Annotated in this window: 98 protein-coding genes and 2 pseudogenes (1 of these 100 only partly in view); 34 read left to right on the top strand and 66 right to left on the bottom strand. The window is 30.5% G+C overall.

The window, feature by feature from the left end:
• The first annotated feature begins 36 nt into the window (after positions 1-36).
• The 11 genes from J3359_RS12805 (at position 37) to J3359_RS12755 (ending at position 7,590) form a co-directional block, all read left to right on the top strand.
• Entirely contained in the window at positions 37-1,017 is a 981-nt protein-coding gene (locus J3359_RS12805) for a polysaccharide deacetylase family protein (protein ID WP_208077248.1), read from the top strand.
• 5 nt (positions 1,018-1,022) lie between these two features.
• On the top strand, positions 1,023-1,397 hold the full coding sequence (locus J3359_RS12800; protein WP_208077247.1) for a VOC family protein: 375 nt from the start codon (positions 1,023-1,025) through the stop codon (positions 1,395-1,397).
• A gap of 8 nt (positions 1,398-1,405) precedes the next feature.
• Complete coding sequence (locus J3359_RS12795) at positions 1,406-2,290, top strand: NHL repeat-containing protein (protein WP_208077246.1); 885 nt, start codon at positions 1,406-1,408, stop codon at positions 2,288-2,290.
• 4 nt (positions 2,291-2,294) lie between these two features.
• Positions 2,295-2,702 carry a DoxX family protein gene (locus tag J3359_RS12790; protein WP_208077245.1) on the top strand — a complete coding sequence of 136 codons (408 nt, stop codon included), beginning with the start codon at positions 2,295-2,297 and terminating at the stop codon, positions 2,700-2,702.
• Complete coding sequence (locus tag J3359_RS12785; protein ID WP_208077244.1) at positions 2,702-3,094, top strand: hypothetical protein; 393 nt, start codon at positions 2,702-2,704, stop codon at positions 3,092-3,094. Before J3359_RS12790 ends, J3359_RS12785 begins: the two co-directional genes overlap by 1 nt.
• Positions 3,091-3,588: a DUF1097 domain-containing protein gene (locus J3359_RS12780; RefSeq protein ID WP_208077243.1), complete on the top strand. Its 498-nt coding sequence runs from the start codon at positions 3,091-3,093 to the stop codon at positions 3,586-3,588. The genes J3359_RS12785 and J3359_RS12780 overlap by 4 nt, the downstream gene beginning before the upstream one ends.
• Before the next feature lie 6 nt (positions 3,589-3,594).
• Positions 3,595-4,701 carry an alkene reductase gene (locus J3359_RS12775; RefSeq protein ID WP_208077242.1) on the top strand — a complete coding sequence of 369 codons (1,107 nt, stop codon included), beginning with the start codon at positions 3,595-3,597 and terminating at the stop codon, positions 4,699-4,701.
• 3 nt (positions 4,702-4,704) lie between these two features.
• On the top strand, positions 4,705-5,181 hold the full coding sequence (locus tag J3359_RS12770; protein ID WP_208077241.1) for a RidA family protein: 477 nt from the start codon (positions 4,705-4,707) through the stop codon (positions 5,179-5,181).
• 1 nt (position 5,182) lies between these two features.
• Positions 5,183-5,959: a glycine betaine ABC transporter substrate-binding protein gene (locus J3359_RS12765; protein WP_208077240.1), complete on the top strand. Its 777-nt coding sequence runs from the start codon at positions 5,183-5,185 to the stop codon at positions 5,957-5,959.
• Positions 5,950-6,342 carry a DUF2721 domain-containing protein gene (locus J3359_RS12760; RefSeq protein WP_208077239.1) on the top strand — a complete coding sequence of 131 codons (393 nt, stop codon included), beginning with the start codon at positions 5,950-5,952 and terminating at the stop codon, positions 6,340-6,342. The genes J3359_RS12765 and J3359_RS12760 overlap by 10 nt, the downstream gene beginning before the upstream one ends.
• A gap of 384 nt (positions 6,343-6,726) precedes the next feature.
• Complete coding sequence (locus J3359_RS12755; RefSeq protein WP_208077238.1) at positions 6,727-7,590, top strand: sigma-70 family RNA polymerase sigma factor; 864 nt, start codon at positions 6,727-6,729, stop codon at positions 7,588-7,590.
• A 78-nt stretch (positions 7,591-7,668) separates the two neighbouring features.
• On the opposite strand, the gene J3359_RS12750 is transcribed toward J3359_RS12755, so the two are convergent.
• From J3359_RS12750 to J3359_RS12665, 18 genes and pseudogenes are all read right to left on the bottom strand, one after another.
• Positions 7,669-8,868, bottom strand: coding sequence for a glutamate-5-semialdehyde dehydrogenase (locus J3359_RS12750; RefSeq protein ID WP_208077237.1), 1,200 nt, complete (start codon positions 8,866-8,868; stop codon positions 7,669-7,671).
• Positions 8,869-8,879: 11 nt separating this feature from the next.
• Complete coding sequence (gene proB, locus J3359_RS12745; protein WP_208077236.1) at positions 8,880-9,650, bottom strand: glutamate 5-kinase; 771 nt, start codon at positions 9,648-9,650, stop codon at positions 8,880-8,882.
• A 2-nt stretch (positions 9,651-9,652) separates the two neighbouring features.
• A pseudogene (gene proC / locus J3359_RS12740) lies at positions 9,653-10,462 on the bottom strand (pyrroline-5-carboxylate reductase); the annotation flags it as partial.
• An 18-nt stretch (positions 10,463-10,480) separates the two neighbouring features.
• Positions 10,481-10,672, bottom strand: a complete 192-nt coding sequence (locus tag J3359_RS12735; RefSeq protein WP_208077234.1) for a hypothetical protein — start codon at positions 10,670-10,672, stop codon at positions 10,481-10,483.
• Positions 10,673-10,704: 32 nt separating this feature from the next.
• Complete coding sequence (locus J3359_RS12730; RefSeq protein ID WP_208077233.1) at positions 10,705-11,142, bottom strand: GNAT family N-acetyltransferase; 438 nt, start codon at positions 11,140-11,142, stop codon at positions 10,705-10,707.
• 378 nt (positions 11,143-11,520) lie between these two features.
• Complete coding sequence (locus J3359_RS12725) at positions 11,521-11,760, bottom strand: rhodanese-like domain-containing protein (protein WP_208077232.1); 240 nt, start codon at positions 11,758-11,760, stop codon at positions 11,521-11,523.
• A 129-nt stretch (positions 11,761-11,889) separates the two neighbouring features.
• A complete protein-coding gene (locus tag J3359_RS12720; RefSeq protein ID WP_208077231.1) occupies positions 11,890-13,296 on the bottom strand; it encodes an MBL fold metallo-hydrolase in 1,407 nt (468 codons plus the stop codon).
• Between the two features lie 81 nt (positions 13,297-13,377).
• Positions 13,378-15,105, bottom strand: a complete 1,728-nt coding sequence (locus J3359_RS12715) for a SulP family inorganic anion transporter (RefSeq protein ID WP_208077230.1) — start codon at positions 15,103-15,105, stop codon at positions 13,378-13,380.
• A gap of 129 nt (positions 15,106-15,234) precedes the next feature.
• Complete coding sequence (gene ruvB / locus J3359_RS12710; protein ID WP_208077229.1) at positions 15,235-16,257, bottom strand: Holliday junction branch migration DNA helicase RuvB; 1,023 nt, start codon at positions 16,255-16,257, stop codon at positions 15,235-15,237.
• Positions 16,258-16,357: 100 nt separating this feature from the next.
• Complete coding sequence (locus J3359_RS12705) at positions 16,358-16,852, bottom strand: hypothetical protein (RefSeq protein ID WP_208077228.1); 495 nt, start codon at positions 16,850-16,852, stop codon at positions 16,358-16,360.
• 117 nt (positions 16,853-16,969) lie between these two features.
• Positions 16,970-18,751: a cytochrome c oxidase subunit I gene (locus J3359_RS12700; protein WP_208077227.1), complete on the bottom strand. Its 1,782-nt coding sequence runs from the start codon at positions 18,749-18,751 to the stop codon at positions 16,970-16,972.
• A 36-nt stretch (positions 18,752-18,787) separates the two neighbouring features.
• Positions 18,788-19,792 (bottom strand): cytochrome c oxidase subunit II, encoded by a 1,005-nt coding sequence (locus tag J3359_RS12695; protein ID WP_208077226.1) that lies wholly within the window; start codon positions 19,790-19,792, stop codon positions 18,788-18,790.
• A 35-nt stretch (positions 19,793-19,827) separates the two neighbouring features.
• A complete protein-coding gene (locus J3359_RS12690; protein WP_208077225.1) occupies positions 19,828-21,258 on the bottom strand; it encodes a quinol:cytochrome C oxidoreductase in 1,431 nt (476 codons plus the stop codon).
• Between the two features lie 27 nt (positions 21,259-21,285).
• Positions 21,286-21,831 carry a c-type cytochrome gene (locus J3359_RS12685; RefSeq protein ID WP_208077224.1) on the bottom strand — a complete coding sequence of 182 codons (546 nt, stop codon included), beginning with the start codon at positions 21,829-21,831 and terminating at the stop codon, positions 21,286-21,288.
• 10 nt (positions 21,832-21,841) lie between these two features.
• Positions 21,842-22,369 carry a DUF3341 domain-containing protein gene (locus tag J3359_RS12680; RefSeq protein WP_208077223.1) on the bottom strand — a complete coding sequence of 176 codons (528 nt, stop codon included), beginning with the start codon at positions 22,367-22,369 and terminating at the stop codon, positions 21,842-21,844.
• Positions 22,370-22,371: 2 nt separating this feature from the next.
• Positions 22,372-23,838: an NrfD/PsrC family molybdoenzyme membrane anchor subunit gene (nrfD, locus tag J3359_RS12675; protein ID WP_208077222.1), complete on the bottom strand. Its 1,467-nt coding sequence runs from the start codon at positions 23,836-23,838 to the stop codon at positions 22,372-22,374.
• Between the two features lie 22 nt (positions 23,839-23,860).
• The gene (locus tag J3359_RS12670) at positions 23,861-26,926 is read right to left on the bottom strand and encodes a TAT-variant-translocated molybdopterin oxidoreductase (protein WP_208077221.1); all 3,066 of its coding nucleotides are present in this window, start codon (positions 26,924-26,926) and stop codon (positions 23,861-23,863) included.
• Between the two features lie 52 nt (positions 26,927-26,978).
• Positions 26,979-28,283: a c-type cytochrome gene (locus J3359_RS12665; protein ID WP_208077220.1), complete on the bottom strand. Its 1,305-nt coding sequence runs from the start codon at positions 28,281-28,283 to the stop codon at positions 26,979-26,981.
• A gap of 201 nt (positions 28,284-28,484) precedes the next feature.
• On the opposite strand from J3359_RS12665, the gene J3359_RS12660 reads away from it, so the two are divergent.
• Positions 28,485-28,853 carry an SPOR domain-containing protein gene (locus J3359_RS12660; protein WP_208077219.1) on the top strand — a complete coding sequence of 123 codons (369 nt, stop codon included), beginning with the start codon at positions 28,485-28,487 and terminating at the stop codon, positions 28,851-28,853.
• A 150-nt stretch (positions 28,854-29,003) separates the two neighbouring features.
• On the opposite strand, the gene infB is transcribed toward J3359_RS12660, so the two are convergent.
• From infB to rimP, 3 genes are all read right to left on the bottom strand, one after another.
• Entirely contained in the window at positions 29,004-31,826 is a 2,823-nt protein-coding gene (infB, locus tag J3359_RS12655) for a translation initiation factor IF-2 (protein WP_208077218.1), read from the bottom strand.
• 64 nt (positions 31,827-31,890) lie between these two features.
• Positions 31,891-33,147 carry a transcription termination factor NusA gene (nusA, locus tag J3359_RS12650; protein ID WP_208077217.1) on the bottom strand — a complete coding sequence of 419 codons (1,257 nt, stop codon included), beginning with the start codon at positions 33,145-33,147 and terminating at the stop codon, positions 31,891-31,893.
• Between the two features lie 12 nt (positions 33,148-33,159).
• On the bottom strand, positions 33,160-33,621 hold the full coding sequence (gene rimP, locus J3359_RS12645; protein WP_208077216.1) for a ribosome assembly cofactor RimP: 462 nt from the start codon (positions 33,619-33,621) through the stop codon (positions 33,160-33,162).
• A gap of 175 nt (positions 33,622-33,796) precedes the next feature.
• Here rimP and J3359_RS12640 point away from each other — a divergent pair, with 175 nt between their 5' ends.
• The 3 genes and pseudogenes from J3359_RS12640 (at position 33,797) to J3359_RS12630 (ending at position 35,808) form a co-directional block, all read left to right on the top strand.
• Complete coding sequence (locus J3359_RS12640) at positions 33,797-34,624, top strand: universal stress protein (RefSeq protein ID WP_208077215.1); 828 nt, start codon at positions 33,797-33,799, stop codon at positions 34,622-34,624.
• Positions 34,625-34,833: 209 nt separating this feature from the next.
• Positions 34,834-35,019, top strand: a pseudogene (locus J3359_RS12635) (DUF2238 domain-containing protein); the annotation flags it as partial.
• 108 nt (positions 35,020-35,127) lie between these two features.
• The gene (locus J3359_RS12630) at positions 35,128-35,808 is read left to right on the top strand and encodes a YiiX/YebB-like N1pC/P60 family cysteine hydrolase (RefSeq protein ID WP_243765911.1); all 681 of its coding nucleotides are present in this window, start codon (positions 35,128-35,130) and stop codon (positions 35,806-35,808) included.
• Between the two features lie 123 nt (positions 35,809-35,931).
• Here J3359_RS12630 and J3359_RS12625 read toward each other — a convergent pair whose 3' ends face one another.
• The 10 genes from J3359_RS12625 to J3359_RS12580 all read right to left on the bottom strand — a co-directional run bounded on the left by J3359_RS12625 (position 35,932) and on the right by J3359_RS12580 (position 48,403).
• Positions 35,932-37,524, bottom strand: coding sequence for an NADP-dependent glyceraldehyde-3-phosphate dehydrogenase (locus J3359_RS12625; RefSeq protein ID WP_208077214.1), 1,593 nt, complete (start codon positions 37,522-37,524; stop codon positions 35,932-35,934).
• A gap of 165 nt (positions 37,525-37,689) precedes the next feature.
• Entirely contained in the window at positions 37,690-38,952 is a 1,263-nt protein-coding gene (ilvA, locus tag J3359_RS12620; protein ID WP_208077213.1) for a threonine ammonia-lyase IlvA, read from the bottom strand.
• Positions 38,953-39,024: 72 nt separating this feature from the next.
• A complete protein-coding gene (gene ilvC / locus J3359_RS12615) occupies positions 39,025-40,503 on the bottom strand; it encodes a ketol-acid reductoisomerase (RefSeq protein WP_208077212.1) in 1,479 nt (492 codons plus the stop codon).
• 59 nt (positions 40,504-40,562) lie between these two features.
• Positions 40,563-41,093: an acetolactate synthase small subunit gene (gene ilvN, locus J3359_RS12610; protein ID WP_208077211.1), complete on the bottom strand. Its 531-nt coding sequence runs from the start codon at positions 41,091-41,093 to the stop codon at positions 40,563-40,565.
• Between the two features lie 91 nt (positions 41,094-41,184).
• Positions 41,185-42,918 carry a biosynthetic-type acetolactate synthase large subunit gene (gene ilvB / locus J3359_RS12605; protein ID WP_208077210.1) on the bottom strand — a complete coding sequence of 578 codons (1,734 nt, stop codon included), beginning with the start codon at positions 42,916-42,918 and terminating at the stop codon, positions 41,185-41,187.
• A gap of 94 nt (positions 42,919-43,012) precedes the next feature.
• Positions 43,013-44,689 (bottom strand): dihydroxy-acid dehydratase, encoded by a 1,677-nt coding sequence (gene ilvD, locus J3359_RS12600; protein ID WP_208077209.1) that lies wholly within the window; start codon positions 44,687-44,689, stop codon positions 43,013-43,015.
• Between the two features lie 694 nt (positions 44,690-45,383).
• Entirely contained in the window at positions 45,384-46,505 is a 1,122-nt protein-coding gene (gene leuB, locus J3359_RS12595; protein WP_208077208.1) for a 3-isopropylmalate dehydrogenase, read from the bottom strand.
• Between the two features lie 36 nt (positions 46,506-46,541).
• Complete coding sequence (locus J3359_RS18380) at positions 46,542-46,883, bottom strand: plasmid pRiA4b ORF-3 family protein (RefSeq protein WP_208077207.1); 342 nt, start codon at positions 46,881-46,883, stop codon at positions 46,542-46,544.
• Positions 46,867-47,112, bottom strand: a complete 246-nt coding sequence (locus tag J3359_RS18375; protein ID WP_208077206.1) for a plasmid pRiA4b ORF-3 family protein — start codon at positions 47,110-47,112, stop codon at positions 46,867-46,869. Before J3359_RS18375 ends, J3359_RS18380 begins: the two co-directional genes overlap by 17 nt.
• Before the next feature lie 115 nt (positions 47,113-47,227).
• A complete protein-coding gene (locus J3359_RS12580) occupies positions 47,228-48,403 on the bottom strand; it encodes a 2-isopropylmalate synthase (protein WP_208077205.1) in 1,176 nt (391 codons plus the stop codon).
• A gap of 132 nt (positions 48,404-48,535) precedes the next feature.
• On the opposite strand from J3359_RS12580, the gene J3359_RS12575 reads away from it, so the two are divergent.
• The 4 genes from J3359_RS12575 to thrC all read left to right on the top strand — a co-directional run bounded on the left by J3359_RS12575 (position 48,536) and on the right by thrC (position 55,199).
• Complete coding sequence (locus J3359_RS12575) at positions 48,536-50,095, top strand: hypothetical protein (RefSeq protein WP_208077204.1); 1,560 nt, start codon at positions 48,536-48,538, stop codon at positions 50,093-50,095.
• 315 nt (positions 50,096-50,410) lie between these two features.
• The gene (thrA, locus tag J3359_RS12570) at positions 50,411-52,846 is read left to right on the top strand and encodes a bifunctional aspartate kinase/homoserine dehydrogenase I (RefSeq protein ID WP_208077203.1); all 2,436 of its coding nucleotides are present in this window, start codon (positions 50,411-50,413) and stop codon (positions 52,844-52,846) included.
• A 77-nt stretch (positions 52,847-52,923) separates the two neighbouring features.
• Positions 52,924-53,847, top strand: coding sequence for a homoserine kinase (locus J3359_RS12565; protein WP_208077202.1), 924 nt, complete (start codon positions 52,924-52,926; stop codon positions 53,845-53,847).
• A gap of 68 nt (positions 53,848-53,915) precedes the next feature.
• On the top strand, positions 53,916-55,199 hold the full coding sequence (gene thrC, locus J3359_RS12560) for a threonine synthase (protein WP_208077201.1): 1,284 nt from the start codon (positions 53,916-53,918) through the stop codon (positions 55,197-55,199).
• Positions 55,200-55,430: 231 nt separating this feature from the next.
• Here the strand turns inward: thrC and J3359_RS12555 are convergent, their stop codons facing one another.
• The 4 genes from J3359_RS12555 to J3359_RS12540 form a co-directional block, all read right to left on the bottom strand.
• Positions 55,431-56,207: a LytR/AlgR family response regulator transcription factor gene (locus J3359_RS12555; RefSeq protein WP_208077200.1), complete on the bottom strand. Its 777-nt coding sequence runs from the start codon at positions 56,205-56,207 to the stop codon at positions 55,431-55,433.
• Between the two features lie 72 nt (positions 56,208-56,279).
• The gene (locus J3359_RS12550; protein ID WP_208077199.1) at positions 56,280-57,287 is read right to left on the bottom strand and encodes a sensor histidine kinase; all 1,008 of its coding nucleotides are present in this window, start codon (positions 57,285-57,287) and stop codon (positions 56,280-56,282) included.
• A 13-nt stretch (positions 57,288-57,300) separates the two neighbouring features.
• Positions 57,301-59,676, bottom strand: a complete 2,376-nt coding sequence (locus tag J3359_RS12545) for a TonB-dependent receptor (RefSeq protein ID WP_208077198.1) — start codon at positions 59,674-59,676, stop codon at positions 57,301-57,303.
• Positions 59,677-59,972: 296 nt separating this feature from the next.
• Positions 59,973-60,671, bottom strand: a complete 699-nt coding sequence (locus J3359_RS12540; RefSeq protein ID WP_208077197.1) for a zinc metallopeptidase — start codon at positions 60,669-60,671, stop codon at positions 59,973-59,975.
• A 146-nt stretch (positions 60,672-60,817) separates the two neighbouring features.
• On the opposite strand from J3359_RS12540, the gene J3359_RS12535 reads away from it, so the two are divergent.
• The 6 genes from J3359_RS12535 (at position 60,818) to J3359_RS12510 (ending at position 65,182) form a co-directional block, all read left to right on the top strand.
• Positions 60,818-61,855, top strand: coding sequence for an asparaginase (locus J3359_RS12535; RefSeq protein ID WP_208077196.1), 1,038 nt, complete (start codon positions 60,818-60,820; stop codon positions 61,853-61,855).
• A 228-nt stretch (positions 61,856-62,083) separates the two neighbouring features.
• Positions 62,084-62,809, top strand: coding sequence for a MotA/TolQ/ExbB proton channel family protein (locus tag J3359_RS12530; protein ID WP_208077195.1), 726 nt, complete (start codon positions 62,084-62,086; stop codon positions 62,807-62,809).
• Positions 62,810-62,815: 6 nt separating this feature from the next.
• Positions 62,816-63,277 carry a hypothetical protein gene (locus tag J3359_RS12525; protein WP_208077194.1) on the top strand — a complete coding sequence of 154 codons (462 nt, stop codon included), beginning with the start codon at positions 62,816-62,818 and terminating at the stop codon, positions 63,275-63,277.
• Between the two features lie 4 nt (positions 63,278-63,281).
• On the top strand, positions 63,282-63,911 hold the full coding sequence (locus J3359_RS12520; RefSeq protein ID WP_208077193.1) for an ExbD/TolR family protein: 630 nt from the start codon (positions 63,282-63,284) through the stop codon (positions 63,909-63,911).
• A 19-nt stretch (positions 63,912-63,930) separates the two neighbouring features.
• The gene (locus tag J3359_RS12515; RefSeq protein WP_208077192.1) at positions 63,931-64,392 is read left to right on the top strand and encodes an ExbD/TolR family protein; all 462 of its coding nucleotides are present in this window, start codon (positions 63,931-63,933) and stop codon (positions 64,390-64,392) included.
• 112 nt (positions 64,393-64,504) lie between these two features.
• Positions 64,505-65,182 (top strand): porin family protein, encoded by a 678-nt coding sequence (locus J3359_RS12510; RefSeq protein ID WP_208077191.1) that lies wholly within the window; start codon positions 64,505-64,507, stop codon positions 65,180-65,182.
• Here J3359_RS12510 and J3359_RS12505 read toward each other — a convergent pair.
• From J3359_RS12505 to asnS, 4 genes are all read right to left on the bottom strand, one after another.
• Positions 65,177-65,776, bottom strand: a complete 600-nt coding sequence (locus J3359_RS12505) for a hypothetical protein (RefSeq protein ID WP_243765910.1) — start codon at positions 65,774-65,776, stop codon at positions 65,177-65,179. The two genes, J3359_RS12510 and J3359_RS12505, sit on opposite strands and share 6 nt — an antisense overlap.
• Complete coding sequence (rpoN, locus tag J3359_RS12500; RefSeq protein ID WP_208077190.1) at positions 65,776-67,236, bottom strand: RNA polymerase factor sigma-54; 1,461 nt, start codon at positions 67,234-67,236, stop codon at positions 65,776-65,778. Before rpoN ends, J3359_RS12505 begins: the two co-directional genes overlap by 1 nt.
• A gap of 5 nt (positions 67,237-67,241) precedes the next feature.
• Positions 67,242-68,051: a Fic family protein gene (locus tag J3359_RS12495; RefSeq protein ID WP_208077189.1), complete on the bottom strand. Its 810-nt coding sequence runs from the start codon at positions 68,049-68,051 to the stop codon at positions 67,242-67,244.
• Positions 68,052-68,226: 175 nt separating this feature from the next.
• Positions 68,227-69,660: an asparagine--tRNA ligase gene (asnS, locus tag J3359_RS12490; protein ID WP_208077188.1), complete on the bottom strand. Its 1,434-nt coding sequence runs from the start codon at positions 69,658-69,660 to the stop codon at positions 68,227-68,229.
• Between the two features lie 187 nt (positions 69,661-69,847).
• Here asnS and J3359_RS12485 point away from each other — a divergent pair, with 187 nt between their 5' ends.
• Complete coding sequence (locus J3359_RS12485; RefSeq protein ID WP_208077187.1) at positions 69,848-77,548, top strand: leucine-rich repeat domain-containing protein; 7,701 nt, start codon at positions 69,848-69,850, stop codon at positions 77,546-77,548.
• Between the two features lie 66 nt (positions 77,549-77,614).
• Here J3359_RS12485 and J3359_RS12480 read toward each other — a convergent pair whose 3' ends face one another.
• From J3359_RS12480 to J3359_RS12470, 3 genes are all read right to left on the bottom strand, one after another.
• Complete coding sequence (locus tag J3359_RS12480; RefSeq protein WP_208077186.1) at positions 77,615-78,778, bottom strand: ATP-binding protein; 1,164 nt, start codon at positions 78,776-78,778, stop codon at positions 77,615-77,617.
• Positions 78,779-78,837: 59 nt separating this feature from the next.
• On the bottom strand, positions 78,838-81,213 hold the full coding sequence (locus J3359_RS12475) for an efflux RND transporter permease subunit (RefSeq protein ID WP_208077185.1): 2,376 nt from the start codon (positions 81,211-81,213) through the stop codon (positions 78,838-78,840).
• A 635-nt stretch (positions 81,214-81,848) separates the two neighbouring features.
• Positions 81,849-82,199, bottom strand: a complete 351-nt coding sequence (locus J3359_RS12470) for a toxin-antitoxin system YwqK family antitoxin (protein ID WP_208077184.1) — start codon at positions 82,197-82,199, stop codon at positions 81,849-81,851.
• Between the two features lie 161 nt (positions 82,200-82,360).
• On the opposite strand from J3359_RS12470, the gene J3359_RS12465 reads away from it, so the two are divergent.
• Together J3359_RS12465 and J3359_RS12460 are read left to right on the top strand one after the other, a co-directional pair.
• Positions 82,361-82,561 (top strand): dodecin family protein, encoded by a 201-nt coding sequence (locus J3359_RS12465; protein WP_088352671.1) that lies wholly within the window; start codon positions 82,361-82,363, stop codon positions 82,559-82,561.
• Positions 82,562-82,955: 394 nt separating this feature from the next.
• Positions 82,956-83,762 carry a mechanosensitive ion channel family protein gene (locus J3359_RS12460; RefSeq protein ID WP_208077183.1) on the top strand — a complete coding sequence of 269 codons (807 nt, stop codon included), beginning with the start codon at positions 82,956-82,958 and terminating at the stop codon, positions 83,760-83,762.
• Between the two features lies 1 nt (position 83,763).
• Here J3359_RS12460 and tsaB read toward each other — a convergent pair whose 3' ends face one another.
• From tsaB to J3359_RS12360, 20 genes are all read right to left on the bottom strand, one after another.
• Positions 83,764-84,450, bottom strand: a complete 687-nt coding sequence (gene tsaB, locus J3359_RS12455; RefSeq protein WP_208077182.1) for a tRNA (adenosine(37)-N6)-threonylcarbamoyltransferase complex dimerization subunit type 1 TsaB — start codon at positions 84,448-84,450, stop codon at positions 83,764-83,766.
• A 90-nt stretch (positions 84,451-84,540) separates the two neighbouring features.
• The gene (locus J3359_RS12450) at positions 84,541-85,902 is read right to left on the bottom strand and encodes a TolC family protein (protein WP_208077181.1); all 1,362 of its coding nucleotides are present in this window, start codon (positions 85,900-85,902) and stop codon (positions 84,541-84,543) included.
• 224 nt (positions 85,903-86,126) lie between these two features.
• Positions 86,127-86,348, bottom strand: a complete 222-nt coding sequence (locus J3359_RS12445) for a hypothetical protein (protein WP_208077180.1) — start codon at positions 86,346-86,348, stop codon at positions 86,127-86,129.
• Positions 86,341-86,892: a DUF420 domain-containing protein gene (locus J3359_RS12440; protein WP_208077179.1), complete on the bottom strand. Its 552-nt coding sequence runs from the start codon at positions 86,890-86,892 to the stop codon at positions 86,341-86,343. Before J3359_RS12440 ends, J3359_RS12445 begins: the two co-directional genes overlap by 8 nt.
• A complete protein-coding gene (locus J3359_RS12435; RefSeq protein WP_208077178.1) occupies positions 86,885-87,529 on the bottom strand; it encodes an SCO family protein in 645 nt (214 codons plus the stop codon). Before J3359_RS12435 ends, J3359_RS12440 begins: the two co-directional genes overlap by 8 nt.
• A complete protein-coding gene (locus J3359_RS12430) occupies positions 87,526-88,191 on the bottom strand; it encodes a hypothetical protein (protein ID WP_208077177.1) in 666 nt (221 codons plus the stop codon). The genes J3359_RS12435 and J3359_RS12430 overlap by 4 nt, the downstream gene beginning before the upstream one ends.
• A gap of 81 nt (positions 88,192-88,272) precedes the next feature.
• Positions 88,273-88,611: a cytochrome C oxidase subunit IV family protein gene (locus J3359_RS12425; protein ID WP_208077176.1), complete on the bottom strand. Its 339-nt coding sequence runs from the start codon at positions 88,609-88,611 to the stop codon at positions 88,273-88,275.
• Positions 88,612-88,630: 19 nt separating this feature from the next.
• Positions 88,631-89,611: a cytochrome c oxidase subunit 3 gene (locus J3359_RS12420; RefSeq protein WP_208077175.1), complete on the bottom strand. Its 981-nt coding sequence runs from the start codon at positions 89,609-89,611 to the stop codon at positions 88,631-88,633.
• A gap of 55 nt (positions 89,612-89,666) precedes the next feature.
• A complete protein-coding gene (locus tag J3359_RS12415) occupies positions 89,667-90,275 on the bottom strand; it encodes a cytochrome c oxidase subunit 3 (protein WP_302850223.1) in 609 nt (202 codons plus the stop codon).
• A gap of 103 nt (positions 90,276-90,378) precedes the next feature.
• Positions 90,379-91,281: a heme o synthase gene (gene cyoE, locus J3359_RS12410; protein WP_208077173.1), complete on the bottom strand. Its 903-nt coding sequence runs from the start codon at positions 91,279-91,281 to the stop codon at positions 90,379-90,381.
• 280 nt (positions 91,282-91,561) lie between these two features.
• Entirely contained in the window at positions 91,562-93,625 is a 2,064-nt protein-coding gene (locus J3359_RS12405; RefSeq protein WP_208077172.1) for a gliding motility protein RemB, read from the bottom strand.
• Position 93,626: 1 nt separating this feature from the next.
• Positions 93,627-94,199, bottom strand: coding sequence for an acyltransferase (locus J3359_RS12400; protein WP_208077171.1), 573 nt, complete (start codon positions 94,197-94,199; stop codon positions 93,627-93,629).
• A 2-nt stretch (positions 94,200-94,201) separates the two neighbouring features.
• A complete protein-coding gene (gene deoC, locus J3359_RS12395) occupies positions 94,202-94,948 on the bottom strand; it encodes a deoxyribose-phosphate aldolase (protein ID WP_208077170.1) in 747 nt (248 codons plus the stop codon).
• Positions 94,949-95,046: 98 nt separating this feature from the next.
• Entirely contained in the window at positions 95,047-95,787 is a 741-nt protein-coding gene (locus J3359_RS12390) for an energy transducer TonB (RefSeq protein WP_208077169.1), read from the bottom strand.
• A 151-nt stretch (positions 95,788-95,938) separates the two neighbouring features.
• Positions 95,939-96,664: a hypothetical protein gene (locus tag J3359_RS12385; protein WP_208077168.1), complete on the bottom strand. Its 726-nt coding sequence runs from the start codon at positions 96,662-96,664 to the stop codon at positions 95,939-95,941.
• Positions 96,665-96,675: 11 nt separating this feature from the next.
• Positions 96,676-96,834 (bottom strand): T9SS type A sorting domain-containing protein, encoded by a 159-nt coding sequence (locus J3359_RS18545; RefSeq protein ID WP_367890375.1) that lies wholly within the window; start codon positions 96,832-96,834, stop codon positions 96,676-96,678.
• Between the two features lie 162 nt (positions 96,835-96,996).
• The gene (locus tag J3359_RS12375) at positions 96,997-98,244 is read right to left on the bottom strand and encodes a transposase (RefSeq protein ID WP_496559663.1); all 1,248 of its coding nucleotides are present in this window, start codon (positions 98,242-98,244) and stop codon (positions 96,997-96,999) included.
• Positions 98,245-98,414: 170 nt separating this feature from the next.
• On the bottom strand, positions 98,415-100,781 hold the full coding sequence (locus J3359_RS12370; protein WP_208077165.1) for a leucine-rich repeat domain-containing protein: 2,367 nt from the start codon (positions 100,779-100,781) through the stop codon (positions 98,415-98,417).
• Positions 100,782-100,785: 4 nt separating this feature from the next.
• Complete coding sequence (locus J3359_RS12365) at positions 100,786-103,023, bottom strand: T9SS type A sorting domain-containing protein (protein WP_208077164.1); 2,238 nt, start codon at positions 103,021-103,023, stop codon at positions 100,786-100,788.
• 12 nt (positions 103,024-103,035) lie between these two features.
• On the bottom strand, positions 103,036-104,289 hold the full coding sequence (locus J3359_RS12360) for a DUF4412 domain-containing protein (protein WP_208077163.1): 1,254 nt from the start codon (positions 104,287-104,289) through the stop codon (positions 103,036-103,038).
• Positions 104,290-104,520: 231 nt separating this feature from the next.
• On the opposite strand from J3359_RS12360, the gene J3359_RS12355 reads away from it, so the two are divergent.
• Genes J3359_RS12355 through J3359_RS18330 form a run of 3 tightly spaced genes read left to right on the top strand, consistent with a single transcriptional unit; the run spans position 104,521 to position 108,635 of the window.
• The gene (locus tag J3359_RS12355; RefSeq protein WP_208077162.1) at positions 104,521-105,255 is read left to right on the top strand and encodes a LytR/AlgR family response regulator transcription factor; all 735 of its coding nucleotides are present in this window, start codon (positions 104,521-104,523) and stop codon (positions 105,253-105,255) included.
• 6 nt (positions 105,256-105,261) lie between these two features.
• A complete protein-coding gene (locus J3359_RS12350) occupies positions 105,262-107,181 on the top strand; it encodes a tetratricopeptide repeat-containing sensor histidine kinase (protein ID WP_208077161.1) in 1,920 nt (639 codons plus the stop codon).
• A 2-nt stretch (positions 107,182-107,183) separates the two neighbouring features.
• Positions 107,184-108,635, top strand: a complete 1,452-nt coding sequence (locus J3359_RS18330) for a sensor histidine kinase (protein ID WP_243765909.1) — start codon at positions 107,184-107,186, stop codon at positions 108,633-108,635.
• Here the strand turns inward: J3359_RS18330 and J3359_RS12340 are convergent.
• Positions 108,627-109,196, bottom strand: a complete 570-nt coding sequence (locus tag J3359_RS12340; protein ID WP_208077160.1) for a DUF3109 family protein — start codon at positions 109,194-109,196, stop codon at positions 108,627-108,629. The genes J3359_RS18330 and J3359_RS12340 overlap by 9 nt on opposite strands.
• A gap of 87 nt (positions 109,197-109,283) precedes the next feature.
• Between J3359_RS12340 and J3359_RS12335 the strand changes: the two genes are divergently transcribed.
• Positions 109,284-109,868 carry a MarC family protein gene (locus J3359_RS12335; protein ID WP_208077159.1) on the top strand — a complete coding sequence of 195 codons (585 nt, stop codon included), beginning with the start codon at positions 109,284-109,286 and terminating at the stop codon, positions 109,866-109,868.
• Between the two features lies 1 nt (position 109,869).
• Complete coding sequence (locus tag J3359_RS12330) at positions 109,870-110,478, top strand: NAD(P)/FAD-dependent oxidoreductase (RefSeq protein WP_208077158.1); 609 nt, start codon at positions 109,870-109,872, stop codon at positions 110,476-110,478.
• A 53-nt stretch (positions 110,479-110,531) separates the two neighbouring features.
• Here J3359_RS12330 and glmS read toward each other — a convergent pair whose 3' ends face one another.
• The 3 genes from glmS to J3359_RS12315 are packed head-to-tail and all read right to left on the bottom strand — an operon-like array spanning position 110,532 to position 114,944.
• Positions 110,532-112,388, bottom strand: coding sequence for a glutamine--fructose-6-phosphate transaminase (isomerizing) (gene glmS / locus J3359_RS12325; RefSeq protein ID WP_208077157.1), 1,857 nt, complete (start codon positions 112,386-112,388; stop codon positions 110,532-110,534).
• Positions 112,389-112,417: 29 nt separating this feature from the next.
• Complete coding sequence (locus J3359_RS12320; RefSeq protein WP_208077156.1) at positions 112,418-114,127, bottom strand: DUF4270 family protein; 1,710 nt, start codon at positions 114,125-114,127, stop codon at positions 112,418-112,420.
• Between the two features lie 7 nt (positions 114,128-114,134).
• Positions 114,135-114,944 (bottom strand): glycogen/starch synthase, encoded by an 810-nt coding sequence (locus tag J3359_RS12315; protein WP_208077155.1) that lies wholly within the window; start codon positions 114,942-114,944, stop codon positions 114,135-114,137.
• Between the two features lie 98 nt (positions 114,945-115,042).
• On the opposite strand from J3359_RS12315, the gene panC reads away from it, so the two are divergent.
• Positions 115,043-115,343 carry the 5' portion of a pantoate--beta-alanine ligase gene (gene panC, locus J3359_RS12310; RefSeq protein WP_208077154.1) on the top strand. The gene runs 548 nt beyond the window's last position, so the window shows 301 of its 849 coding nt (coding positions 1-301); its start codon is at positions 115,043-115,045; its stop codon lies beyond the right edge, outside the window.

Genomic DNA, 115,343 nt, shown 5'->3' with positions numbered 1-115,343 from the left:
GCAGTGTAATTATAAAAGAAATAAATTTTAAAAAAAATGAAAATTTTATACAAAACATTTGCTGCAATTATATTAATAATAACTTTTACAGCTTGCGATGCTAAAAAAGAAGAAGCACCAGAAAAAAAAGAAATAAGTACCAAAATAAAAAACGGAAAAAGCTATTGGCCAAATGGTGCACAATTGGTTATTTCTGTTTCTATGCAATTCGAAACTGGTGGACAACCAGAAGGTGCAGAAAGCCCTTTTTCTGGAAATCCTTTACCAAAAGGAAACCCAGATATGCCAGCAGAAAGTTGGTTTCGTTATGGTGCAAAAGAAGGAATTTATAGAATGTTAGACCTTTGGAAAAAACACAATATTCATGTTACTTCTCACGTAGTTGGTGAGGCAGCTATAAAGTATCCTGAAGTTGCAAAAGCCATTGCAGATGGTGGTCATGAAATTGCTGCACATGGAATTGCTTGGAAAGATCAATGGAATTTAAGTTACAAAGACGAGCTAGATTTCATTAAAAAAGGAATCGACACAGTAGAAGCAATTACGGGCCAAAGAGGTCGTGGTTACAATGCAAACTGGTTAAGAAGAGGTGTAAACACATTAAAAGTTTTACAGGAACTGGGTTTCTTATATCATATAGATGATTTGAGTAGAGACGAGCCTTTTGTAACTAAAGTTAGGGGGAAAAACTTTGTAGTGATGCCATATACTTTAAGAAATAACGACATTGTAAATATCGAAGGAAAACATTGGAGTCCAGACCAACATTTGGCACAATTAAAAATGGAATTCGATCAATTGTATAAAGAAGGTGCCACAAAAAGACGCATGATGTCTATAAGTATGCACGATAGAATTGGTGGAACGCCAGCAGTTGTAAATGCAGTAGACCAATTTATACAATATGCAAAAGAACACAAAGGAGTTGTGTTTATGCGTAAAGATGAAATTGCAAATATGGTAAAAGACGACCCAAATACGCCTGAAGATAATTCTGAAATTGAATTTAATAAATAAGTAAGATGAAAATTGATCACATTACTATTCGTACAGGAAATTTAGCCAAAACGAAAGCTTTCTTTGAAACTGTTTTCGATTTGGTTGAAAAACCAAGACCTAAAGTTGTGCAACGAATTCCTGGACATTGGCTTTTTAATGGCAAACATCCATTTGTACATTTAATAGGTGGCTATGGACACAGAACAGATTTTACCACCAACAATATCGACCATGTTGGGTTTCAAATGAAAGGTTATCAAAAATTTAAACAAAAATTACAAGAATTAAAAATTAGATATTCTTTAATGGATATTGAAGAATTACAAGAAAGAAGAATTTTTTTTAGAACTCCAGATGGGGTTTTATTAGAAACCGTTTTTAACGAAAAAATTAAATAATAATACAAATGAAAACACAATTATACATCTTATTGCTTATCATTTCTCAATTTGTAAGCGCACAAAATAAATTGCCTTTTCAATTAGAAAAAGATTGGGAACTTACAGGATTCGAAAATCCAGAAAGTGTTGTTTTAGATACAAAAAATAACGTTTTATATGTTTCGAACATAAATGGCACTCCAACAGAAAAAGATGGAAATGGCTATATTTCTAAAGTAAGTTTCAGTGGAAAAATTTTACAACAAAAATGGATTACTGGTTTAAATGCACCTAAGGGTTTAGTTATTTCTAAAGGAAAATTATACGCTACAGATATTGATGAAATTGTAGAAATAACAATAAAAAATGGTAAAATTCAAAAATTTAAAGCAAAAGACGCCACTTTTTTAAATGACATTACAGTTGATAAAAAAGGAAATGTATATGCAAGTAATACGTTTGGTTTTAGTGGAATTTACAAATTACCCCAAAAAGGAAATAAAGTAGTAGAGCTTTGGTTAAAAGACGAAAACTTAAATATGCCAAATGGTTTGTATGTTTCTAAAAACAAACTATTTGTTGCAAATTGGGGTAAAAATATAAATCCAGAAACTTACGAAACCACTACAAATGGAAGCTTGTTAAGTGTAAATTTAAAATCTAAAAAAATAAAATCGGTTACAAAACCTATTGGAAATTTAGATGGTTTAAGTGAAACTTTACATGGTTTTTTACTAACAGATTGGTTGGCTGGCAAATTACTTTATTATTCAAAAAAATTAAATACAACCACTAAAGTTATCAATCTTACAAAGGGAAGTGCAGATACTTTTTTCCACAAAAAAACAAAATCTCTTTTTATTCCTTTAATGTTAGATAATAAGTTATTAAAATATCACTTTAAAAAATAAAATTATGAAAACAACTCCACAACAAACAGGTTTTGCCTTGCTAAGAATTGCAATGGGTGTAAGTTTTTTAGGACATGGTTTGGTACGTTTTTCTAAATTAGGCGGATTTAAAGATTGGGTAGTAAGCACGTTTCAAGAGAGTATATTACCAACATTTGTAGTTTCCACTTGGGGTAGCGTTTTACCCTTTTTAGAATTCGCAATCGGTCTTTTATTAATTTTTGGTTTGTTTACTTACAGAGCAAGTATTGCTGGAGCCATTGTAATTATTATTTTAATAACAGGTTCTTGTTTAATAGAAAAATGGGACTGGGCAGGAATGCAAATGATTTATGCTTTGTTCTTCTATTATATTATTACTAATATCGATAAAAATAAAATATCTATAGACACCTTAATTCACAAAAAATAATGACCACAAAAGAAATTAATAAAAAAGGAAACTGGGATTCTTTTTGGACAGAAGACTTAAAAGAAGCACTAAAAACAGCCGAAAAAAATGAAATTGTTGGCGAACATTTGTTATTAGAAACCGAAACTTTTAAAGTTTGGAACATTCAACTCTTAGCAGGAAAATCTTTACCTTTTCACAAACATTCTAAACCATATTTTTATACAGCAATTACTTCTGGAAAATCGAGATCTTTTTATAATGATGGCAAAATAGTAGATACAGAATACAAAAAAAACGACATTACTTACTTTAACAATTTAAGCGAAAGTAATTATTTTATACACAATTTAAAAAACATAGGTAACAATACTTTAATTTTTACCACAGTAGAATTTAAACAAAACCAATGAAAAATAAGTATATAAATACAATATACCATTCGATTTTAGTAGGATTAATTGCAGCAATTGTAATTTTAATTTCTGGATGGCTTTCCATAAAAGCATGGGTTGTATTTTTTGCTTGGGCGAATTATTTTCTACACAACTGCAATATGAAAAAATCGTTTAAAATGTTAGTCGCATTTTTTGTTGGTATTTTTATTGCACTAATAGGAAACTACGTTATTACTTATGTAAACACATTAACAACACAACCAAGTTTAGAACTATATATTACAGCATTTGTAGTTTTTTGGATTGCCACCATTCTTATTTTTTTAGAAATTATAGAAAGCTGGAAAGAATTTATAGCCGCAACATTTTTAGGAACTGTTTTGTATTTTGCATCAGAAGCAACAATTACAACCATTTTTCCAAAACTATTTATTCCGTTATTAATTGGAATTTTTGCAGGTTACATTACCATAATTAGTAGAGAAAAATTAAATAAAATATTAAATTAAAACAATATGAAAAATACACTTTTTACAACTTATAATATGAACGGAATTTCTTTAGAAAACCGTTTTTTAATGGCTCCAATGACACGTTCAAGAGCATCGCAACCTGGAGATGTGCCCAACCAATTAATGGCAACATATTATGGGCAAAGAGCTTCTGCAGGAATTATAATTACAGAAGCAACACAAGTCTCTTTGCAAGGAATGGGGTATGCAAAAACACCAGGAATTTATACACAAGAACAAATTGAAGGATGGAAATTAATAACAGACGAGGTACATAAGAAAGGAAGTAAAATCTTTTTACAATTATGGCATGTTGGTCGTGTTTCGAGTTCTAAAGTTAATGGTTTGCAACCCATTGCACCATCAGCAAAAACAGCAAAAGAAACCAGTGTTTATATTTTTGATGGCGCTCCAAATGGCGATGCAACTTTCGTTCCTGTAGAAGAACCAAGGGAAATGACGCAAGAAGACATCAATGGAGTGATTGAAGAATTTAGAATTGGTGCAAAAAATGCCATTGAAGCTGGGTTTGATGGTGTAGAAATTCACGGAGCAAATGGATATTTAATCGACCAATTTTTACGAAGTAATTCCAACGAAAGAACAGACGAATATGGAGGAAGCAAAGAAAACAGAGTTCGTATTTTAACAGAAATTACAGAAGCTGTTGCCAAAGAAGTTGGCATAGAAAAAACGGGAGTTCGTTTGTCTCCATTCATCAGTTTTAAAGATATGAACGACCCAGAAATTTTAGAAACCATACAAATTGCTTCCAAAGAATTAGAACGAATTGGAGTTACCTACATTCATTTATGTGAAGCAGATTGGGATGATGCTCCTGAAATTCCGAATGATTTTAGAGTAAAGTTAAGAGCCAATTTTAGCAAAACAATTATTGCTACTGGAAACAAAACTCCAAAACAGGCAAACGATTTATTAGGCAAAAACTTAGTAGATTTAGTTGGTTTTGGAAGAAAATTTTTAACAAATCCAGATTATCCAAAACGTGTTGAATTAAACGCGCCAATGAATGAAATTAGCGATGGCCATACCTTATTTGGTGGTGGAACTGCAAGAGGCTATACAGATTATTCTTTTTTAAATTCATAAATTATGAATGCTGTAGAAAATAAATTAAAAGCATTGGGTTTTAAGTTACCAACACCAAAACCAGGTGTTGGGGCTTACAAATCTTGGACTATTTTTTCTAATAATATTGTTTGTACTTCGGGTCAAATTCCTTGGAACGGAAACGATGTTGCTTATACTGGAAGGTTAGGTGATGAAACAACCATTGAGTACGGATTTTTATCTGCACAACTTTGTGCTTTGCATGCAATTGCACAGCTAAAAGAGGCTGTAAATGGCGATTTAACCAAAATAAAACAAATTATTAGAGTAGAAGGTAATATTTATACAGCACCAAAATTTAGCAAACATGCAGAAGTTTTAGATGGCGCAAGCAACCTTTTTAATGCTGTTTTTGGAGAAAAAGGTATACACACCAGAACTGCACAAGGAATAAATTCTTCTCCATTAAATGCAACTACATTAATTTATGTTTTTGCAGAAATTGAAAAAGATTTTTAAAGTGAAACATAAAACGTTACAAATAGGTCAAATTGATTTAAGTTTTCATAAAGTAGCTGCTGTAGTTATACTTAATTATTTCGATTCTATTGGGCAAACTTACCAATTACATACTGCACCACATGAGCAATTATTTAAAAAATATAGAGAAAGAGAAATAGATTTGGTTTTAGGTGCTTGGCTACCATCTTCTCACGGAAAATATATTAAAGATGTTGAAACAGAAACCATACAGTTTTCTACATTATACAGCCCATTTTGTATTTGGGGAGTTCCAGATTATGTTCCAGAAAATCAAGTAAATTCTGTTGCAGATATTTTAAAACCAGCAAATGCCGAAAAATTTCATAAAAACATTCAAGGAATTAATGAAGGTGCAGGAATTTCTAGATTTTCGAGAAATATTATAAAAAATTATGGTTTAGATGCCTTAGGTTTTGAGTTTAAAAATGGAAATATAGAAGATTGTACTAGCGCATTTATAGAGGCTTACAAGAAAAAAGAATGGATAATTATTCCTCTTTGGGAACCACAATTTCTTTTTCACTCTTATGCCATAAGAGCTTTAAAAGAACCTAAAGGTTTGTTAGGTAGTGTTGATAATTCCACTATTATTATGCACAAAAACTCAGTTAAAAAATTAAAACCTAAAGCATTAAACTTTATTAAAAAAATAAAATTAGGCAACCAATTGGTTACAAGTTTAGATTACGAATATAAAGTTTTAGGAAAAGACCTAAATGCAATTGCAATGGAAAATTTAAAATTATGGAACTAAGTACACCTGCCATATTATTTGGTTCTATAAGTTTGTTACTTTTAACTTACAACAACCGTTTTACGATTGTTGTAAAGTTTATAAGAGAACTTTATGAGCACAAAAAAAACTTTGATGAAAATCAAAAAAATTACCAAATATCTATTTTAAGGAAGAGAATTCGAATAATACAAAGAATGCAAATATGTGGAGTTATTGGTTTTATTCTTTGTACAGGTTCTTTATTTGCTCTATTTTTTGATAATCAACTTGTTGGAAAATTATTTTTTACGGGCAGTATTTTATGTTTATTAATTTCTTTATTACTTGTTTTATGGGAAATTTCTTTATCTACAAAAGCATTAGATATTATGTTAAACGATACTACAAATTCTAAAAAATAACCGATGTTCTTTAAATAAGATCAATTAATAATTTTACAAAATCGTCTTTTTTTAAAAGCTAAAAACTTTTCAAAAGGAAAACTTAAATTCTAAAGAATTTAACCTTTTTTGGCGAATTTTCATTAAAAATAAAAGAAAAAAGAGATGTTTTTAACGAAAATCGTTCTTTTTTTGTATATTGTGGTTTTATGAAGAATGGAAAAAATTATCATATTTTCACTATTGATTTTTACAGTTCTAAAAAATCAATTTCTTCAAATTATTTCTTCCATTTTCTAATTTATATAGAAGCATCGCTTTTTTAGCAAGTATTATTTAAGAGAATTATTGCTCTTTTGAAATTATCATTTTTAATTAATTCGAAAAAAAAATCAAAAATTATATATGAGACAACTTAAAATTGTAAAGCAAGTAACCAATCGTGACGCAAAATCTTTGGAAAAATATTTTCAAGAAATTAGTAAAATCGGGTTAATTACTGCAGATGAAGAAGTAGAATTGGCTTTGAAAATAAAAAAAGGAGATTCTAGAGCTTTGGATGCACTTGTGAGTGCAAATTTAAGGTTTGTTGTTTCTGTTGCCAAACAATATCAAGGACAAGGTTTAAAATTGTCTGACTTAATAAATGAAGGAAATTTAGGTTTGGTAAAAGCGGCAAAACGCTTTGATGAAACCAGAGGTTTTAAATTTATTTCTTATGCAGTTTGGTGGATTCGTCAATCGATAATGTCTGCACTTGCAGAACAATCTCGAATTGTACGTTTACCTTTAAACAAAATTGGAAGCATTAGTAAAATAAAGAAGGTTTATGCAAGATTAGAGCAAAACGAACAACGTTTTCCAACAAATAAAGAAATTGCAAAACAGTTAGATATGACTGAAAGTGAAGTTGAGCAATCTCTAAAAAATTCTGGAAGACACGTTTCTATGGACGCTCCATTTAAAGAAGGCGAAGATTCTAATCTATACAACGTTTTACAGCATGATGAATCTCCAAGACCAGATAAGAATTTAATGAACCAATCTTTATCGATAGAAATTGATAGAGCTTTAGATACTTTATCTTTAAAAGAAGCAAGAGTTATTAAAATGTTTTACGGAATTGGAAACGAAACTGCTTCGAGTTTATCGGAAATTGGAGAAAAATTCGATTTATCTAGAGAACGCGTTCGTCAAGTAAAACAACGCGCTTTAAATCGTTTAAAATCGAAATCTAAAGGACATATGCTAAAAACCTATTTAGGATAGATATAAAAAATACGCAGTAAAAAAACATTTAAGAATAGTATTCTTAAATGCTTTTTTGTTTGATTACTATCTTAAAAATTACTGCCTTACATGACCTTCTCCAAAAACGTAATATTTATTGGTAACCAATTCTTTTAAACCTAAAGGGCCTCTGTGATGCAGTTTATCTGTACTTATTGCCAATTCTGCACCAACACCCATTTGCCCTCCATCTGTAAATCTTGTGGAAGCGTTTAAATAAACTGCTGCACAATCTACTTCTTCCATAAATTGTTTTGCGGTTTTATTATCATTGGTCATAATTGAAGCAGAATGCCCACCAGAATATTTATTTATTTTAGCAATTGCTTCTGCTAAATTTTGTACGGTTCCAATACAACATTTTAATTCTAAAAATTCTTGATACCAAATAGCATCTTCTATAATTGAAGTTGCTTCTGGTAATACTTCTTTGGTACTTTTATCCACCAAAACTTTAACATTATTTTCTTCTAAAACGCTATATAATTCCTTCAATTTGTTTTCGAATTCTGGAATATTTTTATCAATTAAAATTTTATCAAGTGCATTACATGCCGAAATTTTATCTGTTTTGGCGTTTAAAATAACTTCTAAGGTACTTTTCCAATTTGCATTTTTATCAATATATAAAAAATTATTTCCTCTACCACTTACTAAAACTGCACATTTAGCATGTTCTTTTACAAATTGGATTAATTTTTCTCCTCCTCTTGGAACAATTAAATCTAAAGGTTCTGTTGGGGTCTTTAAGAATTCTTGGGTTTCTTGTCGATTCATATTTAATAATTGAATATGTTTTGAATCTAAATTGTTATCTAACAATGCTTTATGCCACAATTGTACAATAGCAGCATTACTTTCTATAGCTTCTTTACCACCTTTTAATAAAATTTTGTTGTTTGCTTTAAATGCTAAAACAGTTGCTTCTACAGTTACATCTGGTCTAGATTCATAAATAATCATAATGGTGCCAAATGGAGCTGTTTTGTTGGTTACTTTTAATCCGTTTTTAAGATTTTTATCGCTAATAACTTTATTTACAGGGTCTTCTTGCTCCATTACTTCTTGGAGAGCTTGTACCATTCCTTCGATTTTTTTATGATTAATAATTAATCGATCGTACATTGCTTGATCTTCTTTTTTAAAGGCCTCTAAATCTTTTTTATTGGCTTGTAATAATTCGTCTTTATGCTCTTTTATAAGAGAAATCATACTATTTATTACGTTATTTTTTATTTCTGATGTTAGTAATTCCATTTTTGTAATTTTTATAAAGAAACTTTTGTTCCTGTAAATTTGCCATCTACAATATCTATAATGGTATTCTCTTTTTTTCCGTTTGCGATAAATGTAGGAATGTTTTTAGCTGCTGTTTTTTGTGCATAATTTAATTTAGATCCCATTCCTCCTCTTCCTTCTCCTTCGATTTTATTATTATCTTGAATGTAATTGTCTAAATCTTGGTTTGGAGCTACATTAGAAATTAAATCGCTGTCATCTGCATCTGGGTTTCCTGTGTAAAGTCCATCTATATCTGTTAGAATAATTAATTTATCTGCATCCATTAATTCGGCTATTAAACTTGCCAGCTCATCATTATCTGAAAACATAGACATGGTTACAGAAACTGCATCGTCTTCATTAGCAATAGGAATAACACCTTCAGAAAGTAAACCTTCGCAACAATTAATCATGTTTTGTCTGTGAACTCCTGGACTAAAATCTCTTTTTGTTGGCAAAACTTGGGCACATTTTAAGCCATAATCGTGAAATATATTGTAATATAAACGCATTATTCTTGGTTGCCCAATAGACGAATAAACTTGCCTACGTTGTGTAGTGTTTTCTATTTTCGATTTTCCCAAAACTTCTTTTCCTGCAATTACAGAACCAGAAGAAACTAAAATTGTTAAAATATCTCGTTCGTATAATGCTGCTATTTGTTTTACTAAATTTCGTAAAACGGGTCTTACAATTCTATTGTCTTTGTTAGTCATTACATTGGTTCCTACCTTAATAACTATTCTTTCTTTTTTCATTTTTAATATTCTTTTCCTAATTCTACAGCTCTAGAAAAGGCTGCAAAAGCGGCATCTTTTATTAATTCGTTTACGTTATTATCTTCCATAGAATCTAAAGCAGCACGTGTTGTTCCTCCTTTTGAAGCTACTTTTTCCATCCATGAATTTGGTGATAAATTAGATTGATTAAATAATTCGATTGCACCTGTAAAAGTTTGACTTACTAAAACTGAAGAATCTTTTTTGGAAAAGCCCATTTGTAATGCGGCTTCCATCATACTTTGCATAAAGTAAAACACGTAAGCTGGGCCACTTCCAGATATTCCTGTAGAAGCATCTATTAATTTTTCTGTAGAAACTTTAATTGATTTTCCTGTAGTATCTAACAAACTTTCTACTGTAAGCATTTCTATATTAGAAATTTCTGGTGAGATTACATAAGAGGTTAAACCTTTACCAATTTGTGCTGGTAAATTGGGCATTGCTCTTACAATTCTTGTTAAACCAGTATATTCTTTCATAGAATCGATAGTAACACCAGCCATTATCGACACCAAAATTTGTTGCACATTTACCAATGGTTTTATCGCTTTTAACAAACCTTCTGCATGATATGGTTTAACTGCTAAAAAGATAATATCTGCCTTTGGTACGCAGTCTTTTAGTTCTTTAAAAGCATCGAAATGCGAAATGCTATTTAGTTCTTCTAATTTCTCTTCAGAACTGTCGAGAACCATAATGTTTTTCTTTTTAAGGAGCTTAGATTTAGACATTCCTTGGGCATATGTTAACCCCATATTTCCTGCACCAATTACTAGTACTTTCATTTTTTTATTTTTTGTAAAAGTTTATATAAATAATGTATAACCTTCGTAATTTTTTATTTCTTCGTAATATGTTTCTTTATGCTTACGAATTGTTTTTATTGGTAAACTCAAGAAATATTTTTTGACCCAAGTAACTTTTGTAATTAAATTACCCATAATTACGTGCTGTTTTTTTTCATATTTTGTTTTTCTTTTGATAGATATTATTTTCATTATTTGTTATTTTTGGTTTTTAAAAAAACAGATTATCGAACCAGTCTCATTTCTATATTTCTGGGTTCAAAGCCCTCTTTTTTAAATATTTTTATATTGGGGTTGTTTTTATGTATGTGAATAGCAATATCTCCTTTACAGTATTGTTTTGTATATTGTATAAGTTTTTCTGCTACATTTTTGTCTCTAAATTCATCTTTTACAGCTAAATAAACCAATATATTTTCGGACAAATATTCGTTCATTCCTGTTCTGTTTAAAATTACAACACCTACAATTTCCTGTTCATGTTCCATAACAAAAACATAACCTCCCAAACCTGGTATTTCTTTTGCAGCATATAAAATAGATTTTCTTATCGCACTTTTAGTGTCTCTGAACTCTCCAGAAAAATTGTACACAAAATTGGTAATAGAATTTGTACCACTAAAAGTTAGCTTAGAAAAAGCATCGAATGTTTTTATGGTCATAAAAAATAATAATTTAGTTCCATTTAACAATTGTTAAATGGAATATGTGTGTGTGAGAATGACTACCAAAATTTTTTGATAATTATTTATTGAGTTATTAAAAAAAGTAAATTGTATGTGAAGATGGTTATATTTTAGAGTCCAGGAGGAATAAATTTGTTTGACTGATTTCTAAAAACCAAAAAATTGAAGTTAAATATTCTATTGTTTCTCTTTTCATGTATTCCTATTCCCATAACTACAAAGGTAAAAAAACTGAATACCAATGGCAAATATTAAGCTATAGTATTAAAAAATTATTGTTTGTTTAATCTATTCTATCAACTGCACAACCACCACATTTTAAATTTTCTATTTGAATGTTTGTTGTTTTAAATTTTAATTTTCTTTTTTCCATTGGTTATATCCGCCAGAAACATTTATTAGATCAAAACCTTTTTCTTGCAATATTTTGTATGCTTTACTACTTCTATTTCCGCTTCTACAAATTAAATAAACTGGTTTCGATTTGTCTGATTGTTTTGTCGCTTTCTCTGTAAAATTATCATCAAAATAATTGGAAAAAATGGCAGTTTTAATAGTACTTTCTTTTATCTCTTTTGGAGATCTAACATCCATTAATTGAATATTTTTTTCTTCAAAAGTATCCTTAATTCTTTAGTAGAAATTGTTTTAATTTGTTCTTGAGAACCGCAACTTGTAAAAAATGTTCCAACTAAAAATAGAAAACAAACTTCTTCATATTCTTTATTTTAAAGTAGAAGGACAAACTGTTGTAGTTCTTTCGATATTCGTTTTCTTAATGGCTGCATAGCCTCCAGCAACATCAATTACATTGTGGAATCCTCTTGCTTTTAAAATAGAAGCTGCAATTACAGATCGATATCCTCCTGCACAATGCACATAGAAATTTCCTTTTTTTGGAAATTCAGAAATATGAGAATTTAAGAAATCTAAAGGTGTACTATTTGCTATTTTTATGTGTTCATTTTCGAATTCTCCTGGTTTTCTTACATCAAAAACTGGGAAATTTTCTTCAATTTTTTCTTCTAAAGTTTTTGCTGAAATAGATTCTAAAGTGTCTATCTCTTTACCCGCTTTTTTCCAAGTACTAAAACTTCCTTCTAAATAGCCAACTACATTGTCGAAACCAACTCTCGATAATCTGGTAATTACCTCTTCTTCTCTACCAGTTTCGCAAACCAATAGAATAGGTTGTTTAATGTCTTTTATTAAAGCACCAACCCAAGGAGCAAAACCCCCATCGACTCCAATAAAAATAGATTGTGGAATAAATCCTTTTATAAATTGGGTTTGATGTCTTACATCTAAAACAACTGCATTTGTTTCGTTTGCAGCGATTTCAAACTCTTTTACGGATAAAGGTTTTGCGCTTTTCTCAATTACATCGTCTATGTTTTTATAACCTTCTTTGTTTAATTTTACGTTTAAAGGAAAATAAGCTGGAGGTGGTAATAAACCATCTGTAACTTCTTTTATAAATTCCTCTTTTGTCATATCTGCTCTTAGTGCATAATTGGTTTTTTTTTGCTCGCCAATTGTACCTACAGTTTCTTTGCTTAAGTTTTTACCACAAGCAGAACCTGCTCCATGAGCTGGATAAACAATTACATCGTTTGCCAAAGGCATTACTTTATTTCGTAAACTATCAAATAAATAACCTGCTAAATCTTCTTGTGTAATGGCTCCTTTTTGCGCTAAATCTGGTCTTCCAACATCTCCTAAAAACAAGGTATCTCCACTAAAAATTGCATAGTCTTTTCCATCTTTATCTTTTAACAAATAACAAGAACTTTCCATAGTATGGCCAGGCGTATGCAATAAAGTTATGGTAATTTCTCCTACTTTAAAAACCTGATTGTCTTCTGCGATAATCGCGTCGAAATTTGTTTTTGCTGAAGGACCAAAAACGATTTTTGCATCTGTTTTTTCTGCTAAAGTTACATGTCCGCTTACAAAATCTGCATGAAAATGCGTTTCAAAAATATATTTAATTTTCGCATTATTCTTAGTTGCCTTGTTTATATAATCTTGTACTTCTCTTAATGGATCTATAATTGCAACTTCTCCATTACTTTCTATATAATAAGCTCCTTGTGCTAAACAACCTGTGTAAATTTGTTCTATAATCATGTCTTCTATATCTTCTTACAAATCGCCTAAATAACAAAAGAAAAGCTATTTTTCCAATGATATTTATCAGCTATTTTGTTTTTATTCGTATGCTTGATGTATGTATTTTGCATACTTTTCTTGATGTTTTCTATCTCCTGTTTTGTAGAATTTTACTGCTTGATTCGCTCTCATAAAAAAATGGTTGATATTTATTATATCTAATATTCCACTTCTAAATAAATCGTCTCTTACTGGGCCTTTTACTCCTGCAAAATAGAAAGTAACTCCTTTTTTCTTGTAAAATCGTACGCGTTCTTTTAGCATTTCTACTCCTGTACTATCTACTCTATTGATACTTTCTGCGTCTAAAACTATCAATTTTAATGTTGTTCCTTTTTTTGATGCCATTTCATCTAAATTATCTCTAAAATAATTAGAATTGGCATAAAATAATTGCGCATCGAATCTAAAAACCAATACGTCTTCTTCTATAATAACTTCTTCGAATCTATTTTTATTTCTATAAAAATTAGAATTTGGTACTTTTCCTAATTCAATAACATAAGGTCTAGATGTTCTAAATATTAAAATTATTAAAGACAGGCCCACACCAACTATAATTCCGTATTTAATACCAAATACTAATGTTGCTATGAAGGTTGCTAACATTAACCAGAAATCTAAAATATTTGCTTTCCATAAAAATGTAGCTTCTTTAAAGTTTATTAAACCAAAAACTGCCACAATAATAATTGCTGCCAAAACTGTTTTTGGTAAATGATAAAACAACGGGGTTAAAAATAACAATGTAAAAACTACCATAACTACAGAAATTAAAGCAGCCATTCCTGTTCTTGCACCACTTTCTTGGTTAATCGCAGAACGTGAAAAACTTGAGGTTGTTGGATAGGCTTTAAACAAAGATCCTACCATATTACTTAAACCTAGAGCAATTAATTCTTGATTTGGTCTTACTCGATATTCGTCTTGTTTTGCTTCTAAAGATTTTCCGATTGAAATAGTTTCTAAATAACCAACCATTACCAACGTTAATGCAATTGGTAATAATTCTCTTATTTGATCTAAGTCGAAAGTAGGGATACTAAAACTTGGCAATCCAGAAGGAATATCTTTTACAATAGCTACATTATTCATGGAATCTCCAAAGAATTTCATCACTAAAATTCCGAAAACGACAACAATTAAGGCATTGGGAATTTTTTTATTTATCTTTCTAAAAAAGATAATTACTGCTACAGAAATCAATCCAATAATGGTTGTATGAGAATTATAGGCTGAAAATTGCAACCAAATATCTTCTAAAATGATGTGTACTTGATCGCTTTGCACAAAATCTACTCCTAATAAATTTCGAAATTGATTGAGTCCAATTATCAATGCAATTGCAGATGTAAATCCTGTAATTACTGGTTTAGATAGAAAATTAACAATAAAACCTAAACTAAAAATTCCCATTATAAATTGAATGCTTCCTACTAATAATGCCAATAAAATAGCTATAGAAATATAACTTTCGGAACCTGCTAATGCCAAAGTAGAAACTCCTGTTGCAACGATTAAAGAATCCATAGCTACTGGCCCAATAGCCACTTGTCTTGACGAACCAAAAATAGCATACATTACCTGTGGAACTAAAGCACAATACAAACCATAAATTGGTGGTAACCCAGCAATTAATGCGTACGCAATTCCTTGTGGAATTAGAATAATACCCACAGTAATACCAGCCACTAAATCTCCCTTAAAAAGCGATTTATTGTAGTTTGGCAACCATTCTAAAATTGGTATTATTTTTTTTATATTCATATCTTAGAACACAGAAAATAGAAGTAAGAGCAAAGGCTTTCACACAAATTCTATAATCTCTATTTTTATACATACTAAATTATATTCTAACAGAAAATCAACTTGTTTTCTATTCTCTTTTTTCTCAAATTAAAACAATTCCCCTTGATTTCTTCCTTTTGTTCTACCTAAATGTTTATATGCTAACTCTGTAACTTCTCTTCCTCTTGGAGTTCGCATGATAAAACCTTGCTGGATTAAGAAAGGTTCATACACTTCTTCAATTGTTTCTGTATTTTCACTCACTGCAGTTGCAATTGTACTTAATCCAACTGGTCCTCCCTTAAATTTATCAATAATGGTTATTAGAATTTTATTATCCATTTCATCCAAACCATGAGCGTCTACATTTAATGCTTTTAAGGCATATTTTGCAATTTCTATGGTAATACTTCCAGTTCCTTTTATTTGTGCAAAATCACGTACTCTTCTTAATAACGCGTTTGCAATTCTTGGTGTTCCTCTACTTCTTCCAGCGATTTCAATTGCGCCTTCCATAGAAATAGGAACTCCTAAAATATGTGCACTTCTTTGAATAATTGTGGTTAAAAGTTCTGTTGAATAATAATGTAATCTGCTATTTATTCCAAAACGAGCTCTCATTGGAGCTGTTAATAAACCAGATCTTGTAGTGGCTCCAATTAAGGTAAAGGGTTCTAAATTTATTTGAACTGTTCTGGCATTTGGGCCAGATTCTATCATAATATCAATTTTATAATCTTCCATTGCAGAATATAAATATTCTTCTACAATAGGACTTAATCGATGAATTTCATCAATAAAAAGAACATCACGTTCATCTAAATTAGTTAGTAAACCTGCTAAGTCTCCTGGTTTGTCTAAAACGGGCCCAGAAGTTACTTTTATACCAACTTCTAATTCGTTGGCTAAAATATGTGCTAAGGTCGTTTTTCCTAAACCTGGAGGTCCATGAAACAACGTGTGGTCTAAGGCTTCTTTTCTTTGATTGGCTGCTTCCACGAAAATTTTTAAGTTATCAATTGCTTGTTCTTGTCCTGAAAAATCGTTAAACGAAAGCGGACGTAATTTTTTTTCTACGTCTAATTCTTCATTTGTATAATTATCGTTTTCGGGATTTAAGTTTTCGTTCATAAAAACAAAGATAATAGAATTTAAGATGATAAAATAATGTTCTATAAAGCAAAAAACCTTTCTGAATAAACAGAAAGGTTAATAAAAATAAAATTATCATTTATTTTATAGAATCTTCTCCAGTCGTTGTTCTTCTACAATCTCCATCTGGAGCTTTTGGAGGTGTTCCTTCAGGTCTACATTTAGTACAATAATTTCCATTAGGAATACAACCACCACCTGAAGCACAAGCAGTACTTGTACAGACAGTAGAACCAGTTCTATAGATATTATCACTTCCTTTTTCTAATGCAATAGTTGATACTTGATTATTTTTACTAAAAAAACGTAGATAGTTTTTATCTTCAACTTTTATAATTTCAAACCTTTCTGGATCCAATTGGAGTTCCATAGTTTTATTAAAAGCTTTAAAAGTCTCTAATATTTTATGGTCAGAAACATTTAAAATTAATTTTCCTTCGTCTTCAAAAGCAATTTTACTATTAGTAAGTTTATTTATTTCAAATTTCGCTAAGCTATCATTGCCTTTGTTATCTTCTGTTTGACAAGCAACAAGAATAAAAGAAAACAATAATAAATAAATAGTTTTTTTCATAGTAATTTTATTTAAAGGTTGTTACAGTCAAATTTTAAAAAAAAAAAAGGAATTGACAAAATCTAATAAGCAAAAAACCTTTCCGAGGGGAAAGGTTTTTATATAATATTTTATTATTTACGATGGCTCTTCTCCATCTAATAAAGGTGTTGTTTGTAACACAAAATCTTTACCATGTAAATAATCGCTATCATCGTCATTTGGGTCTACACGTTTACTATAATCGTACGCCCATCTATGAACTTCTGGTAATTTACCAGGCCAGTTTCCATGAATGTGTTCTATTGGAGTTGTCCATTCTAATGTATTAGCATTCCAAGGGTTTTGCGTTGCTTTTTGTCCTCTATAAATAGAGATAAAAAAGTTTGCTATAAATATAATTTGTGCTAAACCTCCAACCAATGCAAAAATTGTAATTACTACATTAATATCCGCTAAATCGTCGAACATTGGAAAATTTGTGTTCGTGTAATATCTTCTTGGTAAACCTGCTAAACCAATAAAGTGCATTGGCCAAAATACTCCATAAGCACAAATTATTGTAATCCAAAAATGCCAATAACCCATTGTTTTATTCATCATTCTACCATACATTTTTGGGAACCAGTGATATACACCAGCAAACATCCCAAAAATTGCTGAAACTCCCATTACCAAGTGAAAATGTGCTACAACAAAATATGTATCGTGAATCGTAATATCTAAAGCAGAATCTCCTAGAACCAATCCTGTTAAACCTCCTGTTACAAAAGTTGAAACTAATCCAACAGAAAATAACATTGCTGGGTTTAATTGTAAATTTCCTTTCCATATAGTTGTAACCCAGTTAAAGGCTTTTACTGCGGATGGAATTGCAATTAGTAAAGTTGTAAATGTAAATACGGATCCTAAAAATGGATTCATTCCTGAAACAAACATATGGTGACCCCAAACAATTGTTGATAAAAATGCAATTGCCATAATAGAACCAATCATTGCACGATAACCAAAAATAGGTTTTCGAGAGTTAATTGATAGGATTTCTGAAACAATTCCCATTGCTGGTAAAATTACAATGTAAACTTCTGGGTGTCCTAAAAACCAAAACAAGTGTTCGAATAATACAGGAGAACCACCTTGATAATGTAATACTTCTCCCGATATAAATATATCCGATAAGTAAAAAGAGGTTCCAAAACTTCTATCGAAAATTAATAATAATGCTGCAGATAATAATACAGGGAAAGAAACTACACCAATAATTGCAGTAATAAAGAAAGCCCAAATGGTTAAAGGCAATCTTGTCATTTTCATTCCTTTTGTACGTAAATTAAATACAGTAACAATATAGTTTAAAGATCCTATTAAAGATGATGCTATAAATATTGCCATTGAAACCAACCACAGTGTCATACCTGTTCCAGAACCCGGAATTGCTTGTGGTAGTGCACTTAAAGGAGGGTAAATTGTCCATCCTGCAGAAGCTGGTCCTGCTTCTATAAATAAAGAAATAACCATTACAATACTAGATATAAAAAATAACCAGTAAGAAACCATATTTAAAAAACCAGAAGCCATATCTCTAGCTCCTATTTGCAACGGAATTAATAAGTTAGAAAATGTACCACTTAAACCTGCTGTTAATACAAAAAATACCATTATTGTACCATGGATTGTTACCAATGCCAAGTACATATCTGGATTCATAATACCATCTGTTTGATGTGGTCCTAAAAATGCTTCAACTATAGAAAACGATTTCTCTGGCCAAGCAATTTGAATACGGAATAACATAGACATTAATACCCCAATAATTCCCATAAACATACCAGTTACCAAGAACTGCTTAGAAATCATTTTATGGTCTTGAGTAAAAATATATTTTGTTACAAATGTTTCTTTATGATGATGATCTGACATAATCTTATTATTTGTAGTGTCTTTTTTTAAACTAATTTATTTAATAACTTCTGATAATGTTGGTTGCTCTGCAATCCACTTTTCGTATTCTTCTGGCTCTACAACTGTAATTTTCATCTGCATGTTGTAGTGAGAAGCTCCACAAATTTTATTACACAACAATAAATAATCAAACACATAAGGGTCTTCTCCTTTTGCTCTTCTTATTTTATTAATTCCGTTGGTTTTATCTATAACCTCTGGTTGTTGTCTCATTTCTTCTGTTGTGTATTTTGGAGTAAAACCAAATTCTGTTACCATTCCTGGAACACAGTTCATTTGAGCTCTAAAGTGTGGCATATAAGCTGAGTGTAAAACATCTTGCGAACGAAACTTAAAATGAACTTTTCTACCTTTTGGTAAATATAATTCAGTTACTTGTTTATCGTCTGCAGCGTTTTTATCAGTCATATCTACACCTAAAGTATTAATACCTTTTATGTAGTTTACGTTTCCTAAACCTAATGTATTGTCTTCTCCTGCATAACGTGCATCCCATCTAAATTGTTGAGCATATACTTCAATAACGATGGCATCATCGTCAGATAAATCCATAACATTGTTCCATTGCCATAAACCATAACCAATTAAACCAACCAAAACAATTGCTGGTGTAATTGTCCAAATAAATTCTAATTTGTGGCTATCTGCATAGAATTTTGCTTTTCTGTCTTTACTTCCTCTGTATTTAAAAGTGAAATAAAAGATAAGAAATTGCATCAGAAATTGTACTATTCCAATCAACCAAAATGTAATGTTAAATAAATTATCGTCATGTTCTCCTTCAATTGAAGCAGATTCTGGTAACATTATTACATTCATAAAGATTAAACAATAAATCATTATGGCATATAAGAAAGCCATAAAACCGATGGCAAATTTTCCTTGAGCAGCATTATCTTTATCGTTGGCAATAGAACTTCTAAAGTTCATAATTCTGGTAATTTGCCAAACACTTACACCGATTGCAACACCTATAAAAATATAAAATAGAGCTAGCATATTTATCTTGTCTTAATTTTTAATTCAATTATTTATTAATGATCTGCTGATCCTTCTCCTCTGTGCTCGATATTGTAATAATGAAAATGAGCACTTTCTTCTAAGAATGGGTTTCCTGTTGGAACTGCATTTGCTTTCGAAAATGCACTAAATACTGTATATATAAAGATTCCTAAGAAAAATAATAATGCACTAATTTCTGGAATTCCAAAGAACCATTGGCCACCGACTGTTGCTGGCATAACCATAATAAATACATCTACATAATGGCCTGCTAATATTACAATACCTCCTATAATAACAAACCAAGGAATGCTCTTAAAGTCGCTATTTAACAATAACAATACTGGGAATACGAAATTCATTACAACCATCCCTAAAAATGGTAATTTATACTCGTTGAATCTCGCTAAGAAATACGTAGTTTCTTCAGGAATATCTGCATACCAAATTAACATAAACTGTGCGAACCATAAATAGGTCCAAAATACAGAGAAACCAAACATAAATTTCGCTAAATCGTGAATATGGCTATCGTTAACCTGTGGTAAAGCTCCTTTAGAACGTAAATAAATAGTTACAAAAGCAATTACAGTTAAAGCACTTACAAGTAAAGTTGCCAAAACGTACCAACCGAATAATGTAGAGAACCAGTGTGGGTCTAATCCCATAATCCAATCCCAAGACATCATAGATTCTGTTATCATAAAAATGAATAAGAATATTACAGATGCATTATAGTTTTTCTTATATGTTTTAAAACCGTCGTTTGCGGTATCTTCTGCGATAGAATTCTTTCTTATAAACCATCTGTACAAATTCCAAAGTAATAAATAAACAACACTTCTTATTGCCCATCCAGGAACGTTCATCCACCAAGATTTACCATCTACAATAGCATCGTAATTTTCGCTTGAAGGATCAAAAGTACCTTCTGCCATCCAAGGAAATATATGATTAAAATGCCCTACAGTTAACCCTATAAAAACTAACATTAAGATAGATACAGGAACAATATTTGCTGTTATTGCTTCCATTACTCTAAATAGAACAATAGACCAACCAGATTGTGCTACTCTTTGAGACGCATAAAATGCCAATACTAATAAAGTTGTTCCCAGGAAAAAGAATAAAGCTACATAAAATGCGGACCAAGGTCTATTTTGTAATTGGTGTAAAACGTGTTCTGCATGAGAATCGTCTCCATGTGCTCCATGAGCGCTCATTTCTTTATCTATGTTTCCATCACTTGTGTGAGAACCACTTGTATCGTGTTCTTTTGTTGTTGAATGTGTTCCTTCCACTGCAGAACCATGAGAATCTCCATGAGATTGATTTGCTATAATTTCTTTAGCACTCTCAACTGTTAATTGAGATCCACTATAAAAGCTAAATGCAATACCTAAAGCTCCTACTATTATTAGGGCTAAAGAGAATATTTTTAATTTACCTGAGAATTGATACATATCTTTCGTATTCTTTCTTTTTGTAATTTATTTTAACAAATCTGCACGTAATGCTTCCACATATTGTACTACTTGCCAGCGTTCTTTGTATGTTAATTGAGATGAGTGTGAACCCATTAAGTTTTTACCATGCATAATTACGTGATAAATACTCCCTTCTGTAATATCTCTATCTTTATAATTTGGTATTCCAGCAAACTTATCTGCTTCTACTAAATATCCATTTCCATCACCTTTTTTTCCATGGCAAGAAATACAATAAATCGTGTACATTGCCTTTCCATTTTCTAAGTTTTCCTTTGTCTTTTCTAATGGATTTTTAAGCTCTGTTTTTGCTAATTCATATCCTTCTGTAGTATCTGGAATATCATAAGCCGGCACTCCACCTCTTGGAATTGTTCCAGCTACTGGTGCAGAATTTACAGGATTACCTTTTAATCCGTTTGCGGCATCTGCATTATAAGGTACAGATTCATACATATCTGGCATATATTGAACTTCTCGTGTTCTTTTGTTACAAGAAATAAAACTTGCAACAGCTACTAAAACAATAATTAATTTAAAATTCTTCATTATCTATATATTAGTGCTTGTCTACTATATTAATTTCTACAGCTCCTGTGTTTGTTAACAACTTTGTTAACTCAACCTCGTTATTATGAACAGGAATTTCCATTAAAAAATGATCGTCTGTAGTTCTTGGATCTGGATTTTCTGCTTCTTTAAATGGCCATAATCTACTTCGCATATAAAAAGTAATTACCATTAAGTGAGCAGCAAAAAATACCGTCAATTCAAATAAGATAGGCACAAATGCAGGCATGTTTGCCCACCAAGTAAAGTTTGGTTTACCACCAATGTCTTGTGGCCAATCTTCTATCATAATATATTTTGTTAACCAAATTGCTACTGCTAAACCTGTAATTCCGTATAAAAACGAAGTAATAGCCAATCTTGTTGGTGCTAAACCCATTGCTTTGTCTAATCCGTGAACTGGAAAAGGACAGAATACTTCTTCTATATGATGATGCTTTGCTTTTACAGCTTTCACTGCATCTAACAAAATTTCGTCATCGGTATAAAACGCGTGAATAACTTTTGATGATTCCATAATTATTCTTTTATATTTTTATCTGAAGAATCAACTTCAATAATTTTCTTTTCAGCAATAACAATTGTTGGTTTTGTTGGAATACCTTGTGCTAATCTTTTCTTGTAAAATTCGCCAGAAGATTTTAAGATTGTTTTTACTTCGGCTTGCGCAATTACAGGAAATGTTCTTGCGTACAATAAAAATAATACAAAGAAAAAACCTATGGTCCCAATAAAAATACCTACATCTACAAATGTTGGTTCAAAACGCCACCAAGTAGAAGGTAAATGTCCTTTACTTAATACAATTGCGATAATATCGAAACGCTCGAACCACATACCAATATTAATAAATATCGAAATAATGAATGACCATATAAAACTTCTTCTAATTTTTTTAAACCAAAGTATTTGTGGTGTTAAGATGTTAAAGAATAAAAGTGAATAAAATGCCCAAGCATAAGGTCCTGTTGCAGCACCTACAGATAAGTATGTGTAATTTTCATAAGGCGATCCTGTGTACCAAGCTATAAAGAATTCTGTTGCATAAGCTACAGCTACAATACCACCTGTTAAGATGATTACAATATTCATATACTCGATATGCATACGTGTAATGTAATCTTCCATATTTGTAACTTTTCTCATAATACCTAATAACGTTTGTACCATTGCAAATCCAGAAAAGATTGCTCCTGCCACGAAATAAGGTGGAAAAATTGTTGAGTGCCAACCTGGGTTAATAGAAGTGGCAAAGTCCATCGATACAATTGTATGTACAGAAAGTACTAATGGTGTTGCTAAACCTGCCAATACCAAAGATACCTCTTCAAAACGTTGCCAATCTTTTGCTCTACCAGACCAACCGAATGATAATAAAGCGTAAATTTTCTTTTGAAAAGGCTTTACTGCTCTATCTCGAATCATTGCAAAATCTGGTAATAAACCCGTCCACCAGAAAACTAATGATACAGATAAATAAGTTGAGATTGCAAATACATCCCATAATAATGGTGAGTTAAAGTTTACCCAAAGAGACCCAAATTGGTTTGGAATTGGCATTACCCAATATCCATTCCAAGGACGTCCCATGTGAATAATTGGAAACAATCCTGCCTGAAAAACGGCGAAAATTGTCATAGCTTCTGCAGAACGATTAATCGCCATTCTCCATTTTTGACGGAATAATAAAAGTACTGCAGAAATTAACGTTCCTGCATGACCAATACCAACCCACCATACAAAGTTTGTAATATCCCAAGCCCAACCAATGTTCTTGTTCAACCCCCAAACTCCAATACCTGTTCCAACTGTATAGAAAATACATCCAAATCCCCAAAGCATTGCTGCTAAAGAAATATAAAATGCTATATACCAGTTCTTGTTTGCTTTACCTTCTATAGGTTTCGCAATGTCCTCGGTAATATCGTGGTAACTTTTATCACCTAATACTAAAGGTTCCCTAATGGATGCTTCGTAATGAGACATGTTTTTATATCTTAAAATTTAATTACGCTTCGTTTGTATTTCTAATTTTCACTTGATATATTACATTAGGCTTCGTTTGAAGATAATCTAATACATTGTAAGCTCTTTTGTCTTTTGCTAATGTTGCTACTTGGTCTTTTTTGTTATTTACATCTCCAAAAACCATAGCTCCTGTTGTACATGCAGATGAACAAGCTGTTTCAAATTCATCTGTATTTACAGCTCTTCCTTCTTTTTTCGCTTTTAAAATGGTTGCTTGTGTCATTTGAATACACATAGAACATTTTTCCATAACTCCTCTAGAACGAACTACAACATCTGGGTTTAAAACCATTTTACCATATTCGTTGTTCATATTAAAATCGAACTCGTTATTATTTGCATAATTAAACCAGTTAAAACGACGTACTCTATATGGACAGTTGTTTGCACAATATCTTGTACCAACACATCTGTTATATGCCATTTGATTTTGTCCTTGACGACCATGAGAGGTTGCTGCAACTGGACACACAGTTTCACAAGGAGCGTGATTACAGTGCTGGCACATCATTGGTTGAAAAGTAACCTCAGGATTCTCTGCTTCTGTTTCTAACGCTTCATACGTTTCTCCTCTGCTTAATCCTAATTCTTTAGCTTTTTCTCTTGTTTCTACTTCAGAAGAATAGTATCTATCGATACGCAACCAGTGCATATCTCTACCAACTCTTACTTCTTTTTTACCTACAACAGGTACATTATTTTCTGCATGACATGCAACTACACACGCACCACAACCTGTACAAGAAGTTAAATCGATAGATAAATTAAAATGATGCCCAATTTCTCTATTGTGCTCATCCCATAAATCAATCTTATTAGCTTCTACTTCTTTATGATCGTAAGAAACATATGCTGGCTTATTCCATCCATGGTGATGATCTTTAGGATCTACAGTTTTGTATTCTTTTAAAGAAGTTACTTTTAAAATATCATGACGTCCTGCAATTGTTTTTTGCACTTGTGTACAGGCAAACTTATGCGTTCCAGAAACTTTTTCTACTTTTACATTATATTGAATGTTATTGCCATCTTTATATAAAGGATATGCATTTACACCCACTTGCATTTCTTCTTTTAAACCAAAAGTTTTTCCGAAACCTAATGCCAAACCTACAGATCCTTTTGCCTGACCAGGTTGTACCATAACAGGAACTACAACTTCAGCACCATTTACGGTTACTTTCGCATAATCTCCATTAATTGCTCCATTATCTTTTACAGGATTAGAAAAACCAATTTCTTTAGCATCTGCCATAGAAACTGTTAAGTAATTATCCCAAGATGCTCTTGTAATTGGGTCTGGGAATTCTTGTAACCAAGGATTGTTCGCTTGTTTACCATCTCCTAGACCAGTTTTGGTATATAAATTCAACTCCATTCCAGAAGGAGTAGTATTCATTTTTAAAATCCTTGCTGCTTCTGCAATTGAAAGGTCTTTTGGAGTTTCTGCATCATCTTCAGTGGTAACTACTTCTTTTAGGAAGAAGCCATTGTGTAATGCCTTGTTCCAAGAACTACCTCCTAAAACTTCTGTAGACCAGAAAGATTTTAAGAAATCGTAATAAGATGTTGCGCTTCCAGACCACTTTAATAATGTATCTTGAAATTGACGCGTTTTAAATAATGGCTGAATTGTAGGTTGCATTAACCCGTAATTTTCTTTAGAAAAATTGGTATCTCCCCAAGATTCTAAGAAATGTGTTGCAGGTAAAGCATAATCCATTGCGTTTACAGTAGCACTATTTTCAACAGCAATTGCAACTTTTAAAGATACATTTTTTAATGCTTCAGCAAAAGCAACTCCATTTTCTAAACTGTAAACTGGATCTACATTGTAAGTAATTAATCCTCCAATTTTTCCAGATTTTACATCTGAAACTAATTTTTGAACTTCTTCGTAATTTCCTTGACGAATATTTAACGAGTTTTTAGTGTCTAAAATTTCACTATTTAAAGCCTTATTAATAGCCAAAGAGATTAGTTGTGCGTTTACATCATTCACACCAGTCATAACAACTGCTTTAGAACCTGCTTTCTTTAACACTTTTGCAATTTTTTGAATTTCGACATCTATTGGTGTCGATTTAGACGCAACTCCTTCTTTTGTGATGGCGTTGTATAAATTAATTAAAGCGAAAACAACATCAGATGGTTTTGCGACTATACGTTTGTCTGCATTTGCACCAGTTAAAGACATATTACTTTCCACTTGAATGTGGTAAGACATCTTTCCTGTTTCTGGTTTTCTACCTTGTATATATTCTTTTTCGAAACCTCCGTGAAAATCTCCTAAGAAATCTGCTCCGAAAGAAACAATTGTTTCTGCATTTTCTAATTTGTAATTTGGCAATGCTCTTCTACCATACATTGCTTCGAAAGCATTTGCAGATGCATCTTCAGAAATGGCATCGTAAACAACATGAGAAACATTTGGATTAGCAGTTGTAAATTGTTCAATAACTTTTGTAGTCGATGGACTTGCTGTTGTTCCCGTTAATAAAACAACTGGCTTTCCTGCTTCTTTTAATTTTAGCAACTCTACACCTATTTCTCTATCTGCATCTGCCCAAGTAATAACTTCCCCATTTTTAGATGGCTCTTGTAAACGAAGTTTTTCATCATATAAAGATAAAACAGAAGCTTGTACTCTCGCACTTGTAGATCCATTCGCCTCTTTGTTTGGCATAATTTGAATTGGACGACCTTCACGCGTTTTTACTAAAACATTTGCAAAGTCGAAACCATCTGCTATTGAAGTAGCATACCAATCTGCAACACCAGCAATAATATCATTTGGTTTTACAACGTAAGGAATGGACTTGATTACAGGTCCTTCGCAAGCTGCTAATGAAGCTGCAGCTGTTGTAAAGCCAACATATTTTAAGAAATCTCTACGAGATGTAGAAGAATTCTCTAATGTTTCTTTATCACCTAAAAAATCGTCTGTAGGAATATTTTCTACAAATTCATTTTTACCCAGCGTTTCAACAACAGAACTACCTTTTAGTTCTTCAACACTTTTCCAGTATTTTTTGTTTGAAGCCATTTATGCTTTTATTTAATGATTGAAAGATTTAAAAAATCTTTTAATTTTATAATTAATAATGACACTTACCACATTCTAATCCACCCAACTGAGAAATTGTAACTTGCTCTGTACCATACTTTTCTGCTAATTGCTTGTGAACCTTCTCGTAATAATCGTTATTTTTTAAATCTACCTTTGTTTCTCTATGACAGTCTATACACCAACCCATTGTTAATGGTGAGTATTGATACAACTCCTCCATTTCCTCAACAGGACCATGACATTTCTGGCAAGCAATTCCTGCAACAGTAACGTGTTGAGAGTGATTATAATAAACAAAATCTGGTAAATTATGAATTTTAACCCATTTGATTGGCTTTTGTTCTCCAGTATATTCTAATGTTTCTGGATTCCAACCTGCTGCATTATACACTTTAGCAATTTCCAAATCTAATTCGGCTTTTCCTAAAACCACTCCATCTTCTAATTTAACTACTGTATTTTCTGCAACTTCAGAAATATTTTTATGACAGTTCATACAAACATTTACAGAAGGAATTCCTGAATGCTTACTATGTTTTGCTGAAGAGTGACAGTATTGACAATCGATTTTATTATCTCCAGCATGAATTTTATGTGAAAATGCAATTGGCTGAATTGGTTGATACCCCTGATCTACACCGACTTGAAACAACGCACCAAAAACAACGTATGCACCTATTAAAAGCAAAAAGATGGTTGCCAACACTTTTAAGAAAGTATTGTTTTTAACACCAACCCATAATTCTTGTAAATCTCTTTTTAAATTCGATTGAACCTCTGGTTTTTTATTACCTTTTAATTCACTTACTTGTTTTAATAAACTTGCGATCATTAAAAACGCTACTACAATTGCAGCTGCTAATAAGTATATTAACCATTCTGGTGCAGTTCCAGTTGGAGCTCCTGCAACTACACCTTCTGCAACAACTGGCTCTTTTTTAATTTCCCCAACAGTGGTATAGTATAAAATATCATCTATGTCTGTATCTGATAACTGCGGAAAAGCAGTCATGTTAGATCCATTATACTCTTCGTAAACCTCAATTGCTTGCTTATCTCCAGAAGCTCTTAGCTCTGCATTATTTTTAATCCAAGCTTTTAACCAGTCGTTTTCTCTTCGCTCTTCTACATTCGCTAAAGCTGGCCCTACTAGTTTCTTGTCTAATTTATGACAAGAAGCACATAAAGATTTAAATAATGCCTTTCCTCTTTTTTGACGAGCCTCGTCCATATCTTGCGAGTATGAAGAAATGCTAAATGCAAAAAATAAAAGTAATGTAATTCCTTTAAGGAACAATGAAGTTAGTCTACTGTGCAATGCTACACTTTTCATATTTACAAACTATAATTTTAGTAATGTGTCTAAATTCGTTCAAAAAAGATGATTTTTGAACAGTTGGACAAAAGTACTACATATTGCTAAATTCTGAAAAGCTAAAGGAACGTTAAATATTAATTTATAATTATTCTAAATAAGTGTTTTATTCAATTTATTACTAATGAAGTCGTTATTTTTGTAGAAATATTTGAATCTATGAAAAGTACATTGTTTTTAAAGATATTATTTGTGAGTTTGGTTTTTGGAACGACTACATTGTCTGCACAAAACTCTACAAATAGCAGCGAAGAAATAAAACGATTGGTTGAAAAAAAGAGGAGTTACGACAAAGCTGTAGGTTTTGGATATAAAATTCAGATTTATAACGGAAGAGAAACTACCGCTAAAAGAAAGCAGGCTCAATTTAAAATATTATATCCTAGAGTCTATTCTAGATTGGTTTACAACGCTCCTGAATGGAAAGTACAAGTTGGAAATTATAAAACGAAATTAGATGCAGATAGAGCTCTTTTAATCTTTCAAAAAGAGTTTTCTGGTATTATTGTAGTTCCTATGGGGAAATAGGTTTTTGGTTTTTAGTTTTATGAAAGATTTTGATGTTTGATGTAGGAATATATGAATTCTTAGAATTTTATAGTTTCTTTTTTAACAATTTCAATAAAAAAGCCGAAATTCATAACGAATTTCGGCTTTTGCTTTATATAAAAATCAAGTCTATTTCAACTTCTTTTTAACGGCTACTTCTTTGTATGCTTCTATTACATCACCTTCTTGGATGTCGTTATAATTTTTAATTTGAAGTCCACAATCGTATCCTTTTGCTACTTCTTTTACATCGTCTTTGAAACGTTTTAATGATGATAATACTCCATCGTGTACAACAATTCCGTCTCTAATAATTCTAATTTGAGAATCTCTAAAGATTTTACCAGATATTACCATACAACCTGCAATGTTACCCACTTTAGAAATTTTATAAACTTCTCTAATTTCTACATTACCAGTAACCTCTTCTTTCATTTCCGGAGATAACATTCCTTCCATGGCATCTTTAAGGTCGTTAATAGCATCGTAAATAATAGAATATGTTCTAATATCTACTTCTTCTCTATCTGCAACGACTCTTGCATTTCCTTGCGGACGCACATTAAATCCTACAATAATTGCATCGGAAGCTGTTGCTAATAACACATCACTTTCTGTAATGGCTCCAACACCTTTGTGTAAAATATTTACTTGAATTTCTTCAGTAGATAATTTTTGGAAAGAATCTGTTAAGGCTTCTACAGAACCATCTACATCTCCTTTTAAGATAATGTTTAATTCTTTAAAGTCTCCTAACGCAATTCTACGTCCTATTTCTGCTAACGTTAATGTTTTTTGAGTTCTTACAGATTGCTCACGTTGTAATTGAGAACGTTTCGATGCAATTTGTTTTGCTTCTCTTTCATCATCAAAAACAACAAACTTGTCTCCTGCTTGTGGCGCTCCATCTAATCCTAAGATAGATACTGGTGTTGATGGACCAGCAGTTTCTAAGTTGTTTCCTTTATCGTCGAACATCGCTTTTACTTTTCCACTGTGTTTACCAGCTAATAAGTAATCTCCGATTTTTAACGTTCCTGCTTGTACTAAAATAGTGGTAACATAACCTCTACCTTTATCTAACAATGCTTCTACAACTGCACCAACTGCATTTTTATTAGGATTCGCTTTCAATTCTAAAATCTCTGCTTCTAATAAAACTTTTTCTAACAATTCTGGAACACCTTCTCCTGTTTTTGCTGAAATATCTTGAGATTGAATGCTTCCACCCCATTCTTCTATCAACAAATTCATTTGAGATAATTGCGTTTTTACATTATCTGGATTTGCATTTGGCTTATCGATCTTGTTAATTGCAAATATAATTGGTACTCCTGCTGCTTGTGCATGAGAAATCGCCTCTTTAGTTTGTGGCATTACATCATCATCTGCTGCTGCAACAATAATTACTAAGTCTGTTACTTGCGCTCCACGTGCTCTCATCGCTGTAAAGGCTTCGTGACCTGGTGTATCTAAAAATGCAATTTTTTGATCGCCAACGTTTACAGAATACGCTCCAATGTGTTGCGTAATTCCTCCACTTTCTCCTTCAATTACGTTTGCTTTTCTAATATAATCTAATAGAGAAGTTTTACCATGATCTACGTGACCCATTACTGTAATAATTGGTGCACGCGTTATTAAATCTTCTGGTTTATCTTCTACTTCTTCTATGGATTCTTCTACTTCTGCTCCAACAAATTCTACTTTGTGGTTGAATTCTTCTGCAACAATAACTAAAGTTTCAGCATCTAAACGTTGGTTCATTGTTACCATCATTCCTAAAGACATACATGCAGATATAATGTTTGTTACAGGAACATCCATCATGGCTGCAACTTCACTTACAGTAACAAATTCTGTTACTTTTAAGATTTTGTTATCTAATGCTTGTGCTTCTAATTCTGCTTCTGTATGCTCTCTGTGAGCCTCTCTTTTGTTTCTACGGTATTTTGCACCTTTTCCACGAGAAGATTTTCCTTGCAGTTTCTCAAGTGTTTCTCTTACTTGTTTTTGGATTTCTGCTTCTGTAGGTTCTTCTTTTTTAACAGCTGGTCTTGTGTTATTTCCTCTTCCTTTATAACCTCCACCACCTCTGGTGCCACCTGAACCTCTGTTTGGCAATGGTCTTCCTACACCACCTCCACTAGGTTTGCTAATACGTTTACGCTTCTTTCTTGAATCTGATCCTGCATCTTTTTTAGCTTCTGGCTTTTTCTTTTTAGGTTTTTCGAATTGTTTTAAATCAATTTTTTTACCTGTAAAGTTAGGCCCGTCTAACTTTTTATACTGTGTTTTTATTGCTTCTGCATTTTCTGCAGTAATTTCAGTAGGCGTTTCTTCTTCTTTTTTCGCTGGTTCCGCTTTTGCTGTTTTCGGAGCTTCCTTTTTAGGAGCTTCTTTTTCTACTTTAGGAGTTGGTTTTTCTACTTTAGAAACCACCTTTAATCCTTTTAATTTTGGAACTTCTGCCTTAATTATTCCTTTTTTCGGTTTTTCTACTAAGACCTCTTTTTTAGGTGATGCTATTTTCGGAGCTTCTTCTTTTGGTTTTTCTGCAACAGCTTCTTTTTTCTCAGCAGGTTTTTTGCCAATATTATCGATATCGATTTTACCCACTTTTTTAACCTCTAACTTTTCGGCTTTAGCTTTAAAAATTTCTTCTTTCTTAGCTTCCTCGGCTTTTTTAAGTTCTTGTTTCGCCTCTAGCTCTGCACGAATAGCTTCTTTTTCTTTTCGCTTTTCCTCTCCAACTTCTTTAGACGCTGCTTTTTTGCTTGCATCTGTTTGGAAGCCATCTAATAAGATTTGGTAGATATCTCCAGAAATTTTAGTGGTTGGTCTCGATTCTATTTCGTGACCTTTATCCGCCAAATATTCCACTGCTCTATCCAGAGAAATATTTAATTCTCTTAAAACCTTATTAAGCCTCGTTGTTTTGCCTTCAGACATATATTATATTTTAGCCTTTAATTTTGTAAAAATATGCTTTTTTACGTTACTCTTTTAATTTGAACTATTCTTCGAATTCTTCTTTTAAAATTCTCTGCACATCTAAAATAGTTTCTTCTTCTAAATCGGTTCTTTTTACCAATTCTGCAACGGTTGTTTCCAACACGCTTCTTGCGGTATCTAAACCAATGTTCTTGAATTCTTTAATAATCCAAGCTTCTATTTCGTCGCTAAATTCTGTTAACTCTACATCTTCTTCTTCTAAACCTTCTCTTTGAACGTCTATTTCGTAGCCTGTTAACTCACTCGCTAAACGAATATTTACACCACCTCTACCAATTGCTTTCGAAACTTCTTCTGGTTTTAAAAGCACATTTACACGTCCTTTTTTACCATTTTTTTCTTCTTCGTACATTTCAATTTCCATTGAGGTTACTTTTGCAGGACTTAATGCTCTTGAAATAAACAATTGTTCGTTTTTGGTATAATTTATAACATCTATATTTTCGTTTCCTAGTTCGCGAACAATACCATGAATTCTTGAACCTTTTACACCAACACAAGCTCCAACAGGATCTATCCTATCGTCATAAGAATCTACTGCTACTTTTGCTTTTTCTCCTGGTATTCTTGCAACTCCTTCCACAGTAATTAAACCGTCGAAAACTTCTGGAATTTCTTGCTCGAATAGTTTATTTAAAAATAATGGCGATGTTCTCGACAATATAATTGCAGGTTTGTTACCTCTTAATTCTACTGTTTTTATAACACCTCTTACAGAATCTCCTTTTCTGAAGAAATCTGAACGAATTTGCTCGCTTTTTGGTAATACAATTTCATTCCCATCGTCATCTAACAAAATAATTGCATTGTGACGAATGTGATGCACTTCTGCACTGTATAATTCGCCTTCTAAATCTTTAAAATGCTTAAAGATATTTGTACTATCGTGCTCGTAAATTTTAGAAATTAAGTTTTGACGTAATGCCAAAATAGCTCTTCTTCCTAAGTCGATTAATTTTACTTCTTCTGAAACATCTTCGCCAATTTCGAAATCTGGCTCAATTTTTCTTGCTTCACTTAGTTCTATTTCTTCGTTATCGTCTTCAGAAAAACCATCTGCAACTACGACTCTATTTCTCCAAATTTCTAAATCTCCTTTGTCTGGGTTTATAATAATATCGAAATTATCATCAGAACCAAACTTACGTTTTAAAGCAGCTCTAAATACTTCTTCTAAAATAGACATTAGTGTTACTCTGTCTATACTTTTATTATCTTTAAATTCTGAAAACGAATCAATTAACGCTATATTTTCCATTACATTTTTGGCTTAAAATACAATCTTCACTTTTGCTTCTTTAATATCCTTATACTCTACAGTTGCTGTTTTTTCTACAGTAACTTTTCCTTTACCTACTGGTTTTGGTTCTCTTGCTTTCCATCGCAAGATAATTTTATCTTCGTCTGCCTCTGTTAAAGTTCCTTCTAACTCTTCTTCTGCAGTTTTTATTTTTAATATTCTATTAATGTTCTTTTTATACTGTCTCTTATCTGTTAGGGCATGAGAAATATCTGGTGTGGAAACTTCCAGCGAATAATCTTCCTCTTCTCTGTCTAAATTGTCGTTAATATTTCTACTAATTCGAATACATTCACTTAAAGGAACTCCATGATCTCCATCTACCAAAACCTGAATTTTATTGTTTTCGGAGATTGATACATCTATTAAAAACAAAGACTTATTAAGTGCCAATGCTTCGTCTACTAAGTCTTTTACTATTTTCTGATCCATCTTAATCCTTAAAATAAAGTATAAAAAGAGGGGACTTTAAGTCCCCTACAATCCTCCATTTACAATAAATTTCGGTGCAAATATACGAATTGTTTATGATTTACCAAACCAAGAGTAATTCATTATTTTTTTGTAACTTTAGATATCAGCAAATTAACCCTTAAAATTTCGACTTATGAAAAAGATTTTAGTTCCTATCGATTTTTCTAAACCCTCTGAATATGCTGCAAAAATGGCTGCCAAAATTGCCAAAAAATCCAGTGCTACTATATATTTAATACATATGATAGAATTACCTTCTGGTGTTGTAGATATGGGGTATGGTAGCAAATTTAGCATTCCAGAAAGTATGTTGTATTTAAGAAAAACAAGAGAAAAAGTTTTAGATTTTAAAACAGCTTTTTTTTCTGAAGACATTCCTGTGGAGTATTTTATAAAACTAAACACCCCTTTTGATGGTATTAAAAAATATGCTGATAAAATTGATGCAGATTTAATTATTATGGGTTCTAAAGGACATTCTGAATTTGAAGAAATTATGATTGGTTCTAACACCGAGAAAATCGTAAGAAGCTCTAAAATACCTGTTATTGTTGTAAAAAAAGATTCTAAAAAATTTAAATTAAAAAATTTGGTATTTGCCTCTAACTTTAAAAAAGACAATAAAGAAGTATTTGCCAAGTTTTTAAATTTTGCAAAAGCATTTGGTAGTAAAATACATTTATTGAAAGTAAATACACCTTCTAATTTCGAAAGTACGTCTAATGCAAAACAAAAAGTAAAGAATTTTATAAAAGATTATAATTTACCGAAACATTCTATAAATGTGTATAATGATACTTCTGTAGAAAAAGGAATCATCAACTTTTCTAAAGAAAAAAAGGTCGATTTAATTGCATTAAGTACACATGGTAGAAGTGGGCTTTCGCATTTATTTACGGCAAGTGTTACCAAAAATCTTTCTAAAAAGGCGTTAAAACCAATGTTTACTGTGAAGGTTTAGAGTAATTATTACACAGAGATTCGCAGAGAAATGCGCAGAGAAATGTACAGAGATTCACGGAGATTTTTTTTTTGAGTAGAAGGAAATTAAAAAGAAACAGATTTCACGGATTTTCACGGATTGTTGTGGAAAGACAAACAAAGATGCTCAGGATTGAGTAAGCACAGCAGAGTGTTTTCCCTTTTGGGGAATTAAAAGGGGATTTCTACGAATTAATTGAATGGTTTGTAGCCGCTTTTTCTGGAGAATCTGCAGAAGACTTTTTAGGAACTCAAGGCTATGTTTGGGACACACAATCTGATATGGGATTGGCATTATTAGGGGCCATTTTAGCGTTGCTTACTTTGAGTAAAGTTCATAATAGACAGTTAGAAAAATTAGACAAAAGAGTTTAGATTTTTTTTTTTGATTTGTTTCTAAACTTCTTTTCTTATAATTTCGTTAATAATTACCATTAAACTTTACAGTAAATTTTATTTTTCCTAAAAATTAACAATATAATAATGATCTATAAATTCTTAAAACAAACCTGTGTTCTCCTCTTATTATTTTTTGTTTTATCTAATTGTAGTAATAAACAAAATGGTGAAAATTTCGGACTACAACAAGGGGACTTACTATTTCAAAATACTGGAACAGACGAAATAGATAATGCAATTAAAAATGTAACAGCAACTTCTTTTTCTAAAAACTATTCGCATGTTGGAATGGCAATGCAAAAAGATAAAAAATGGTTTGTCTTGGAAGCGATTCCTAAAAAAGGTGTTTGCCAAACACCTTTAAAAGAGTTTCTAAATAGAAATAAAAATAAATTTAACAAATCTCAAACCACAGTTGCAAGATTAAATAAATACTACCAGCCTTATATTTCTAAAGCAATAGTGTATGGAGTAGAAAGAATAAATACACCTTATGATGAGATTTTTTTATGGGATGATACTTCTTATTATTGTTCTGAATTAATTTACAAAATGTTTTCTTCTCAAAATATACCAACAGATTCTATTCCTTTTGTTACGCATCCAATGACGTTTAACGATAGTATAGGAAACCCTATGCCTGCTTGGAAAGTATATTATAAAAAACGAAATCAGCCAATTCCTGAGGGAGTTGAAGGAACTAACCCTAACTTAATGGCAAGTAGTTCTCACATAAAATTTGTGTATGATTATGAAAACGAATAAAAAGCAAACTACTATCAATTCGTAGTTATAGAAGTATTTTACTTAAACCTAAAAACCCCCATCTCTACCGAAATTTATTCAACGTAAATGAAGGTTTTTAAATATCTATAATTTCTAATTTTACTACAAAATATAATCTGTACTTATAAAATTAGATGCTTTTTTATCTAATAATTCTTGTAATATAGCATTATTATACGCTGTATCTTTAGCAGCAACAAAAGTTCTAATTGAGAAAGAACGCAAAGCATCGTGCACACTTAAAGTGGCAACTGCAGAATCTTTTCTTCCTGTAAAAGGATACACATCTGGGCCTCTTTGTGCTGCACTATTTAAGTTTACTCTACAAACCAAATTTACTAAAGTGTCTATTAAAGGGGCTAACGTTTTTACTTCGCTACCAAAAACACTTACTTGTTGTCCGTAATTGGAAGCAGCCATATCATCTAAAGGTTCTTGGATGTTTTTGAAAGAAACGATTGGTGTTACTGGTCCAAATTGCTCTTCATCAAAAACTCTAGAATCTTTAGAAACAGGATACAAAACTGCTGGAAAAATATAATTTCTTGTTATTTCTCCACCTTTTTTATTAATTACTTTTGCTCCTTTTGCAGTAGCATCGTTAATTAATTCTTGAATATATGCTAGTTTTCCTGGTTCTGGTAATGGTGTTAATTTCACGCCATCTTCCCAAGGATTTCCAAATTTTAAGGCATCTACTTTTGCTGCAAAACGTTTGTTAAATTCATCTACAATATGTTCGTGAACATATAATATTTTTAAAGCTGTACAACGTTGTCCGTTAAAAGAAGTTGCGCCTGCAATACATTCGTTAATTGCCAAATCTAAATCTGCATCTGGTAAAACAATTCCTGGATTTTTTGCTTCTAAACCTAACACCAAACGCAATCTATTTTTCTGTGGATGATTCGCCTGAATCGCATTTGCAGATTTACTGTTTCCAATTAAGGCCAACACATCAACTTTACCAGTTTTCATGATTGGTGTCGCTAAAACTCTACCTCTACCATAAATAATGTTTACAACTCCTGCTGGAAAACTATTTTGAAAAGCTTCTAGTAAAGGCGATAACAATAAAACTCCGTGTTTTGCTGGTTTAAAAATAGCTGTATTTCCCATAATTAAAGCAGGAATTAACAATGCAAAAGTTTCATTTAAAGGATAATTATAAGGTCCTAAACACAAAACAACCCCTAAAGGTCCTCTTCTAATATGTGCGTGAACACCGCTGTTTTTTTCAAACTTGGCAGAATCCCTGTCCATTTGTTTGTAATCTTCAATTGTATCGTAAATATATGCTATAGTTCTATCGAATTCTTTTTGTGAATCTAGTAAAGATTTGCCAATTTCCCACATTAACAATTTTACAATTTCTTCTCTTTTGGTTTTCATCTGAACCACAAACTTTTCCATGGCTGCAATTCTACCTTCTACTTTCATAGTCGGCCATAAACCTTGTCCTCGATCATATGCTTTTGAAGCTGCATTTAAAGCTTCTAATGCTTCATTTGCTGTTAAATTTGGAACCGTTCCTAATAATGTTGGTTTGTATTCTTTTGTTGATGAAATTGTTGAATAAACTTCCGCATTTGCGCCTTTCCATTCTTTTAATTCGCCACCAACCAAATATGTATTTTGATTTACAAGTGATGTAATTTTATATTCGTTCGGAATTTCCTTAAAAGTATTCTTCATAATTTGAAATTTAAAAATTTGTCTAAAATTTGATGTATCGTAAATATTTAGACGTATTTACGTATCAAAATTAACTAAAATTAATCGTAAAATACCTTGATTTTCGTTTAAAAGATGAAAAGGATTTCGGCAAATGACAAGGGAACATGCTCCCTCGTCACTAAATTACACCAAAAACTGAAACAAATCTGGCTTGTCATTTAAATATTCTCCAAAAAAGTTACGCTTTTTCATTCTATTGATTAATGGCGCTAAATCTGCGGATGTTTTTAATTCTAAACCAACGACTGCTGCCCCATTTTCTCTATTTGTTTTTTTGGTATATTCAAAATGGGTAATATCGTCATTCGGACCTAAAATTTCTGCTACGAATTCTTTTAAAGCGCCTGCTCTTTGTGGGAATTTTACGATAAAATAATGTTTTAAATTCGCATATAATAAGGCGCGTTCTTTAATTTCTGCTGTTCTTGTAATATCATTATTGCTTCCACTTACAACACAAACTACATTTTTTCCTTTTATATCCTCTTTAAAAAAATCTAAAGCAGCAATACTTAAAGCACCTGCTGGCTCTACAACAATAGCGTCTTTGTTATATAAATCTAAAATAGTTTGACAGGTTTTACCTTCTGGAACTGTAATTACTTCGTGTAAGTTTTGCTTACAAATGGCAAAGTTTAAATCGCCCACTTTTTTTACTGCAGCTCCATCTACAAAAGCATCAATTTTTTCTAAAAAAGTGTTTTCTTTATTTTTGATGGATGTTAACATAGAAGGTGCTCCTTCTGGCTCTACACCAATTATTTTTGTATTTGGAGACAAATTTTTAAATACAGATGATAAACCTGCAGACAAACCTCCACCACCAACTGGAACAAAAACGTAATCTATTTTTTTATCTGTTTGATGTAATATTTCCAAACCCACTGTTGCTTGCCCTTCTATTACTTTTTCATCATTAAAAGGATGAATAAATACTTTCTTTTTAAAATCGCATTCTAAAGTTGCTGCGTTAAATGCATCATCGAAAGTATCGCCTTCGATTACTACATCAATAAAATCTTCACCAAACATTTTTACTTGGTTTATTTTTTGATTTGGTGTTGGCGAAGGCATAAAAATGGTTCCTTTTATCTGTAATAATTTACAAGACAAAGCAACTCCTTGGGCATGGTTTCCTGCACTCGCACAAACAATTCCTCGCTGTTTTTCATCGGCATTTAAAGAAGACATTTTATTATATGCGCCTCTAATTTTATAAGAACGAACCACTTGTAAATCTTCTCTTTTAAACAGAATATTGGCATTAAATTCTTTAGAAAGATTCATATTTGTGTTCAATGGAGTTTTGTAAGCGACGCCTTCTAACTTTTTAGCAGCAACTTTTATGTTTTCTAAACTTGGGAAATATATTTGTTTTGTTTGCATCTTTTAAAAATAAAAGACCCTTCAGGTTTTTAAAACCTGAAGGGTCTGAAAAAATATATTATTTAACTTTTCTTAAACTTCAGATTTTATCACTTTCATAGCTGTCATTGAAGCTCTTAATTTTGCGCCAACTTTTTCTACTGGGTGGTTTCTAATAATGCTATTAATTCGAATTAATTCTTGGTTATCAACCTCATTAGAATCTGAGAATTTCTTACCAATAATATTGGTATCGACTGTTTTCATAAAATCAGTTAATAAAGGCTTACAAGCGTGGTCGAATAAATAACAACCATATTCTGCTGTGTCAGAGATTACACGATTCATTTCTGCCAATTTCATTCTTGCAATGGTGTTTGCAATTAATGGCGTTTCGTGTAAAGATTCGTAGTATGCAGATGCATCTATAATTCCAGACTCTGTCATCGACTCGAAAGCCAATTCTACACCAGCTCTTACAAAAGCAACCAATAAAGTTCCATGGTCGAAATACTCTTGTTCCGAAATTTCTTGGTCTGTAATTTCTTGTTTTTCGAAAGCAGTTTCTCCTGTTGCAGCTCTCCATTTTAATAAATTAGCATCGTCATTTGCCCAATCTTCCATCATGGTTTTAGAGAAATGACCTGTCATAATATCGTCCATATGTTTTTGGAATAATGGACGCATTATGTCTTTTAATTCTTCAGAAATTCTAAACGCTTCTACTTTTGCAGGGTTAGACAATCTGTCCATCATATTTGTAATTCCTCCATGTTTTAAAGCTTCTGTTACAGTTTCCCAACCATATTGAATTAATTTTGCAGCATAACCTGGCTCAATTCCTTTTTCTACCATTTTATCGAAAGACAAAATAGCTCCAGTTTGTAACAAACCACATAAAATAGTTTGTTCTCCCATTAAATCGCTCTTTACTTCTGCCACAAAAGAAGAAGCTAAAACACCAGCTCTATGACCTCCTGTAGCTGCTGCATACGCTTTTGCTTGGTCCCAACCTTTGTTTTCTGGATCGTTTTCTGGATGCACAGCAATTAAAGTTGGCACACCAAAACCTCTTTTATATTCTTCACGAACTTCTGTTCCAGGACATTTTGGAGCCACCATAATTACGGTTAAATCCTTACGAATTTTCATTCCTTCCTCCACAATATTAAAACCATGAGAATAGGATAATGTTGCTCCTTTTTTCATTAAAGGCATTACAGTTTCTACCACGTTTGTGTGTTGTTTGTCTGGTGTTAAGTTGATTACTACATCTGCAGTTGGCAATAAATCTTCATAGCTACCAACTTTAAAGTTGTTTGAAGTTGCATTTTTAAATGAATCTCTTTTTTGGTCGATTGCTGCTTGTCTTAAAGCATAAGAAATATCTAAACCAGAATCTCTCATGTTTAATCCTTGGTTTAAACCTTGTGCTCCACAGCCCACAATAACAATTTTCTTCCCTTTTAATGCGTTTACTCCGTCTTCAAATTCGGAAGCGTCCATAAAACGACATTTTCCTAATTGTTCTAATTTTTCTCTTAATGTTAATGTGTTAAAATAATTTGACATTTTTTTTTGTTTTAATTTTTGATAAGCATAAAGAAATATCTTTACTCTTTAATCTATTTTTAGTTGTTGTATGTTTCTAATAATGTTGAAATTTTCATTTCGTCTTTAGAGACTGCTATTAATCCAGAACGTGTGTATTGCATAATTCCAAAAGGACTTAATTCGTTGTATAGTTCTATAATTTCTTCTTTTTTACCAGATTTCTCCAATACAAAAAACTCTTTATTAACAGTAACAATTCTGGCATTGCTTTCTTTAATGATATTCTGAATTTGACGTTCTTCAAATAGCAATTCAGATTTAATTTTAAATAATCCAGAAATTTGATAAATAATTTCATCTAAATCATGATAATAAGCTTTTATAACCTCTACTTGCTTTTCTATTTGACCAATAATTTTCTTTACATTTTCTTCGATCATATTTACAACAATCGTAAATTTAGCAACTCCATCTATTTCTGATGGGGAAATGTTTAAACTCTCTATGTTGATGTGTCTTCTTTGAAAAATTGCTGAAATTCTATTCAACAATCCAACATTATTTTCTGTATAAACAGATATGGTAAATAATTGTTTTTCTGTACTCATACTTTTAAGTTCAAGGTTTAAAGTTTAAAGTTTCAAAGTTGCTACTCTTCTCTTTAATCTTTGTTCTTTATTCTCTTTTCTTAATTCTCTTTTACTCCAATCTCACGTCAGAAACACTTGCTCCTGTAGGAATCATAGGAAAAACATTTCCTTCTTTTTCTACACAAACTTCTAAAAAATAGGCTTCTTTACTTTCCATCATTTCTTTAACAGCTTCTGCTAGGTCTTCTCGTTTCGTAACTTTTCTTGCTTTGATGTAATAACCTTCTGCAATGGCTACAAAATTAGGATTTATCATTTCTGTGGATGCATACCGTTTTTCAAAAAATAGTTGTTGCCATTGACGCACCATTCCTAAAAAGTCGTTATTTAAAACCACCACTTTTACAGCGGCTTTTTGCTGAAAAATAGTCCCCAATTCTTGAATAGTCATTTGGTAACCTCCATCACCAGAAATAGAAACTACTTCACGATTTGGAGCCGCCATTTTTGCGCCAATTGCTGCTGGCAAACCAAAGCCCATGGTTCCTAATCCACCAGAAGTAATGTTACTTTTAGTTTTGTTGAATTCTGCATATCTACAAGCAATCATTTGGTGTTGACCAACATCTGAAACAATTGCAGCATTTCCTTTACTTTGAATATTTATTTCTTTTAAAACCTCACCCATTGTTAACCCTTCTTTGGTTGGATGTAAGTCGTCTTTTATTACTTTTTCGTATTCAATAGCATATAAATCTTTAAATTCTTGATGCCATTCTGTATGAGAATTGCTATTTATTAAAGGTAAAATTGCTTCTAAAGTCGTTTTTGCATCACCTAAAACAGCCACATCTGCTTTTACGTTTTTGTTTACTTCTGCAGGATCAATTTCAAAGTGAATTATTTTTGCTTGGGTTGCATATTCGTCTAATTTTCCTGTAACTCTATCGTCAAAACGCATTCCGATTGCGATTAAAACATCACATTCGTTGGTTAATTTATTGGGTGCATAATTACCATGCATACCAACCATACCCACATTTAAAGGGTGTTTTGTAGGAATTGCAGAAGCTCCTAAAATTGTCCAAGCAGCAGGAATTCCTGCTTTTTCAATTACAGCTTTAAATGCTTCTTCTGCTTTCCCTAAAATAACTCCTTGTCCCCAAACAACTAATGGTTTCTTTGCTTCATTAATTAATTTAGCAGCAGTTTCTAAAGAACCTTTTACAGTTTTAGGAACCGGAACATAACTTCTTACTTTTTTGCACTTTTCATAGGAAAAATCGAACTTTTCTATTTGTGCATCTTTTGTAATATCAATTAAAACAGGCCCAGGTCTTCCACTTTTGGCAATGTAAAATGCTTTTGCAATCGCTTCAGGAATGTCTGCTGCTTTGGTTACTTGGCAATTCCATTTTGTTACTGGTGTAGAAATACCAACAATATCTGTTTCTTGAAAAGCGTCACTTCCTAACAAATGAGAAAAAACCTGCCCAGTAACACAAACCATTGGTGTAGAATCTATCTGTGCATCTGCAATTCCAGTGATTAAGTTTGTTGCTCCAGGGCCAGAAGTTGCCATTGCAACTCCTACTTCACCAGAAATTCTTGCATAACCTTGTGCAGCATGTGTAGCTCCTTGTTCATGACGTGTTAAAACGTGGTGAATTTTATCTTGGTATTTATACAATTCGTCATAAACTGGCATAATTGCGCCTCCAGGATAACCGTATAAAATCTTAACTCCTTCTTCTATAAGACATCTAACAATTGCCTCACTTCCAGAAATATATTCTGTAGTTTTAGTCACTTTTTCTATTTGCTTTATGGTTTGTGTTTCCATATGTTTTTATTTTTAGATGAAAGAAAAGAGATAAAAGAATAAAGACTTTCCAGTCTGTCTCTTTTTTCTTTACTCTTATTTCTATTTTCTTACTTTACAAATCTGTTACACATCCTTTTGATGCAGATGCTACTGATTTTGCATATTTATATAAAATTCCCTTTTTGTGTTTTAATGGTGGTGCAACCCATTTTGCTCTTCTCTCTGCTAATTCTTCATCAGAAATTAAAACATTAATTGAATTGTCTTCTGCACTAATTCTAATTTTATCGCCAGTTTCTACCAAACCTATTGCGCCTCCAGATTGTGCTTCTGGTGTAATATGACCCACCACAAAACCATGCGTTCCTCCAGAAAAACGACCATCTGTAATTAAGGCTACAGATTTCCCTAAACCTGCTCCCATAATTAAAGAAGTTGGTTTTAACATTTCTGGCATTCCTGGTCCTCCTTTTGGCCCAACATACCTTATAACGACCACATCTCCTTTTTCTACTTCTCCGTTCGAAATTCCTGTGTTTGCGGCTTGTTCTCCATCATAAACTACTGCTTTTCCTTCAAACAATAAACCTTCGTTTCCAGAAATTTTTGCGACTGCTCCTTCTGTTGCCAAATTCCCATAAATAATCTGAATATTTCCTGATGATTTTAATGCTTTGTCTTTTGGGTAAATTACATCTTGGTCTTCGAATTCCATTGCCTCTACATCTGCTAAATTCTCTGCTAACGTTTTTCCTGTAACTGTTAAACAATCGCCATGTAAATAGTTATTATCTAACAAATATTTCATAATTGCTGGGGTTCCTCCAACTCCATGAACATCTTCCATTAAATATTTTCCAGAAGGTTTTAAATCTGCAATTAATGGTGTTCTATCTGAAACTCTTTGAAAATCTTCTAATGTAAATTCGATATCTGCTGCGTGTGCAATCGCTAAAAAGTGTAAAACTGCATTTGTAGAGCCTCCTAAAGCATTTACAATCGCAATGGCATTTTCTAACGATTTTTTAGAAATGATATCTAATGGTTTTAAATCTAACTCTAATAAGTTTTTTATTGCCAAAGCTGTTCTTTCTGCTTCCGATAATTTATTCGGATTTTCTGCAGGGATAGACGAGTTGTAAGGCAATGCAAAACCCATACATTCAATCGCAGAAGCCATTGTGTTTGCAGTGTACATTCCTCCACAAGCACCAGCTCCTGGAATGGCTCTTTTGATAATTTCTCTATATTCTTCTTCCTCTATTTCTCCTGATACTTTTTGTCCTAAAGCTTCAAAAGCAGAAACGATATTTAATTTTTTCCCTTTGTAATTTCCTGATGCAATGGTTCCTCCATACATCATAATTGATGGACGATTTAAACGCAACATTGCAATGACAGCTCCTGGCATATTTTTATCGCAACCAACTACAGAAACCAACGCATCGTAACTTTGTGCATTCATAACTGTTTCTATAGAATCTGCAATAATATCTCTGGAAGCTAAGGAATAATTCATCCCAGAAGTTCCCATTGAAATTCCGTCCGAAACACCAATTGTATTAAACCCTAAACCAACCAAACCTGCAATTTTAGATTCCACTTTTACTTCTGCTGCCAAGTTGTTTAAGTGCATGTTACATGGGTTACCATCGTAACCTGTACTTGCAATACCAACTTGCGCTTTGCTCATATCTTCGTCACTCAAACCAACTGCATATAACATTGCTTGTGATGCTGGTTGAGATTCGTCTTGTGTTAATCTTTTGCTGTGTTTATTTAATTCCATTTATTGTTTTATTCAATTTGTTGACTAAATTACTGTGTTTTTGCATTTTTGTTGCATAATCTTCAGTAGAAATCTTTAAATTCAGGTATTTGAAAAAACACTTAACTTTTTGATTTAATGATATTTAACTACTTCTTATTATGATGTTCAAAACATTGAAATATTTCCATAAAAAAACCTTCCATTTTACAGGAAGGTTTGCTTTATAAAATATATAAATACTACTTCCTTATCATGTCGCAATAATTACGATGACAATAATAATAGAAATAATATTTAAAACTTGGTTTCTCATTTGAGCGACAAATATTGAAAATTATTTTTTAATTACACTAATAAATATCTACTTTTTTTATGTAAAGGGTTTAAACTTCCTATTTTATTTTTTAGAATTGCCACGAATTCACAAATTTTTTCTTTACGAATTTTGCAAAATATAACACGAAAATAAATTTATAAGTTTTTATTGAAACCCTTTATTTTAGCGGAATTTTAGCAAACATGTTTAGCTCAGATTGCAATGGCACCCTTTTTATGCTGAACTCGATTTAGTATTTGTTACAATAATAAAATTACTTCTTTAAAAAAGAGAGATGCTGAAATAAATTAAGCATAAAAAGATATAGCCTTTCGACTTCGCTCAAGATAAATTCCAAGCAGGAAATAGCTCCAAAAAAACATTAAAATATCTTTTTTAGATAATTGTACTTTGCCCTGCGTGAATATTCATAAAATTTAGGTTGCTATCTTCTTGATTTAAAATATAATCTGCAATAAAATCGCCCACTTTAGAAGTCGCTGCTGCATATTTATCTTTTCCTTTTATATCTTGGGTAGTTATGTTTAAATCTAACGATTTTTCTACAGCTCTCTTAATTGCATCTGCTTCTTCTTCTAAACCAAAATGTTCTAACATCATAGCTGCAGACAAAATAGATGCTAAAGGATTTGCAATATCTTTGCCCATTGCTTCTGGAAAAGTACCATGAACTGGTGCAAATAAAGCATTTTCTTCTCCTATTGAAGAAGATGCCAATAAACCAATTGAGCCAGAAATTACACTTGCTTCGTCGGAAATTATATCTCCTATAAAGTTTTCTGTAAGTATTACATCGAAATTTTTCGGGTTTAAAATCAACTTCATGGCTGCATTATCTGCATACATATGTTCTAACGTTACGTTTTTGTATTGTTTTGCGATTTCTGTAACCGTTTTTCTCCACAATTTGGAAGTTTCTAAAACATTCGATTTGTCTATTAAAGTTACTTTATTTCTTCTACTTTCTGATGCTTTAAAAGCTAAATGAGCAATTCTAGAAATTTCGTCAACCGAATAAGAACAAACATCATAGGCACTTTTACCATCTTTGCTTGTTTCCTTTTTTCCGAAGTAAACTCCAGCTGTTAGTTCTCTAAAAATAAGAATGTCTGTTCCTTTAATTATTTCTCTTTTTAGAGGAGCGTTTTTTATTAACTGATCGTAAGCTTTTACAGGGTTTATATTGCTAAAAAGATCTAGTTCTTTTCTTAATTGTAATAAGCCTTGTTCTGGTCTTATTTTTAATGATGGATCGTTGTCGTATTTTGGATCGCCAATTGCACCAAATAAAATAGCGTCTGCTTTTTTACAAGTTTCTATTGTTTCTTTAGGTAAAGGATTTCCTGTAGCATCTATTGCACAAGAGCCCATTTGAGCTTCTTTGTATAAAAAAATATGATCGTACACTTCTGCAACTGCATCTAATGCTTTTTTTGCTTGATTGGTTACTTCTGGCCCAATGCCATCTCCAGGAATTACAGCGATTGTATATTTCATTACTTCTAAGTTAGTTAAGTTGTTAAAATTTTTAACTTATTTTAATTGTTCGTTTGTTTCTTCTAAATTAAAATATTCTGGGTCGTAATTTTCTCCAATCCATTCTAACATTTCTTTTCTTTCTGGGTTATTTTTATCTTTTATAATTTCCATCATATTGTAAAATCTCCAAATACCACCACAGTCTTCAGGAGGACAATTATTTTTACCTTTAATACAAACAGGATATTCTATTTCTTTATCTTTTTTTAAGAATTTTTCTACAATAATTTCGTGTTTCCAAGAGTCTCCAAAATCGTATGTGTACGTAATTTTTTGTTTTATTTTTTTTAAAAAATCTCCTAAAATAAAAGTAGAACTTCTATGTTTTTTTTCCAAAAAAATCATCATCATCAAAACCATCTTCACCTATGATGGTATTTTTATCTTGAAATTCATATAAATGATAGTTCTCCCAACCCATAACATCTTGAATGATGTTATGAAGACCTTCAAACGTCATATCTTTTTCCACTAAAATACGTCTCCAAATTGGAGGTTTTGAATGTTTCAGAGTAATTTTTAACTGAACAATTTCTTCCTGTTCTTTTCTGTTAACAACCAACATAATTAAATTTATATTTTAACTTACATCAAATTTAACTTTTTTATTTTTCTAAAAAAGCATTTTTCATACAAAAAATTAAACTCTATAAATTCAAAAATTGTATTTCTTTTTTAAACTAAGCAATTGCTATTTTAGATACTTTGTTTACTTGTTTCATTATTTGATGAATGTCTTCATCTTTCACTTCTTTTTGCTGATCTGCAGTTTCTAAAAAAGAAGTATAAGCACTATCTAACTGAATTTTGGTTAATTCGTAACCAATTTTTTTCGCTCTGTATGCCAATGCTGCTCTACCACTTCTTGCGGTTAAAACTATGGCACTTTCTGTAACACCAACATCTTCAGGATCCATAATTTCGTAGGTTTCTCTGTTTTTTATCACTCCATCTTGATGAATTCCAGAACTATGCGCAAATGCATTTGCACCCACAATTGCTTTGTTTGGTTGCACAGGCATTCCCATACTTTCGCGAACCATAATAGAAGTATCGTACAATAATTTTGTATTGATAGAAGTTTCTAAATTTAAATATGGATGTTGTTTTAACACCATAACCACTTCTTCTAAAGCGGTATTTCCCGCTCTTTCTCCAATTCCATTAATAGTACATTCTATTTGACGCGCTCCATTAATTACACCAGAAATTGAGTTTGCAGTTGCCATTCCTAAATCGTTATGACAGTGACAAGAAAGAATTATATTCTCAATTCCTTTTACGTTTTCACGCAAATATTTCATTTTTGCACCATATTCTTCTGGCAAGCAATACCCTGTTGTATCTGGAATATTTAAAACGGTGGCTCCTGCTTTAATAACTTCTTCGCAAACTTTTGCCAAAAACGCATTATCGGTTCTACCTGCGTCTTCTGCATAAAATTCGATATCTTCTACAAAAGATTTCGCGTAAGAAACCGCTTTTACGGCTCTTTCTATCACTTTTTCTCTTGTAGAATTAAATTTAAATTTTATATGAGAATCGCTCGTTCCAATTCCTGTATGGATTCTTGGATGTTTTGCAAATTTTAATGCTTCTGCAGCAACTTTAATATCGTTTTCTACAGCTCTAGTTAACCCACAAACGGTTGCATTTTTTACAATTTTAGCAATTTCAGATACAGATGCAAAATCTCCTGGACTAGACACTGGAAAACCGGCTTCTATTACATTTACACCCAACAAATCTAATCGCTCTGCAATCACTAATTTCTGTTTTGTATCTAATTTACAACCAGGAACTTGTTCCCCATCTCTAAGTGTTGTGTCGAATATTTGTACTTGATTGTCTTGCATAATTTCTAAAAAGATTATCTCTATTATAAATCAAATATATATCTTGCATTTTCAAATAAATTATAAATTTATTGATTAGTACGATTTCTAAGAGATTTTAACTATATGTAATTATTTGATTTTAATATACTTATGAGTAAAAGCACTACATTAGCCAATCAACAAAATGATGCACTTTTTGTGTTGATTAAGTCTTTAACTAAATCTGAAAAAAGACAATTTAACCTTTATGTAGGTAGATTAGATGGAAATGTAGATGCGAAGTTTTTTTCTCTTTTTAAATTTTTAGAAAAACTAAAAGTTTACGACGAAAAAGTAATTATTGGAAGTGGTATTGTTTCTAAACAACAATTATCGAACCTAAAAGCACATTTATACAAACAGATTTTAATTAGTCTGCGACTGAATCCTGCCCATAAAAATATTCGAATTCAAATTCGTGAACAACTAGATTTTGCAACAGTTTTGTATCAAAAAGGATTGTACAAACAAAGTTTAAAACTGCTTGATAAAGCAAAAAATTTAGCGATTGAATACGAAGAAAAAAACATTGCTTACGAAATTGTAGAACTCGAAAAAGTAATTGAAACACAATACATTACTAGAAGTTTAAGCAACAGAGCAGACCAACTTTCTGTACAAGCGAAAGAACTGAGCCAGCAAAACGTAATTGCCAGTAAATTGTCTAATTTATCGCTTCAATTATATAGCCATTTATTACAAAACGGATATGTAAAAAACGAAGAAGAATTGCAATTTGTAAATACGTATTTTGAAGATCGTTTGCCAAAATACAAATATGAAAAATTAGGTTTTAGAGAGCGTTTATGGCTATACAAAGCACATTTATGGCATAGTTTTTTGGTGCAAGATTTTTTACAGAGTTACAAATACGCTAATAAATGGGTAGATTTATTTAAGGAAAATCGCAAGCTTATTATCTTGCACCCTGTTTTTTATTTAAAAGGAATAAATTATTTATTAGAGGCTTCATTTTTTGTGAAAAAAGGATCAACATTTAAAAAACAATTAGCCATTTTTGAAGAAGAAATTAAGGCTAAAAAAATTCCTTTAAACACAAATACAGAACTTTTAATTTTTCAATATTTGTATGCCAACAAACTGCATTTACATTTTTTCGAAGGTACTTTTGAGCAAGGTGAATATTTGGTGGCAATTATCAACAAAAAAATAGAAAATTACAACCACAGGTTAGATAACCATTATGTGGTAATGTTCTATTACAAAATTGCTTGTTTGTATTTTGGAATGGGTAAAAACGAACTTTGTATTGCTTATTTGCAGAAAATTATTCGTAATAAAATTGGTTCTGCAGAAGATTTACAATGTTTTGCACGTGTTTTAAATTTAATTGCTCATTACGAATGTGGCTTGGATTACGACCTAGAAAAACAATTTATAGATACGTATAAGTTCTTACTAAAAATGGAGAATTTACAAGAAGTACAAAAGGTTTTCTTAACCTCTATTAAAGATTTAAGTGATGTTTTTCCACATGAAATTAAAAATGAGTTTAAGAAAATTCACGCGAAACTAAAGAAATTCGAAAATCATCCTTACGAAAAAAGAGCCTTTTTATATTTAGACATTTTATCTTGGTTAGAAAGCAAAATAGAAAATAAACCAATTGCACAAGTAATTAAAGAAAAAGCACATCAACTCTATAAATAATATCAAATTTTAAATTTGCACTACTTCTTTTTATCAATATCATATAAATTCAACAAAAACACAAAATAAACACAAGTTTGTGTCTGCTAATTAAATATTTCTAATATTTTTGCCTTGTGAATAACCCGATAATACATACAAATCTAACCAATGCTATTTCTTTAGCAGGTATTATTATTGGCACAACTACAACAATTACCCTTTAGGGGTTTATTATATTTCATATCAACTTAGGTCATTTATATTGTTTCGAATAATTTTGAAGCAACTCTCAATAAAAAATTAATTTCACAGAATATTTATTCTTAAAAAAAGATGAAAGTATTAAAATTTGGCGGTTCGTCTGTCGCAAATTCAGAAAACATAAAAAAGGTTTTATCAATTGTTGAAAAAGCTTCAAAATCTACAAAAATAGCAGTTGTAGTTTCTGCTTTTGGTAAAACAACAAACAAATTGTTAGCAGGTGCTACTGAAGCCCTTGAAGATATTACAACAGCTAAAGAAACTTTAGAAACCATTAAAGAGTTACATTACAGAGTTGTGGACGATTTAATTTTAAAAAATAAAAAAGAAGTTTCTAAAGAAGTTACCTGCTTGTTTGATAGGTTATTATCTATTTACGAAGGTATTTTCTTATTACAAGAATTATCTAACAAAACTCTTGCAAAAGTTTCTAGTTTTGGTGAGCGATTATCTTCTTATATTATTGCATATAGTGCTATAGAAAAGTTAGATGCAACTCACCAAGAAAGCAGAGACTTAATTTTTACTAATAATATTTTTTTAAATGCTCAAATAAATTTCGAGAAAACGAATAAAAATATAACAGATTTTTTTACAAAAAATTCTCATCAAATAACTATTTTAGGAGGATTTATTTCTTCGAATGCTAATGGAGAAACCACCACTTTAGGTAGAGGTGGTTCAGATTTTTCTGCAGCTATTTATGCTGCATCTTTAGATGCTGATGAATTACAAATCTGGACAGATGTTAGTGGAATGTACACAGCAAACCCAAGAGTTGTAAAACAAGCATTTCCTATTCCAGAAATTTCTTACGAAGAAGCCATGGAATTATCTCATTTTGGTGCAAAAGTATTGTATCCACCAACAATTCAGCCCTCATTAAGAAAGGAAATTCCAATCAGAATAAAAAACACATTCGACCCTGAGAATAATGGAACTTTAATTTCTAAAAATCCTAAAAATGGAAATGAAGTTAAAGGAATTTCTCATTTCGAAGATATTAGTCTTATTACTCTAGAAGGTGGAGGAATGATAGGTATTCCTGGATTCTCAAAACGCTTGTTCGAAACACTTTCTCAAGCTAAAATTAATGTAGTTTTTATTACACAGGCATCATCAGAACACTCTATTTGTGTTGGTGTTTATGATTCTGATGCCAATAAAGCTAAAGAACTTCTAAACGAAACTTTTAGTATAGAAATTGATAGAAAAAAAATAAAACCAGTTATCGTAGAAAATGATTTGGCAATTATAGCTGTTGTTGGCGAAAGCATGAAAAATCACCAAGGTTTAAGTGGACAAATGTTTAGTTCTTTGGGGAAAAACAACGTGAATATTAGAGCCATTGCACAAGGTTCTACAGAGAAAAACATTTCCGCAGTTATTAATAAAAGTGATGCAAAAAAAGCTTTAAATACATTGCATGAACAATTTTTTGAAGAAAAAATTAAACAAATAAATCTTTTTGTAACGGGTGTTGGTAATGTTGGTGAACGCTTTTTAGCGCAATTAGAACAGCAGAAAAAACATTTAAAGAAAAATTTAAAACTTAATGTTCGTGTAATTGGTTTATCGAATTCCAGAAAAATGGTTTTTAATGAAAAAGGAATCGATTTAAAAAACTGGAAAGAACTTTTAGAAAATGGAGAGCAAACAAGTTTAGAGAAGTTCTTTAACAAGACAAAGGAATGTAATTTAAGAAATAGCGTTTTTGTAGACAATACTGCAAACCAAGCAGTTTCCGAAGTTTACGAAAACTATTTAAGACAAAGCATTGGTGTGGTTACATGTAATAAAATTGCCTGTGCTTCTTTGTTAGATAATTACAAAACATTAAAAGCAATTTCAAGAAGATACAATGCGCCGTTTTTATTTGAAACGAATGTGGGTGCAGGTTTACCAATTATAGATACGTTAAAAAACCTGATTAATTCTGGTGATAGCGTTCATAAAATTCAGGCTGTTTTATCTGGAAGTTTAAACTTTGTGTTTAATAATTTTAATGAAAATACAACATTTCATGATATTGTTGCCCAAGCACAAAAAGAAGGCTACACAGAGCCAGATCCAAAAATTGATTTGAGTGGTGTAGATGTTGCCAGAAAAATTTTAATTCTTGCCAGAGAAAGTGGTTACGATTTAGAATTAAGTGACATTTCTAAAAATGCTTTTCTACCAGAAGAAAGTTTAAAAACAACAAATAACAAAGATTTTTACGCTTCTTTAGCAAAGAATGAAGCACATTTTCAACAAATATTTAAGGAAGCAAATGACAAGAATTGTCGCTTAAAATATGTTGCAGAATTTGTAGACGGAAAAGCAAATGTTGGTTTGCAACACATTCCTGCAGATCATCCTTTTTATAATTTAGAAGGAAGTGATAATATTGTGTTATTTTTTACAGATAGATATCCAGAAAATCCCTTAATTATAAAAGGCGCTGGAGCTGGTGCAGATGTAACTGCTTCTGGTATTTTTGCGGATATTATTAGAACTACTAAATAGTTATTGGTTTTTAGTTGTTAGTTTATGGTTCTCTTCTGAACTAAAAACCATCAACCAAAAACTACAAACCAAAATAAATGAAAACTTTAAAAATATTTTCTCCTGCAACTGTTGCCAATGTTTCTTGTGGATTCGATTCCATGGGTTTTGCTGTGGACGCTATTGGTGATGAAATGACGTTTACAAAAACAGCTGAAAAAGGAGTAAAAATAACCAATATTACTGGTGCAGATTTAACGTATGATGTTGATAAAAACGCAGCGAGTGCTGTGGTTAAAAAAATATTGTTAGAAGCTAATGCCGATTTCGGAATTGAACTTTCCATTCACAAAGGATTTTCTCCTGGAAGTGGTTTAGGGAGTTCTGCTGCAAGTGCTGCTGGTGCTGCTTTTGGTGTAAATCAATTTTTAGAAAATAAATATGCTGAATTAGCACTCACAAAATTTGCGATGTTTGGCGAAGAAGTTGCTTGTGGAACTCCAATTGCAGACAATGTTGCTGCAGCAATTTATGGCGGTTTTGTACTCGTAAGAAGTTACGAACCTTTAGATATTGTAAAATTGCCAGTTCCAGAACTATTGAGAATAGTTGCAATTCATCCTCAAATTGAAGTAAAAACAAAAGACGCCAGAGAAGTTTTACCAAAAGAAATTCCATTAAAAAACGCCATTACACAATGGGCAAATGTTGGTGGATTGGTTAGTGGATTGTACACAAGCAATTACGAATTAATTAGTAATTCTTTAGTAGATTTGGTGGCAGAACCAGCAAGAAAACCTTTAATTCCGTTTTTTAATGAAGTAAAAGAAAGTGCCATAAAAGCTGGAGCTTTAGGTGCAGGAATTAGTGGTTCTGGTCCTACCATTTTTGCGTTGTGTAAAGGAGATACAATTGCAGAGAAAGTACACAATGCTATTAACGAAACTTATAAAAATACTGGAATCGATTTCGAGGTTTTTATCTCAAAAGTAAATCCAGCAGGAATGAAAATTATAAAATAGTTGCTGGTTAATGGTTTTTGGTTGATAGTCTCGCCAAAAACCATCAACTAAAAACCAAAAACCAAAAAATGAACTACTACAGCTTACATAGGAAATCGCCAAATACAACTTTTAAAAATGCTGTTGTACAAGGTTTGGCAAAAGACAGAGGAATTTATTTTCCGGAAACAATTACACCACTTTCAAAAGATTTTATTGAAAACATAGAGAATTACACAAATCAAGAAATTGCTTTTGAAGTGATTAAACAGTTTGTAGGTGATGAAATTCCTACTTCAACATTAAAAGAAATTATTGAGGAAACTGTTTCTTTCGATTTTCCTGTGGTAAAAATTACAGATAATATTGCTTCTTTAGAACTATTTCACGGACCAACCATGGCTTTTAAAGATGTTGGTGCAAAATTTATGGCAAAATGTTTGGAATATTTCAACCAAGGAAATAATAAAGAAGTAACTGTTTTAGTTGCGACTTCTGGAGATACAGGTGGCGCAGTTGCTAATGGATTTTTAGGTGCAAAAGGGGTAAATGTAGTTATTTTATATCCTTCAGGAAAAGTGAGTGATATTCAAGAAAAACAACTGACAACTTTGGGGCAAAACATTACAGCTCTAGAAGTAGATGGTGTTTTTGACGATTGCCAAGAAATGGTAAAAACTGCTTTTTTAGATGAAGAAATTACCAAAACGTTAACCTCTGCAAATTCGATAAATGTTGCACGTTGGTTGCCACAAATGTTCTACTTTTTCTTTACTTACAAAGAATTAAAAAAACTGAATAAAGAATTGGTTTTTTCTGTTCCAAGTGGAAATTTTGGAAATATTTGTGCAGGAATTATGGCACAAAAATTAGGTTTACCAGTCAAACATTTTGTTGCCTCTACAAATGTAAACGACACAGTTCCTAATTATTTAAAAGACGGAAAATATACACCAAAGCCATCGAAAGCAACGATTTCTAATGCCATGGATGTTGGTAACCCAAGTAATTTTATTAGAATTCAAGAATTGTTTAACAACGATTTCGAGGCTTTAAAAAATAATTTTTCTTCTTATAGTTTTACGGATAATGAAACTCGCGAAAAGATGAAAGCGATTTACAAAGATTCTGGCTATGTTGCAGATCCTCATGGAGCTGTTGGCTATTTAGGATTGGAAAAATACGGTTTAAATGAAAATGAATTTGGTGTGTTTTTAGAAACTGCACATCCTGTAAAATTTTTGGATGTTGTTGAGGGAACTTTACCTGTAAAAGTAGAGATTCCAACACAGATTCAAAAAGTGATTCATCATAAAAAAGTAGCAATTAAGGCTTCTTCTTACAAAGATTTGAAGGCTTTTTTGATGGAATGATAATTGTTACGAATTTTTTTAAGGTTTTTGTTTTAGATAAAAAGTTAAAAGTATAAAATTAGCTTTCTATGGATTTCTACCTACGTAGAAATGATTAAAAAACCTGTATTTTCGTTTTACTTTATCATTTTTAATACACATTAGTTCAGCCACTCTTTAGCTTCAATTGTAATTCGAGATTTATTTTTATTTTTAAAAAGCATAATCTAATATTAGATACAAAATCTTTAATCAACTCTCTAACCACTTCCTAAAACCAGAGGTTGTAGACGAACTCGTCATAACTTTTTCTTTGTGGTTTTTTATAGAAATTAATAAGCGGTTTTTAAAATGAGGTTCTATATTTTCTATAAAATCGATATTTACAATTTCACTTCTATTAATTTTAAAGAACTTTTTAGGGTTTAATTGCTGATAAATATTTCCTAAATTTTGAGAAATGGTATGTCGTTTTCCGAGATTGTCAATTACCAAACAAAAATCTCCTGAAGCAGTAATTAGTGCAATATCTGTGGCATTTAATAATTGTATTCCAGATGTTTTTTTAATGACAAATCGTTTTTTATAAGTAGTGTTTTCTTGTTGTAAAGCAGTTTTTAAAGCATTAATTGTGTTTGAATCTAAAGAATTATAATCTCCTTTTTTAAATAGTGATTCATATTTATTAATTGCTTTATTAAAATCATTTTGAGAATATGGTTTTAAAATATATGCAATTCCGTTTGTGTTAAAGGCTTGAAATAAATAGGCATCATGTGCAGAACAGAAAATGATGGGAGCTTCAATTTTTACTTTATCAAACAAATCAAAAGAAAGCCCGTCTAAAAGCTGAATATCAGATAAAATAAAATCGTAGGTATTTTCTTTTAGCAATTTTTCTCCATCGACAATGGTTCTTGCCCAGTTGCTTTGTACTGAACTTGTTTTAGTATCTTTAAAATAAGCTTTTAAACAAGCTTGCAATTTTTGATATGCTGGAATTTCGTCTTCTAAGATTAAAATATTCATAGTTTTAACTTTGTCTCCTCGAGCGCAGTCGAGAGGTTAATTTAGGTCTCGACTGCGCTCGACCTGACACTTTCATTCACTTAAAGTAATAATTGGAATAAAAACTTCAAACTTTTTATTCATATTATGTATTTGAATTTGTTCGTCTGAAAGCAGTTTATAACGTGCTTTTAAATTGGCTAAACCAGTTCCTAAAGATACTGGTTTAGAAATAATATCAGATTTTAAGTTTGTAATAATAAGCCAACCTTCATTAATTAAAATGGTGGTTTTTATTGACATTTTTCCATCAGATTTATTGTGCTTTACCACATTTTCTAATAAAGCCTGAATAGCACCAGTTGGAATAAATTTATCTTCAATAGACGTATTTTCTTCAATTTTAAACTCATAATCTTTACCAAACCTAGTTTTTATTAAAAAAATATAATTTTTCGCAAAATTAATTTCTTTAGAAAGTTCCATTACTTCAGCATCTTTCGTTTGAATTAAATACCTGTAAATTAATGATAATCGATTTATATATTCTTTTGCTTTTGTAGGATTGCTATCAATTAAAGCATCTAAAGTATTTAAATTATTGAATAAAAAATGAGGATCTATTTGAGAACGTAATAATTTTAACTCGTTTTCTTTTTGTTGTTTTTGAATACTAATTAATTCATTTTTTCCTTCATAAAATTTCTTTGTAAGTAATAAGCCTAAAGGAAAACCTAAACTTTCTGAACCTGAATCAATAGCATCCAGTAAAAATTTATTAAAAGCTGGAAACTTCTCCCAGCTGTTGTTTGCAGACCAATATCCTAAGGTATATTCGATGCCACCCAAAATTATTAAAGCAAGCAACCCTAAAATTATAAACAATACATACTGTTTGTTTTTAACTATAAAAGTAGGGATTAACCAAAATATGAAGATGAAAACTAAACAGATAGAAATAATAACTTGAACAGGTATATCTGTTAGAAATTCGATTAAATTATTGTTATTTAAGATATAATATCTAATATTAAATAAACTGGAAACCCCGTAAAAGGATGCTAATAAAAGATAATCAGATTTATTTAACTTAGTATTCATTTATACAAATGTATTAATTACCGGCATTAATTCTGTTTTCTTCATCGTTATTAGAATTTCTTTTCGATTTTTTCTTTCCAAATTGAGAACCAAAACTATACACCAATCTTAACTGAACATTTTGTCTGGAACCATTATTTTCTACTTGTGCAGTTCCGTTTCCATAATCGATGTTTCCAACATAACCTCTGTTTAGTATTTTATTGAAGCCTAAATTTACTTTTAATTTATCATCTAAAAACTTCTTTCCGAAAGAAAAATCTAATTCTGCCAACCAATCTACTTCAATTTGCCCTTCTAAAGCGCCTGTTCCGTAATTTCCACTCAACTCAAAATTAACGTCCCAAGGTAATTGATAACTTGCTTGTAGAAACCAAATTAAGTTCCATTTGTTTAAATCTACACCATAAGTAGAAGATTGATAATCTGTATTTGTTACAATAATACCTGTATAACCTTCTAAACCTTTTGCAAAATTTACGGGTGCAAACAAACGAAAGTTCCAATTTGCATTATTTTCTACATTTACATCTTGTTGTCTTATTTGCTTTGTGGTATTGTCTTGTTTTATCAATTTAAAAATAACATCGTCTGTTTTGCTGTAACCAACTGTAAAAAATGGTTGCCCTTCATACGTTAAATTAAATTGATAATTATTCGTGTAAGCAGGTGATAAATTTGGGTTTCCTTCACCTGCAGAAAATGGGTCTAAAAAAGTTTCAAACGAATTTAAACTATTATAAGATGGTCTTTGAATTCTATAACTATAAGACACACTTGCGCCTAAAACATCTGTAATTTTTCTACTGATGGATGCACTTGGGAAGATTTTTTTAATCGGTCTTTTTTGAACTTCCGTAGTTAATGTTCCATCTTTTAAAAATGTTGAAGTTCCATCTGTATTACTGTTTTCATAACGCAATCCACCAGAAAAAGACCATTTCCCATAGTTTGCATTCACTTTAGAATATAAGGCAAAAATGGTTTCATCAATTACAAAACGGCTACTTGCTTCATCGTTTTTATCAAATCCGTTGTTTGTATTTTCTTCAAAAGTTTGCAAATCGTTGTCTGTTGTAACATCTGCAAAACGAGTTCCTGTACTTATTTTAAAATTGTCGGAAAACGTTTTTGTATAGTCTGCTCTATAGGTTTTAATGTTATATTTTCCATCTTGTATGTATTTTCTATCTGTAAAATCGATTGTACTTCCAGCAATATCATATAAAGTATTTGTGCTATTGTTGGTAAAATCTACATAATTAAAATCGATAACTAATTTATCTGAATCTGTTTTATACTCATAATATGGGTTTATGTTGAAGTTTGCTCGATCTCTATCAAAATAATTTTCAGAAAATAGAGTGTTTCTGTTATTTGCATCAGAGATTATTGTTTCGCTACTAACCGTTCTTGTAGATTTTCTTGTGTTGTAACGACCACCAATTCCTATTGAGTGGTTTTCATTCAAATAGTAATCTAAACTTCCTCGAATTGTAAAATTATCTGGGTCATAAGGTTGTCTTGTAACTTGGTCGTAAGTTTCGGAACCAACCGTTCTCACCAAAAATAAATCTTCTCTATAAGTTGGTTTCGAGTAATTTACACCAGCTTGCCAGTTTAATTTGTTCTTATAACTTGCAATAGAAACTCCAGAACCCCACTCGAAACCTTCATCTTCGCCAACCCAAGTATTTACACTTCCATGAGTTCCTAATTTTACATTTTTCTTTAAAATTATGTTTATAATTGCTCCAGAGCCAGAAGCTTGGTATTCTGCTCCTGGTTGTTCTACCAACTCAATTTTTGCAATATTGTCCGCAGGAAAATCTCTTAATAATGTATCAACATCCATATATTCTGTTGTTTTTCCGTTGATAAGAATGGTAATTCCGCCTTTTCCAGCAATTGAAATTCCGTTATTAGTAACCAAAACTCCAGGAATTTTACGCATCACATCTTGCAAGTTAGAATTAATCATTTCCGATTTTTCTAAATCTACAATCAGTTTTTCTGCAGTTTGTTTAATTACAGGTCGTTTACTTTTTATAACAACTTCGTTTAAAGTTTGCGATTCTTCTTTTAAAGTTATGTTGAAGGTCTTGTTAGAATTCAATTCAAATGCAGTAATTTTTTGAGTTTCGAAACCCAACATAGAAATTTCAATTTTATATTTTCCTGAAGCTATTTTATCAAAAGTATAAGTTCCATTATCATTGGAAACAGTTCCTTTCGGATTTGCTTCTTCGCCAATTTTATACAAAACAATATTAGCAAAAGGTAAAGGTAGATTCTGTTCGTCAACAATTTTACCTGTAATAGAATGTTGAGCATTAGTTGCTAAAATTCCGAAGAATAAAATAAAAAGGGTGGTTGTTAAAGTTTTCATTTGGTTGTCTCATTTTATAAAACACTGTAAAAGTGCCTGTTTTGTTACAAGAAATAAATAGAATTCTGACGAATTGGGTGAATTTTCCGCTGAACAGATCTTCTTTTTCTATAAAACAAAGACGCCTAAAACTAGGTAAAAGTTTCCTACCACAAAAAAATGCTCCGAAAAATCGAAGCAATTACTCTTTTTAACACAAAACAAAAGACTCTTCAGGTTTTTAAAACCTGAAGAGTGTAAAATTATATCACACAATTCTTAAGAGCATAAGTGAGACACAAGAAATACCTGTGGCATTAGTCTCTGTTTCCTAAAACTTGCAATCCCCAATACAAAAGCATTGCTAAAGAACCCAAAGCCGCAACTAAATAAGTTCTTGCAGCCCATTTAAGTGCATCTTTAGAACCAGCAAACTCATCTCTTGTAACCATGTTTTTATCTTTTAACCAAGCCAAAGCTCTGTTACTTGCATCGTATTCTACAGGTAAAGTTATAAAGCTAAAAAGTGTTGCAAGCGCCATAAAAACCAAACCTGCAATTGCAATATAAAAACCAACTCCAGAACCACCAGAAGCAGCCCCTAAAATTAAACCTCCAATTACTAACCACTGAGAAAATTTAGAAGTAATACTAACAATTGGTACTAATTGAGAACGCATTGTTAAATAACTATATGCTTTTGCATGTTGTACTGCATGCCCAACTTCGTGTGCTGCAACAGCTGCAGCTGCAGCATTTCTTTGGTTATAAACAGCTTCACTTAAATTTACAGTTTTATCTTTTGGATTGTAATGATCCGTTAATCTACCAGGAGTAGAAATTACTTTTACATCGAAAATTCCATTATCGGACAACATTTTAGTAGCAATTTCTGCGCCACTCATGCCATTTCTTAACTGAACTTGAGAATATTTCTTGAATTTACTCTTCAATTGATTGCTAACTAACCAGCTCACCAAAGAGATTGCACCAATTAAAATATAAAATCCCATCATAATTTATAAAGTTTTAAATTGTATATCGTTTTTGTTTGATAAATTTACAACATAAAGTATTCCATTTTATTTTTTGGAATGAAAATCTAACGATTTTTAGCTTTAAAAGTAAAAATTTAATAGAATATTTAGAATTCAATGACAAAATGACAAACAAACCCAACATCCTTATTATTTATACAGGTGGAACTATTGGTATGATTAAAGACTATAAAACGAATGCTTTAAAAGCGTTTGATTTTAGTAGGATTGTAGATAAAATTCCAGAATTACAGCAGTTAGATTGTAAAATAGAAAGTATTTCTTTTGAAGAAGTAATCGATTCTTCCAATATGAATACACAATATTATATAGATATTGTAGAAATTATTGAAGAAAATTACGAGAAATTCGATGGTTTTGTAATTCTTACAGGATCAGATACCATGTCTTATATATCTTCTGCAGTAAGTTTTATGTTAGAAAATCTGCAGAAACCCATTATATTTACAGGATCTCAATTGCCCATTGGCGATTTAAGAACAGATGCAAAGGAAAATTTAATTACCTCTATCGAAATTGCATCTGCCAGAAAAGAGAACAAACCCATAATTTCTGAAGTATGTTTGTATTTTGAATACAAATTATACAGAGCCAATAGAACTACAAAAATTAGTGCAGAACAATTTGAAGCATTTACTTCGATGAATTATCCGCCTTTAGCAGAAAGTGGCGTTCATTTAAACTTTCATGAGCATTTAATTCAAAAACCATTAGAGAAACCTGAAAAATTAGTTATCAGAAAAAAATTAGTGACAGATGTAGTTATTTTAAAGTTGTTTCCAGGAATTACAAAAACAGTGGTAGAAAGTATTTTAAACATCAATAATTTAAAAGGAGTTGTAATCGAAACCTATGGTTCTGGAAACGCTCCAAATGAAAATTGGTTTTTAGATTTATTAAAGAAGGCAACTTTAAAAGGAATTAAAATAGTAAATGTTACACAATGTGCTGGAGGAAGTGTAATTTTAGGACATTACGATACTAGTGTTTCTTTAAAAGAAATAGGTATAATTAGTGGAGGAGATATTACCACAGAATCTGCCATTGCAAAACTAATGTATTTATTGAATGAAGAATTATCTCAAGAAAAATTTAAATATTATTTCGAGAAATCTTTACGAGGAGAAATTACAAACAAGTAGATTTTCTTTCAAAAAAATAATTTTGAATATAAAAAAACAGTATTTTTACAACAAAATAGATTAGATTTTTTTTAAACCGATATTTTTTTTGTTACTTGGCGGTCTCTAAATAGATAATTATTGATTGTTGCTCAAAAAAAGAAGTTAAAGTAGCAACTATATTTGTTTATTTGAATTGAAAATTTATATCTTTAACCCGTTAACTATTAAAAATTAATTATAACAAAGATGAAAAAAGTAGTAAATGTCTTATCCGTAACAGGATTCATGTTTTTTGGAGCTATTCAATCAACTTTCGCGCAAGAAGCAGCAACAGAAGAAGCAAGAACTTTTCACCAAGAATTAAAACAACGTTTTATTGAAGGTGGCCCAGAATTTATGGGAATTGTATTGGTAGCCTTAATATTAGGTTTAGCAATTGCAATCGAAAGAATTATTTATTTAAATATGGCAACTTCGAATACTAAGAAATTAGTAGCGAATGTAGATGAAGCTTTAAGTTCTGGTGGTGTAGAAGCTGCAAAAGAAGTTTGTAGAAACTCAAAAGGACCAGTTGCATCTATCTTTTACCAAGGTTTAGATAGAGTAGACGAAGGTGTAGAAGCAGCTGAAAAAGCAGTGGTTTCTTATGGTGGAGTTCAAATGGGGCTTTTAGAGAAAAACGTTTCTTGGTTATCATTATTTATTGCTTTAGCGCCAATGCTTGGGTTTATGGGAACTGTAATAGGTATGATTGGAGCATTTGACGCAATTGCTGTAGCAAATGATATTTCTCCAGGAGTGGTAGCTGTAGGTATTAAAGTAGCCTTATTAACGACAGTATTTGGTTTGATTGTAGCAATTATTCTACAGATTTTTTATAATTATATCGTATCTAAAATCGATAGTATTGTAAATAATATGGAAGATGCTTCTATCCAATTGATTGATTTGTTAGTAAAGTATAAAAAATAAAAAAAGATGAAAAGCAATAAAATTTTAAGTATTTTAATTGCTGTCATTGCTTTAATTGGTGCATTTCTTTTCATAAGAATTTTTATGGAGGATGCAGACGCAATTGAAAACGATGTAGCAGTTCAAAATAAAGTAATAAGTCCAATAATTTATTTTTCTACCATTTTGCTTTATGCTTCAGTTGCAATAACTGTTCTATTATCATTATGGAGTTTAATAATGAACCCTCAAAATCTTAAAAAGACTTTATTAGGTTTAGGTGTTTTAGGTGTGTTTTTAATCGTAGCTTATTTCATGGCAGATTCAAACGCAGTTTTAGACACGCAAGGTGTAGTTTTAGAAGGTGGAGAAGCTGGTGCAACCTCAAATCAATGGGTTGGAACAGGTATATGGTATAGTATTTTATTAGGAGGAATAGCTTCGCTATTTTTTGTATACGACTTATTAAAAGGATTAATTAAATCATAAAACTATGGCAAGAAGAGAGAATCCAGAAATTAATGCAGGTTCTATGGCAGATATTGCCTTCTTGCTATTAATTTTCTTTTTAGTAACAACAACTATGAATGTAGATTCTGGTATTTCTAAAAAGTTATCAGAAAAACCACCACCAGATTACGTACCTCCTATTATTAAGGAAAAGAATATTTTTGAAGTAAATTTAAACTTTAAAAATGAGCTTCAGGTAGAAGGTGAAAGAATGGAAATTAAAGATCTAAAAGATGCTGCAATGGCATTTATAGATAATGGTGGAGGAGAAGGTAAAATAGAAGATGGCGTTAAAACAGGACCTTGCGATTATTGTAAAGGTGAAAGAAGCGAATCGTCTTCAGATCATCCAAACAAAGCAATTATTTCTGTTTTAAGTGATAGAGGTACAGAGTATGGAGTTTATTTAAAAGTTCAAAACGAATTATTAAGAGCTTATTCAGAACTACGTAACAGACTGTCTAAAGAACGTTATGGCGTTTCTTTTGATGAGTTAGAAGAATCCTATAAAGACGATAGAAATAACCTTGCTTTAAAAAAGAAAGTAGAGGATATTAAAAATGCATATCCTCAAATTATTTCAGATGCAGAACCAACATCTTCTGGAAATTAATTTTTAAAAAATAACAAATATGTCTAAATTTAGAAAAAAGAAAAAAGGAATGCCAGCAGTAAATACTGCTTCTTTACCAGACATTGTATTTATGTTGTTATTTTTCTTTATGGTTACCACAACTATGAGAGAAACTGAATTGCAAGTGGAAAATCCTAGATTACCTTCTGCAACAGAGGTTAAAAAATTAGAGCACAAGAGTTTGGTAAGTACAATTTATGTAGGGAAAGCAAAAGATCCTAAATATGGTCCAAGTTATAATAAGATTCAATTAAATGATAAAATCGCTACAGCAGACGATGTGCCCGCTTTTATTATTAATGAAAGATCTAAGGTTCCAGAAAATCAGCAACCTTTTATGACTACGTCTATTAAAGCGGATAGAGAATCTAATGTAGGTACGATAACAGATATTAGATTAAAATTAAGAGATGTAAACGCTCTTAAAATTAGTTACTCTGCTTCCAAAGGAGATAATTAATTTTATATAGAATACTAAAAAAGGATAATTCATTTTGAATTATCCTTTTTTTTTGCTTCAATTTATCATAAAAAAATGAAATAATGTATCTTTATACTTCGTTAAATACATTATGAAATATATCTTATTTACTGCTTTTTTATTCTTATGTACATACAACTTGCATGCACAGAAAGATTCTTTACAGATTGGCGATAGATATGCAGAAGACCAAATTTATGCTTCTATTTCTTATAGCCAATTAAACGACCAACCTAGTGTAATTTCTAAGAGTAGTTTTTCTTATTCTATATCTACAGGATTTATAAAAGATTTTATTTTAAATAAAAGTGGTAGTATTTCTTTTGCAGCTGGTGTTGGATATGGGTATGATTTTTTTAACCACGAATTAAAAGTTGAAGAAATTAATGGTAATACTTCTTTCTCTAGCGATAATACCATTAGTTCTAATTTTTATAGATCGCACAATATAGAGTTTCCATTAGAGTTTAGGTGGCGTACTTCTACAGCAAATAAATATAGTTTTTGGAGAGTGTATACAGGAATTAAATTTCTATACAATGCATCAAATAGTTTTCAATATAAAGATGCAAATAACAAACAATTTAAATACAATAATGTTACTGCATACAATAAATTGCAATATGGTTTAACGATTTCTGCAGGTTATGACGAGTTTAATATGAATGTATTTTATGGTCTATCTCCCATCTTTAAAAATGCTACCATAAATGCTGAAAGTGTAAATACTAAAATATTAAAATTCGGATTAATTTTTTACCTTTTATAAAAAATAGTAAATAGCAAAAGGCGAAAAAAAGCCAACAAAATAGCCTAAGTAAACTTCTAAAGCTGAATGTGCTTTTAAATGTAGCCGAGCATTGGCAACAATACCTGCAAGAATAATAGTTATTATTACAGTTACAGGAAAAGGATACCCGTATTTTGCTCCTAAAACCATAAAAAAACCGGTAGTAATTCCCATAGAAATTAAATGGATACTTGTTTTTAAATTGAAAAAAAACAAAAGATAAACCAAGAACAAAGCTCCACAAGTTGCATAAAATAATAATCTTAAATCGTCTATATTAGAAATTCTAAAAAGTGTATTTCCTAGTAAATAGAAAAGTACAACCATCATAGCAACAGGAATTTTCCGCTCTCTAATACTATGAGCATTAAAGGTTTTTATTAATTTTATTTTTTTGAATAAAATTAAAATTAATAGCGGAATTATATAAGTTGTTATAAATACTAAACTTAGTAAAACTAATTTTTGATTGCTATTTAAATAAGTAGGAATCAATAAAAAATAAAGAATTACACCAATTGTAGGAACTACAATTGGGTGTAAAATTACAGATATGGTTTTATATAACTTCACTAAATTTCTTTACGCAAACGAGCAACAGGCAAATCTAATTGTTCTCTATATTTTGCAACGGTTCTTCTTGCAATAGGATACCCTTTTTCTTTTAAAATTGCCGCTAATTTCTCGTCTGTAAGTGGTTTTTTCTTATTTTCTTTCGAGATTACAGTTTCTAAAATTTTCTTAATCTGTTTTGTAGAAACATCTTCACCTTGATCGTTTTTCATGGATTCAGAAAAGAAAATCTTAATTAATTTTGTTCCATAAGGTGTAGAAACATATTTGCTGTTTGCAACTCTGGAAACCGTTGAAACATCCATATTAATTTTATCGGCAATGTCTTTTAAAATCATGGGTTTTAGCTTTCGCTCATCCCCCGTTAAAAAATATTCATACTGGTAATGCATAATGGTATTCATAGTTACCAATAATGTTTGCTGACGCTGTTTTATAGCATCTATAAACCATTTTGCAGCATCTAATTTCTGTTTGATAAAGAAAACTGCATCTTTCTGTGATTTCGTTTTTACATTCGATTCTTGATACCCTTTTAACATGTTGTTATATTCTCTGGAAACATGCAATTCTGGAGCGTTTCTAGAGTTTAAAGTCAAGTCTAATTCTCCATCGATAATTTTAATGGAAAAATCGGGTACAATTTGTTCTGCAATTTTATTATTCCCAGCATAAGAGCTACCAGGTTTAGGATTCAGTTTAGAAATTTCTAAATTTATTTCTTTGAGCTCTTCTTCAGAAATATTAAACTTTTCTTGTAATTTTTTATAATGCTTCTTCACAAAATGATCGAAAGCAGTGTTTAAAATTTCAATGGCTAAACTCCTATTCTTGTTCGGTTCTTTCGCTTTTAGTTGAATAATTAAACATTCTTTTAAATCGCGAGCCCCCACTCCAATAGGATCTAAAGTATGTACTGCTTTTTTAAGAACAGAAATTACTTTTTCTTCTGTGGTAAAAATGTTTGCAGTAAAAGCCAAATCGTCTACAAGATCTATAATTTCTCTTCGAATGTAACCACTATCGTCTATACTTCCTACTAAAAACTCGGCAATTGCTTTTTCTTCTTCGTCTAAACGAATAGTATTTAATTGGTTTTTTAAAGATTGATGAAAACTGGTTCCTGCAGCATAAGGCACGTTTTTTTCCTCATCATCTGCAGAATAATTATTTGCTTGAGTTTTGTAGTTCGGAATTTCGTCGTCACTTAAATACTCATCAATATTTATATCTTCTGCCTCGATTTTTTCGTTTCCAGTATCATCATCATACTCATTTGATAAATCGTCGTCTATAGAATCCGATTCATCTTTTCCTGTATCTAGCGCAGGATTTTCTTCAATCTCTTGTTTTAAACGTTCTTCAAAAGCTTGCGTAGGCAGTTGAATTAACTTCATCAACTGAATTTGTTGAGGAGATAATTTCTGTAAGAGTTTATAATTTAAACTTTGTTTTAACATTTATTTTAAAATAAAAATGATAATCCCTTTTGATTGGAACTTTGTTTTTGTGTTTTTGTTAGTTCTGATATTTTCTCCAAAAAGAATTTTTCAGTTTGAGAATACATAAATTTTCTAAAAATTGAAATGTCTTCTTTTTCTCTTGTATCTACTAATGCTTGATAATAATCTGTTTTATCTTCTTTAAAAACCACGGTTAATGGTTGTTTGTGGTATGCTTGAATATAATTCATTAACAATCGAGAAATTCTTCCATTTCCATCTGCAAAAGGATGTATAGAAACCAACTGAAAATGAGCATCAAAAGCTAAATTGTAAATACTTTCGAAATCTGTTACAATTTTAATTTCTTTATTGATGTAATTTACTAATTCTAATATCCTTTTCGGAATTTTAGTATAATCCATAAAAGTAGAAGTTCCTGCTCTTACAGTAACTTTTCTAAAATCTCCTTTAGAAGAGTCAAAATCTCCTGCGATTGCAGAAATAGAACTTCCAGTATTTTTCATGACTTTTGCTGAAATATCTTTTAGAGTTTCAACTGAAAGTAACTTTTTTGAATTTGCTAATTCAATACTATATTTTAAAGCATTAAAATGATCTATTGCCATAAAAGTATGCTCTAAAGGTTTGTTTTTTGGTGTTAAAGCATCATTTAATAATATAAAGGTTTCTTCTTTTGTAAGCGTAGAACCTTCGATAGAATTAGAATGATGCACAATTGCAAATTGATTAAATTTATCGAAATCAAAAGTATCATCTTTACAAAGATGAAGGTATTCTTCTTTTAATTTGATTAAATATTTTAAATCCACAACTTTATTTTTCTTTTATAAAAATACAAAAATTATTAGCACCAGAATAATGTAAATGCTCACTTAATCTGAAATAAAATTCAAAATTTAACTTTTGATAATTTGTGTGCCTATTTTCACAACAGTTTCTTCCCTAGCCTGTGAGCGAAGACGAAATGGGAAGATTAAGATGGGATTAAAATTCAGCATTTTGTGGCGTTCTTGGAAACGGAATTACGTCTCTAATATTTCCCATTCCTGTTGTAAATTGTACCAAACGTTCGAAACCTAAGCCAAAACCAGAGTGTACTGCTGTACCAAATTTACGTAAATCTAAATACCACCAAAGTTCTTTTTCGTCGATATTCATGGCCTTCATTTTTTCTACTAAAACGTCATAACGTTCTTCACGTTGGGCACCACCAACCATTTCTCCAATTCCTGGAAATAACACATCCATGGCTCTTACTGTTTTTCCATCTTCATTTAAACGCATGTAAAATGCTTTGATATTTGCAGGATAATCGAACAAAATAACCGGACATTTAAAATGTTTTTCAACTAAAAAACGTTCGTGTTCCGATTGTAAATCTGCGCCCCATTTATCAATTGGAAATTGAAATTTCTTCTTTTTATTCGGTTTCGAATTTCTTAAAATATCGATTGCTTCTGTATAAGAAACTCTTTTAAAATTATTGTCTGCCACAAATTTAAGTTTTTCTAATAAACTCATATCACTTCTTTGTGCTTGTGGTAATTTGCTTTCTTCTTGTGTTAAACGTTGGTCTAAAAATGCCAAATCGTCTTTGCAGTTTTCTAAAACATACCCCAAAACAGACTTTATAAAATCTTCTGCCAAATCCATATTGCCATCTAAATCCATAAAAGCAACTTCTGGCTCGATCATCCAAAATTCTGCTAAATGACGGGTTGTATTTGAGTTTTCTGCTCTAAAAGTTGGACCAAAAGTATATACTTTTCCTAACGCCATTGCATAGGTTTCTGCTTCTAATTGACCTGAAACCGTTAAATTGGTTTCCTTTCCGAAGAAATCTTTGGAATAATCTATTTTCCCATCTTCTGTAACTGGTGCCTTATTATCTTCGAAGGAAGTTACACGAAACATTTCTCCTGCGCCTTCTGCATCAGATCCTGTAACAATGGGTGTGTTTACGTAGTTAAAACCATTATCTTGAAAGTATTTATGCACTGCAAAAGAAAGTTTAGAACGTACTCTCATTACTGCACCAAACGTATTTGTTCTTACACGTAAATGTGCATTTTCTCTTAAAAACTCGAAACTGTGTTTTTTAGGCTGAATTGGATATTCATCTGGATTAGAATCTCCCAAAATTTCAATTTCTGAAACTTGAACTTCTACAGATTGTCCTTTTCCTTGGCTTTCTGCCAAAGTTCCTTTTACAGCAATTGCGGCTCCTGTTGTAATTCTTTTTAATGTTTCTTCTGGTGTGTTTTCAAAATCGATAACACATTGTATGTTATTTATGGTAGAACCGTCATTTAAAGCAATAAAACGATTGCTCCTAAAAGTTCTCACCCAACCTTTTAAGGCTATTTCTTGTAATACTGTACCTGATTTTAAGATTTCTGCTACGTTACTTTTCATCATTATTTATTAAATATATTGTATTCGGAAAAAGTCTATTCAAAAGAGTAAAGATACTTTTTTTGCAGTAAAACTTAAGTTAAAAAAAGAAAGATATTTTAGAATTTTAAGAATGAAAATATACCTATAAGTAGGTATTTACCCATATTGGATCGTATGCTACATTTGAAGATTACTTAAAACTACGATTATGAAAACAAAACTACTTTTACTATTTGCACTTATTTCTTGTGTAGTAACTGCCCAAGTTTCTCAAGCAGAAAGGCAAGCTTTAATCGATTTATATAACGCTACAGATGGCGATAATTGGACCAATAATACCAATTGGGATACAGATATTAATTCTAATTCTGATATTGCTACTTGGTTTGGGGTTACTGTTCGAAACAATACTGTTACAGAAATTAGATTGTTTGATAATAATTTAACTGGCTCCTTAACTAATGTTTCTAGTCTAACCAATTTAAGTAAGCTAGAACTCTCTAACAATAACATTTCGGGTACCATAGATGTTACTTTTTTTCCTGATAACATAACCTACATTGGGTTAAGAGAAAATAGTATGTCTGGTGCTTTCCCAAATGTATCTACATTAACTGCTTTACGGATTGTAAATTTTATAGACAACCAATTAACTGGTGTTATTGATGAAAGTTTTTTTCCAAATAGCATGGCATCCATTTGGATAGCTAAAAACCAATATATAGGAGAACTAGATTTTAGCAGTTTTACTAATTTGACTTCTATACATATATACGACACTAATATTAGTTTTTTAAAACTAGCAACGTCTACTTTTAATGGGCGAAGTATCACTCAAAATGGCAGACTTAGAGTACAAAACACTCCAAATTTAGCTTTTATTGAAGTGCCAAATCCAGCTAGCTTTCTTAATATAAATGGAGATTATTTTGATTTAGGACTTAGTATAGTTGGTTATGACCAAGCAGATAAAACAGCAACTCCAAATATTGCTGAAAGGGAAGCTCTTAAAAAATTATATGAAAATAAATCTTACACATATGCAAGTACAATAAAATCTGGAGTAAATGATACAGAATGGTTAAATGTTGAAGTCCTTAATGGAGAAACCAGAATTACTGAAATTCATACTACAGGTTTAGGAATTAATGGACCAATGCCAGTAGAAATTGGTGTTTTTACAGAGTTAAAACATTTACACATACCAAATTCTGGAATTAATACCATTGCAACAGAATTAAAAAACGCGAGCAAATTAGAAGATTTGTATTTGAATAATAACTCAATTACCGCAATTCCAATTGATTTTTATGATTTAGTAAATTTAAAGGTTTTAAATATTAGTAATAATCAAATTCCTTCAATAGCATCTGGTTTAGGTAGTTTTACAGATTTAGAACAATTTTATTTTAGCAATACACAAGTAGATTTAATACCAACAACCATTGGCAATTTAAAAAAGTTAGAAATTTTAGAATTTGCCAACACAAAAATATCTTTATTACCACCTCAAATTGGTGGTTTGGTAGAGTTAAGAAGATTAGTAGCAGCACCAAATAATATTGCCAGTATTCCTTCAGAATTTGGACAACTAACCAAACTACAATTTTTAGATTTTGCAAATTGTGAATTATCAAATACGCCAGGCGCTTTTGCAAATTTAACCCAATTAGAAACGCTATATCTTAATGATAACGAATTACAAGTAGTTGCTGGTTTAGGTGGTTTTACAAAACTGAAATTCTTACGATTACATAACAATAGATTAGGTGAAGACAACCCAAACTTTAATACAGATTTACCTGAAGATATGTCTGATTTGGTTTTGTTAGAAGAGTTGACTTTGTATAATAATAAGTTAACCAAATTACCTGCTAATATTGGTAATTTGATTAAGTTGACTTCGTTGCAGTTACAAAACAATAAACTAACAACAATTCCCAATAGTATTGGTAATTTAACAAATTTATTAGAGTTGCGATTAGAGGGTAATAAATTAACGAGTTTACCAACAACGATTGGGGGATTAACGAGTTTAGAGAAGTTGTATGTATCTCAAAGTAGTTCAAATAATGAATTGACAAGTCTACCAGATGAGATTGGAGATTTGAGTAATTTAAAGGAGTTGTATATAGAGAATATGCGTATTTACGATACAACAACAGGTATTAGCACATATACTTTAAAGAGTTTACCAACTACAATGAATAAGTTGTTAAACTTAGAGGTTTTGGAAGCAAGTAATAGCGGAATAGGAGGTTTGGTAGATTTAACGAATTTAACAAAATTAACCAGATTACAATTAAACAATAATAAAATAACAGATTTAAAAATAGATGCACCATCAGGAAATTTTACAGGCAGTTCAAACCCTACGTATCATTTTAATATTACGAGTAATCCATTTATAACCTGTGTAGAAGTACCAGTAGCAGAAGTTAGTAATTGGGGTGTAAGATATGCTCAAGTGCCACAAATTGCAGATAATGGAATTGCTTTTAGTGATAATTGTACAGGCTTTAGAGTTCCCCAAAGTGAGAGAGAAGCTTTGATTGCATTTTATATAGCTACAAAAGGAGGAGATGCAATAGATGCTAATACAGGAGTTACTTGGGTTGGAACTAATTGGAGTACAGATGCAACAGAATTAACCAATGTTGGTTCTTGGGAAGGTGTTACAACAGAAATTATCAATGGACAAAAACACGTAACTAAATTAGAATTGGGTAAAAATTTATCCGGAAGTGTTTCTAAAGAGATAAAAGATTTAACAGAATTAACAAGGTTACATTTAACAAACGGAAGTATTACTACAATAGCAACAGAGATAGGAGATTTAAGTAAGCTAACGTACTTGAATTTAAATGGCAATCAGTTAGAGAGTTTACCAACAGGTATTGGGAATTTTACAAGTTTGGTAGAGTTACATCTAACAAGTCAAAGAGAAAGAATTAACACCTCTCAATATATTGCAACCTTAACAAGCCTACCAGAACAAATTGGCAATATAGCTACTTTAGAAAAACTAGATTTAAGAAGTAATGGGTTAACAAGTCTACCAGCAGGTATTGGGAATTTTACAAGTTTAAAAGAATTAAATTTATCTTTTCAAACAACAAGTCCTGTTAGGTATCAAACTCAATACACACTTGCAAGTTTACCAGATGAGGTTGGGAATATAACAAGTTTGGAGAAACTACAACTTAATAATAATGTTTTAACTACCATACCATCTACAATCAATGGTTTAACGAATTTGTTAGAATTACGATTAGAGGGTAATAAATTAACGAGTTTACCAACAACGATTGGGAGATTAACCAACTTGCAGAAATTGTATTTATCAAACAATGGAAATTTAAATCAAATTGAAAGTTTACCTGAAAAGATTGGAGATTTATCAAATTTAAAAGAGTTGTATGTGGAGAATATGAGTAGTAGAGAGAATGGTATAACAACTTATCATTTAAAAAGTTTACCAACTACAATGAATAAGTTGTTAAACTTAGAGGTTTTGGAAGCAAGTAATAGCGGAATAGGAGGTTTGGTAGATTTAACGAATTTAACAAAATTAACCAGATTACAATTAAACAATAATAAAATAACAGATTTAAAAATAGATGCACCATCAGGAAATTTTACAGGCAGTTCAAACCCTACGTATCATTTTAATATTACGAGTAATCCATTTATAACCTGTGTAGAAGTACCAGTAGCAGAAGTTAGTAATTGGGGTGTAAGATATGCTCAAGTGCCACAAATTGCAGATAATGGAATTGCCTTTAGTGATAATTGTACAGGCTTTAGAGTTCCCCAAAGTGAGAGAGAAGCTTTGATTGCATTTTATATAGCTACCAAAGGAGGAGATGCAATAGATGCTAATACAGGAGTTACTTGGGTTGGAACTAATTGGAGTACAGATGCAACAGAATTAACCAATGTTGGTTCTTGGGAAGGTGTTACAACAGAAATTATCAATGGACAAAAACACGTAACTAAATTAGAATTGGGTAAAAATTTATCCGGAAGTGTTTCTAAAGAGATAAAAGATTTAACAGAATTAACAAGGTTACGTTTAACAAACGGAAGTATTACTACAATAGCAACAGAGATAGGAGATTTAAGTAAGCTAACGTACTTGAATTTAAATGGCAATCAGTTAGAGAGTTTACCAACAGGTATTGGGAATTTTACAAGTTTGGTAGAGTTACATCTAACAAGTCAAAGAGAAAGAATTAACACCTCTCAATATATTGCAACCTTAACAAGCCTACCAGAACAAATTGGCAATATAGCTACTTTAGAAAAACTAGATTTAAGAAGTAATGGGTTAACAAGTCTACCAGCAGGTATTGGGAATTTTACAAGTTTAAAAGAATTAAATTTATCTTTTCAAACAACAAGTCCTGTTAGGTATCAAACTCAATACACACTTGCAAGTTTACCAGATGAGGTTGGGAATATAACAAGTTTGGAGAAACTACAACTTAATAATAATGTTTTAACTACCATACCATCTACAATCAATGGTTTAACGAATTTGTTAGAATTACGATTAGAGGGTAATAAATTAACGAGTTTACCAACAACGATTGGGGGATTAACCAACTTGCAGAAATTGTATTTATCAAACAATGGAAATTTAAATCAAATTGAAAGTTTACCTGAAAAGATTGGAGATTTATCAAATTTAAAAGAGTTGTATGTGGAGAATATGAGTAGTAGAGAGAATGGTATAACAACTTATCATTTAAAAAGTTTACCAACAACAATGAATCAGTTGTTAAACTTAGAGGTTTTGGAAGCAAGTAATAGCGGCATAGGAGGTTTGGTAGATTTAACGAATTTAACAAAATTAACCAGATTACAATTAAACAATAATAAAATAACAGATTTAAAAATAGATGCACCATCAGGAAATTTTACAGGCAGTTCAAACCCTACGTATCATTTTAATATTACGAGTAATCCATTTATAACCTGTGTAGAAGTACCAGCAGCAGAAGTTACAAATTGGGATGTAAGATATGCTCAAGTACCACAAATTGCAGATAATGGAATTGCTTTTAGTGATAATTGTACAGGCTTTAGAGTTCCCCAAAGTGAGAGAGAAGCTTTGATTGCATTTTATATAGCTACCAAAGGAGGAGATGCAATAGATGCTAATACAGGAGTTACTTGGGTTGGAACTAATTGGAGTACAGATGCAACAGAATTAACCAATGTTGGTTCTTGGCAAGGTGTTACAACAGAAATTATCAATGGACAAAAACACGTAACTAAATTAGAATTGGGTAAAAATTTATCCGGAAGTGTTCCTAAAGAGATAAAAGATTTAACAGAATTAACAAGGTTACGTTTAACAAACGGAAGTATTGCTACAATAGCAACAGAGATAGGAGATTTAAGTAAGCTAACGTACTTGAATTTAAATGGCAATCAGTTAGAGAGTTTACCAACAGGTATTGGGAATTTTACAAGTTTGGTAGAGTTACATCTAACAAGTCAAAGAGAAAGAATTAACACCTCTCAATATATTGCAACCTTAACAAGCCTACCAGAACAAATTGGCAATATAGCTACTTTAGAAAAACTAGATTTAAGAAGTAATGGGTTAACAAGTCTACCAGCAGGTATTGGGAATTTTACAAGTTTAAAAGAATTAAATTTATCTTTTCAAACAACAAGTCCTGTTAGGTATCAAACTCAATACACACTTGCAAGTTTACCAGATGAGGTTGGGAATATAACAAGTTTGGAGAAGTTACAATTACAATATAATAATTTAGGGAGTTTACCAACTACAATTACCAATTTAGAAAAATTAGAAATTTTAAATATTGAATATAATCAAATTAGTAATTCTTTAGATTTAAGTAAATCAGAAGTTTTAAGAGATTTTAGAGCGCAATATAATAATATTTCAGACTTAAAAATTGCTGTTTCACCAACTATATTTGGTACAAGTAATAATCCACAAGCAAATAGATTTCGTTTTAAAAGAAACGCTTTAGGCTGTATAGAAGTACCAAGTGATGAGTTAGTTGCATGGCAATTGTCTGTTTATAATGAAGAAGGAGGTATTATCGACAATGGCGTAGTTTATTCAGATAATTGTAGTGCAATAACTAACAATTCTATTCCAGATTTAGAAAGAGATGCATTAATTGCTATTTACAACAATACAAAAGGTATGGATTGGAGAAACGATTTATCTGGTTCATATAATGGTGTTACTTGGGTAAATGATGCAACACAAAAAAGAAACGTAGGGGCTTGGTATGGTGTTACTACTAATATTATAAATGGAAAAAAACATGTTACTAAAATAGAATTAAATAGTAATTTATTAGATGGTACAATTCCATCTGTAATTAAAAACTTAACACAATTAAAAGAGTTAGAATTCAATAGTAATAAAATTTCAGAAATTACTACAGAAATTGGTAAACTGGCAAATTTAGAACAGTTAACTTTTACAGGTCAAACTGAATTAACTACAATCCCATCAGAAATTAATAATATTACAACTTTAAAAAGATTAGAATTTAGTTCTAATAAAATTGAAGGTAATTTAGATTTTAGCAATCTTGTAAATTTAACTTCTTTAAGTGTTTCAAGTAACGAAATAACAGGGTTAAAAATAGGAGTTTCTCCAAACGTTTTTGATAATGGTTATAATTCGGAAGGTCAATTCTCTAATAGTATTAGTTTATACAATCAATACTTAAACTGTATTGCAGTACCACAAAAAACTATTTCAGATTGGGAAGCTACTACTCATGCAAAAAATTACCCAAATATTGTTTGGGGGCAAGATTGTAGCGCTTATAACAATATACCAGAAAACGAAATGGAAGCTCTAGTAGATTTATACAATAATTTAGATGGAGCAAATTGGAATGGCAGTATAAATTGGAATGGTAATTTAGCAAAAGCACTTATTAATAATCCATACAATGCTACAAAATGGCAAGGAATTACTACCAAAATTGTAGATGGAGGTAAACATATTACCAATATTTCTTTAAATAGTAATAAACTGAAAGGAGAATTACCAACGAGTATAGGTAATTTAACCAAGTTAACGAATTTACAAATAGGTTCTAATGAAATTTCGGGAGCAATTCCAGCTACTTTTGGGAATTTAGCATCTTTAGAAACCTTGTATTTGAATAATAATAAAATTACAAGTTTACCAGCAGAAATGAGTAATATGTTGGCCTTAAAAACAGTCTACCTACAAAATAATGAAATTGAAGGTAACTTACCAGATTTTACAAATTCTACAAATTTAACAAGTTTATATGTTAGCAATAATAAATTACAGTTTGGAGATTTTGAAGATGAGTTTGCCTCTTATCAAAACATACAGACTTTTAGCTATTCATCTCAAGCAAAAGTAGGAGTAGAAGAAGCAATTGATTTTGGCGATGGTTTTGATAAAACATTAGAAGCTGTTGTGAGTGGAACCAATAATATGTACCAATGGTATAAAAACGGAAGTCCAATTTCTGGTGCTACCAATAAAGAATATATAATTACAAATGCTACTCAACAAGATGCTGGGTATTACTTTTGCCTTGTTTCAAACCCTGTTATTACAGGTTTAAATATAGAAACAGAAAGAATAACTTTAACGTATGACGCTGCTTTAAGTGTTGATGATGATACTTTTTCAAAATCATTTAAGTTGTACCCTAATCCTGTAGATAATATTTTACAAATAAGAAATACAAGTGATGTAAAAATAAATAAAATTGAGATTTATAACCTTTTAGGAAAGAAAATACAAGTGGTTAACAATCCTAAAAATGCAATAGATGTTTCTCTACTTTCCAAAGGAGTTTATTTATTAAATGTGTTTACAGATAAAGGCAAAACAACCAAAAGAGTTGTGAAAAAGTAAAAGTTTTTGATTTTTTGTTACATGTAAAATCGGATGTTGTAAAAAGCATCCGATTTTCTTATGAGTTTAATTCAAATCAATCTTATTTAAATTTTTCCAACTAGTTAAATTTCCATAAGGTAGCACATCATCATTGTTACCAGCATACACTAAAAAAGAATTTTCTTTAGAATTTTCAGCGAGTTTATTCCAATAGGTTATATTTTTAAAATGCTCTTTTTGATAAGTTACACTCGATTTTATTTCAATAGGAATTAAAGAATTTGCTTTTTCTACAATACAATCTATTTCTTTACCATGTTTATCTCTCCAAAAATATAAATTTGATTTTTCTCCTCGATTTAATTTATTTTTAAGAAGTTCATTTATAATATAATTTTCAAACAAATTTCCTTTTGCAAAATGAATTTGTAATTCTTCTCTACTCTTAATTTGTAGTAAATTACATGCCAGACCTGTGTCATAAAAATATAATTTTGGTCGTTTTACTAATCGTTTATTAAAGTTTTTATAGTGAGGTTTTAATAAATGTATAATATAACTTGCTTCTAAAATTGATAACCAATCTTTTGCAGTATTTGGAGCGATTCCAGCATCAGTAGCTAAAGAATCTATATTTAAAATTTGCCCAACTCTACCAGCACACAAGCTTAGAAAATTAGTAAAACTTGTAAGATTTCCAATATTTCTTATTGAACTTACATCTCTCTCCACATAAGTTTGTATGTAATTTGAATAAAATATATTTGGTGGTATATTTCTATCATAAATGCTTGGGTACATTCCTTTATACACAAATTCTAATGGTTTATTTTTCCAATAATTGGTGTTTTTCAATTCTTGATTAGAAAATGGTAATAATTTTATAATTGCTGTTCTCCCTGCTAAAGTTTGCTTTATTTTATCTAACAAAAGAAAATTTTGTGAACCTGAAAGCACAAAAAATATATCTTTATTATCATCAACAATTCCTTGAATGTAAGAAAATAGCTCTGGTACATTTTGAACTTCATCTAATATGGCTCCTTTTGGATAATTTTCTAAAAAACCTATTGGATCGTCAATTACCCTTTTTTTAGTTTCTGGATTTTCTAATAAAATGTATGGTAAATAACTAAAAACACTTTTTATCAATGTCGTTTTACCAGATTGTCTCGGCCCTGTAATAGTAATCACAGAATAATACTTACTAACTTCGAGTAATGTTTTTGTTATTTCTCTTTGAATCATACTTCAAAGATAATTATAAATTGGACAATTATGCAATTAAACTGCATAATTGTCCAATTTTATTTTTTCAAATCATCCTCTTTTGTAGGAAAAATCTTCATGGCAGGTTCTTTAAACACCTTCTTATTTGCAATTTTCTTTTCGAAAGTTAGCAATAGAGAAGGTAACAGTAATAAGTTAGAAACCATCGCTAATAAAAGCGTTACAGAAACCAAACCACCTAAAGCGATTGTACCTCCAAAACTTGATAAAGTAAATACCAAGAAACCAAAAAACAATACGATTGAAGTATAAAACATACTCACTCCAGTTTCACGCAAAGCTACATAAACAGAGGGTTTAATTTTCCATTTGTTGGCGATTAATTCTTGCCTGTATTTTGCCAAAAAGTGAATGGTATCATCCACAGAAATACCAAAAGCAATGCTAAAAACTAAAATCGTAGATGGTTTTATAGGAATGTTTAAAAAGCCCATTAATCCTGCTGTAATTAGCAGTGGAAGCATATTTGGAATCAAGGAAATTAAAATCATTTGTGGCGATCGAAACATCCAAGCCATAAAAATGGCAATTAATAAAATAGCTAACGATAAAGAAATAACTAAATTTTTAATTAAATAATTGGTTCCCTTTATAAACACCAATGCTTTTCCTGTTAAAGAAACCGAATATTTATCCGAAGGAAATTCTTTGGCAATTACAGCTTTTAAACGTTCCTGAATAACGTCCATTTTATCTGTACCAATATCTTTCATAAAAGTAGTAATTCTTGCATAACGTCCTGTAGAATCTACAAACGTTTTTAGCATACTTGCATCGTTATTCGAATTTTTGGTGTATGAAAAAATATAACTTTGCTCTTGTGATGTTGGCAATTGATAATATTTAGGGTTTCCCTTGTAATAAGCTTGTTTCGAGTATTTTACTAAATTAACAACAGAAATTGGTTTCGATAATTCAGGGAAAGATTCTATAGCTTCATTTAATTTTTCCATCTTTTTTAAAGTGGAAAGCTTCATAACTCCTTTGTCTTTTTTGGTATCGATTAAGATTTCTAATGGCATAATTCCTCCAAATTCTTTTTCGAAGAATTTAATATCTTTGTAGAAATCCATTTTCTTGGGCATGTCTTCAATCAAACTACCAGAAACACGAATCATATACACACCAATAATTCCTAAAACTATTACAACAACTGTTGTAAAATAAATGGTAATTCTTTGGTTTTTTACCATTTTTTCCATCCAATCTACCACATTTTCAATCCATCTTTTTTCAAGATGATTCAAATGTTTTTTCTTTGGAAGAGGCATAAAGCTGTAAATAATCGGAATTATTAATAATGCCAAGATAAAAATGCTAATAATATTAACGGAAGCTAAAATTCCGAATTCACGTAGTAAATTACTTTTTACAAATACAAAAGTTGCAAAACCAGATGCAGTTGTAATATTCGTCATTAAAGTCGCATTCCCAATTTTAGCAATTACGCGTTGCAATGCTTTTGCTTGCTGACCGTGTTTTTTTATTTCTTGCTGATATTTATTAATGAGAAAAACAGCATTAGGAACCCCAATTACAATAATTAAAGGCGGAATTAAAGCCGATAAAACTGTTATTTCATATCGAAATAAACCAATAAAACCAAATGCCCAAATAACACCAATTAAAACAACTAAAAGTGTAATAAAAGTTGCTCTGTAAGATCGAAAAAAGAAAAAGAAAATAAGTGCTGTAATTCCTAAAGCACCAACTACAAAGAGAATAATTTCGTCTTGTATGTTTTGTGCATTTAGTGTTCTTATGTAAGGCATTCCAGAAACGCGAACATGTAAGTTGTTTTCTTTTTCGAATTTTTTAATGGCAGGAATTAAAACATCAAAAATAAAATCTCTACGTTTTGGCGTATTTATAATTTCTTTTTTAATATAAATAGCGGTTTGTAAAGTTCCTGTTTCTTTGTTATAAAGAAGATTATCATAAAAAGGCAGCTTCTCGAAAAGTTGTTTTTTTATGGTATTTACTTCTTCTTTAGTAGTGGGATTTTTCTCATATAAAGGCTCTAAGACAAATTTTCGCTTTTTTCTATCTGCTTTCAATTTTTGAACATCTGCAATAGAAATGGTAAAATCAATTTCGTCTCTATCATCAAATTGTTCTACCAATTTGTTCCAAGCATTAAATTTTTTAGGTGTAAAAACAGTAGAATCTTTAACGCCAAGAATCACTAAGTTGCCTTCTTCACCAAAAATTTCGAGAAACTTATTGTATTCTACATTTGCAATATGATCTTCTGGTAACAAGTTTGCCTCTGTATATGAAAACTTCATATACTTCATTTGAGAGGCTAATAAACCAGTTATTATGGCAATTATTAATAAAACTAAATAGCGGTTTCGAAGAATTAGACCCGCTGCTTTTGTCCAGAAATTCATTAAAAAAAATTTGTAACAAAGGTAAGTAAATTAGAAAGGTAAGACGAAAAAAAATAGTTTTTTAAAAAATCTACTTCTGTCTGTTCGAGCACTGTCGAGAACTCAATAAATAGCCAATCCTTAAAAAAGATCTATTAAATTTTTGTTAGGTATAATTTTAATATATCGATTTTTAAAAAAGTATTTTGAGTTGAATATTTTTAAGTTCAATTTTAAGCCAAAGTATTTTTGCTTTGAGTTTTTTCATTAATTTCTTATAGTTAAACCTAGCTGCAGCCATTGTAAAGTTAATACTGTCTCCCTGTTTTCCTTTTAAAAAAAAAGTTTTTTGCTACTCTGTAGTTAGCTTTAAGATGCCCAATAATAGGTTCTTTGGTAGCTCTTCTTCTAAAGTGTTTTCTTTTTTTTCGTTTTTGATATTCACTATTTTTTTTAATGGTGGTTTTGGAATGTTAATTTGAGTAGTTTTTACAAGTTTTTAAACTCTTTTTTTACATGTTAACACCTCATAATCAAAGTATTAAATTTATTTTTAAGAATCGACTATTTAAGTGTTATTTGTAATATTATATAATACAAAAAACCCAAAGTGTTAAACACTTTGGGTTTTTGTTAATTTTACTTCATTAGAATAATTACTTATTCGAAGCTAATTTAGATTCCGATTTCCATAAACTAACATCTACAATGGCATTATTATTATATGTAATTTCTTTTAAGTTTTCACCAGACCACATAAACCACTTTCCTACTTTTTTCCCTTCTTTATAAAAAGCTAAATGTGTTTTATTTCCTTTTTTATCAAAACGAGTCCACTTCCCAGTCAGTTTTTTATCTTTAAAATAACCTTCTGTACTAACAGAGCCATCTTCGTGATAATAAGTTGCTTTTACTAAATCTCCTTCGGCCTTAAAAGTCGGTTTATTTTCTTGAGCATATCCTATTGCTACTAAGCAAAATAAGCAAATTGTTATTAATTTTTTCATGACTTTAATTTTAAGGTTTAACATTATAGTTACAAATATAGTAATATTCTAACAATTTGCAAACAATTTGGTAACATTAAATTAACATTAGAAATTTAATTGATTTAAAAGGTTGATTTTATTATATTTACAAAAATCATATTCACCTTAAAATAGATATTATGGCAGTAATGAAAGTTATAGAAGTACTTGCAAACTCAGAAAAAAGCTGGGAAGATGCAACCAAGAAAGCAGTAAAACAAGCATCTAAATCCGTAAAAAATATTAAATCGGTATTTGTACAATCGCAAAGTGCAGTTGTAAATGGAGATGATGTTGCCGAATTTAGAGTAAATTTAAAAATTACTTTTGAAGTAAATTAAATTCACAAAAATTACATAACTACTATAAGCGATTTAATAAGTATGTTAAATCGCTTTTTTATTTTTACATTCTCTATATAGAAAATGGTTCTTTGGACTACTAAAAAAGAAATACATACATTTTAAAAAGCAAGGAATTTGCTGAGGAAACAAAAATAATGATTACTAATAAAAGACTTTACAATGGGTTTTTAGTAGTACGTTTACATTGATTTTTAACAACACATAAATTTAATGAAATACAGTTTCTTCTAATATATTTATGTATAGCTGGTTTGTATGGTACGCATTCCACAAAAAATGATTAAATTATTTTTACATTTAATCTATACCAGCATTTATTGCTTTATTAGTAACTTTGTTGTCTTAATCTTTAAAATAGATAAAAACTCATATGGAAGAATATTTAGATCAATTTAAAAAAGTGCTAATCGAATACACACCAAAAGTTTTAATGGCAGTTGCCATGTTAGTTATTGGTTTAATAATTATTAAAATTATTGTTAATACAACTAAAAAGGTATTTAGAAAAAGAAATGTAGAAATTACTGTTCAGCAATTTTTAGGAAACTTATTAGCTTGGGTGCTTAAAATAATTTTATTTATTACAGTAATTGCAAAATTAGGTATAGAAACTGCTTCTTTCGCTGCAATTTTAGCAGCTGCTGGTTTAGCTGTTGGTTTAGCTTTACAAGGTTCTTTGGCAAATTTTGCTGGAGGTGTTTTAATTATGATTTTTAAACCATTTAAAGTAGGAGATTTAATACAAGCACAAGGAGAAACTGGAGTTGTAAAGGAAATAGAAATTTTTACCACAAAATTAACGGGTTTATCTAACAGAGAAATTATAATTCCAAATGGTTCTTTATCTAATGGTAACATTATAAACTTTACAACAGAAGGTACAAGACGTGTAGATTTGGTAATTGGTGTTTCTTACGATGCAGATATTAAAAAAACGAAAGAGGTTTTAACAAGTGTTTTAACTTCGCATCCTAAAATTTTAAAAGATCCTGCACCTGGAGTAACAGTTTTAGAATTGGCAGATAGTTCTGTGAATTTTGCGGTTAGACCTTGGTGTAATACTGCAGATTATTGGGCTGTTTATTTCGATTGTATGGAAAATATTAAAGAAGCATTAGATGCTGCAGGTATCGAAATTCCTTATCCACACAATGTACAAATTAATAAAAAAGAATAAGTTAAAACGTAGGTTTCTTTTTCTTTTCGGGAATAACAATAAAATCTTTTAAGTAAAAAGGTTCGAAATAAGCGACATCTTCGATGTCGTTTTTTTTGTACTTATTATAAGATAACATTGCCATTTCTTTTGCTGAAGGAAATTTATCTTCTATAAAAACTGCATTTTTGTGCGTAATTATTTCTTTACATTTTGCAGCTCCATCTCCTAAGAAATACACTTTGTCTGTATTTAGAAAATCTGAGAAAGAATTTTCATCGATAATCTCTGCTTTTATTTCTCTTTTTTGCTGATAATTGTTGTCATAAACTGCTGCATACACTTCCATTCTTCTTGCATCTAACATTGGAATAATGGTGCCATTATCTACAGAAATTGAATGTGCTAAAGAATTAAGTGTGTCTATAGATATTAATGGCTTGTTAAAAGCAAAACAAAGTCCTTTTGCAGCAGAAACTCCAATTCTTAAACCTGTATAAGATCCTGGACCTTTACTAACTGCAACAGCATCTATTGCTGTTGTTTTTATATTTGCTTCCTTTAAAACCTCCACAATAAAAGGGTGTAATACTTCTGCATGAGAGTAATTGCCATTGTTTAGTTCTTTAATTGCTAAAATTTTTCCATTTTTTGCAATACTAACAGAACAATTTTTTGTCGCAGTTTCTATGTTAAGGATGTGTGCCAATTTGTATTTTTTTACAAAGATAGTATTTCAAAAAAAGAAAACCTCACAAGTTATAAAAACGAGTGAGGTTCTAATTATAATTTTTTGTGTTTATTCTAAAACTAATTCCCCAGAATAGAATTGTAATACTTTTGTTTTAAATACATAATCGTATTTAGAACGGATCATTAAACTTTCTGCATTTACCAAACGTGTTCTAACCAAATCAAAATCGAATAGAGTTATCGCTCCATAATTGTAACGTTCTTGAGCATTTTTAAAAGCTTCTTTTTGTGCTTCTAAAGAAATTTTTGCGGCTTCGTATGATTTTGCTGCAGCTCTAGTATCTAAATAAGCTTTTTCTATAGTTTGCTTAAGTTGAATTTTTTCATTTTGTAGACGTGTTTCACTTATTTCTCTATTAATTTTAGATTTACTTACATTAACTTTGGTTTGATTTCTATTAAATATTGGAATACTTAAATTTAACCCAAAATTGTACCCTAAGTTATTATCTAATTGTGTAAAAAATCCATTAGGTTGTGTTATAAAGGAACCATCTGGTTGTTGAATAAGTCTTACGTCTTTCTCTCCTAATATAGTTTGGTACGAGGTATTTAAACCTACACCAAAACTTAATGTTGGAAAAAAACGACCTTTTGATATTTCTATAGATAAATCTGACTGCTCCAAGTTTAATTTTGCTTTTTCTATTTCTGGTCTATTTAAAAGAGCTTTTTCATAAATAAAATCAGCAGCATCATACAATAATGTTTCTGAAGGTGTACCTACATCAATTGGAAAAATATCAAAATTTTTAGCTGGTACTTGTAATATTTGAGCTAAATTTAGTAGTGCTAAGTCTAAAGCATTTTGAGTTGCAATAACATTTTGTAAATCGCTTGCAGCTGTAGATTGTGTGTTTAATAATTCTCCTTTTGCAATTGCACCAGCGTTAAATCTTTTTTCTGCACTTTCAATTTGTTTTTCACTTATTTCTGCTTGAATTTTTGCTGCATTTAAATTTTCTTTTGCAAATAAAATATTTAAATACCCATTAACTACATTTAATGAAATATCATTTTCAATTTGCTCTAAGTCTAACTTACTCCCTTCTACACCTAACTTTGCTTGCTTATAAGTATTTAAATTAATAAAACCATTGAAAAGAGTTGTACTAGAAGATAAGCCAAAACCATTACCTCTTGTATTTCTAGAAATTCTTGCTCCATCTTGTCCTAAGAAAGAACCAAAGTTAAAAGATTGTGATGCACTACCATTTAAATTTGGTAAGAAATTACCTTTAGCGTTTATAACTTCTAATTCAGAAGTTTCAACATTTAATTTATTCTGCTTTATGGTAATATTATTTTCTAAAGCATAATCTACGCATTCTTTAAGCGTCCATTGTTTCTGTGAAAAAGTAGCAATTGATGTTAATAATACTACAAATAGAATAAGGTTGGTTTTCAAAATCTTAAATTTTATATTGTGTTGATTGATTTTTTTTCAATAGTTGTACCAAAAAAAGCAAAATATTAAAATATTGATAACCATTTAGTTACAAATATTTAGTTTTTAAATGTGTATTAAAATCGAACACTTTTTATTTAAAAATGAACATTTTAACCTTTGTTTGCTATTGTTAAGACGACTAAATGTAAAATTTGTTACAAAACTAGCCTTTTATTGAAACGTTAAACTTTAGATTTTTTGTTATACCTGTAAATAGCGAAAAATAAAATGCCTACCAAAAGATAAGGAAACACCATTAAATAGCTAATTCCGTTATTTACTCCTTCTGCCATGGAAATGTCTCCATTTTCTACAACAGCTTTACACATCGCACATTGTGCAGATGCTGTTTCTATTGTTAAAAAGAATAAGAAAAATGCGAAAAAAAATTGTTTTTTATACATAATAAGGAGATATCATTAAATACACTATTACACCTGTAACTGCAACATACAACCATAATGGAAAGGTACGTTTTGCAATTTTTTTATGTGCTGTAAAATTACCCAATTTCGCTCTCATATACGTTGTTAGTACAAAAGGAATTATAACAATAGATAAAATAATGTGCGTAATTAAAATAAAATAATACACATATTTTACAATACCTTCTCCGCCAAAAGTTGTGGAGTCAGATGTCATATGATAACCAATGTACATCAATAAAAACAACAACGAACAAGCAATTGCTGTGCTGTTTAATTGTTCGTGTAATTTTCTATTTCCTTTTTTTATAGCAACAACTGCAGCTATTAAAAGAACAGCTGTTAAACCATTTATAGTCGCATAAATTGGGGGTAAAAAAGTTAATGGTTCTACATCGAAACCTAACTTTCTAAGATTTACTCCAAAAAGCGCTGCAACTGCAACTGGGATTATAATAGATAATGCTGTTATTATCTTTTTGTATTTTTTTTCTTGAGCTAAATTTATTTCATTATTACTCATCTAACAAAATTTTAATGTCTTCTTTTAATTCTTTTATTTGGTCTGGAAAACCTTTCTCTTCTAAAGCTCTATAATATATAATTGGGTTGCCAAATTCGTCTTTTCTAGATCTTATGTAACCTTCTTTATCTACCAAAGCAAATAAACCAGAATGCTCAAAACCTCCATGTTCTTCTTCTCCTTTTCCTGCATATAATTTAAATCCCTTATTGGAAAGTGCATATACAACATCGTCTTTTTTTCCTGTTAGCAAATGCCAGTTTTTCGAAGTTATTCCGTTGTTTTTAGCATATACTTTTAAAGTTTCTGGTGTATCTATTTCTGGAGTAATGGATATTGATGCGATTCCAAAATTTGGATTTCCAAAAAATTTATCTTGAATGGTAACCATTTTACGATTCATAATCGGACAAATGGTTGGGCATGTACTAAAGAAAAACTCTACAACATACACTTTACCATCGTAGGTTTTATTCGTTATTTTTTTGCCATTTTGATTGATAAATTCGAAATCTGGAACTTTATCTAACTTTACCAAATCCGATTTCTTAAAACGATCTACTACTTTTGGTACTGTGTAAATTCCAAATAATAATATCACAAAAGCAATTCCTATGTACGAATATTTTTTTTTCATAATCCTACTTCTTTTCTATCGGCTTTATTCTCGTTTTTATTTTTAAATGCAGCATAATATTCGTAATAAAGCACTTTTATATCGTCTTTTAATTTGGCATTTAATTCTGCAACAGATTGCATATTGTAGCCAAACAATTTCCCATCAATTGTACTATCTTTGTCAATTGTTCTTCCTCTTAAATTACCTTTTTTATCAATTAAAAATACTTTAGAGGTATATAAATTTGCTAGATTTTCGTTGGTTTTTAAACTATCAAACAAAATTTTTATTTCTTCTTTATTAGCCGCCACAAAATTCCATTTTGCCATATCTGTAAAAGCACTAATTTCTTTTTTTAAGGCTGTAACCTCCACTTCTTTGTCTTTTGGATAGATAGCTATAATTTGAAACTGTTTGTACTTTATAAAGTTCTTATAAATCTTTTCATTTAAATTAAAAAAACCACCTTTGTTTAGCTCGATGTTATCTCCTAAAAAACAAACTACAGAAATATGATCTTTAAATGTTTTTGAAGATTTTATTAAGGAAATATCTATAACATTCTCTGTTACCACAGGTAATTTGGTAAAATTATTTTTTCCTGTAGAAAGAATCAAGAAACATATTAAAGGAAAAATAAAGAGTAAAAATAATACAACTCTTTTTTCTGTAATTTTCATTGATTTGTATTTTTATAATCTACCGAAAAGTAATTTCAGCACAAAAAAAGGTGGTTAAAAAACCACCTTTACTATATTAAATTACCATTTTACAAGTGGCGATAATGTTTCGTATAAATATTCTCCTTCGATTAATAACAATGTAACTAAGTAAATTATTAGGAAAACTGCTGTCCAAACAATGCAACGTCTAAACCATTTTTTTTCTCCTTCTAAATGCATAAAAACCCATGCAATTCCATAAGCTTTCGCTAAAGTTAAGATAATAAATATCCAGTTTAGCCAGCTTGTTCCAGGACCATTTAAGTGCAATGCTTCTGGTTTAATTATTCCTAAGTAAACTTCTACTAAAGTAATAACAGAAAGAATACCAAAAACCATCCATATTCTTTTCGTATTTGATTCGTGTGCGTGTGCCATTTCTATCTATTATTTTAAATTATACTAAGTAAAAGAAGGTAAATACAAATACCCAAACTAAATCTACAAAGTGCCAATACAGCCCTACTTTTTCTACCATTTCGTAATGTCCTCTTCTCTGGTAAGTTCCAAGAATTACATTAAAGAAAATAATAATATTAATTATAATTCCAGAAAGTACGTGAAAACCGTGGAAACCAGTAATAAAGAAAAAGAAATCTGCGAAAATGGTATTTCCATATTCATTTACATGCAAATTTGCTCCTTCAACAACCATTTTAGTTTTTGCTAATTCTGCGATTCCATCTTCTCTAGAGAGAATTGTTTTCTTTTTGGTATCTACATTCATAAACTCTGTTCTTACTTGTATTGCTGGGTTTGCTTTGTAAGCATTTACAACTTGGTCTACAGAGTAGGTAGAGATTGTTTCTTCTTTTTCGAACCACAATCCGTTTTTTCTTGTGTGTTGTACTCTTTCGTCTGTTCTTTCTCCAGTAACAAAATCTGCCAAAGCAATTTGTTTACCATCTTTTACAAATTGTAATACTTTACCATCTGTAGTTTTAACGGCTCCATAAGAACCTTTTATAAAAGTGCTCCATTCCCAAGCTTGTGAGCCTACGAAAATAATACCTCCAATAATCGTAGCAAACATGTACCAAGCTACTTTATTTTTTTTCATTTGATGGCCAGCATCTACTGCCAATACCATTGTTACAGAAGAAAAGATTAAGATAAACGTCATAATTGCAACGTAAATCATTGGAAATTCTCCATGTACAAAAGGAACGTGAGTAAAAACCTCATCTGCAATTGGCCAAGAATCTATAAATTTAAAACGCGTTAAACCATAAGCTGCTAAAAAGCCAGAAAAGGTTAATGCATCTGAAACGATGAAAAACCACATCATCATTTTACCATAGCTAGCGCCAAAAGGTTTTGCGCTACCACCACTCCAGGTATCTTTACTATTAGAAGGTACAGCAATATTTGCTTCCATATAAGTTTTTTGTTAATTAATTCTTAATTAGTTTCGCAAAATTAATCATTTTTCATCACTTGATAAAATAGAAAAAGAAAAATAGATAAATCCACAATATATCCACGAAATGCCAAAAAATAGCACCAAGTTCAAAGCCTAGCATATCATTTGGTTTGTATTTGTATTTAAAATGATTATAAATAACAACAGATAGCACAATTATACCTGCTAGTAAGTGCAAAATATGCATAAATGTAATTCCAATAATAAAAGAGGTTGAAACTGTACTTTCTGGCCCTGTAAAATACAAACCAATACTTTTTAATTGATTAAAACCAACATATTGTTGCCAAATAAAACCAATTCCTAAAATTAAGGTTATAACTACCATAGTTAGTGATAATTGTCTTTTATCTTGTTTTAAAAATCGTTGTGATAAAAACAACGTAATACTACTTGCCACAATTAAAAAAGTACTAATATGAAATGCATCTGGTAAATCGAAAGAAACCCAGTCGTCTCTTTTCATACTAATTACATAAGCACTTGTTAAACCTGCAAAAAACATAACCATACTAATCATAGAAACCCATAACATAGGTTTTGCCGATTTCTTTTTGGCAACTGTTAATTCTTGTTCTAATGTTTGTTCTTGTATCATTTTATTTGGCTTTAACCACAAAGTGCGCAAAGATTTTTTTTTAAAACCTGTCTTTTATTTTCTTAGCGAACTTTGCGTTTTTCTTAGCGGTTTTTTCGGTTTCTTTTATTTTCGGTTCTTCTATTTAATGTAAAAATTTATCTACTACATATATAATTTGAACCACTGTTATATACAAAACACTAGATAACATTAATTTTCTAGCATCTATATTTTGTTCAGTTTTGTACAATCGTATTCCATAATACAACATCATTATTCCAAACAAAGCAACAATTACTGCTGTTGCTGGATAGATGTAAAATTCGCCAGAAACTCTTAAAACTGGAGCGATTGAAACCAAAATCATAATTACTGTATAAAAAACAATTTGTTTAATGGCTCCTTTGTTTTTCGTATTCATTGGTAACATATAAAAACCTGCTTTTTTATATTCTTCGTATTGTAGCCAACCAATTGCCCAAAAATGAGGGAATTGCCAGAAAAACTGAATCATAAATAAAAAACCTGCCTCTATACCAAAATTATTGGTTGCTGCAACCCAACCCAACATAAAAGGAATGGCTCCTGGAATAGCTCCAACAAAAACTGCCAAAGGTGTTACTGCTTTTAAAGGCGTGTAAACACTTGTATATAAAAATATAGAAATAGCACCAAATAATGCCGATTTTGGATTGATGCTATAAAGAATGGCAATTCCTAAAATAGTAAATGTAATTGCAACTATAAGCGCTGTATTTACAGACATTCTACCTGTTGGTAAAGGTCTGTTTTGGGTACGTTTCATTATTGCATCTGTATCTTTTTCGATAATTTGATTAAAAGCATTGGATGCTCCAACCATAAAAAACCCTCCTAAAGCTAATAGAAACAGCGTAAAAAAGCTTACAACTTCTGCCGCTAATAAATAACCTGCAACCGAAGAGAATACCACACTTAAAGACAAACCAACTTTGGTAAGCTGCTTAAAGTCGGATAGAATCGTTTGCATAGCTGTTTTATTATCGGAAATAACTGTTGTATTCATAAAACCACAATTGGTTTGCAAAGATATTTGATAAATATGAATTTACCATAATTTTTAACGAGGTTTTGACATCCAATATTTTATATTGATAAAACCTGCTTTTAAATACTTTTAAGATTGATAAAATTTAAACACAAAAAGTTAAATGCATAAAAAAACCCACTCAATAAATTGAGTGGGAAAATTGCTATGAAAAAGAAAAAGTGTGATCCACTGAGGAATCACGATTCAAATATAAGTAATATTTTAATTTAAAAAACAATTAATTCGTTAAAAATTATTAAAAATCTTTATAAAAGTTAAATAAGTCTGCTTTTATTCCTGCAGAAAGCCATACTGTATTGCCTTCTGGATAGGCTGTTGTTGCTACTTTTGGGCTAAATTTACGATACATAAAACTGCCAAAAAGGCTTAAGTTATTCGAAGGGTTTAATAAATAACTACCTTGAAAATCTGCAATAAAAATATTTGCTGTGTTTCCTTGTGCTAATTTATTTCCTGTGTCTCCAAAACGATCTTCGTAAGATTGGTAAATATTTCCTCCATAACTAACTGTTTCATCTACAAAATCGAATCCTTTTTTTCCTAAGGTTAATTTTCCATTAAAACTCCATCTATCTTTTGTATATCTTGCAATTGCAATTGCTTCATAAAAGTTTGCACCCCATAAATGACCCATTGGCTGACTGTAATTTCCGTAGTTTAAAATCGGCGATTTGTGTGCAAATGTGTAAGGTCTTGCATAGTTATATTCTAATTGAAGAAAAAGATTATCAATATTAAAAGCATTAAAATATTTTGCTCCTAATTGATACGCAAATTTATTTCTCCAATCTGCTAAATTGTTTAAATTTCCAACTGAAAATTCATCTACCACTAATTGAGAATATAGAGAAATATTATTGGTTAACTTGTATTTACCTGTTAAACCAATAATGGCATTTCCTGCATCTTCTCCTCTATTAAACTCTACAGATCTATAGAAAATAACTGGGTTTAAGAAACCAGCATCGAAACCTTGTTCTCCTGATGAAATTGCAGTTTCAAAAAAACCAATATTTAATTTTTTGGTAATATTTAAGCTTAGAAAATGTGCTGCAATGTATTTTCTTGCATGTTCATTCGGATTCGAGAGTGCAGAAATAGAGGGTTCTGTATTCCACATCCAAACATTGGTATATTGTAATTTCCAGAAATCGACTTTCATTTTTAAATAAGTCGTTGGCGAAGAAACATCCGAAAGTATAAAAGACCTATAACCATCTCCAATAAAATTTTTCCCATTTCCAAATTGAAACTGCATAAATTTATTGGGTTGATAAGATAAATATCCTTCTGCAACAGGATAATCGAAACTATCTTCTTTAAATCCTTTTGCTTTTCCTCTTCCTGGCACCAAACCTTCAGAGTTTTTTGGTCTTGTTAATAAAGAACGATTAGAAATATAACTATTAAAATAATCTGCAAATCTTCCTTGACTTTCATAAACAGTGGCAGAGTAAGAAAATTTATCGCCCAAACCTCCATTTACGGTTAAAATCCGGGAATTGTTATACGTATAAGAAACATCAGAATTGTCTTTACCTAATTGTACATCTAACAAAAAATCTAATGTTAGCCAAAAATCTTTCTTTTTAACTTGCAACAAATGTTCGTTCCAAATTTTATTACCAACCCAAGACCTTATTTCTGGTTTTAAAAATTTCTTTTTATGCTCTGTTAAGTTGAAATATTTATTAACTTCATTATACGTATAAGGTTTCGAAGCTGTGTGTGTTCCATCTGCTTTGTGCATTGCAAATTCATAATCTACATATCTTTGGTGTGTAAATGGAATGTTTAACTGGCTATTGTGTTCTAAGAAAGTAGAATCTGCAATTCTGCTTTTTTCTACGATTGCGAATAAATCTTCTTTTGGTGCTGTATTTTTTGTTATTTTTTTAACTTCCATATTTCTTACAATTGGAAATTTTATGGGAAGCTCGAACTTCATTTCTATATTGTGATTGTTGTATCTTGCTGGAGAAATTTTTGGAAATACTTTAAAAGCTCTTTCCACTTCTTTTTTTATAGCTTCGTATGGTGTGTTTACATAAATAATTTTAAACTCTCCCTTATCTGTAACCATAAACAAAACAGTAGCTACTCCTGTATAATTTTCGTTTTCTACGATTGGTGGCGTTTTAAATTCTGCAAAAAAATGTTTTTTGGTTGTTGATAGAAAACAGTCTTCGATATTAGAAATATCTGCTCCTTTACAAACATCGAAAACTGGATATCTTTCTGTTTGTGCGTAAAATATTGTGGGAAATAATAAAACTAGAAATACGTATTTTTTTAGCATCTTATAACTTTATAACTGTATTGTTTTTTAATTGATATTCTTGTTTGGTTTCTTTACAAATTGCAAAACCTTTTTCGTCGAAATTTAGTCTGTGCCCATATTCGCTAACCCAACCAATTTGCTTAGATGGATTTCCAACGACCAAAGCATAAGGTAAAATTTCTTTTGTAACCACTGTTCCTGCTCCAACAAAAGCATATTCGCCAATATTATTACCACAAACAATGGTTGCATTTGCACCAATACTTGCGCCTTTTTTTACTATGGTTTCTAAATATTCGTTTTGTCTTTTAATGGCACTTCTTGGGTTTATTACGTTTGTAAAAACCATAGAAGGTCCTAAAAAAACATCGTCTTCGCAAATAACGCCTGTATAAATAGAAACATTGTTTTGCACTTTTACATTTTTGCCCAAAATTGCTCTGGGAGAAACCACCACATTCTGACCAATGTTACACGCTTCTCCAATTTCGCAATTAGCCATAATATGACTAAAATGCCATATTTTGGTGTCTTTTCCAATAGCACAATTTGCGTCTATTATTGCAGTTTCATGTGCGAAATAATTTTTCAAAATTAATATTCTTCTTTTGTGTTTATTTCTTTAGTTACAATTGCTTTCGAAGAAGAGGTCCCTATTCTATCTACTCCTAAAGAAAGCATTTTTAAAGCGGTTTCGTAATCTCTTACACCACCAGCTGCTTTAATTTTTAATGGTTTTGCGTTTTCGGAAATTATTTTCATAATTTCTAAAGTTGCTCCATTTGGTTTGCCATTTTCTGTCTTAAAAAAACCTGTGGAAGATTTTACAAATACATTTTTTGCGTTTTCTTCTCCGAAATTCTCTAAAACGATTTTTTTAATCAATTGTGAAATTACAATTATTTCTTCATTTGTTAAGGCTGCAACTTCTATAATCCATTTTGCGACTTTATGGTTTTTAAGGCAAAGATTTGTGCCTTTGGTTACTTCTTGGGTTATTAAATTAATGTTTCCTTCTTTAAAAGCTTTGTAATTTATTACAAAATCTAACTCGTCTGCGCCTAAATTAATGGCTTTTTGTGCTTCTTGTAATTTTTCTTCTATAGTAGATGTTCCTTCATGAAAACCAATTACAGTTCCTGTTAAAATAGAAAATTTTGCATCTGCTAACAATCTTTTTACAATAGAAATGTATTTTGCGCGAATCATAATTAACTTATAATCGTACAGAATTGCTTCTTCTACCAATGCAATTACATTTTGCAAATTTTCTGCTTCAGAAATTTGTGCTTGTGCTGCAGTTTTTAAATAGGTAGCATCTAAAAATCGATTGATATCCATCTTACAAATGTACTAAAACCTTGTATTAAGTATGTAAAGAGATTTCATTTTTAAGTTGCATAAAAAAACCCAACTTTTCAGCTGGGTTTAATTGTTTTTTATTCTACACTAAAAGAGATGGGCAGTGTGTATCGAACTCTAACAGGTCTGTTTCGTTGTTTTCCTGGTGTAAATCTTGGTAATTTTTTAATTAAATCGTTGGTTTCTTTTTCCAATTTTTTATGAGGTGCTCTAATTTTAATATCGACAACGTTTCCTTTATCATCTATTAAAAACTGCGTTTGAATTTTATATTTCCCAGCTCTTAAACCTAATTCACTTGCCAAACCAGCGTCGAAATTACGTTGCACGAATTGTTTCATTTTTTTATCGAAACAACGTTTATTTTCTTCTTTAGATAAACCTTCACAACCTTTAAAAACGGGTGCATCTTCAATATTTATAAAAGGAACATCGTTTACAACAGGGTCTTCTTCAGGAATATCTACTGTTACAATATCGTCTAGATTTAAAACTACTGGATCTTCTTTGGGAGTATCAACAATTGTTTCAGTTATATTGTTATCTACTTTTACAACCTCTTCTGGAATAAAAACTTGAGGTTTTTGAGCTTGAGGTTTTGGTTTTGGTTTTACTTCTTTTTGAAAAACGAAATTTTCATCGGGTTCAATATAAATTTGTTCTACATTGCTTATTCCCAGAGTTTTTATTGTTTTTTCTTCGGTTTGGTGTTCTAAGGTGATGTACACAACAAAGAGCACTAATACAAGTCCTAACTGAGTAAAAATGTTAGAGAACTTTTCTAATTGTTTGGTTGGTAGTTTTTTTAGGTTTTTCATAATTAGAAAGTTTTATATGTTAAGACTTTGTTAAATCAAAGTTCGTGCCATAAAAAACAGCATTAAAATTTCTTTAATGCTGTTTACACAATTAAAAATAATAACCCCTAATTAAAAATTGATAATTGTGCTATTTATTTTATAGGACACTTTACCAAGTATATGTTTCGTTGGTATTATAATCTGTATAACTTCCTGTTCCATTTGCATTCCATTTAAAAAGAGCCGATAAAAAAGAACTTTCGTACACTTTTATACTTCCAGAATTATCGCTTGTATTTAATTCTAAAACGAGTTTGTTATTGTCTGCTTCGAATTGAATTTTTGTAATTTCGTTGGTAACCCACCATTTAATGGTAGATACAGTTTGGTTGTTTGCATATAAACTAACTTCTGCATAACTACCATCTTTTAGTTGGTAGCCATCCATAAATTTCCCAGTAAAATCGCTAGATACAATGTTGTAAGTAAAAGAATATCGATCGGAATTTTCTGTTATTGTGTACGTAATTGATGTTCCATTTGCAGACCAAGTGTAAGTTTTAGATGTAAAAGAGTTAGATTTTCCAGCAAATTTTCTTGATAGTTTTGCTGCTACTGCATTTGTAGGAACTGTAAATAGTGTTGCATAAGAACTTCCTATTGTTTTTAGAAATTCGAATTGCGCATTTGCTTGCTGTGCATATTGGTTTTGTGAGTTTGATAAATTGGAAGGAACAGCCATATTTTTAATGTCCTCTACAAAGTTTTTCATAACAATTTCAGACAGTTCTTGTTCTTCTATATCGTTATTATTACTGCTACAAGATGTAAAAACAATTGTGCCTATAAAAGCTAAAATTGTAAGAAAAATTTGGGTGCTTTTTGTTGGTTTCATAATTTCGATTTTTAATTAATTATTAATTTTTTTGAAGTAATTTTATTTGCTGATTTTATTTTGATTAAATAAATTCCTTTTGAAAATTCGGAGGTATTCAACTCTATTTTAGAAGTGTTGTTTACTTTTTTATGGAACACCTTTTTTCCTAAAAAATTATAAAGGCACATTCAGAAAATAGGTTATTTTTAGAAATGTAGCTAAAATTGAGGGCAGAATTATTTAAATTCTACCCTCAATTTTTGTTTTAAAGCTGTTTTAAGGGTTCAGTTTCTTAAAAATTTCCCGACAAGACATACCTCTCCCGTAAAACTATATTCAATGCTTCAAATTTAGGCTACTTGTTGTGCTGTTTTAGCTATTTTTCTTCGGCCAATTTCAAGAGCATTCCCTGTGTGTATTCCAAAGAATATCCATAGAATTTCATTCTTTTTAGTTTTGGCTTTTATTTTTCGTAAGTGATAATATTCTTTATCCTTTCCAAAAGAACCTTCTAATCTTGTAGCTCTTTCTTTTGCGATAATAGCTCTAAGTTGCTTTTTTTCTTTATGATTTTTCGGCTTTTTTCCCTTGGGGATAAAGTCTGTTTCTATGTTCTTAGAACTACAGTGTTTTCTATTTTTATTGGTGGCATAAATTTTATCTGCTCCAGCTATTTTTACTTTTTTTCGAGTTAATCCTTGTGCTTTTTGGACTGTTTGAATAAAACGATTTCCTTCATGAAATGCATTAAAGTTAATATGTTCGATAAAGCTAATTCCATCAATTTGAACTTTGTTAACTTTTGCTCCAAATTCAACAGGTTTTACTTCCTTTCCTCGAACAATAGGACGAATATAATCCTTTTGAATGCTTACAATTCTATCTTTGATTTTTTCTCCTGTATCAAAATGATCTTTTTGTTGTTTGTAAATCCTTTGAATTGTATTTATTCGCTTATAATACAAAGCTATAAACTCAATATTGTGATTTTCTGACAACTCTTTTTCAAAGTTGATAAATTTACTTAACAGATTGAGTAAACCTCGGGTTAATGAAATACGTTTCGACTTGGTTTTTCTTCGCATTTTACTAAATCCTTGATAACGCTTTTTCCACTTGATATATTTACTTCTAATCATTTTAACCCCTAATATAGAGCAGGTTTTACGTAATTGATTGTACAACCAATGAACCGACTCCCAAAGTAATTTTTGGATGCTAGGGTAACGAACTTCACTTTCATAACAAGTAGCATCCATTACAATTTGATTGGGGTTTTCAATTTCGTTTTTCCAAGAGTTGAATAGAATTTTTTCTATGGAATTAATATCGAGTTTCTCTGCTAATTCACAACGTATTTGGCTCACTATTTTATAGTTTGTTAAACGTTCAAAACCTAGTTCTATATCACAGAAAAATTGATAGTCTAAATTCGAGTTTAGTTGTTCAATCAATTTTCTATCTGAACAATTAGCATAATGTTTTAAAAACATTAAACCTAGTCTTCCTTTAGGGCTAAAAAGATAGTTTCTCCCTTTTGATTGTTCAGAAATACCAAAAGAGCTAACTAAATCATTCCAAGGAATTGCAGAGTAGATTTTACCTAAATCTCCCTCTAAAAATCGCGCATAATGAGCATCATAATTCTCGCTGAGGGGAAAAAATTGAAATGCGGTGTTGCATTTCAGAAATTCTTCGTACTTTCATAATTGTCGAAATTAAAACCCCGTTTTTTGCCTATATTGGCCATTTTCGGGGTTTATTATAGCTACAAAATACAACAAATCCCTCGTAAAAACAAGGGATGCGTTGTTTTATGAAAGCGCCTATAAATTTCTATGTTTTCTATTTTAGAATTTTCCGAAGAAATCGTAAAATTTGAACTTGCTGGATTTGGATACATCAAAAACTGATTGTTGAGTTCCGCAAAATTATCTACAGATAAAACACTGGTGTCTTGGGCTGTTATTGTAAAGGTTCCGTTTTTGGAATTTGCAGATTTACTACTTCCCGTTTTTTCTAACCAAACTTTTAAATACAATTTAGCACTAGCTGTAAGGTTTGTTAATATAATATTTTCGCCACAAGCCAAAGTATTTGTTGCAGTACAATTATCGTAAACCGCAAATTTAAGTTTGCCTCCAAAAGCTGTTCCTTGAATGGTAAACTCTTTGGTTTGCGGAACAATTATAGAAAACCAAACATCTGCAATTACAGTTCCTGTAACACAAGTTGCGTTATTCTTTGCATTTCCACTATTAATATCTCCTGGGGTTGGTTGCCCAAATGTTAATGGAATTGCATTGGCACAATTGTCATTCACTGGAGCACAATCTGTAGAAAATGTGGTTTGTGCATCTCTTTTGGTCCAATTATTTGTGCTAAAATTTACATTATCTACTTCTACGCAAGTTAAATTAAGATTGTTTTTTAAATTGATATTAAATAAAATATTGTTTTTGTCATTTTTTAAATTCAAACCAATTAACTCGTTAAAAGAAGTGTTTAACTCGACCAAATTTTTGTTGTTTTGGATGTCTAAATATTTCAATTTATTATATTCTACTCTAAGCCTTCCTAAAGCAGTGTTTCCATACGTATCTAAGTTTTCTAATTCGTTTCCACTTAAATCTGCATAATATAATTTTTTGTTTTTAGAAATATCGATTGCAGGAAGTTCGCTACTAAAACAGTCTAATCTTTCTAAATTTACTAGCTTAGAAAGGTTTAAACTTGTAAGCTTATTAGAACTAATGTTTAGCTCTTTTAAAGCAATATTTTTACTTAAATCTATAGTTGTAAGTTTATTTAATTTTGCATCTAAAACCGTTAATGCTGTGTTTTGGGTTACATTTAAAGTTGTTAACTGATTTCCAGAAACATTTAAGTTGGTTAGTTTTGTGTTTTTACTAACATCTATTGCTTTTGTTGGGTTTTGAGCAATGTTTAACACCTCTAATTTTACATTCTTAGATACATCTATCTTGGTTATTGAATTGGAACTTGCATCTAAAGTAACAAGGTTTACAAATGCTTCTATTCCTGTTAAATCTGTAATATTTTCGTCACTAATATCTAAGGTTGTTACGTTTTTAATTTTATCTGTGTCTACAGAATTGTCGTTATTTTCTCCATTTCCTAAGCCTTTAAATTCTAAATAATTTTCGAAATTAGTGTCTGCAATATAGGTTTGTGGATTACATTCTTCTGAAAATCTGCTGGTTGTATCTTTTCCCCAATTAGATTTAGTACTAAATGTCTTATTATCTACTTTAATGCATTTTAAATTAGGATTGTTTATACTTCTAAAAACACTAATATTTGTGTTGTTTCCATTTTTAATATTTACAAAAGTTAACTTATTGTTTTGTAATCTTACAAACCTTAAATTTGTGTTTGCAGTTAAGTCTATAGAGGTTAATTTATTATTTTGAACGTCTAAATGCGTAAGCTGTATATTATTAGAAAGGTCTAACTGAGTAAGCGTATTCTCGGAAATATCTATTTGTGCTAATGCTGTTAAATTAGAAACATCGATAGTAGAAATCTTATTTTTTGCACAATTCAAATCAACTAAATTTACATTTTTAGAAACATCTAAAGCAGTAAATTGATTCTCTGATAGTAACACCTCTATTAAATTAATATTTTTAGAAATATCTATGGTAGTTAATTGAGAACGTGTAATATTTAACTTAGTTAAGTGTATATTATTTGAAATATTTATCTCTGCAGTATCGTCTAAACTTCCATAAATTCCTAATTCTGTAAGTTTTGTATTGTTGCTAATATTTAAACTTTTTGTATCTGTACCACTTAACGAAAGTATTTTTAAATTTGTGTTTCCAGTAAAATTTAAATTTGGCAAGTAATTGTCTTGAATGTAAAGTTCTTTAAGTGCAGTAAAACTTCCTAAACCTGTTAAATCTCTTACATTATCTACAATTCCAATTGATAAAAAAGTTACATCAATTATATCGGATGTTAAAACTTTTCCATTTACAGTACCATCTGAGTCTATACCTCTTTTGATAAGAAATTTCTCGAAATTTTCATCGGGAATTGATGTTGTGCTTTGTGCACTTATAATTTGTATGCTCACAAACAATAATGCAATAAGTAGTTTTGTTTTCATAGTTTTAGTTTTTTATTATTCTTTTTGAATAGCTTGCTTTTTCTCCTTTAATTTTTAAAATATATACTCCTTTAGAAAGAGTGGAAATATTTATTACACTCGTTTTTTTATCAACTATACAATTCATTTTTTGACCTTTTATATTATAAATTTCGAGTGATTTTAAAGTTTCGTTATTCTTAAATTGAATATTTATAATTGCTGATGATGGATTTGGAAACACTTTAACATTTGCATTTGAAACCTCAAAATTATCGACATTTAAAACAGCGGAATTTTTAATAAAAAGTGCTGAGTTCGCTTTAAAATTATGTGCAAGCGTAATTTTTTTGTTCGCCAAATCTACTGTGAAATCCCCTAAATCTACCCAATTTCCATTTTCGAAAGCTTGTAGAGAAACATCTGATTCTTTGGTAATTGGAGTTAAAAAATCTGTATTGTTAAAAGATAGCGTTAACGTAGTTTCGTGGTTTGAATTATTTAAAGCTGTAATTTTATAAAAAGATTTTGCGTAACTATTATTGGGCAAGTTTTTAATTTTTCCTTTAAAATAAATACTGGTGGTATCTAATAATTCTATTTTAAGTTTTTCATTAGTTGCCAAGTTAGATGATGCCACACTTGCATTATAAACAACTCCATTTAATGTTAATTGTTGAGCAGAATTGGTTTTTTTAGCACTTTTACCTCCAGCTGAGTTTGGTGTAATTTGAGTAGCTCTTATTTCTGCATTATAACTATATATTTTATCATCTTCTCCTTTAAAAACAAAGCCATTATTATATCTTTTTATATCGGAAATTTGGACATTATCATCTGCAAAAACTTTTTCTTCTGTAAACTGCGTTGTTTTAAAATCGAATGAAATAATTGCTGTTCTTCTTACATTTGGAGAATTATAAAACTGACCAGAAAAAAATACTTTATTTGATTTCTGAGAAATTGTGTAAGGATTTTGAGTTATTATTCTAAAATTATCTCCATTATTTGTTGGCAGTTGATATTTTTTAACATTGTTTGGATTGCCATTAAACTCATATAAATAATAGGTTAATACTGTAGTAAATTCTGATGTTAAATAGTATAATTTGTTATTTCTAATAAAGTATTTATCACTATCATTTGTAATGGCAATTAAGGTGTGCAAAGCGTTTGATGCATCAATTAATTTAAGTGCTTTATTATCTGCAAAGTCTTTGTAAATTACAACATTGTTATTTGTATAAATAGGCACCGAATTTGCGTATGCTGAGTTTGTATCTAAGGCTTTGTAACCTCTTGTACCATCATAAGGAGCTTTGTTTGCAGAAATTGTTAAAAAATTAGGTATGGTAGTTTCATTTCCCCCAAAATCTAATGTTCCATTGGTAAAACAAATTTCTTTTCCATGTTCTGTTGCACTTCTTTCACCAGTTTCTGCAGTTTCCCAAGTTCTATACAAACCATTAAAATAAATAAAATCATCACTTAAAACAAAATTGTTTGGAGCCACAGCTGTGTTAGAATTTCCATACACATGCAACTTTGTAATTTTGTATTGACGAGCATCATCAAAATAATATAAATCTTTTCTGTTTTGCGTGTTAACACCTGTAAAATAATATTTCCCTTTCCAAAAAAATAATTCAACAATTCTGGTTAAATAGTTAATATCTTCTGCAGGGTTGTCTAAACCTGTGTTTCCATTAAATGTATAACTTTTTTCAAGTGTGCCATTTTCATCAAAAATTTTTACAAAAAAATTATAGCCTGCAGGAATCGTTTTAAAATTTACATATTCACTTGGGTAATATTCCCTATTAACTTCTGCTATTTTATTATTGTTTGTTCGTAAAATAATGCCATGATTATCTGCCTCAGCAACAAGGCTTGCAGATGTTTTTAATTCGTTTATTTTAAAAACTCTATTATTATCTGACGAGCTACTTAACCGATTACTAAATAAAAATACTTCGTTATTAATAAGATAAGACTCACCAAACAAACCATTTAAAGTATATTGTATGTTTTCTAAACCATTTAATTTGTAGGTATTTTCTAATGTTCCATTACTAATGTAAACACCAGCTTCGAAAGGATTTAAATTTTCTGCCATACTTATAATAATATCATTATCTACAGCCTCTAATGCAGTTACAGATTTGTAGCCTTTCACATAATTTTTTACATCTTTTATAAGACGTAATTGTGCATTTGTAACCAAACTCACAAAAAATAAAGCAATAAGTAATTTTGTTTTCATAGTTTTAATTTTTTAAAATCCCATAGATTTATATGCTGATGTATTTATCGTAACATTTTTGTTTTTGTTGTATTTTACAGCCTTCATATTTATCGTTTCGTTTTTCGATTTCATATCTATTTCTAACACAAAACCTTCTATTGGGCTACCTTCAAACATGCCTAACATATTTATGTTTTTTTTCATTGTTGGGAAATCTTTAGTTGCCCAAACACTAACAAAACCACCATCATTTTCGTATTTATATTCGTAACAGGTATAACCTAAAATGTTTTTTGTGGCACCCGTTTTTTGAACATTCTGTGGATTTTCTGGCATTTTATCGCCAAAATTTGCTTGAGAAAACTGTTCTTGAGCCACCGATTTTTTCATTTTCATACCAGCAACATCCATAAACATCGTAATGCTTTTAGGGGTAATTACATTGTACACTTTTCCGTTTTCGCCCATTTCTTCAGAAGCAATAGACATGGCATAGATATCTTTATAATCTCCCAGTAAAAATTCCATTTTTGCAACGTCATTTTCATTGGAAGTCATTTCTATTTCTAAACTTGAGGTAAAAGAAAACGTATCTGGAATTTCTATGGAAGAATTATCAGAATTTTTAAATATATTATTAGAGTTGTTTTTATTTACTGATGAGTTTTGTTGGTTTCTATTCGTTTCTCTCTTATAATCTGTTTTTCGAACATCGTTAATTTTCGAAACATTTAAACTAACATAAGAGGCGTTAATTGGTTTTTTATCATCTCCAAAACCCCAGGTTCCTTTTAAAGAAAAAACGGCTTTTGTACTATCTGCATGATGTATTATAATTTGCCCTTTTTCTGGATTTAAAAATCCGTTTTTATTGTAAGCCAACGCAAAACCTTCAGGATATGCATCTACTGGTTTTATAACTCTATCTTCGTTATACGTTTTTACAGAACTCGATAAATTGTCTTTTGTAAATTTCCCATAAACAGATATTATAATGTCTTCTGTTTGGTATTCGTAACCCTCATTCATTAACATTAAAACTGATGAGCCTCCTTTTAATTTTGGCAATTCTGTAGATGGTTTTGTTTGTTTTTTCTTTTTTCCATCTATGGTTTCATCGATTTTCTTGTCGGTTTTTTTATCTAAATTGTCTATTACCTTATCTTCAATTTTAGATATTTTTTCTTCTGCCTTTTTCTTTAGTTTTTTCCAAAACTGTGCTTGAACATTCCCAGATATTGAAAAGATAAAAATGAATACAAAAATGTTTTTAAAGAGTTTCATAATAACTATTTTTTAATTTTTCCTCCCACAAATATTGCTGATAAATGCCTAAAAATAATGGCCAAATGTATAACTGGCTTAAAATTCTGTATAAATGGTTATTGATTAAAAACGCAATAAAACATACCATTTACAAGCTATTAATACCTGTTTATAATCGAAAAAGAACAATTTGTACATCTGTAAAGTAGGTTTGATAAATATATTTTAACTTTGATAAAATTGACCACCATGATTAGAGCTGTAATTATAGACGACGAACCGAAAGCCATAAAAGGTCTTACTTGGGAATTGTCTAATTTTGAAGATGAACTGGAAGTAATCGCTACTTTTACAGAGCCAGAAAAGGCAATTCCTTACTTAAATTCCTCAGAAATAGATTGTCTTTTTTTAGATATAGAAATGCCAACTATGGATGGTTTTCAGTTTTTAGAAAAACTCAATAAAAAAGATTTTGCTGTAGTAATTACCACAGCTTATAACGAATATGCCATTACTGCATTAAAAAAAGAAGCCATAGACTATTTACTAAAACCTATAGATACAGACGATTTAAAGGAAACCATTGCAAAAATTAAAAAACACAGCGAAAAAGGATTTACAGCAAATAAATTTGAAGACATGTTGCTAAAATTTAACAAAAAACTGAATCATAAAAAAATTACCATAAATACAGATGGAAAATTGGTTTTCTTAGAACCAAAAGATATTTTTTACGTGGCTTCAGATGGCAATTACTCTACGCTTTTTTTAGCTGATAATAAGAAAATTGTGGTTACAAAAAAGTTGAAAGAAATAGACGAATTATTACCTACAGACCATTTTTTTAGAATTCATAACTCTTACATTATCAACCTTCATAAAATAAAAGAATTTTTAAAAACAGATGGCTATGTGGTTTTAGAAAACAACGCTAAGATTCCTGTTTCCAGACAAAAAAAATCTGCTTTTCTAAAAAAAATATAATTGTTTATGATTGTAAAAAAGCAACTTTTTCTATTTATAATATTCGGTTTTTCAATTTCTTTATTTTCACAAAATAAAAAAAGAACTTTAGCCAAAAGTGTAAATAGTATTCTACAAACAAAACCCAATACTTATAAAGAAATAGATAAAATTTTAAAGCCTTTTCAGAGAGATTCTGTTAAGGTGAAAACCATTATCGATCAATTTTTAGTTGCCAATTATAAAAATGGTTTGGCTTACGAATATATTAAATTGGGTAATGTTTATAGAAAATATTCCAAATACGATAAAGCTATAGAAACCCACAAAAAAGCTTTAGAAGTAGCAGCTAATAAAGAGTTCCAAATTTTTAGTTTAAATATGTTGGGGGTAGATTATAGACGAAAAAATATTTATACATCTGCTATCGATTATAACAAAAAAGCCTTAGAAATTGCCGAAAAAATAGAGCAACCCAATTCTGGAGTGTTAAGAAGTATGGAAGTTTCTTACAACAGTATTGGAAACATTTACATTCTTTTAGAGCAATACAGTTTGGCTGAAAACAGTTTTAAAAAAGCGATAGAAAATGCTGAAAAATCTGGTAATAAATGGTCGCTTTCTATCAATAACGAAAATATTGCCAAGGTAAAAGAAGCACAAGACAGTTTAAATTTGGCGATTTTTTACACCCAAAAAGCCCTAGCTATAGACAAAAGTATTAACAACCATTATGGACGGATGATTTGCTATAATAGGCTTGGTAAGTTGCATATTAAAAAAGGCGAATATTCGAAAGCAAAAACGTTTTTAAAAGAGGCAGTGCCTATTGCAAAAAGTGTAAAAAACCAATATTACATTGCCTTAATAAATAATAATTTGGGTTGGGTAGCCACAAAAACAAACAATTATGCAAAAGCAAAAGAACATTTTAAAATTAGCTTAGAAATTGCTGAAAAAAGAAATTACAAAACTGCTTTAACCGAAATTTACACGAATTATTCTGAGTACAATCAACTTACTAAAAATTATAAAGAAGCCTTAAAATATTATAAAAAATACACGAGTATTTCTAATGAGTTGCTAAATGATAAAACCAGTAAATATGTAAATGACATTATTATAAAATACGATAGTGAACGCAAAACCAATCAACTTAAAAATTTAGCAAAACAAAATGAAATTGCGCAATTGCAATTGATAAAAAACAGAAATTTTTGGATTATAGCCTTTATTACACTCTTGCTCTTTTTGGCAATTTTATACTTTTTGTATAGACAACGTTTGTTTGAAAATGAAAAGAGAATTTTAACCTTAGAACAAGATGTTTTACGCACACAAATGAATCCGCATTTTATTTTTAATGCACTAAATTCTATTAAACATTATATTATTAATAACGAGCAGAAAAATGCGGTCTATTATTTAAACAAATTCTCGAAACTAATTCGTAAAATATTAGAATCTTCTGCTTTAAAAGAAGTGACTTTACAAGAAGAGTTAGAAACGATGGATTTGTATATGAATATTGAAAACATCCGTTTTTCTAACGAAATTAGTTACAACATTCAAGTAGATAAGAGTTTAGATTTGTCTAAAATTAAAGTACCTCCATTAGTTTTACAGCCTTTTTTAGAAAATGCACTTTGGCATGGGCTATCCTCTAAAAAGGGAGCTAAAAAAATTAGTTTATCTGTTAAAAAGTTGTCTCACGATTTTATTCAAATAGATATAGAAGACAATGGAATTGGTAGAAAAGCATCCGCGAAAATAAAGTCGAACAAAGTAATTCAGCGTAAATCGATAGGTATAGAAATAACTATAGAACGCCTAAATAACTTTATAAAAGACTTTAAAAATCCTTTTAGTATCTTTTTTAATGATTTGGTAGATAGAGATAAAAATTCTTTGGGCACAAAAGTAATTCTAAAAATTCCAACTCAATAATTATGGAGCTCTTTTTTAAAGTTTTTCCAACGTTTTTACAAGGTACATTATGCATCTTAATTATATACCATTGTAGCACATATTTCTTTACAAAAGACAAGAGCTTTGCTATTTATGCAGGTTATTTATTTTTGGTTTTGGTTTATTTAATTCCGAAAACGCCTAACGATTTTTCAAATGCAATTGTTATAAAATTCAGTGCTTTTTTTAAAGCCTCTAATTGGGTTATTCAAGTTTTTTACTGGGTTTTATACACTTGGTTTTCTATTCATTTTTTAAATATCGAACAAAAAGATAAAAAGCTTTCAAAAAACATTTATATTTATGTATTTGCTTCTTTTATAATAAGTTTAGTCGTTTTTTTAATAGACTTATTCTTTTTTAAAGGAGCCTATTTTTCAAAATATTTCATTTTTGTATATATGCCCATTTCTTTATTTGTAATTGGCTTTTTCTTAAAAGTAATCTACAATTTTAAAGATAAAATAAACAGTTTTTTTGTAGTTGGATTTTTGTTTTTCTTAGGATTTTCTCTGGTTTCACTTTATTTTAGTTTATCAAATATTTATACATTTGGCTATATAAGACCAATCGATTTTTTTATGATTGGTATTTGCTTAGAAGCTCTTGTTATTTCTGTTGGTTTAGGTTATAAATACCATATTTACAGACAAGAAAGAGACAATTACAACAAATTACTGATTGAAGAATTTCAAAAAAACGAAAAATTAAAAGACCAATTAAACGAAAAGTTATCTGAAAAAGTAGAGCATTACAAACTATCGGAAATAGAAGCATTGTACGAAAAACAAATTAACGAGCTTAAATTAACAAGTTTGTTAAGTCAAATGAATCCGCATTTTATTTTTAATGTGTTAAATTCTATCAAACTTTATATTATAAATAACGAATCTAAACTTGCGGCTAGATATTTAAATAAGTTTTCGAAACTAATTCGTAAAATTTTAGAAGCTTCTAATACCAAAGAAATTTCTTTACAAGAAGAATTGGAAACAATGGATTTGTATATGACCATAGAAAATATTCGTTTTTCGAATGAAATCGATTTTCAAATTAAAGTAGATGAAAATGTAAGTTTAGAAACCATAAAAGTGCCACCTTTAGTATTACAACCTTTTTTAGAAAACGCTTTATGGCATGGATTGTCTTCTAAAAAGGAGGACAAAAAAATTGTGCTTTCCATTGATAAAAAAGAGGCAAATTTTATTCAATTTACCATAAAAGATAATGGAATAGGGAGAGCAGCTTCCGCCAAAATAAAATCAGAAAAATCAATTAATAGAAAATCGATAGGAATTGCACTTACCAAAGACAGATTAGCCAATTTTGTAAAAGGCTCTCAAAAAAATTACTCGATAAATTATACCGATTTAAAAGATGAAAATGGAAAAGCTTTAGGCACAAAAGTAATGGTAAAAATACCCTTACTCTAAATGTTTAGCAGCCACTTTTTCTAATTCGTCATACCAATTTTGCCCAAATTTTCTTACCAAAGCTTGTTTTACAAATTTGTAAACTGGCACTTGCAATTCTTTTCCTAAAGAACAAGCATCGTCACAAATTTCCCACTTGTGGTAATTTACAGCAGCAAACTCACTATAATCTTTTACTCTAATTGGGTATAAATGGCAAGAAACTGGTTTTTTCCATTCGATTTCTCCAGAATTATAGGCTTCTTCAATACCACAAAGTGCCGTTTTTTTCTCATCGAAAATAACATAAGCACAATCTTTTCCGTTAATTAATGGAGTTTCTAATTCGCCCCATTCACTGGTTACCCAAGTACCTTCCTTTTCGATAACTGCAATACCTTCTTTTCTTAAAAAAGGTTTTACTTTCGGATAAATTTCCTCCAAAATCTTAGTTTCCTCTTTATCTAAAGGTGCACCAGCTTCGCCATCTACACAACAAGATCCTTTACATGCAGATAAGTTGCACACAAAATCTTTTTCTATAATATCTTCTGATATAATTGTTTTTCCTAACTGAAACATGTCGCAAAAATAGGTGTTTTTTTTTCTTTAAATTTACACTTTAGTAAAGTTAGTTGACTAATTTTGCAAAAAATTTTAAAAAAAAAGATGAATTTTAATCCAAAAGAAATATTAACGGCATTTATGGTATTGTTTGCGGTTATCGATATTATAGGAAATATACCTATTATTATAGATTTACGTAAAAAAGCAGGGCATATTCAGTCTGAGAAGGCTTCTTTAATTGCGGGTGTAATTATGGTGTTCTTTTTGTTTTTAGGACAAAGTCTATTAAGTTTAATTGGTATTGATGTAAATTCTTTCGCAGTTGCAGGTTCTTTTATCTTGTTTTTTATCGCTTTAGAAATGATTTTAGGAATAACACTTTATAAAGACCATGGAGATTCTGGAACAATTACTGCCACTGTTTTTCCATTGGCTTTTCCTTTAATTGCAGGTCCTGGAAGTTTAACCACTTTACTTTCTTTGCGAGCAGAATTCTCTATAGAAAATATAATAGTAGCTGTACTTTTAAATGTAATTGTTATTTATATAGTTTTAAAAACATCGTCGAAAATAGAACGTTTAATTGGCCCAACAGGAATACAAATTATTAGAAAAGTATTTGGTGTTGTTTTATTAGCGATTGCTGTAAAATTATTCGCTGCAAACATTAAAATGTTATTTGCTTAATATGAATTTCGATACTCTAATTATTGGTGGTGGTGTTTCTGGAATGCAGTGTGCTCTTGTTTTAGCCTCTGCAAAAAATAAGGCTTTTGCTGCCGATAAAAATATTGGTATTATTCTACATCAAAAAGCATCTCATTTACAAAATGCGTTGTTTAACAATGTTTTAGGGCTTTCTCCTAACAAATTAGGAAGCGATATTTTAATTGAAGGAAAGGCACAATTGGCTACATTGTATCCTCATATTTCTCAAATAGAAAACGAAAAAGTTCTAATTGTTGAAGAAATTAGCCATGGTTTTAAAATTACAACCAATAAAGAAACGTATTTTTCTAAAATTGTGGTGGTTGCTTTAAATTACTCGAAACCATTTACGATTAAAGGTTTGGATGCTTTTTTAATTCCACATAAAAAATCGAATCCAGAGAAAGATAGAATTCAACTTAAAAACGAAAATCACTTGATAAAAAATGGCTTGTATTGTTGTGGAACCATTGCTGGTTGGCGAAGTCAGTTTGCAATTGCAGCAGGAAGTGGAGCTTCTGTAGCCACAGATATTTTAACACTTTGGAATGATGGAAATCATACGAAAGTTCACGATAAAATTTCATAAAAAAAATCCAGCTATATTAGCTGGATTTTTAGTTTATCGTCATTACAAAACAATTACTCTACAGTAACCGATTTTGCTAAATTTCTTGGCTGATCTACGTTTTTACCTAACATTACTGCAATGTGGTAAGAAAGTAATTGTAAAGGAATTGTCGTTAAAAGCGGCGTTAAAGCTTCTTCTGTTTCAGGAATTTCAATTACATGATCTGCAATTTCTTTTACTTGTGTGTCTCCTTCAGTAACGATTGCAATAATTTTACCTGCTCTCGATTTTATTTCCTGAATGTTACTTACTACTTTTTCGTAATGTCCTTTGTTTGTTGCAATTACAACAATAGGCATATTCTCGTCTATTAAAGCAATAGGGCCATGTTTCATTTCTGCTGCTGGATAGCCTTCTGCATGAATGTAAGAGATTTCTTTCAACTTTAAAGCGCCTTCTAAAGCCACAGGAAAGTTAAAACCTCTACCTAAGTATAAGCAGTTTGGAGCATCTTTATAAACTGCTGCAATTTCTTTTACTTTATCGTCTATCTTTAAAAGATTTTCTATTTTACCAGGAATTAATTGCATTTTTTGTAAAAGAGAGCTCAATTCTGGCTTAGAAAGCTCTCCTTTTTTAGATGCTAATTTTAAAGCGATAAGTGTTAAAACAGTAATTTGTGTTGTAAATGCTTTTGTAGATGCAACTCCTATTTCTGGACCTGCATGCGTGTAAGCACCTGCATCTGTTTCTCTTGCAATAGAAGAGCCAACAACATTGCAAATACCAAATACAAATGCACCTTTAGATTTTGCTAACTTTATAGCCGCAAGTGTATCTGCAGTTTCACCAGATTGAGATATAGCAATTACAATATCTTTAGAGGTTACTATTGGGTTTCTATACCTAAATTCAGATGCATATTCTACCTCTACAGGAATTCTAGCAAACTCTTCTATTAAATATTCTCCAACCAAACCACCATGCCAAGAAGTACCACAAGCAACTATGATAATTCTTTGGGCATTCATAAATTTGTTTATATGGTCGTCTATGCCAGCCATTCTAATAATGCCTTCGTCTGCCAACATTCTTCCACGATACGTATCTAAAATAGCTTTTGGTTGCTCGTGGATTTCCTTTAACATAAAATGGTCGTAACCACCTTTTTCTATTTGCTCTAAGCTTAATTGTAATTCTTGAATATTTGCATCCACTAAAGAATCGTCGTTAATTTTACGAACTTTAATTCCTTTGCCTAATTTAATTATTGCCATTTCTTCATCTTCCAGATAAATAGCATCTTTAGTATATTCTATAAATGGTGAAGCGTCTGAGGCCACAAAAAATTCCGAATTTTCTTTACCAACTCCAATAGCAATTGGACTTCCCAAACGTGCAACAATAATTTCGTTTGGTTTGCTTTTATCGAAAACAGCAATTGCATAAGCTCCAATTACATTTTTTAAAGCTAATTGAACTGCTTGTCCTAATTTACAACCTTCTTGTTTTTTAACTTCTTCGATAAAGTTTACAAGAACTTCTGTATCTGTATCGCTTTTAAAAGTATAACCTCTAGTAATTAATTCTTTTCTTAAAGTATCGTAGTTCTCAATTATTCCATTATGAACAATTACTAAATCTCCACTTTGAGAGTAATGTGGATGAGAATTTACATCATTTGGTACACCATGTGTTGCCCAACGAGTATGCCCCATTCCTATATTTCCCTTTTTTCTTTCTTCTTCTTCCTTTGTAATTACTTCTAAATCGGAAACCTTTCCTTTAGTTTTAGATAGTTGTATTTTATCTCCATCATACATCATTATTCCTGCACTATCATAACCTCTATATTCTAGTCTTTTAAGACCATTTATTACAATAGGGTAAGCATCTCTATAACCAATATATCCTGTAATTCCACACATAATAATTATTTTTAATTTAAATTGGCTGGTTAATTTTTTTTCCTTGTAAAGGATATTTTCAACTTTGCTTTATTGTTGGAATTTTCATCATATAAAACTACCGATCTTGGGTTCCAATTATATTGTAAAACATTTTTATTTAAAGATCCACTAACTAAAGGATTATCTGTAGAATTATAAACTTTTAAAACTAAAGGAGAAAAATCTTTAGAAGTACCATCCATTAAATTTGAAATATAATCTGTAATTTTAAAGGTATATTTTTCAGGAATCTTGTTGTTATTTACTAATTTTCCATTAAAACTATTTGTTTCTTTATAAGAATCTGATAGATGAGTTGGGGTTACTCCACCTTTTCCGTTATCTTTATTTTGATAAACATACAATCTTTGTGGTAAAGTATTTGGAGTAGAACTTAATGTATTATTTACAAAGAAAGTTAAATCTGCATCATTTACTAAAAGACCAAATTCATTGTTACTAATGTCTTTTATTGAAGCCAATTCTTTTAAATCTAAATAATTATTATTGTCTATATCTTTATTTACATATTCAAGAATTGGGTGTGTTGGGTTTTCTGTACGTAAAGTTTGTAAATTAATTCCTAAAACTTTTACCTCTGCAGACAAACCTGCTGTTCCTTGTACAACAAAACTATTTGTTGGTACTGGCACAATATTGTTTGTATTGTAAATGTTGTTTTTAATACCTGCCAAAGAAAATGTATAATCTTCTTTGAGAACTTTATCTACAACATTATTTTTTAGAATGGTTTTAGAATATAAAAAGTCTATAGATGCTTCTCTATTATTTATTAAGTTAAAAGGCACCAATACACCATCATTACCTTTTGCTTTTAAAATAATACCTTTAAAATATTTTTGAAATTCTTCTGGAGAAGAAAACTCGGTATCATTAAATTTGTCCCAAAAGGTAGTTTTCATTTTGTTTAAATCTAATGGAATGGCTAAAAAAGGAATGGCCTTCTTTGAACTATTTAAAATCTTAAGTGTATCTTTTACGAGTTCTGTACTATTTACATCTTCGCTTCTATCAATTCTAAAAAACTCAAAAATAGTATCTGTGGGTGAAGGTTTAAAAGAAAAATTAGTATCTTTTGTTAATAATTCTGTTTCATTATAATTAAAATTAGAGGCATAAGAATTAGATTTAGAAGGATCTTGTGGGTTTAATGCATATAATTGGGTTGGGTTTCTATACACCTCGACATTTGTTAAAGCATCTTTGTTTCCTAAAATAGAGTCTAATCTGTATGTTACAATCCCTTCTTTATTTGCACCTAATGAGACTGCTGTGTATGGAAGTTTTAAAACAACTTTATCTAAGTTAAAGATAGTATCTCCATCTGCAACAACTTCGCGAGTAATTAATTTTTTAGAAGGAAAAGCTATTTGAGATGCAAAACCCGCTTCTAATTTTTTTGCATTTGCATTGTTGTAAACCCCTAACCAATAATCTACAGGAAAAGGTGTATTGTTTTTTAATATTGGTAAACCAATATTGCTTGCATTTGTGGTAGATATATTATCTGCAACAACACTATTTAAATTTATAGTACTAATTTCTATATCTAAGGCAACTTCTCCTGTAGAAAATTTTGTGTTGCTAATAACACCACTATCAATATCCGTAAAATCTTTTTCGCAAGAAATTATTCCTGCAAATAATAAAAACAAAACACCAACTTGTGTTGTTTTTCTAATACTATTTTTAACCATATAACAATTAATTAACTGAAACTAAATCAGTATAAAAATTTAAATAACTTTCTTTAAAATTTTCCGATTGGAATTCTAATACGGGAATATCTTTTCCTTCAATAAAAGAAGATAACTCTTCGGAAATCGTTTCACTACCATGAATAATCGCGTCGGAATTTTCGATAGCACTTTTTAATATATTGGTATGGTTAGGTGTTTTAATCGTTTCCGTTTTCGAAGCATCTTTTAAATCGAACTTTACTTTATCTGCCAAATTTTCATTTAACGTATTCTCGAAAGTATCGTTATAAATAGAAGTTACAATTTTACTTTCTGTAAACAAAGGTTCTTCGTTATAATATTCCTTTAAATACAAAGGCAATAAAGATGCTAACCATCCATGAACATGAATAATATCTGGTGCCCAATTTAATTTTTTAACAGTTTCGATTACTCCTTTGGCAAAAAAGATAGCTCTTTCGTCGTTATCTGGAAAAAGTTGATCGTCTTCATCTGTAAAAACGGCTTTTCTCTTGAAATATTCTTCGTTATCGATAAAATAAACCTGCATTCTTTCTTTTGGAATAGAAGCAACCTTAATAATTAAAGGCATGTCCATATCATTAACAACCAAGTTCATCCCAGAAAGACGAATTACTTCGTGTAATTGGTGCCTACGCTCGTTAATAACACCAAACCTTGGCATAAAAATTCTAGTTTGCACTCCTTTAGAATGTGCGTTTTTAGCAGCATTAAAAGCAGTTGACGATAGTTCTGTTTCTGGTAAGTATGGTACTACTTCCGAGGAAACAAATAAAATTCTCTTGTCCTTCATTAAATCAAACTCTTTTTATAAGATTCGCAAAAGTACAAATTAATATGCAAATATCGTGTTAAAATGCTAAGTTTGCAGTCATTATCAAGATTTTTAAAATGAAAGAATTCAACAACAAAAAAGACTTAAAGCGCTGTCTTTTAGACTATAAAAGCAACAATAAAACCATTGGTTTTGTACCAACAATGGGCGCTTTACACCAAGGGCATTTGTCTTTAATTAAAAAAGCAAAGAAAAAAAATGATGTTGTTGTGGTAAGTATTTTCGTAAATCCTACACAATTTAATAATGCAGAGGATCTTAAGAAATACCCAAAAAATTTAGAAGAGGATATTAAACTGTTAAAATCGGTTTCTTGCGATGTCTTGTTTTCGCCATCTGTGGAGGAGATTTATGCTA

Source organism: Polaribacter cellanae (assembly GCF_017569185.1).
Lineage (GTDB): Bacteria > Bacteroidota > Bacteroidia > Flavobacteriales > Flavobacteriaceae > Polaribacter > Polaribacter cellanae.
Note: the sequence above shows the minus strand (reverse complement) of the source record. Positions and strands in the feature narration are given on the sequence as shown.

Coding starts and splice junctions, on each gene's coding strand:
- J3359_RS12805 (WP_208077248.1), top strand. CDS start 37: ATGAAAATTTTATACAAAACATTTGCTGCAATTATATTAATAATAACT.
- J3359_RS12800 (WP_208077247.1), top strand. CDS start 1,023: ATGAAAATTGATCACATTACTATTCGTACAGGAAATTTAGCCAAAACG.
- J3359_RS12795 (WP_208077246.1), top strand. CDS start 1,406: ATGAAAACACAATTATACATCTTATTGCTTATCATTTCTCAATTTGTA.
- J3359_RS12790 (WP_208077245.1), top strand. CDS start 2,295: ATGAAAACAACTCCACAACAAACAGGTTTTGCCTTGCTAAGAATTGCA.
- J3359_RS12785 (WP_208077244.1), top strand. CDS start 2,702: ATGACCACAAAAGAAATTAATAAAAAAGGAAACTGGGATTCTTTTTGG.
- J3359_RS12780 (WP_208077243.1), top strand. CDS start 3,091: ATGAAAAATAAGTATATAAATACAATATACCATTCGATTTTAGTAGGA.
- J3359_RS12775 (WP_208077242.1), top strand. CDS start 3,595: ATGAAAAATACACTTTTTACAACTTATAATATGAACGGAATTTCTTTA.
- J3359_RS12770 (WP_208077241.1), top strand. CDS start 4,705: ATGAATGCTGTAGAAAATAAATTAAAAGCATTGGGTTTTAAGTTACCA.
- J3359_RS12760 (WP_208077239.1), top strand. CDS start 5,950: ATGGAACTAAGTACACCTGCCATATTATTTGGTTCTATAAGTTTGTTA.
- J3359_RS12755 (WP_208077238.1), top strand. CDS start 6,727: ATGAGACAACTTAAAATTGTAAAGCAAGTAACCAATCGTGACGCAAAA.
- J3359_RS12750 (WP_208077237.1), bottom strand. CDS start 8,868: ATGGAATTACTAACATCAGAAATAAAAAATAACGTAATAAATAGTATG.
- proB (WP_208077236.1), bottom strand. CDS start 9,650: ATGAAAAAAGAAAGAATAGTTATTAAGGTAGGAACCAATGTAATGACT.
- J3359_RS12735 (WP_208077234.1), bottom strand. CDS start 10,672: ATGAAAATAATATCTATCAAAAGAAAAACAAAATATGAAAAAAAACAG.
- J3359_RS12730 (WP_208077233.1), bottom strand. CDS start 11,142: ATGACCATAAAAACATTCGATGCTTTTTCTAAGCTAACTTTTAGTGGT.
- J3359_RS12725 (WP_208077232.1), bottom strand. CDS start 11,760: ATGGATGTTAGATCTCCAAAAGAGATAAAAGAAAGTACTATTAAAACT.
- J3359_RS12720 (WP_208077231.1), bottom strand. CDS start 13,296: ATGATTATAGAACAAATTTACACAGGTTGTTTAGCACAAGGAGCTTAT.
- J3359_RS12715 (WP_208077230.1), bottom strand. CDS start 15,105: ATGAATATAAAAAAAATAATACCAATTTTAGAATGGTTGCCAAACTAC.
- ruvB (WP_208077229.1), bottom strand. CDS start 16,257: ATGAACGAAAACTTAAATCCCGAAAACGATAATTATACAAATGAAGAA.
- J3359_RS12705 (WP_208077228.1), bottom strand. CDS start 16,852: ATGAAAAAAACTATTTATTTATTATTGTTTTCTTTTATTCTTGTTGCT.
- J3359_RS12700 (WP_208077227.1), bottom strand. CDS start 18,751: ATGTCAGATCATCATCATAAAGAAACATTTGTAACAAAATATATTTTT.
- J3359_RS12695 (WP_208077226.1), bottom strand. CDS start 19,792: ATGCTAGCTCTATTTTATATTTTTATAGGTGTTGCAATCGGTGTAAGT.
- J3359_RS12690 (WP_208077225.1), bottom strand. CDS start 21,258: ATGTATCAATTCTCAGGTAAATTAAAAATATTCTCTTTAGCCCTAATA.
- J3359_RS12685 (WP_208077224.1), bottom strand. CDS start 21,831: ATGAAGAATTTTAAATTAATTATTGTTTTAGTAGCTGTTGCAAGTTTT.
- J3359_RS12680 (WP_208077223.1), bottom strand. CDS start 22,369: ATGGAATCATCAAAAGTTATTCACGCGTTTTATACCGATGACGAAATT.
- nrfD (WP_208077222.1), bottom strand. CDS start 23,838: ATGTCTCATTACGAAGCATCCATTAGGGAACCTTTAGTATTAGGTGAT.
- J3359_RS12670 (WP_208077221.1), bottom strand. CDS start 26,926: ATGGCTTCAAACAAAAAATACTGGAAAAGTGTTGAAGAACTAAAAGGT.
- J3359_RS12665 (WP_208077220.1), bottom strand. CDS start 28,283: ATGAAAAGTGTAGCATTGCACAGTAGACTAACTTCATTGTTCCTTAAA.
- J3359_RS12660 (WP_208077219.1), top strand. CDS start 28,485: ATGAAAAGTACATTGTTTTTAAAGATATTATTTGTGAGTTTGGTTTTT.
- infB (WP_208077218.1), bottom strand. CDS start 31,826: ATGTCTGAAGGCAAAACAACGAGGCTTAATAAGGTTTTAAGAGAATTA.
- nusA (WP_208077217.1), bottom strand. CDS start 33,147: ATGGAAAATATAGCGTTAATTGATTCGTTTTCAGAATTTAAAGATAAT.
- rimP (WP_208077216.1), bottom strand. CDS start 33,621: ATGGATCAGAAAATAGTAAAAGACTTAGTAGACGAAGCATTGGCACTT.
- J3359_RS12640 (WP_208077215.1), top strand. CDS start 33,797: ATGAAAAAGATTTTAGTTCCTATCGATTTTTCTAAACCCTCTGAATAT.
- J3359_RS12630 (WP_243765911.1), top strand. CDS start 35,128: ATGATCTATAAATTCTTAAAACAAACCTGTGTTCTCCTCTTATTATTT.
- J3359_RS12625 (WP_208077214.1), bottom strand. CDS start 37,524: ATGAAGAATACTTTTAAGGAAATTCCGAACGAATATAAAATTACATCA.
- ilvA (WP_208077213.1), bottom strand. CDS start 38,952: ATGCAAACAAAACAAATATATTTCCCAAGTTTAGAAAACATAAAAGTT.
- ilvC (WP_208077212.1), bottom strand. CDS start 40,503: ATGTCAAATTATTTTAACACATTAACATTAAGAGAAAAATTAGAACAA.
- ilvN (WP_208077211.1), bottom strand. CDS start 41,093: ATGAGTACAGAAAAACAATTATTTACCATATCTGTTTATACAGAAAAT.
- ilvB (WP_208077210.1), bottom strand. CDS start 42,918: ATGGAAACACAAACCATAAAGCAAATAGAAAAAGTGACTAAAACTACA.
- ilvD (WP_208077209.1), bottom strand. CDS start 44,689: ATGGAATTAAATAAACACAGCAAAAGATTAACACAAGACGAATCTCAA.
- leuB (WP_208077208.1), bottom strand. CDS start 46,505: ATGAAATATACAATCGCTGTAATTCCTGGAGATGGCATTGGGCCAGAA.
- J3359_RS18375 (WP_208077206.1), bottom strand. CDS start 47,112: ATGTTGGTTGTTAACAGAAAAGAACAGGAAGAAATTGTTCAGTTAAAA.
- J3359_RS12580 (WP_208077205.1), bottom strand. CDS start 48,403: ATGCAAGACAATCAAGTACAAATATTCGACACAACACTTAGAGATGGG.
- J3359_RS12575 (WP_208077204.1), top strand. CDS start 48,536: ATGAGTAAAAGCACTACATTAGCCAATCAACAAAATGATGCACTTTTT.
- thrA (WP_208077203.1), top strand. CDS start 50,411: ATGAAAGTATTAAAATTTGGCGGTTCGTCTGTCGCAAATTCAGAAAAC.
- J3359_RS12565 (WP_208077202.1), top strand. CDS start 52,924: ATGAAAACTTTAAAAATATTTTCTCCTGCAACTGTTGCCAATGTTTCT.
- thrC (WP_208077201.1), top strand. CDS start 53,916: ATGAACTACTACAGCTTACATAGGAAATCGCCAAATACAACTTTTAAA.
- J3359_RS12555 (WP_208077200.1), bottom strand. CDS start 56,207: ATGAATATTTTAATCTTAGAAGACGAAATTCCAGCATATCAAAAATTG.
- J3359_RS12550 (WP_208077199.1), bottom strand. CDS start 57,287: ATGAATACTAAGTTAAATAAATCTGATTATCTTTTATTAGCATCCTTT.
- J3359_RS12545 (WP_208077198.1), bottom strand. CDS start 59,676: ATGAAAACTTTAACAACCACCCTTTTTATTTTATTCTTCGGAATTTTA.
- J3359_RS12540 (WP_208077197.1), bottom strand. CDS start 60,671: ATGATGGGATTTTATATTTTAATTGGTGCAATCTCTTTGGTGAGCTGG.
- J3359_RS12535 (WP_208077196.1), top strand. CDS start 60,818: ATGACAAACAAACCCAACATCCTTATTATTTATACAGGTGGAACTATT.
- J3359_RS12530 (WP_208077195.1), top strand. CDS start 62,084: ATGAAAAAAGTAGTAAATGTCTTATCCGTAACAGGATTCATGTTTTTT.
- J3359_RS12525 (WP_208077194.1), top strand. CDS start 62,816: ATGAAAAGCAATAAAATTTTAAGTATTTTAATTGCTGTCATTGCTTTA.
- J3359_RS12520 (WP_208077193.1), top strand. CDS start 63,282: ATGGCAAGAAGAGAGAATCCAGAAATTAATGCAGGTTCTATGGCAGAT.
- J3359_RS12515 (WP_208077192.1), top strand. CDS start 63,931: ATGTCTAAATTTAGAAAAAAGAAAAAAGGAATGCCAGCAGTAAATACT.
- J3359_RS12510 (WP_208077191.1), top strand. CDS start 64,505: ATGAAATATATCTTATTTACTGCTTTTTTATTCTTATGTACATACAAC.
- rpoN (WP_208077190.1), bottom strand. CDS start 67,236: ATGTTAAAACAAAGTTTAAATTATAAACTCTTACAGAAATTATCTCCT.
- asnS (WP_208077188.1), bottom strand. CDS start 69,660: ATGATGAAAAGTAACGTAGCAGAAATCTTAAAATCAGGTACAGTATTA.
- J3359_RS12485 (WP_208077187.1), top strand. CDS start 69,848: ATGAAAACAAAACTACTTTTACTATTTGCACTTATTTCTTGTGTAGTA.
- J3359_RS12480 (WP_208077186.1), bottom strand. CDS start 78,778: ATGATTCAAAGAGAAATAACAAAAACATTACTCGAAGTTAGTAAGTAT.
- J3359_RS12475 (WP_208077185.1), bottom strand. CDS start 81,213: ATGAATTTCTGGACAAAAGCAGCGGGTCTAATTCTTCGAAACCGCTAT.
- J3359_RS12470 (WP_208077184.1), bottom strand. CDS start 82,199: ATGAAAAAATTAATAACAATTTGCTTATTTTGCTTAGTAGCAATAGGA.
- J3359_RS12465 (WP_088352671.1), top strand. CDS start 82,361: ATGGCAGTAATGAAAGTTATAGAAGTACTTGCAAACTCAGAAAAAAGC.
- J3359_RS12460 (WP_208077183.1), top strand. CDS start 82,956: ATGGAAGAATATTTAGATCAATTTAAAAAAGTGCTAATCGAATACACA.
- J3359_RS12445 (WP_208077180.1), bottom strand. CDS start 86,348: ATGTATAAAAAACAATTTTTTTTCGCATTTTTCTTATTCTTTTTAACA.
- J3359_RS12440 (WP_208077179.1), bottom strand. CDS start 86,892: ATGAGTAATAATGAAATAAATTTAGCTCAAGAAAAAAAATACAAAAAG.
- J3359_RS12435 (WP_208077178.1), bottom strand. CDS start 87,529: ATGAAAAAAAAATATTCGTACATAGGAATTGCTTTTGTGATATTATTA.
- J3359_RS12430 (WP_208077177.1), bottom strand. CDS start 88,191: ATGAAAATTACAGAAAAAAGAGTTGTATTATTTTTACTCTTTATTTTT.
- J3359_RS12425 (WP_208077176.1), bottom strand. CDS start 88,611: ATGGCACACGCACACGAATCAAATACGAAAAGAATATGGATGGTTTTT.
- J3359_RS12420 (WP_208077175.1), bottom strand. CDS start 89,611: ATGGAAGCAAATATTGCTGTACCTTCTAATAGTAAAGATACCTGGAGT.
- cyoE (WP_208077173.1), bottom strand. CDS start 91,281: ATGAATACAACAGTTATTTCCGATAATAAAACAGCTATGCAAACGATT.
- J3359_RS12405 (WP_208077172.1), bottom strand. CDS start 93,625: ATGCTAAAAAAATACGTATTTCTAGTTTTATTATTTCCCACAATATTT.
- deoC (WP_208077170.1), bottom strand. CDS start 94,948: ATGGATATCAATCGATTTTTAGATGCTACCTATTTAAAAACTGCAGCA.
- J3359_RS12390 (WP_208077169.1), bottom strand. CDS start 95,787: ATGAAAAACCTAAAAAAACTACCAACCAAACAATTAGAAAAGTTCTCT.
- J3359_RS12385 (WP_208077168.1), bottom strand. CDS start 96,664: ATGAAACCAACAAAAAGCACCCAAATTTTTCTTACAATTTTAGCTTTT.
- J3359_RS18545 (WP_367890375.1), bottom strand. CDS start 96,834: ATGTGCCTTTATAATTTTTTAGGAAAAAAGGTGTTCCATAAAAAAGTA.
- J3359_RS12370 (WP_208077165.1), bottom strand. CDS start 100,781: ATGAAAACAAAACTACTTATTGCATTATTGTTTGTGAGCATACAAATT.
- J3359_RS12365 (WP_208077164.1), bottom strand. CDS start 103,023: ATGAAAACAAAATTACTTATTGCTTTATTTTTTGTGAGTTTGGTTACA.
- J3359_RS12360 (WP_208077163.1), bottom strand. CDS start 104,289: ATGAAACTCTTTAAAAACATTTTTGTATTCATTTTTATCTTTTCAATA.
- J3359_RS12355 (WP_208077162.1), top strand. CDS start 104,521: ATGATTAGAGCTGTAATTATAGACGACGAACCGAAAGCCATAAAAGGT.
- J3359_RS12350 (WP_208077161.1), top strand. CDS start 105,262: ATGATTGTAAAAAAGCAACTTTTTCTATTTATAATATTCGGTTTTTCA.
- J3359_RS18330 (WP_243765909.1), top strand. CDS start 107,184: ATGGAGCTCTTTTTTAAAGTTTTTCCAACGTTTTTACAAGGTACATTA.
- J3359_RS12340 (WP_208077160.1), bottom strand. CDS start 109,196: ATGTTTCAGTTAGGAAAAACAATTATATCAGAAGATATTATAGAAAAA.
- J3359_RS12335 (WP_208077159.1), top strand. CDS start 109,284: ATGAATTTTAATCCAAAAGAAATATTAACGGCATTTATGGTATTGTTT.
- J3359_RS12330 (WP_208077158.1), top strand. CDS start 109,870: ATGAATTTCGATACTCTAATTATTGGTGGTGGTGTTTCTGGAATGCAG.
- glmS (WP_208077157.1), bottom strand. CDS start 112,388: ATGTGTGGAATTACAGGATATATTGGTTATAGAGATGCTTACCCTATT.
- J3359_RS12320 (WP_208077156.1), bottom strand. CDS start 114,127: ATGGTTAAAAATAGTATTAGAAAAACAACACAAGTTGGTGTTTTGTTT.
- J3359_RS12315 (WP_208077155.1), bottom strand. CDS start 114,944: ATGAAGGACAAGAGAATTTTATTTGTTTCCTCGGAAGTAGTACCATAC.